Source organism: Serpentinimonas barnesii (assembly GCF_000696225.1).
Classification (GTDB): Bacteria; Pseudomonadota; Gammaproteobacteria; order Burkholderiales; family Burkholderiaceae_C; genus Serpentinimonas; species Serpentinimonas barnesii.
Genome location: NZ_BAWN01000003.1, coordinates 1 through 87,939, shown reverse-complemented (window position 1 = coordinate 87,939; position 87,939 = coordinate 1). Strand labels below are relative to the sequence as shown.

The 87,939-nt window shown below is 67.2% G+C and carries 80 protein-coding genes and 4 tRNA genes; 43 read left to right on the top strand and 41 right to left on the bottom strand.

Annotated features, from left to right (window positions below):
* The 3 genes from SRAH_RS12915 to SRAH_RS00825 all read right to left on the bottom strand — a co-directional run.
* Window positions 1-2,709 (bottom strand): valine--tRNA ligase (locus SRAH_RS12915; protein ID WP_045475670.1); only part of this gene is annotated, 2,709 nt, incomplete at its 3' end.
* Window positions 2,710-2,903: 194 nt separating this feature from the next.
* The gene (locus tag SRAH_RS00830; protein WP_029461465.1) at window positions 2,904-3,353 is read right to left on the bottom strand and encodes a TA system VapC family ribonuclease toxin; all 450 of its coding nucleotides are present in this window, start codon (window positions 3,351-3,353) and stop codon (window positions 2,904-2,906) included.
* Window positions 3,350-3,610 carry a hypothetical protein gene (locus SRAH_RS00825; RefSeq protein WP_029461464.1) on the bottom strand — a complete coding sequence of 87 codons (261 nt, stop codon included), beginning with the start codon at window positions 3,608-3,610 and terminating at the stop codon, window positions 3,350-3,352. Before SRAH_RS00825 ends, SRAH_RS00830 begins: the two co-directional genes overlap by 4 nt.
* 125 nt (window positions 3,611-3,735) lie before the next feature.
* Here SRAH_RS00825 and yaaA point away from each other — a divergent pair, with 125 nt between their 5' ends.
* From yaaA to glsA, 6 genes are all read left to right on the top strand, one after another.
* Complete coding sequence (gene yaaA, locus SRAH_RS00820) at window positions 3,736-4,506, top strand: peroxide stress protein YaaA (RefSeq protein ID WP_029461463.1); 771 nt, start codon at window positions 3,736-3,738, stop codon at window positions 4,504-4,506.
* A gap of 27 nt (window positions 4,507-4,533) precedes the next feature.
* The gene (locus SRAH_RS00815; protein WP_045475667.1) at window positions 4,534-5,238 is read left to right on the top strand and encodes a 2OG-Fe(II) oxygenase; all 705 of its coding nucleotides are present in this window, start codon (window positions 4,534-4,536) and stop codon (window positions 5,236-5,238) included.
* 16 nt (window positions 5,239-5,254) lie between these two features.
* On the top strand, window positions 5,255-6,211 hold the full coding sequence (gene queF, locus SRAH_RS00810) for an NADPH-dependent 7-cyano-7-deazaguanine reductase QueF (protein WP_082209992.1): 957 nt from the start codon (window positions 5,255-5,257) through the stop codon (window positions 6,209-6,211).
* A gap of 79 nt (window positions 6,212-6,290) precedes the next feature.
* Window positions 6,291-6,995 carry a CoA transferase subunit A gene (locus SRAH_RS00805; RefSeq protein ID WP_029461460.1) on the top strand — a complete coding sequence of 235 codons (705 nt, stop codon included), beginning with the start codon at window positions 6,291-6,293 and terminating at the stop codon, window positions 6,993-6,995.
* A gap of 17 nt (window positions 6,996-7,012) precedes the next feature.
* The gene (locus SRAH_RS00800; protein ID WP_029461459.1) at window positions 7,013-7,651 is read left to right on the top strand and encodes a 3-oxoacid CoA-transferase subunit B; all 639 of its coding nucleotides are present in this window, start codon (window positions 7,013-7,015) and stop codon (window positions 7,649-7,651) included.
* 169 nt (window positions 7,652-7,820) lie between these two features.
* Window positions 7,821-9,593: a glutaminase A gene (glsA, locus tag SRAH_RS00795; protein ID WP_171816010.1), complete on the top strand. Its 1,773-nt coding sequence runs from the start codon at window positions 7,821-7,823 to the stop codon at window positions 9,591-9,593.
* On the opposite strand, the gene SRAH_RS00790 is transcribed toward glsA, so the two are convergent.
* Genes SRAH_RS00790 through SRAH_RS00780 form a run of 3 tightly spaced genes read right to left on the bottom strand, consistent with a single transcriptional unit; the run spans window position 9,594 to window position 13,080 of the window.
* Complete coding sequence (locus SRAH_RS00790) at window positions 9,594-10,313, bottom strand: RluA family pseudouridine synthase (protein WP_045475662.1); 720 nt, start codon at window positions 10,311-10,313, stop codon at window positions 9,594-9,596. It abuts the gene before it with no gap.
* Window positions 10,307-12,049: a single-stranded-DNA-specific exonuclease RecJ gene (recJ, locus tag SRAH_RS00785; RefSeq protein WP_029461456.1), complete on the bottom strand. Its 1,743-nt coding sequence runs from the start codon at window positions 12,047-12,049 to the stop codon at window positions 10,307-10,309. The genes SRAH_RS00790 and recJ overlap by 7 nt, the downstream gene beginning before the upstream one ends.
* Window positions 12,046-13,080, bottom strand: coding sequence for a hypothetical protein (locus SRAH_RS00780; RefSeq protein ID WP_052369028.1), 1,035 nt, complete (start codon window positions 13,078-13,080; stop codon window positions 12,046-12,048). The genes recJ and SRAH_RS00780 overlap by 4 nt, the downstream gene beginning before the upstream one ends.
* 87 nt (window positions 13,081-13,167) lie before the next feature.
* Here SRAH_RS00780 and SRAH_RS00775 point away from each other — a divergent pair, with 87 nt between their 5' ends.
* The 9 genes from SRAH_RS00775 (at window position 13,168) to soxB (ending at window position 21,533) form a co-directional block, all read left to right on the top strand.
* Window positions 13,168-13,824, top strand: coding sequence for a class I SAM-dependent methyltransferase (locus SRAH_RS00775; RefSeq protein WP_076606948.1), 657 nt, complete (start codon window positions 13,168-13,170; stop codon window positions 13,822-13,824).
* Between the two features lie 203 nt (window positions 13,825-14,027).
* Window positions 14,028-15,284, top strand: a complete 1,257-nt coding sequence (locus SRAH_RS00770) for a lipoprotein-releasing ABC transporter permease subunit (RefSeq protein WP_029461453.1) — start codon at window positions 14,028-14,030, stop codon at window positions 15,282-15,284.
* Window positions 15,277-15,972, top strand: coding sequence for a lipoprotein-releasing ABC transporter ATP-binding protein LolD (lolD, locus tag SRAH_RS00765; RefSeq protein WP_029461452.1), 696 nt, complete (start codon window positions 15,277-15,279; stop codon window positions 15,970-15,972). Before SRAH_RS00770 ends, lolD begins: the two co-directional genes overlap by 8 nt.
* A gap of 241 nt (window positions 15,973-16,213) precedes the next feature.
* Entirely contained in the window at window positions 16,214-17,575 is a 1,362-nt protein-coding gene (soxC, locus tag SRAH_RS00760) for a sulfite dehydrogenase (protein ID WP_029461451.1), read from the top strand.
* Complete coding sequence (locus SRAH_RS00755) at window positions 17,575-18,420, top strand: c-type cytochrome (protein ID WP_052369027.1); 846 nt, start codon at window positions 17,575-17,577, stop codon at window positions 18,418-18,420. The genes soxC and SRAH_RS00755 overlap by 1 nt, the downstream gene beginning before the upstream one ends.
* A gap of 88 nt (window positions 18,421-18,508) precedes the next feature.
* Complete coding sequence (locus tag SRAH_RS00750) at window positions 18,509-18,808, top strand: c-type cytochrome (protein WP_029461449.1); 300 nt, start codon at window positions 18,509-18,511, stop codon at window positions 18,806-18,808.
* Window positions 18,809-18,866: 58 nt separating this feature from the next.
* Window positions 18,867-19,319, top strand: a complete 453-nt coding sequence (gene soxY / locus SRAH_RS00745) for a thiosulfate oxidation carrier protein SoxY (protein ID WP_029461448.1) — start codon at window positions 18,867-18,869, stop codon at window positions 19,317-19,319.
* Between the two features lie 44 nt (window positions 19,320-19,363).
* Window positions 19,364-19,675 carry a thiosulfate oxidation carrier complex protein SoxZ gene (gene soxZ / locus SRAH_RS00740; RefSeq protein ID WP_029461447.1) on the top strand — a complete coding sequence of 104 codons (312 nt, stop codon included), beginning with the start codon at window positions 19,364-19,366 and terminating at the stop codon, window positions 19,673-19,675.
* A gap of 106 nt (window positions 19,676-19,781) precedes the next feature.
* Complete coding sequence (gene soxB, locus SRAH_RS00735; protein WP_045475653.1) at window positions 19,782-21,533, top strand: thiosulfohydrolase SoxB; 1,752 nt, start codon at window positions 19,782-19,784, stop codon at window positions 21,531-21,533.
* Between the two features lie 40 nt (window positions 21,534-21,573).
* Here the strand turns inward: soxB and SRAH_RS00730 are convergent, their stop codons facing one another.
* From SRAH_RS00730 to SRAH_RS00715, 4 genes are all read right to left on the bottom strand, one after another.
* The gene (locus tag SRAH_RS00730; protein ID WP_029461445.1) at window positions 21,574-22,728 is read right to left on the bottom strand and encodes an alpha-hydroxy acid oxidase; all 1,155 of its coding nucleotides are present in this window, start codon (window positions 22,726-22,728) and stop codon (window positions 21,574-21,576) included.
* Window positions 22,729-22,863: 135 nt separating this feature from the next.
* Window positions 22,864-23,562: a VC0807 family protein gene (locus SRAH_RS00725; protein WP_029461444.1), complete on the bottom strand. Its 699-nt coding sequence runs from the start codon at window positions 23,560-23,562 to the stop codon at window positions 22,864-22,866.
* 40 nt (window positions 23,563-23,602) lie between these two features.
* Window positions 23,603-24,142 (bottom strand): bacteriohemerythrin, encoded by a 540-nt coding sequence (locus tag SRAH_RS00720; RefSeq protein WP_082209991.1) that lies wholly within the window; start codon window positions 24,140-24,142, stop codon window positions 23,603-23,605.
* Between the two features lie 70 nt (window positions 24,143-24,212).
* Window positions 24,213-27,347 carry an Rne/Rng family ribonuclease gene (locus tag SRAH_RS00715; RefSeq protein WP_029461442.1) on the bottom strand — a complete coding sequence of 1,045 codons (3,135 nt, stop codon included), beginning with the start codon at window positions 27,345-27,347 and terminating at the stop codon, window positions 24,213-24,215.
* A gap of 496 nt (window positions 27,348-27,843) precedes the next feature.
* Between SRAH_RS00715 and SRAH_RS00710 the strand changes: the two genes are divergently transcribed.
* From SRAH_RS00710 to plsY, 8 genes are all read left to right on the top strand, one after another.
* Window positions 27,844-28,848 (top strand): RluA family pseudouridine synthase, encoded by a 1,005-nt coding sequence (locus SRAH_RS00710; RefSeq protein WP_045475650.1) that lies wholly within the window; start codon window positions 27,844-27,846, stop codon window positions 28,846-28,848.
* 45 nt (window positions 28,849-28,893) lie between these two features.
* Window positions 28,894-29,190, top strand: coding sequence for an H-NS histone family protein (locus SRAH_RS00705; RefSeq protein WP_029461440.1), 297 nt, complete (start codon window positions 28,894-28,896; stop codon window positions 29,188-29,190).
* A gap of 175 nt (window positions 29,191-29,365) precedes the next feature.
* Window positions 29,366-30,025, top strand: coding sequence for an HAD family hydrolase (locus SRAH_RS00700; protein WP_029461439.1), 660 nt, complete (start codon window positions 29,366-29,368; stop codon window positions 30,023-30,025).
* A 27-nt stretch (window positions 30,026-30,052) separates the two neighbouring features.
* Window positions 30,053-31,003, top strand: a complete 951-nt coding sequence (ylqF, locus tag SRAH_RS00695) for a ribosome biogenesis GTPase YlqF (protein WP_029461438.1) — start codon at window positions 30,053-30,055, stop codon at window positions 31,001-31,003.
* Between the two features lie 7 nt (window positions 31,004-31,010).
* A complete protein-coding gene (locus SRAH_RS00690; protein ID WP_029461437.1) occupies window positions 31,011-31,625 on the top strand; it encodes a hypothetical protein in 615 nt (204 codons plus the stop codon).
* 56 nt (window positions 31,626-31,681) lie between these two features.
* A tRNA-Leu gene (locus SRAH_RS00685) sits at window positions 31,682-31,774 on the top strand.
* Between the two features lie 29 nt (window positions 31,775-31,803).
* Window positions 31,804-32,874, top strand: a complete 1,071-nt coding sequence (locus tag SRAH_RS00680) for an aldo/keto reductase (protein WP_029461436.1) — start codon at window positions 31,804-31,806, stop codon at window positions 32,872-32,874.
* Between the two features lie 19 nt (window positions 32,875-32,893).
* A complete protein-coding gene (gene plsY / locus SRAH_RS00675; RefSeq protein WP_029461435.1) occupies window positions 32,894-33,526 on the top strand; it encodes a glycerol-3-phosphate 1-O-acyltransferase PlsY in 633 nt (210 codons plus the stop codon).
* Between the two features lie 32 nt (window positions 33,527-33,558).
* On the opposite strand, the gene SRAH_RS00670 is transcribed toward plsY, so the two are convergent.
* Both SRAH_RS00670 and SRAH_RS00665 read right to left on the bottom strand, forming a co-directional pair.
* The gene (locus SRAH_RS00670; RefSeq protein ID WP_029461434.1) at window positions 33,559-34,506 is read right to left on the bottom strand and encodes an HD-GYP domain-containing protein; all 948 of its coding nucleotides are present in this window, start codon (window positions 34,504-34,506) and stop codon (window positions 33,559-33,561) included.
* Between the two features lie 16 nt (window positions 34,507-34,522).
* Complete coding sequence (locus SRAH_RS00665; RefSeq protein ID WP_029461433.1) at window positions 34,523-35,008, bottom strand: YajQ family cyclic di-GMP-binding protein; 486 nt, start codon at window positions 35,006-35,008, stop codon at window positions 34,523-34,525.
* A 38-nt stretch (window positions 35,009-35,046) separates the two neighbouring features.
* Here SRAH_RS00665 and murB point away from each other — a divergent pair, with 38 nt between their 5' ends.
* The 3 genes from murB (at window position 35,047) to pcaF (ending at window position 38,878) form a co-directional block, all read left to right on the top strand.
* Window positions 35,047-36,099, top strand: a complete 1,053-nt coding sequence (gene murB / locus SRAH_RS00660) for a UDP-N-acetylmuramate dehydrogenase (protein ID WP_029461432.1) — start codon at window positions 35,047-35,049, stop codon at window positions 36,097-36,099.
* Window positions 36,100-36,165: 66 nt separating this feature from the next.
* Window positions 36,166-37,497, top strand: coding sequence for an MFS transporter (locus tag SRAH_RS00655; RefSeq protein WP_082209989.1), 1,332 nt, complete (start codon window positions 36,166-36,168; stop codon window positions 37,495-37,497).
* A 178-nt stretch (window positions 37,498-37,675) separates the two neighbouring features.
* The gene (gene pcaF / locus SRAH_RS00650) at window positions 37,676-38,878 is read left to right on the top strand and encodes a 3-oxoadipyl-CoA thiolase (RefSeq protein ID WP_029461430.1); all 1,203 of its coding nucleotides are present in this window, start codon (window positions 37,676-37,678) and stop codon (window positions 38,876-38,878) included.
* A 57-nt stretch (window positions 38,879-38,935) separates the two neighbouring features.
* Here the strand turns inward: pcaF and argG are convergent, their stop codons facing one another.
* Window positions 38,936-40,264, bottom strand: coding sequence for an argininosuccinate synthase (gene argG / locus SRAH_RS00645; RefSeq protein WP_029461429.1), 1,329 nt, complete (start codon window positions 40,262-40,264; stop codon window positions 38,936-38,938).
* Between the two features lie 45 nt (window positions 40,265-40,309).
* Window positions 40,310-40,630, bottom strand: coding sequence for a pyrimidine/purine nucleoside phosphorylase (gene ppnP / locus SRAH_RS00640; protein WP_029461428.1), 321 nt, complete (start codon window positions 40,628-40,630; stop codon window positions 40,310-40,312).
* A 228-nt stretch (window positions 40,631-40,858) separates the two neighbouring features.
* Between ppnP and folC the strand changes: the two genes are divergently transcribed.
* The 9 genes from folC (at window position 40,859) to SRAH_RS00595 (ending at window position 48,209) form a co-directional block, all read left to right on the top strand.
* Window positions 40,859-42,214 (top strand): bifunctional tetrahydrofolate synthase/dihydrofolate synthase, encoded by a 1,356-nt coding sequence (gene folC, locus SRAH_RS00635; protein ID WP_045475646.1) that lies wholly within the window; start codon window positions 40,859-40,861, stop codon window positions 42,212-42,214.
* Between the two features lie 80 nt (window positions 42,215-42,294).
* Window positions 42,295-43,041 carry an SPOR domain-containing protein gene (locus SRAH_RS00630; protein WP_029461426.1) on the top strand — a complete coding sequence of 249 codons (747 nt, stop codon included), beginning with the start codon at window positions 42,295-42,297 and terminating at the stop codon, window positions 43,039-43,041.
* A gap of 3 nt (window positions 43,042-43,044) precedes the next feature.
* Entirely contained in the window at window positions 43,045-43,530 is a 486-nt protein-coding gene (locus SRAH_RS00625; protein ID WP_029461425.1) for a CvpA family protein, read from the top strand.
* A 19-nt stretch (window positions 43,531-43,549) separates the two neighbouring features.
* On the top strand, window positions 43,550-45,055 hold the full coding sequence (purF, locus tag SRAH_RS00620; RefSeq protein WP_029461424.1) for an amidophosphoribosyltransferase: 1,506 nt from the start codon (window positions 43,550-43,552) through the stop codon (window positions 45,053-45,055).
* A 27-nt stretch (window positions 45,056-45,082) separates the two neighbouring features.
* On the top strand, window positions 45,083-46,315 hold the full coding sequence (locus SRAH_RS00615) for an O-succinylhomoserine sulfhydrylase (RefSeq protein ID WP_029461423.1): 1,233 nt from the start codon (window positions 45,083-45,085) through the stop codon (window positions 46,313-46,315).
* Window positions 46,316-46,354: 39 nt separating this feature from the next.
* Window positions 46,355-47,839, top strand: a complete 1,485-nt coding sequence (gene gltX / locus SRAH_RS00610; RefSeq protein WP_029461422.1) for a glutamate--tRNA ligase — start codon at window positions 46,355-46,357, stop codon at window positions 47,837-47,839.
* Window positions 47,840-47,928: 89 nt separating this feature from the next.
* Window positions 47,929-48,004: transfer RNA gene (locus tag SRAH_RS00605), tRNA-Ala, on the top strand.
* A 45-nt stretch (window positions 48,005-48,049) separates the two neighbouring features.
* A tRNA-Glu gene (locus tag SRAH_RS00600) sits at window positions 48,050-48,125 on the top strand.
* A gap of 7 nt (window positions 48,126-48,132) precedes the next feature.
* Window positions 48,133-48,209: transfer RNA gene (locus SRAH_RS00595), tRNA-Asp, on the top strand.
* A 96-nt stretch (window positions 48,210-48,305) separates the two neighbouring features.
* On the opposite strand, the gene SRAH_RS00590 is transcribed toward SRAH_RS00595, so the two are convergent.
* Window positions 48,306-48,995, bottom strand: a complete 690-nt coding sequence (locus SRAH_RS00590; RefSeq protein ID WP_029461421.1) for a VIT1/CCC1 transporter family protein — start codon at window positions 48,993-48,995, stop codon at window positions 48,306-48,308.
* 219 nt (window positions 48,996-49,214) lie between these two features.
* On the opposite strand from SRAH_RS00590, the gene SRAH_RS00585 reads away from it, so the two are divergent.
* Complete coding sequence (locus SRAH_RS00585) at window positions 49,215-49,913, top strand: DUF4197 domain-containing protein (RefSeq protein WP_029461420.1); 699 nt, start codon at window positions 49,215-49,217, stop codon at window positions 49,911-49,913.
* 259 nt (window positions 49,914-50,172) lie between these two features.
* On the opposite strand, the gene SRAH_RS00580 is transcribed toward SRAH_RS00585, so the two are convergent.
* Window positions 50,173-50,670 carry a TspO/MBR family protein gene (locus tag SRAH_RS00580; protein ID WP_029461419.1) on the bottom strand — a complete coding sequence of 166 codons (498 nt, stop codon included), beginning with the start codon at window positions 50,668-50,670 and terminating at the stop codon, window positions 50,173-50,175.
* 602 nt (window positions 50,671-51,272) lie between these two features.
* Here SRAH_RS00580 and SRAH_RS00570 point away from each other — a divergent pair.
* Window positions 51,273-52,547, top strand: coding sequence for a saccharopine dehydrogenase family protein (locus tag SRAH_RS00570; protein ID WP_045475643.1), 1,275 nt, complete (start codon window positions 51,273-51,275; stop codon window positions 52,545-52,547).
* 106 nt (window positions 52,548-52,653) lie between these two features.
* Here the strand turns inward: SRAH_RS00570 and SRAH_RS00565 are convergent, their stop codons facing one another.
* Both SRAH_RS00565 and SRAH_RS12820 read right to left on the bottom strand, forming a co-directional pair.
* Window positions 52,654-53,370: a GDSL-type esterase/lipase family protein gene (locus SRAH_RS00565; protein WP_232840955.1), complete on the bottom strand. Its 717-nt coding sequence runs from the start codon at window positions 53,368-53,370 to the stop codon at window positions 52,654-52,656.
* 67 nt (window positions 53,371-53,437) lie between these two features.
* Window positions 53,438-53,587 carry a fasciclin domain-containing protein gene (locus SRAH_RS12820; protein ID WP_369403330.1) on the bottom strand — a complete coding sequence of 50 codons (150 nt, stop codon included), beginning with the start codon at window positions 53,585-53,587 and terminating at the stop codon, window positions 53,438-53,440.
* 173 nt (window positions 53,588-53,760) lie between these two features.
* On the opposite strand from SRAH_RS12820, the gene SRAH_RS12815 reads away from it, so the two are divergent.
* Window positions 53,761-54,123 (top strand): hypothetical protein, encoded by a 363-nt coding sequence (locus SRAH_RS12815; RefSeq protein WP_029461414.1) that lies wholly within the window; start codon window positions 53,761-53,763, stop codon window positions 54,121-54,123.
* Window positions 54,124-54,890: 767 nt separating this feature from the next.
* Here SRAH_RS12815 and SRAH_RS00540 read toward each other — a convergent pair.
* The 11 genes from SRAH_RS00540 to SRAH_RS00490 form a co-directional block, all read right to left on the bottom strand.
* Window positions 54,891-55,208, bottom strand: a complete 318-nt coding sequence (locus SRAH_RS00540; RefSeq protein WP_045475637.1) for a HigA family addiction module antitoxin — start codon at window positions 55,206-55,208, stop codon at window positions 54,891-54,893.
* 13 nt (window positions 55,209-55,221) lie between these two features.
* Window positions 55,222-55,404: a type II toxin-antitoxin system RelE/ParE family toxin gene (locus SRAH_RS00535; protein ID WP_369403329.1), complete on the bottom strand. Its 183-nt coding sequence runs from the start codon at window positions 55,402-55,404 to the stop codon at window positions 55,222-55,224.
* A gap of 309 nt (window positions 55,405-55,713) precedes the next feature.
* Window positions 55,714-56,538 (bottom strand): uroporphyrinogen-III C-methyltransferase, encoded by an 825-nt coding sequence (cobA, locus tag SRAH_RS00530; protein ID WP_029461412.1) that lies wholly within the window; start codon window positions 56,536-56,538, stop codon window positions 55,714-55,716.
* Window positions 56,535-57,485, bottom strand: a complete 951-nt coding sequence (ybiB, locus tag SRAH_RS00525) for a DNA-binding protein YbiB (protein WP_045475634.1) — start codon at window positions 57,483-57,485, stop codon at window positions 56,535-56,537. The genes cobA and ybiB overlap by 4 nt, the downstream gene beginning before the upstream one ends.
* Before the next feature lie 38 nt (window positions 57,486-57,523).
* Window positions 57,524-60,442, bottom strand: coding sequence for a nitrate reductase (locus tag SRAH_RS00520; RefSeq protein ID WP_029461410.1), 2,919 nt, complete (start codon window positions 60,440-60,442; stop codon window positions 57,524-57,526).
* A gap of 10 nt (window positions 60,443-60,452) precedes the next feature.
* Window positions 60,453-60,881 (bottom strand): nitrite reductase small subunit NirD, encoded by a 429-nt coding sequence (nirD, locus tag SRAH_RS00515; RefSeq protein ID WP_029461409.1) that lies wholly within the window; start codon window positions 60,879-60,881, stop codon window positions 60,453-60,455.
* A 44-nt stretch (window positions 60,882-60,925) separates the two neighbouring features.
* Window positions 60,926-63,382, bottom strand: coding sequence for a nitrite reductase large subunit NirB (nirB, locus tag SRAH_RS00510; RefSeq protein ID WP_045475679.1), 2,457 nt, complete (start codon window positions 63,380-63,382; stop codon window positions 60,926-60,928).
* A 104-nt stretch (window positions 63,383-63,486) separates the two neighbouring features.
* Window positions 63,487-64,317, bottom strand: a complete 831-nt coding sequence (locus SRAH_RS00505) for an ABC transporter ATP-binding protein (protein ID WP_029461407.1) — start codon at window positions 64,315-64,317, stop codon at window positions 63,487-63,489.
* The gene (gene ntrB, locus SRAH_RS00500) at window positions 64,314-65,261 is read right to left on the bottom strand and encodes a nitrate ABC transporter permease (protein WP_029461406.1); all 948 of its coding nucleotides are present in this window, start codon (window positions 65,259-65,261) and stop codon (window positions 64,314-64,316) included. Before ntrB ends, SRAH_RS00505 begins: the two co-directional genes overlap by 4 nt.
* Window positions 65,262-65,273: 12 nt before the next feature.
* A complete protein-coding gene (locus SRAH_RS00495; protein ID WP_082209988.1) occupies window positions 65,274-66,659 on the bottom strand; it encodes a CmpA/NrtA family ABC transporter substrate-binding protein in 1,386 nt (461 codons plus the stop codon).
* A 262-nt stretch (window positions 66,660-66,921) separates the two neighbouring features.
* Window positions 66,922-68,211: a nitrate regulatory protein gene (locus SRAH_RS00490; protein WP_029461404.1), complete on the bottom strand. Its 1,290-nt coding sequence runs from the start codon at window positions 68,209-68,211 to the stop codon at window positions 66,922-66,924.
* Between the two features lie 99 nt (window positions 68,212-68,310).
* On the opposite strand from SRAH_RS00490, the gene tsaD reads away from it, so the two are divergent.
* Together tsaD and greA are read left to right on the top strand one after the other, a co-directional pair.
* Window positions 68,311-69,369 carry a tRNA (adenosine(37)-N6)-threonylcarbamoyltransferase complex transferase subunit TsaD gene (tsaD, locus tag SRAH_RS00485; RefSeq protein ID WP_029461403.1) on the top strand — a complete coding sequence of 353 codons (1,059 nt, stop codon included), beginning with the start codon at window positions 68,311-68,313 and terminating at the stop codon, window positions 69,367-69,369.
* A gap of 107 nt (window positions 69,370-69,476) precedes the next feature.
* Window positions 69,477-69,953: a transcription elongation factor GreA gene (gene greA / locus SRAH_RS00480; protein ID WP_029461402.1), complete on the top strand. Its 477-nt coding sequence runs from the start codon at window positions 69,477-69,479 to the stop codon at window positions 69,951-69,953.
* Between the two features lie 42 nt (window positions 69,954-69,995).
* Here the strand turns inward: greA and SRAH_RS00475 are convergent, their stop codons facing one another.
* From SRAH_RS00475 to SRAH_RS00455, 5 genes are read right to left on the bottom strand one after another with little or no spacing between them, the layout of a single operon-like run.
* Entirely contained in the window at window positions 69,996-70,292 is a 297-nt protein-coding gene (locus SRAH_RS00475; RefSeq protein WP_029461401.1) for a type II toxin-antitoxin system RelE/ParE family toxin, read from the bottom strand.
* The gene (locus SRAH_RS00470) at window positions 70,289-70,516 is read right to left on the bottom strand and encodes an addiction module protein (protein ID WP_029461400.1); all 228 of its coding nucleotides are present in this window, start codon (window positions 70,514-70,516) and stop codon (window positions 70,289-70,291) included. Before SRAH_RS00470 ends, SRAH_RS00475 begins: the two co-directional genes overlap by 4 nt.
* A gap of 31 nt (window positions 70,517-70,547) precedes the next feature.
* Window positions 70,548-71,405 (bottom strand): bifunctional methylenetetrahydrofolate dehydrogenase/methenyltetrahydrofolate cyclohydrolase FolD, encoded by an 858-nt coding sequence (folD, locus tag SRAH_RS00465; protein WP_029461399.1) that lies wholly within the window; start codon window positions 71,403-71,405, stop codon window positions 70,548-70,550.
* 29 nt (window positions 71,406-71,434) lie between these two features.
* Window positions 71,435-72,058 carry a response regulator transcription factor gene (locus SRAH_RS00460; protein ID WP_029461398.1) on the bottom strand — a complete coding sequence of 208 codons (624 nt, stop codon included), beginning with the start codon at window positions 72,056-72,058 and terminating at the stop codon, window positions 71,435-71,437.
* A 60-nt stretch (window positions 72,059-72,118) separates the two neighbouring features.
* A complete protein-coding gene (locus SRAH_RS00455; protein WP_045475631.1) occupies window positions 72,119-74,632 on the bottom strand; it encodes a PAS domain-containing sensor histidine kinase in 2,514 nt (837 codons plus the stop codon).
* A gap of 208 nt (window positions 74,633-74,840) precedes the next feature.
* Between SRAH_RS00455 and aceE the strand changes: the two genes are divergently transcribed.
* From aceE to lpdA, 3 genes are read left to right on the top strand one after another with little or no spacing between them, the layout of a single operon-like run.
* Window positions 74,841-77,558: a pyruvate dehydrogenase (acetyl-transferring), homodimeric type gene (gene aceE, locus SRAH_RS00450; RefSeq protein WP_029461396.1), complete on the top strand. Its 2,718-nt coding sequence runs from the start codon at window positions 74,841-74,843 to the stop codon at window positions 77,556-77,558.
* 20 nt (window positions 77,559-77,578) lie between these two features.
* Window positions 77,579-78,955 carry a dihydrolipoyllysine-residue acetyltransferase gene (aceF, locus tag SRAH_RS00445; RefSeq protein ID WP_076606942.1) on the top strand — a complete coding sequence of 459 codons (1,377 nt, stop codon included), beginning with the start codon at window positions 77,579-77,581 and terminating at the stop codon, window positions 78,953-78,955.
* A gap of 11 nt (window positions 78,956-78,966) precedes the next feature.
* A complete protein-coding gene (lpdA, locus tag SRAH_RS00440; RefSeq protein ID WP_029461394.1) occupies window positions 78,967-80,796 on the top strand; it encodes a dihydrolipoyl dehydrogenase in 1,830 nt (609 codons plus the stop codon).
* A gap of 84 nt (window positions 80,797-80,880) precedes the next feature.
* Here lpdA and SRAH_RS00435 read toward each other — a convergent pair whose 3' ends face one another.
* From SRAH_RS00435 to SRAH_RS00405, 7 genes are all read right to left on the bottom strand, one after another.
* Window positions 80,881-82,779: a complex I subunit 5 family protein gene (locus tag SRAH_RS00435; protein ID WP_052369024.1), complete on the bottom strand. Its 1,899-nt coding sequence runs from the start codon at window positions 82,777-82,779 to the stop codon at window positions 80,881-80,883.
* A 94-nt stretch (window positions 82,780-82,873) separates the two neighbouring features.
* On the bottom strand, window positions 82,874-84,382 hold the full coding sequence (locus tag SRAH_RS00430) for a complex I subunit 5 family protein (protein ID WP_029461392.1): 1,509 nt from the start codon (window positions 84,380-84,382) through the stop codon (window positions 82,874-82,876).
* Window positions 84,379-85,875: a complex I subunit 5 family protein gene (locus tag SRAH_RS00425; RefSeq protein WP_045475628.1), complete on the bottom strand. Its 1,497-nt coding sequence runs from the start codon at window positions 85,873-85,875 to the stop codon at window positions 84,379-84,381. The genes SRAH_RS00430 and SRAH_RS00425 overlap by 4 nt, the downstream gene beginning before the upstream one ends.
* On the bottom strand, window positions 85,868-86,242 hold the full coding sequence (locus SRAH_RS00420; RefSeq protein ID WP_197537838.1) for an NADH-quinone oxidoreductase subunit K: 375 nt from the start codon (window positions 86,240-86,242) through the stop codon (window positions 85,868-85,870). Before SRAH_RS00420 ends, SRAH_RS00425 begins: the two co-directional genes overlap by 8 nt.
* A complete protein-coding gene (locus tag SRAH_RS00415; protein WP_029461389.1) occupies window positions 86,239-87,165 on the bottom strand; it encodes a hydrogenase subunit MbhD domain-containing protein in 927 nt (308 codons plus the stop codon). Before SRAH_RS00415 ends, SRAH_RS00420 begins: the two co-directional genes overlap by 4 nt.
* Entirely contained in the window at window positions 87,162-87,476 is a 315-nt protein-coding gene (locus SRAH_RS00410) for a cation:proton antiporter (RefSeq protein ID WP_197537837.1), read from the bottom strand. The genes SRAH_RS00415 and SRAH_RS00410 overlap by 4 nt, the downstream gene beginning before the upstream one ends.
* The gene (locus tag SRAH_RS00405) at window positions 87,469-87,753 is read right to left on the bottom strand and encodes an MrpF/PhaF family protein (RefSeq protein WP_045475626.1); all 285 of its coding nucleotides are present in this window, start codon (window positions 87,751-87,753) and stop codon (window positions 87,469-87,471) included. The genes SRAH_RS00410 and SRAH_RS00405 overlap by 8 nt, the downstream gene beginning before the upstream one ends.
* Between the last annotated feature and the right edge of the window lie 186 nt (window positions 87,754-87,939).

The window sequence follows — 87,939 nt, the reverse complement described above, 5'->3', positions numbered from 1 at the left end:
GGGGTGCGCCAGCCGCAGCAGCGTCTCTAGGCTGCGGATGAGGGTGCGGCGGGTGGCGCGCTGCTGCGCCGGGTTACCCGTTTGCAACTGCACCTTGGCGATCTCTAGGTACCAGTCGCAAAACTCGTTCCAGATCAGTTCGTAGACGGTTTGCGCCACCTGGTCGAGCCGGTAGTCGGCAAAGCCTTGCGCCACCTCGGCTTCGCAGCGTTGCAGGAGCGAGACGATCCAGCGGTCGGCGGCGCTGAAGGCCAAGTAGGATTCGGTTCCGCTGCCGCTTGCTTGGTTGCCTTGGTTGCCTAGGTTGCTTTGGCTGCTTGGGCTGCTGCTGGTGCAACTGCCTGCGGGGTGTTCGGCCAGGCCGCAATCTTGCCCCTCGCAGTGCATCAGCACGAAGCGGGTGGCGTTCCAGAGCTTGTTGCAGAAGTTGCGGTAGCCTTCGCAGCGTTTGCTGTCGAAGTTGATGCTGCGGCCTAGGCTGGCCAGGGCCGCGAAGGTGAAGCGCAGCGCGTCGGCCCCGTAGGCCGGAATGCCCTCGGGAAATTCCTTTTCGGTCTGCTTGCGCACCTTGGGTGCGGTCTCGGGCTTGCGCAGGCCGCTGCTGCGTTTGTCGAGCAGGGCGGGCAGCGCGATGCCGTCAATCAGGTCCACCGGGTCAAGCACGTTGCCTTCGGACTTGCTCATTTTCTGGCCCTGCGCGTCGCGCACCAAGCCGTGGATGTAGACGTGTTTGAACGGCACCCGGCCGGTGAAGTGCGTGCTCATCATGATCATCCGGGCCACCCAGAAGAAAATGATGTCGTAGCCGGTGACCAGCACGCTGCTGGGCAGGTAAAGGTCGTAGTCGCTGGTGGAGGCGGCGAGCGGGGCGGCGGCAGCGGCGGCGGGCCGGGCGGACTCGCCCTGGCTCATGCGTCCTGCGGCCGCAATATCGCTGCGAGCGAGCCCGCCCGGCCCGCCGACGCCCGTGGCGCTGTTGGCGGCCGCCTGCGGCCAGCCCAAGGTAGAAAACGGCACCAGCGCGCTGGAGTACCAGGTGTCGAGCACGTCGGGGTCGCGCTGGAGGCCGCCGGCCAGCAGCGGCTCGCGCTGGCTGGGGCTCAACTGCGCGGCGCGGCGCTCGAACTGGGCCTGCGCGGCGGCGGCGTCGCGCGCCACATAGACTTGGCCTTCGATGTCGTACCAGGCCGGAATCTGGTGCCCCCACCACAGTTGGCGGCTGATGCACCAGTCCTGCAAATTGCCCATCCACTGGTGGTAGGTGTTGACCCAGTTTTCCGGCACGAAGCGCACCGCGCCGCTGTTGACCGCGTCGATGGCTTTTTGCGCCATGCTGCGCGGGTCGGCTTCGGGGTTGGCCCCTTCGGGGGCATCGGCCCCGCCGCCGGGCCGCCCCAAGGCGGGGCCAGCCCCCTCGGGGGGCAGCGAACCCGGCGCCGCCGGGTGCAGCGTGGGGGCTTCGGCCCCGCCGCCGGGCCGCCCCAAGGCGGGGCCAGCCCCCTCGGGGGGCAGCGAGCCCGGCGCAGCCGGGTGCAGCGTGGGGGCCTTGTTCACCGCCACAAACCACTGGTCGGTGAGCATGGGCTCCACCACCTGGCCGGTGCGGGTGCAGCGCGGCACCATCAGGCGGTGTTTGAGCGTTTGCACCAGCAGGCCGGCGGCTTGCAAATCGGCCACCACGCGCTGGCGCGCCTCGAAGCGGTCCAGCCCACGGTAGCGCGCCGGGGCGTGGTCGTTGAGGGTGGCGTCTAGCGCCAGCACGCCGATGATCGGCAACTGGTGCCGCTGCCCGACTGCATAGTCGTTGGCGTCGTGCGCGGGCGTGACCTTGACCACGCCGGTGCCAAAGGCGCGGTCCACATAGGCGTCGGCAATCACCGGGATTTCGCGCTCGCACAGCGGCAGCCGCACGTACTGGCCCACCAGGTGCGCATAGCGTTCGTCCTCGGGGTGCACCATCACGGCCACGTCGCCCAGCAGCGTTTCGGGGCGCGTGGTGGCCACCACCAACTGGCCTGCGCCGCTGGCCAGCGGGTAGGCGATGTGCCACATCGAGCCGTCTTCTTCCTCGCTCTCGACTTCTAGGTCCGAGACCGCGCTGCGCAGCACCGGGTCCCAGTTGACCAGCCGCTTGCCACGGTAGATCAGGCCCTGCTCGTACAGGCGCACAAAGGTTTCGGTGACCACGGGCGAGAGCCGCTCGTCCATGGTGAAGTATTCGCGGCTCCAGTCCACGCTGTCGCCTAGGCGGCGCATCTGCTGCGTGATGGTCTGGCCCGATTGCTCCTTCCACTGCCACACCTTGGCCAGGAAAGCGGCGCGCGCGGCCTCCGGTGTGGCCCCGAGCGCGTGCCGGCTGCTGCCCTGCGCCTGCAACTGGCGCTCGACCACGATCTGGGTGGCGATGCCGGCGTGATCGGTGCCCGGCACCCAGAGCGTGTTGTGGCCCAGCATGCGGTGGTAGCGCGTCAGGCTGTCCATGATGGTCTGGTTGAAGGCGTGCCCCATGTGCAGCGTGCCGGTGACGTTGGGCGGCGGCAACTGGATCGCAAAAGAGGGCGCCCCGGCCTCTGGCGCGCCGCTGCCGCGCACCCCCGCCCGCCCAAGGCCGCGCCGCTCCCACTCTGGGCCCCAGTGCGCCTCGAGGGCGGCGGGTTCAAACGATTTAGGCAGGCTTTGCAAGCCCGGCTGGGCGACGGTATCGGACATGGAAACCCCGGTGGCAAGGAGAAGTGGGCGCGCTCGGCACGCCGCAGGATGCGGTGGTGGCGCTGGTGGAGGGTGCAGCGCTGGACGCGAATATTCGACCCTGATTTTAATGGGCCATCCCGCACAGCCACGCACAGCCATCTGGCCCATGGCAAGCCGGTAGCCGGCGCGCTGGCTTGATAATCCTTCGCCTCCTACAGGCTTGGCGCCACGGCTTTCAACACCGTGACCCTGCTGGGTTTGAGCAAGCGGCGAAAGCCTTTGTCAAAGGTCACCAAATGCAGATGGTGCTGTTGCGCCGCTGCAGCAATCCAGGCATCGGGTATTGCGTTGCCTGTTAGCCCCAGTTGCGCGCACAAGCGTTCGACCTCGGACCATTCCTGGCCCAAGGCGGGCTGGTAAACACCGGGCGCATCCAAGAGGGCGTGCATAAATTCCAGCGCAGCAGCAATCGGTGTCGGCTCCCTAAAAACCTTGGGGTGCGTCACCAAGCGCACAAAACCCGCTGCCACCATCGGCAAAATGGCCAACGGCTGTTGCGCCGCACTGGCGGTCAGGGCCGCCTCCAGCCAAATCCGTGCGGCCTCGTGGTGCGGATGGTCTATGCGCGAGGCCGCCACCAGCACATTCACATCGGGCGTCATCGGGCTGGCTCAGTTCCGTCGGCGGCGTCGAGCAGGGCGCGCTGGCTCAAGGTGTCTTGGATGGTGGGCTGCAGACCCCCGCGCCCCGCGTAGAGCGGCAACTGCGGCGCGCGCGCAAGAGCCGGTGCGGCCTGCGCGGCCCGCAAACGCAGCGACAGGCCTTCTTCGATCAGCCGCGTCAGGCTGGTGTGTTCCCGAGCCGCAAAGGACTTGGCCTGCAGCAGCAAGCCGTCTTCGATGTTCAGCGTGGTTCGCATGGGCTGCCTCAAGGGTTTAATGCAGATTTCTGCACATCCTAGCAGGATTTGGCGCGCAACAGGGCGCAAGATCAGAGGGCCAACCAAACGATCCCGGATAATGCGGCCACGAGAGGACTCACCCCATGTTGTTTCTGTTGTCGCCCGCCAAAGCGCTCGATTTTGAGACCCCCGCCCACAGCGCCAGCCACAGCCAGCCCTTGTTTGTGGCGCAGGCGGCCGAGCTGGTGGCGCAACTGCGCGCGCTGGCCCCGCAGCAACTGGCCGATCTGATGGGCCTGAGCGACAAGCTGGCGGCGCTCAATGCCGCCCGTTTTCAGGCCTGGCAGCCGGTTTTCACGCCCGCCAACGCCAAGCAGGCGCTGCTGGCTTTTGATGGCGATGTGTATGCGGGGCTGCAGGCGCGCAGCCTTGGCGAGGCCGATTTGCAGTGGGCGCAGCAGCACCTGTGCATTTTGAGCGGCCTCTACGGCGTGCTGCGCCCGCTCGACCTGATGCAGCCGTATCGGCTCGAAATGGGCACCCGGCTGGCCACGGCCAAGGGCAAAAACCTGGTGCAGTTCTGGGGCTGCCAGATCAGCGAATACCTCAACCAGCGCGCCGCCGCCGACCCGGTGCCGTTGGTGGTCAACTTGGCCAGCGAAGAGTATTTCAAGGCGGTGGATTTGTCCGCGCTGCAGCCGCGCGTGGTGCATTGCGTGTTTGAGCAATACCACCAGGGCCGCTACCGGGTGATGGGCTTTGCCGCCAAGCGCGCCCGCGGCCTGATGATGCGCCACGCCATCCAGAGCCGCGCCATCAGCCTAGAGCAACTCAAGGGCTTTGATGCCGAGGGCTACCGCTACGTGGCGGCCGAGTCAAGCCCTGATCGGTTGCTGTTTCGCCTGCCGGCCTGATCGCGCTGCCACCCGCCCCGCTCCGCCATGCTCCGCGCCCACATGCCCAGCGCCCACATGCCCGCCCCCACGCCCCCACCCCTGCCGCAGCCGGACTGGAGCACGGCGGCGCGCTGCTTTGACTGTGGTGACCGCTCGGTCGAGCTGCTGCTGCGCCTGCAGCAACCGCCGCTGGCCTTGTTCGACGGCTTGCTCAGCGCGCCCGAGTGCGCCGAGTTGATCGAGGCGGCGCGGCCGCGGCTGGCGCGCTCGCTCACAGTGCAAACGCACAGCGGCGGCAGTGAAATCAACCCCGAGCGCACCAGCAGCGGCATGTTTTTTGGGCGCGGCGAAACCGAGCTGGTGCGGCGGCTGGAAGCGCGCATCGCCCGCCTGCTGCGCTGGCCTGTGGAAAACGGCGAAGGCTTGCAGGTGCTGCACTACCCGCCGGGCGGCGAGTACAAGCCGCATTACGACTACTTCGACCCAGCCCAAGCCGGCACCGCCGCCCTGACGCGGCGCGGCGGCCAGCGCGTGGCCACGCTGATCATCTACCTCAACCAGCCGCAGCGCGGCGGCGCCACCACCTTCCCCGACCTCGGGCTCGAGGTGTTGGCGCGCGGCGGCCAGGCGCTGTTTTTTGCCTACGACCGAGCGCACCCCAGCACCCGCACCCTGCACGGCGGTGCGCCGGTGTGGGAGGGCGAAAAGTGGATCGCCACCAAGTGGCTGCGCGAGCGCGAATTTGTTTGACTGGTCCAATACCCCCATGCCCACCTCTCCTGCTCCACCCGATCGGCCCGATTTGCACAATTCCGGCCATTCGCCAAGCTGTCCGGGGGCGGCTGCAGCCAATCCAACCGCTGCGGCCGCATCCGAAGCGGGCGCATCAGCCCCCCTGCTGCTGGGCCAGCCCACCGCCTACCCCGAGCGCTACGACCCGGCGCTGCTGTTCCCCGTGGCGCGTGCGCCCAAGCGGGCCGAGCTCGGCATAGGGGCCACGCTGCCCTTTTTGGGGGCCGATCTTTGGACCGCCTACGAGCTGAGCTGGCTCAATGCGCGCGGCAAGCCGCAGGTGGCGATTGCCCACTTCACCGTGCCCTGCGAAACGCCGCACCTGATTGAGAGCAAATCCTTCAAGCTCTACCTCAACAGCTACAACCAGAGCGTGTTTGACAGCCCGGAGGCGGTGCAGCAGCGCCTGCGTCTGGACCTGAACGAAGCCCTGTGGCGCGGCAGCGAGCGCAGCGGCGGCGTGGGTGTGCGCCTGCTGCAACCCAGTCAGTTTGCCCAAGAGCGCCTGGGCGCGCTGGAGGGCCTAAGCCTGGATCGGCTCGATCTGGAGTGCAGCGACTACCAGCCCGCGCCCCAGCACCTGCAGGCCGACGCCAGCCAGGCCGTGGTGCAAGAGGTGCTGTGCAGCGAGCTGCTCAAAAGCAACTGCCCCGTCACCGGCCAGCCGGACTGGGCCAGCGTGCAAATCCGCTACGTGGGCGCGCCGATCGACCAGGCCGGCCTGCTGCGCTACCTGGTGAGCTTTAGGCAGCACACCGGCTTTCACGAGCAGTGCGTGGAGCGCATCTACCAAGACATCTGGCAGCGCTGCAGCCCGGCCAAGCTCAGCGTTTATGCGCGCTACACGCGCCGGGGCGGGCTCGACATCAACCCCTGGCGCAGCAGCCACCCGCAGCAGCCGCCCGAGCCGGTGCGCACGGCGCGCCAGTGAGGCGACCAAGGCCGGGGCTGGAGTACCGGATAATAGCCCGCAGCAATTCACTTTCCCCCACTCAGCGACAGGAGCAAGAATGAACAAGGTCTATCCCAGCGCGGCGGCGGCGCTGCAGGGCGTGGTGGCCGATGGCCAACTGATTGCCGTCGGCGGCTTCGGCCTGTGCGGCATCCCCGAGGCGCTGATCGATGCGTTGCGCGACAGCGCCGTGCGCAACCTGACGGTGATTTCCAATAACGCCGGCGTCGATGGCTTTGGGCTGGGCAAGCTGCTGGAGTCGCGCCAGATCAAGAAAATGATTTCCAGCTACGTGGGCGAAAACAAAGAGTTCGAGCGCCAGTACCTGGCCGGTGAACTCGAGCTCGAATTCACCCCCCAAGGCACGCTGGCCGAGAAGCTGCGCGCTGGTGGGGCTGGCATTCCGGCCTTTTTCACCAAAACCGGCGTCGGCACCCTGGTGGCCGAAGGCAAAGAGCTGCGCGAGTTCGACGGTGCCACCTATGTGATGGAGCGCGCCCTGTTGCCCGAGGTGGCGCTGGTCAAGGCCGATGTGGCCGACCTTTCCGGCAACCTGCGCTTTCACCTGACGGCGCGCAACTTCAACCCGGCGGCGGCGATGGCGGGCAAGGTTTGCATCGTCGAAGTCGAGCGCATCGTGGCCACCGGCGACATCGCCCCCGACGACGTGCACCTGCCTGGCATTTACGTGCACCGCATCGTGCACAACCCCACGCCCGAGAAGCGCATCGAAAAGCGCACCACCCGCGACCGCAAATTCTGAGCACAGGAGCCTCGATCATGCCTTGGACCCAAGACCAAATGGCCGCCCGTGCGGCGCAAGAGTTGCAAGACGGTTTCTACGTCAACCTCGGCATCGGCATCCCGACGCTGGTGGCCAACCACGTGCCGGACCACATCGAGGTTTGGCTGCAAAGCGAGAACGGCATGCTGGGCATCGGCCCCTTCCCCTACGAGGACGAAGTCGATGCCGACCTGATCAACGCCGGCAAGCAGACCGTGACCACCATCAAGGGCTCCTCGATCTTTGGCAGCCACGACAGCTTTGCCATGATCCGCGGCGGCAAGATCAACCTCTCGATTTTGGGCGCGATGCAAGTCACCGGCAGCGGCGACCTGGCCAACTGGATGATTCCGGGCAAGATGGTCAAGGGCATGGGCGGTGCCATGGACCTGGTGGCCGGGGTGGCGCGCGTGGTGGTGCTGATGGAGCACGTGGCGCGCAAAAAAGATGGCAGCGTAGACCTCAAGATCATCCCGCAATGCACCCTGCCCCTGACCGGCAAGGGGGTGGTGAACCGCATCATCACCGATCTGGGGGTGATGGACGTCACCGCCCAAGGCCTCAAGCTGGTGGAGCTGGCCGAAGGCGTAACGCGCGAGCACATCCAAAGCCAGACCGGGGTGCCGCTGATTTAAACGGATCGGCCACGCCTGAGTGGCCTTGTCACGCCCGTCGTGTCAATGCGGGGGTGGTTGGGTGGCATGGATATTGCATCCACTGGTGGACGTCTCTACCAGTGGATGGGCCTCCATGCAATCGCCTCTGCAACTTTATCTCGACAAGCTCCATGCCCAGCTGGCGCCGATGAAAGACGGCGAGCTAGCCAGTTACATACCGGAATTGACCAAGATGAACCCCGAGGGGTTTGGCATTTGCTTGGTCACGGTGGATGGGCAGGTCTATGGCGCTGGTGACACCGGGCAGGCCTTCACCATCCAATCAATTTCCAAAGCGTTTGTGTACGCCACCGGTTTGGTGGACCGGGGCAAAGAGTTCATTGGGCGCAAGGTGGGCGTGGAGCCCAGTGGAGACGCCTTCAACTCCATCAGCCTGCACCCGCAAACGGGCACGCCCATGAACCCGATGATCAATGCCGGTGCGATTGCGCTGACCAGCTTGGTGGGTGGGCGCACCGTTTCGGAGCAGTGGGCACGCATTTTGGGCTCGATGGAGGCTTTTGCCGGCCGCGCCCTAGCGGTTGACGAGTCGGTGTACCGATCCGAGAGCGAAACTGGGCACCGCAACCGCGGCATTGCCTGGATGCTGAAGAACTTTGGCATCATCGAAGGCGACCCGATGGCCAGCTTGGAAAACTATTTCCGCCAGTGCGCGATTCTGGTGACATGCCGGGACCTGGCCTTGATGGCCGCGACCTTGGCCAACGGCGGCGTCAATCCCTTGACCGGGCAACGCGCCATGCCCTGCGAACACCTAGACCGTGTGTTGAGCGTGATGGCCTCGTGCGGCATGTACGACTATGCCGGCAGCTGGCTCACCGAAGTGGGCATTCCGGCCAAAAGCGGCGTGGGCGGCGGCATCGTGGCGGTGCTGCCGGGCCGCTTCGGGATTGGGGTGTTTTCGCCCCGGCTGGACGCCAAAGGCAACAGTGTGCGCGGCATCGAGGTGTGCAAGCGCCTGTCGAAAGACTTCGGACTCAACCTGTTCAGTTCTTTGAGCGACCCGTGCATGGCCTTGGGCCGGATTTTCACCGGAGCCGATGCGCCCTCGCGCCGCAAACCCACGCCGGCCCAGAGCGCGCACTTGCAGGCCCATGCGCAGCGCATCAAGTACCTGTGCTTGCACGGTTTTCTGGCGGTGGACGGCATCGAGTTCGTGATTCGCAAGATGCAGCAACTGGTCGGCACCGCCGACTTCTTCATTCTGGACATGCACCGCGTGGACGGCATTTCGGACAGTGCGGCGCGGTTGCTCAACCAGGCCCGGCTGGGTTTTGCCGAAGACGGTGTGACGGTGGTTTTTTCGCGCATCCACAACCGAATGAAGATCATGGCTCCTTTGAGCCGGCGCCTGCCACTCAAGGAGGACCGTGGCTTCCTCAGCTTCGAGGACAACGACCTGGCAGCGGAGTGGTGCGAGAACCGGTTGCTCGAAAGCGTGCCCAGCGACCCTGGCGCCATGGCGAAGCTGGCCGACTCCCCACTGTTCAGCGGCTTGCCCTACCCCTTGCTGCAGGAGGTGGAGGCGGTGTCGCAGTTGTACCCTTTCGAGGCCGGGCAGCAGATTTTGCAAAGCGGGCAATTGGGCGACCGGCGAATTTTCTTCATTCAGAAAGGGCAGGTGAGCGTGCTGGTGCCCTTGAAAGACGGCGCCCATCAGCGCATTGCCACCCTCGGCGTGGGCATGGTTTTTGGCGAAATGACGCTGCTGGGACCCGCTCCTCGCAGCGCCTCGGTGTTTGCCGACCAGCAGGGCACTTGCTTGGTGTTCGACGCCGACGAGTTGGAGCGCATTTCGGGCCGTGAACCCCTGCTGCGCATCATCTTGTTGGAAAACCTTGCCAAGGACTTGGCGCAAAAGTTGCGCAGCGCCACCCACTGGATCACCGCCTTGGCCTGATTAGAACGGGACCAATGCGTCGAACTCCCGCACCTGCCCATCGGTGGGGTGAGGCAGTTCGAGCCGATGGGCGTGCAGCATCAGGCGAGGGGTGGCTTGGGCCACGGGGTCGGGGGCGTACAGATCGTCGCCCACTATGGGGTAGCCCAAGGCCATCAGGTGCACACGCAACTGGTGCGAACGCCCGTGGATGGGTTCCAGCGCCAAGCGGCTGCAGACCCAGGGGGCCGCGCTGCTGCTGGGTAGGGTCAGCGTTTCCAGCCAGCGCCAGCGGGTGTGGCTGGGTTTGCCGTGGGCCAGGTCCACTTTGCTGCGCGGCCGGTTGGGCCAATCGACACGGAGCGGCAGGTGGATGTCGTGCCAAGGGCCGTCGTCAGGCGCACTGGGTATGCCGGCCACCAGCGCCTGGTAGCGCTTGTGCACCTGCCGCAGGGCAAAGCTGCGGCTCAAGTGGCGCTGCGCTTCACGGCCGCGCGCCATCACCAACAAACCGGAGGTGGCCATGTCCAGTCGGTGCACCACCAGCGCGTCCGGGTACAGGGCCTGGACGCGAGCGCTCAGGCAGTCGGCGTTGTCCGGGCCTTTGCCCGGTACCGAGAGCAAGCCCGCTGGTTTGTTGAGCACCACCAAGGCCGCGTCGGCATGGACCACTTCGACCCCCGGGGGCACTGCGCATCGGCGAACGGGCGGCACCGGCTTGGCCGTCGGCGCGACTAGCATTCGGCGGCTTCGATCAAAAAACGCAGGCGCCGGCGCCCCTGCCACTCGTCGGCGTCGAGCCTATAGGCCAGCCGGGCGCGCGCGGGCAGGGTTTCGGTGCGGCCAAACCAGATGCCATCGACCGCCTCGCCACCGTGGCGCAGCTTGAGCGCCAGGTGTTTCTGGCCCAGCAGGCGCTGCGACAGCACCTCGAGCTCCTCGCAAAACAGCGGCGGCGCAAAGCCCTGGCCCCAAACCTGCTGCTGCAGCGTGTCGCACAAGTCCAGCCGCCGGTACTGCGGCTCCAGCGCGCCGTCGGTCTCTAGGCGCTGTTGCAGCGTGGCGGCGTCTAGCCATTCGGCGCCGATCTGCTCGAAGGCGGCGGCGAAGGTGGGCAACTGATCGGCGGCGATGGTGCAGCCGGCGGCGGCGGCGTGGCCGCCAAAGCGCAGCAGCACGCCGGGGCGGCGCTTGGCGAGCAAGTCCAGCGCGTCGCGCAAGTGAAAGCCGGCGATGGAGCGCCCCGAGCCTTTGAGTTCGCCCGCTTTGTCGGCCGCTTGGCTGGGTGCAAACACAAAGGTGGGGCGGTGCAGCTTGTCCTTTAAGCGCGCCGCCACGATGCCGATCACGCCTTCGTGGAAAGCGCCGTCGTACAGGCACAGCGCGGGTGGGGTGCCGCTGTGGGCGCGCTCTAGGCACAGCGCTTCGGCCAGTTGCAGCGCCTGCTCGCGCATTTCGCCTTCTAGGCTTTTGCGTTCGCGGTTGATGCTGTCCAGCGTCTGCGCCAGTTCGCGCGCGCGCTCGGGCTCGTCGCAGCATAGGCATTCGATGCCCAGCCGCATGTCGCTCAGGCGCCCGGCGGCATTGATGCGCGGCCCCAGCGCAAAACCCAGGTCGAAGCTGCTGGCCAGTTCGGGGCGTCGGCTGGCGACCGCAAACAGCGCCGCCAGCCCGGCCGGCATCTGGCCGTTGCGTATGCGCTTGAGGCCCTGCGCCACCAGGCGCCGGTTGAGGGCGTCGAGCCGCACCACGTCGGCCACGGTGCCCAGCGCCACCAGCGGCAGCAGCGGGTCCAGGCGCGGCTGTTGCGCAGCCGTAAATAAACCCCGTGCGCGCAGCTCGGCGCGCAGCGCCAGCAACACATAAAACATCACGCCCACGCCGGCCAGCGCCTTGCTCGGGAAGGGGCAGCCGGGCTGGTTCGGGTTGACGATCACGCAATCTTGCGGCAGCACCACCGCGCTGTCGATCACGGCGGGCAGGTGGTGGTCGGTGATCAGCACCTGCAAGCCCAGCGCCCGTGCGTGCGCCACCCCTTCGACGCTGGCGATGCCGTTGTCCACCGTCACCAGCACATCGGCCCCGCTGGCGTGTACGCGTGCGGCGATGCTGGGGGTCAGGCCGTAGCCGTCCTGAACCCGGTCTGGCACCAGGTAGTCGGCGCGGTTCCAGCCCAGCGCTTGCCCGAGCAGGCGCAGCCCGCGCAGGCCCAGCGCGCAGGCGCTGGCGCCGTCGCAGTCGTAATCGGCCACGATGCAGATGCGCAGCCCGCCTTGCATGGCGTCGGCCAGCAGCCGGGCGGCGTCGGTGCAGCCCCGCATCTGTTCGGGGGCGGGCAGTTGCGCCAGGCTGTCGTCGAGTTCGGCGCTCTGCACAATGCCCCGGGCGGCGTACAGGCGCGCCAGCAGCGGGTGCAGGCCGGCTTGCTCCAGTGCCCAGACGGCGCGCGGCGGGGTGTCGCGGACGGTGAGTTTCATAGGCTAGCCAAGAGGGTGGCGGGGCTGGGTGCGGGGGCGCGGCGGCGCAGTGGGCTGCGCCAGCGCTCCAGCCAGCCTTGGCCCGGCGCAGTGGCCAGCGCTGGGCTGACCCAGGTTTGCCAGTTGCGCTCGCCGCACAGGGTCAGGCGCAGGGTGGCGCCGGCTCGGGCGCGCGGCAGCCAGTCGGTTTGCAGGCGGTGCTCCAGCTCGGCCCAAGCGGCAACCCAAAGCGGCCAGTCCGCCGCCAGCGCCGCTTCGCGCAGGCTTGGATCGGTGGCCACACCGGCGCCGCGCGCCGCCTGCGCTTGGGCGGCGCTGAGCGCACCGGTGCCACTGACCCAGATCGCGTTGACCGGCAACAGGCCGCTTTCGGCGCGGCGGTCGTAGGCCGGGTGGGTGTAGAACAGCATCTGGGCCTCGCTTTGCAGCCGCTGCAGGGTGCGGGTGGCCGCGGTCTGGCTGCGCTCGGGCAACCAGCCCTGCAGCGGGCGCTGCCAGACCCGGTCCAGGCTGGCGCAGGGCAGGGTGCGCAGCGGCTCGCCTTCGGCACGCCAACGCGTCGGCGACTCAAGGTGCAACTGCAGGCCGTCGGCCTCGGCCAGTGGGCGCAGGGCCTGCAACAAGGCCTGCGCATCGGTGGGGGCCAAATCGGTTATGCCCCTGAGGGTTACGCCGTCCATGGCCGCGTGCCAGTGGCAGGGGCTGAACCAGGCGCAGGGGGTGTCGGCCACGTCGGCGTGCCAGGCGGCCAGGGGCAGGCAGCCATCGGGTCGTTCGGACCAGCCCAAGGCGGCGGCTAGGGCCGCTTCGTGCGGGGCGTTGAGCGCCCACTCGCTGCCCGTGTGCATCGGCTCGCTGGTCCATTCGCCCAGCAGGGCTTGCAAGCCGGGCAGCGCCAGCGTGGACAGCAGGTGCTGGCAGGCGGGCGCGCTGGCGCTGGCCCAGGGCACGATCAGGTGCAAGGGGGCGGGCGTGGCGGACGTGTGGGGCGTGTGGGGCAAGGGGTCGATCTGGTGCGCGATCTGGGTCAAGGGTAGGCCTGCAAAAAAACTTTCACACAAGGTAGGTAGAGTGATTGTCGCGTTGTTTCTTTAAATCTGCACCCAAGGCCCTTATCCATGCAACCAGTACCTGTGCGTAGCCACAACCGAACCGAATCCGCTGCGGCCGGTGCCCCTGCTGAACCCAAGCCAGGCCGCTCCAGCAGCGCCGCCGAGCGGGCTTGGGTTTTCTTTCGGCGCTGGTTGGCCAACCCTTTGCAAATGGGTTCGATCATTCCCTCATCGGCTGCGCTGGGCAAGCTGGTGGCGGCGGCGGTGCGCAGCGGCCCCGAGGGCATGGTGCTCGAACTCGGGGCCGGCACCGGGGCCATCACGGCGGCCATGCTGCGCGGCGGCATCGCGCCCGAGCGGCTGATCGTGGTCGAGATCGTGCCCGAAATGGCCGAGGTGCTGCGCCGCACCTACCCCGGCGTCACGGTGATCTGCGGCGACGCCTGGAGCCTGCCGCAGTTGCTCGGCCTGCAAGCGGTGGGGCGCATCGGCAGCGTGGTGTGCGGCATCCCGATGGTCTTGTTGCCCCAAGAGCGCCAGCAAGGGTTGATCGACGCCATCGAGGCGGTGGCCCCCGGGCGCGGATTTTTGCACTTCTCGTACTGCATCACGTCGCCGCTGTCGGCGCACAAGCTGGGCTTGCAAGGCCAGCGCGAGGCCTGGACGCCGGCCAACTTCCCGCCCGCGTCGGTGTGGCGCTATACGCCGCTGGACGCGCACTAAGCGGGTACTGAGCGGGTACAGAGCGGGTACAGAGCGGGTACAGAGCGGGTACAGAGCGGGTCTTGGGCGGCTGCCGAGTCGGTGCAGCCGCAGTGCAGCACCCCTTGGGGCACCTGCCGCAGCGCTTTGCGCTACCATCGGCCGTATTCATCTCCCCGCTTCGATCCCGCCTCGGGCGGTTGCGCCCACCCGCTCTCGATTTCATGCAACTTCCCTACGAACTCCGGCTTGGCTGGCGTTACACCCGGGCCGGTCGCGCCAGCCGGCGCAACGGCTTCATCTCCTTCATCAGCGGCGTTTCGATGCTGGGCATTGCGCTCGGGGTGGCGGCGCTGATCATCGTGCTCAGCGTCATGAACGGCTTTCAGACCGAGGTGCGCGACCGCATGCTGGGGGTGCTGGCGCACGTCGAGGTGTTTGCGCCCGGCGAGCAAGCCATCCCGCACCTAGAGCAGACCTTGCGCGAGGTGCGTGCGCACCCAGAGGTGATTGGGGCCGCGCCCTTTATCGCCGCCCAGGGCCTGCTGGCTTGGGGCGAGGACATGCGCGGCGCGCAGATACGCGGCATCGACCCGGCGCTTGAGAGCCAAGTCACCCAATTGGCGGCGGCGCAGGCGCAGCAGGCGCTGGCGCAGTTGCAGCCTGGCGGGTTTGGCGTGGTGCTGGGGGCGGCGCTGGCGCGCAGCTTGGGCGTGGGGCTGGGCGATGCGGTCACGCTGATCGTGCCCAGCGGCCAACTCACCCCGGCGGGCGTGATGCCGCGCATGCGCCAGCTCACGGTGGTGGGCCTGTTCGATTCCGGGCACCACGACTTTGATTCCACCTTGGCCTATCTGCACTACGCAGACGCGGCGCGGCTGTTTCGCCTCGAAGGACCGACCGGGGTGCGGCTCAAAATTCGCGACCTGCACCAAGCCCCCGAGGTGGCGCTGCAACTGGCGGCCACGCTCAGCGGCGACCTGTTCATCCGCGACTGGACGCGCGTCAACCGCACCTGGTTTGCCGCCGTGCAACTGGAAAAACGCATGATGTTCATCATCCTGACGCTGATCGTCGCGGTGGCGGCCTTCAACTTGGTTTCCACATTGGTGATGACCGTGACCGACAAGCGCGCCGACATCGCCATTTTGCGCACCCTGGGGGCCAGCCCCGCCAGCATCATGGCCACCTTTATGGTGCAGGGTGCGCTGGCGGGCTTGATCGGCACCGCGCTTGGGCTGCTGCTCGGGCTCGGGGTGGCGCTCAACGTCGAGACGCTGATGCCGGCCTTGGAGCGCCTGCTGGGCTTTACCCTGCTGCCGCCCGAGATCTACCTCATCACCACCTTGCCCAGCGACCCGCGCAGCGCCGACATCGTGCCGATCGTGCTGATCGCGCTGCTGCTGGCCTTTTTGGCCACGATCTACCCGAGCTGGCGCGCCAGCCGCGTCAACCCGGCCGAGGCGCTGCGCTATGAGTGACACCCAGCAAACACCTGTGGTGCTGGCCGCCCAAGGGCTGGTGAAACGCTTTCGCGAAGGGCCGATTGACCTCACCGTGCTGCACGGCGTCGATTTGCAAGTCTGCGCTGGCCAGACGCTGGCCATCGTCGGCGCATCGGGCTGCGGCAAGAGCACCTTGCTGCACCTGCTCGGTGGGCTCGATGCCCCGACCAGCGGCGCGGTGCAACTCTGCGGCCAGCCGCTGCACCAGCTCACCGCGGCGCAACAAGGGCAGTTGCGCAACCGGCACTTGGGTTTTGTTTACCAGTTTCACCATTTGCTGCCCGAGTTTTCGGCGCTCGACAACGTGGCCATGCCGCTGTGGATACGGCGCCAGCCGCGCGCCGAAGCAGCCGAGCAGGCGGCGCTGTGGCTGCACAAGGTGGGGCTGGGCCAGCGGCTGGCGCACCGGCCGGCCGAGCTCTCGGGCGGCGAGCGCCAGCGCGTGGCCTTGGCGCGTGCGCTGGTTACGCAGCCGGCTTGCGTGCTGGCCGACGAACCCACCGGCAACCTGGACCGCGCCAGCGCCGCCGGGGTGTTTGAGCTCATGCTCGGGCTGGCACGCGAGCAGGGCACGGCCTTTGTGGTTGTCACCCACGACCCGGAGCTGGCGCAGCGCTGCGACCGGGTGCTGCAGATGGACGGTGGGCGGCTGCGGCCGCTTTGAGCGGGCGGCTCCGGCACGCCACCCTGAGCGACTTCCACACCCCCAAGGGATGACTTGGGGCGGTCTGCCACGGGCTTGGGTTTTTTGGGCTTATTAGGGTTTGTACCGTAGCTAATATAAGCAGGCGATAATATAGTTGCAAAAAATTGGCTTGACAGCCCAGCGCGTACACGGTGTCGAAAGCCCGTGCGACAGCGGGTCGAGCTGAAACCTTTTTTAGCTCCAACAAAAGGAACCCAAGGTGGCTACGGATTTAAACCAAGTGATCGGGCGCGTGCTACCGGCCCCCGAAAACCATTTGAGCACCGACCTGCTCGAACGAGCGCGCAAGGCGCGGCGCAGCTTCATGGGCAAGGCGCTGGCCATGGGAGCCGGTGCGGTGGCCGCTGGCGCGGCCTCGACGCAGGCGCTGGCCTCGACTCCGGCGGCTGCCGCAGCCGGTGAAGACGCCATCCTCAACCTGCCCGAGCACACCCGCGGCTTGGGGATGCCGGTGGCCGCTCTGGGTTACGGCATGCCCAGCAAATACGAAGCCAACCTGCAGCGCCGCGAAAGCCCGGGCCTGACGCGCGTCTCCCAAGCCTCGGTGAGCTTTACGCCGCTGCAAGGCTCCTTTGGCATCCTCACACCCAGTGGGCTGCACTTCGAGCGCCACCACCAAGGCTGGTGGGACATTGACCCGTCCAAACACCGCCTGATGATCAACGGCATGGTGCGGCGCCAGCGCGTCTTCACCATGGACGACCTGATGCGCCTGCCCAGCGTCTCGCGCATTCACTTCATTGAGTGCGGGGCCAACACCGCGCCCGAGTGGGGCAACGTGGCGCTGCCCTCGGTGCAATACACGCACGGCATGGTGAGCTGCTCCGAATTCACCGGCGTGCTGCTCTCGACCCTGCTCGAAATGGTGGGCTACGACAAGCGCCGTGGCAAGTTCGTGCTCGCCGAAGGGGCCGATGGTTCTTCCATGACGCGCACCATCTCGATCGAGCAGGCCATGGACGACTGCATCGTTGCCTGGGGCATGAACGGCGAAATGCTGCGCCCCGAAAATGGCTACCCGTTGCGCCTGGTGGTGCCGGGCGTGCAGGGCGTGAGTTGGGTCAAGTACCTGCGCCGCATCGAGGTGGGTGACCAGAAATGGGGCACCAAAGATGAGGTGCTGCACTATGTCGACCTGATGCCCGACGGCCTGCACCGCCAATACACCGGCATCCAAGAGTGCAAGAGCGTCATCACCACGCCCTCGGGCGGGCAAAAACTGCTCGATCGGGGCTACTACAACATCAGCGGCATCGCTTGGTCGGGCCGTGGCACGATTCGGCGCGTCGATGTCTCGGTCGATGGGGGGCGCAACTGGCGCACCGCGCGGCTGGAGCGCCCGCTGCTGCCCAAGGCCTTGAGTCGCTTCAACATCGATTGGGTCTGGGACGGCAAGCCAACCATCATTCAAAGCCGCGCCATCGACAGCACCGGCTACGTGCAACCCAAGATCAACCAGTTGCGCGCCGTGCGCGGCATGCGTTCGATCTACCACAACAACGCCATCCAGAGCTGGCTGGTGTCGGAAAACGGCGAAGTCTCCAACGTGCAGGTGTACTGATGAAAAACCGCTTGATCAAAAAACTGTCGGTGCTGGCGCTGGCAGGCTTCATGGGGGCCGTGGGCGCTGGTTCGGTCTGGGCACAAAGCCGCCCGGCTGCAGCACAGGCTGCTCCCGCAGCCACTGGGCCTTGGCAAAACCTGGGCCGCGAGGCCACCCCGGCCGAAATCCGCGCCTGGGACATCGATGTGCGCCCGGACTTCAAAGGCCTGCCACGCGGCTCGGGCTCGGTGGTCAAAGGACAGCGAGTTTGGGAAGCCTCGTGCATGTCCTGCCACGGCGTGTTTGGCGAGTCCAACGAGGTGTTTCAGCCCATCGTGGGTGGCACCACCGCCGAAGATGTGCTGCGTGGCCGGGTGCGCAACCTCGAAGCCAGCGCCGCCTTCCCGCAGCGCTCGACCATGATGAAGCTCTCCAGCGTCTCCACGCTGTGGGACTACATCAACCGCGCCATGCCTTGGCAAGCCCCCAAAAGCCTGACCGTGGAGGAGGTGTATGCCGTTACGGCGTATATTCTTTACCTCGGGGAAGTGGTGCCCAACGACTTTGTGCTCAGCGACCAAAACATCGCCCAGGTGCAGCAACGACTGCCCAACCGCTACGGCAAGGTGTTTTTTGAGCCGCTGTGGCGTGTCGATGGCCGTGGCGATGTGCGCAACACCGCCTGCATGAGCAATTGCCCCACCGAGGCGCGTGTGCGCTCTGCCTTGCCGCCGCACGCACGCAACGCCCACGGCGATTTGCGCACCCAGGATCGGCAAATTGGCCCAACCCGGCCGGTGGACACCACCCGGCCGGCGGCGGCAGGCGCCTTGCCACCGCGGCCCCACGCGGCGCATCAATGAGCGCATTTTGTTTTTTGTTTAATTTTTACGAGGTCAACCAGTGAAAGCTACGCAGATCCTATCTTCAATCCTTGCGGCCGCAGCGCTGATGGCGGCATCGGCTGCGGTGCAGGCCAGCGCCCCGGTTGACGGCGCAGCCGCCACCGCCTTGGCGCAGCGCAGTGCCTGCATGGCTTGCCACGCCGTCGACCGGCGCATGGTGGGGCCGTCTTACCGCGACATCGCCACCAAATACCGGGGCATGGACGTGGCCAAATTGGCTGCTTCGATACGCGCGGGTGGTTCGGGCAAGTGGGGCCCAGTTCCCATGCCGGCTCAGCCCAATTTGTCGGAAGACAACGCTCGCATCTTGGCCGCATGGGTTCTGGCCGGTGCACCAGCGCGTTGAACCCAGTACCTAGCTTTTGCATCAAACCTGTCTCAACACATCCGAAAGGAGACAATCTGTGAAAACCAACCGACGCACCGTCCTCCAAGCCACCGGCGCCATGGCGACCTTGGTTTCCTTGGGCATTGTGACTGCCCAACAAGCGCACGCGGCTGGCCGCCCGGGCTTTGATGCCCGCACGCTGCAAGATGCGGTTCGCGCACTGGGCGGCGCTCCCGCCACCTCAGACCAGATCAGCATCGTGTCGCCCGACATCGCCGAAAACGGTGCCGTGGTGCCGGTGACGACCATCAGTCGCCTGCCCAAGACCACTGAAATGTTCGTGCTGGTCGAGCGCAACCCGCTGCCCATGACGGCCGCTTTTACCATTCCCGAGGGCACCGAAGCCGAAATCCAGACCCGCCTGCGCATGGGCGAGAGCAGCAACATCGTGGCCATTGTGCGCGCCGATGGCAGGCTGTTTTCTGCGGTTAAAGAAACCAAAGTCACCCTCGGCGGCTGCGGCGGCTAATTCGCAGCAGCAGCACCCCCTCACAACCTATCTGGAGAATCATCATGGCAGGTCCGATGCGTATTCGAGCCACCGAAGAAGGTGGCGTAACCACTGTGCGCGTGTTGATGGCGCACCCGATGGAGACCGGCTTGCGCCGCGGCCCCGACGGCGCCCCCATTCCCGCACAGTACATCACCAACGTAGAAGCCACCCACAACGGCCGCACGGTGCTTTCGGGCGTCTGGGGGCCGGCGGTTTCGCAAAACCCCTTTCTGGCCTTCAAGTTCCGCGGCGCCACCAAGGGCCAGCGCGTGTCGGTGCGCTGGACCGACAACCGGGGCGGCACCCGCACCGATGAGGTGGCGATTGCGTAAGCCTTACGCGACTCAAAAGTCGTTTTGAGCGCCCACTAGGCCAGCCGCAAGCTGGCCTTTTTTGTCAACGAGCCTTGATTCAAAATACCCATAAGAGGAGACCCCGATGAGCCTGAGTCGTCGTGAATTCATGCAAATGCTGGCCGTGGCCAGCGCCGGCGGGATGGCGCTGAGCCACCCCGATGTGCTGGCTGCGCGGCCCAGCGCCACCCAGCGGCTCTACGATTTGCCGCGCTTTGGCAACGTCAGCTTCATGCACTTCACCGACTGCCACGCGCAGTTGATGCCGATCCATTTTCGCGAACCCAGCGTCAACATCGGGGTGGGTGAGGCCTTTGGGCGCATTCCGCACATCGTGGGCGAAAACCTGCTGCGCCACTTCAAGATCCGCCCCGGCAGCGCCGAGGCGCACGCCTTTAGCTACCTCAATTTCGACCGCGCCGCCCGCACCTTTGGCAAGGTGGGCGGCTTCGCCCATCTGGCCACGCTGGTCAAGCGGGTGCAGGCCAGCCGACCGCACGCCTTGCTGCTCGACGGCGGCGACACCTGGCAGGGTTCGGCCACAGCGCTGTGGACCAACGCGCAAGACATGGTCGATGCCTGCAAGCTGCTCGGGGTGGACATCATGACCCCGCACTGGGAATTCACCTACGGGGCGCAGCGGGTGCAGGAGATCGTCGAAAAAGACTTCAAAGGCCACATCGACTTTGTGGCGCAAAACGTGGTCACGGCCGATTTTGGCGATCAGGTTTTTGCGCCTTACACCATGAAGGTGCAAAACGGGGTGCGCATCGCCGTCATCGGCCAGGCCTTCCCCTACACCCCGATTGCCAACCCGCGCCACTTCGTGCCCGACTGGAGCTTTGGCATACGCGACGACAACATGCAAAAGGTGGTCGATGAGGTGCGCGCCAAGGGCGCGCAGGTGGTGGTGGTGCTGTCGCACAACGGCATGGATGTGGACATCAAGATGGCCGGCCGGGTGCGCGGCATCGACGCCATTCTGGGCGGCCACACCCACGACGGCATGCCGGCGCCCTTTGTGGTGAGCAATGCTGGCGGTCAAACGCTGGTCACCAACGCCGGCTCCAATGGCAAATTCCTCGCGGTGCTCGATTTCGACTTCCGCGCCGGGCAGATACAAGGCTACCGTTACCGGCTGATGCCGGTGTTTTCCAATCTGTTGCCGGCCGATCGCGAGATGCAGGCCTACATCGACCGCGTCCGCGCGCCCTACAAGGCGCGGCTGGAGCAGCCGCTGGCGGTGACCGAAGACACGCTCTACCGACGCGGCAACTTCAACGGCTCTTGGGATCAACTGATCTGCGAGGCCCTAATGGACGTGCGCGGGGCCCAGATTGCCTTCTCGCCTGGGGTGCGCTGGGGCACCAGCCTGCTGGCGGGCGACACCATCACGACCGAGCGCCTGATGGACCAGGTGGGCCTGACCTACCCGGCCACCACGCTCAACGAGTTCAGCGGCGCCGACATCAAAAATATTCTCGAAGACGTGGCCGACAACATCTTCAACCCAGACCCCTACTTCCAGCAGGGCGGCGACATGGTGCGGGTGGCAGGCATGAGCTACGTCTGCGCACCGCGCGCACCCATGGGGCAGCGCATTCTGGACATGCGCATCCAAGGCGAACCGATGCAGGCCAACAAGCGCTACACGGTGGCCGGCTGGGCCTCGGTGCAAGAGGGCGTGACCGGCGCCCCGATCTGGGACGTGGTGAGCGAGTACCTGCGCGACCAGAAGGTGATCAAGCCCTTGCAGGTCAACACCCCGCGCCTGATCGGCTTGCGCGACGACCCAGGCGTATCACCCACGGTGTTTACGGGCCGGCGGCGGGCTTGAGCGCTGGAAGGCTTGGCGGCGGCTGGAGGCCCAGCGGGCTTCAAGCCACTGGGTAGCTGCCGGGCAGCAAAATGGAGCGGTCTACGGTTTCGATGTTGGTGTGGCCAGTAAAGGCCATGCTGAGTTCCAACTCTTTTTGCATCAGCTCCAGCACCTTGCTGACCCCGGCTTCGCCCATGGCCCCGAGGCCGTAGAGGAAGGCGCGGCCGATGTAGGTGCCGCGCGCGCCCAAGGCGCGCGCTTTGAGCACGTCTTGGCCGCTGCGGATGCCGCCATCCATATGCACTTCGATCTGCGAGCCCACGGCGGCGACGATTTTGGGCAGGGCGCGGATGCTGCTCTCGGCCCCGTCGAGCTGGCGCCCGCCGTGGTTGCTCACGATCAGCGCGTCGGCACCGGACTCGACCGCCAGCCGCGCATCGGCTTCGTCCTGTATGCCTTTGAGGATGAGCTTGCCGCCCCAGCGCTTTTTCACCCACTCCACATCGGCCCAGTTCAGGGCAGGGTCGAACTGCTGCGCGGTCCAGGCGCTGAGCTGCGACATATCGCTCACGCCCTTGACGTGGCCGACGATGTTGCCAAACTGGCGCCGTTTGGTGCCCGCCATCCCTAGGCACCAGCGCGGCTTGGTGAGCAGATCCAGCACGCTGGCCAGCGTGGGTTTGGGCGGGGCCGAGAGGCCGTTTTTCAGGTCTTTGTGGCGCTGGCCCAAGATTTGAAGGTCGAGCGTGAGCACCAGCGCCGAGCAGCCGGCGGCTTGCGCGCGCTCGATCAGGCGGGCGATGAAGTCGCGGTCGCGCATGACGTAGAGCTGAAACCAAAAGCCCGGCCCGGCGTGCGCGGCCACGTCTTCAATCGAGCAGATGCTCATGGTCGAGAGCGTGAAAGGCACCCCGAAGGCGCGGGCGGCGCGGGCGGCTAGGATTTCGCCGTCGGCGTGCTGCATGCCGGTCAGGCCGGTGGGGGCCAGTGCCAGCGGCATGGCGACCTCTTGCCCGATCATGGTGCTGCGGGTGCTGCGCCCTTCCATGTTCACCGCCACGCGCTGGCGCAGCTTGATGGGCGCGAAGTCGGCCTCGTTGGCGCGGTAGGTGCTCTCGCTCCACGAGCCGCTGTCGGCGTAGTCGTAAAACATGCGCGGCACGCGCTTTTGGGCTAGGCGGCGCAGGTCTTCGACGCAGGTGATGACGGTCATGGGCGGGTCTCCTTGTTATTGAGCCCCCATGGTAGCGCCCGCTAGGCTGGGCGCGCTTGAAATGCGGCTGGCCGGGCGTGAAAATTGCGGCTCAGGCCCGGGCGGGGTGGCTGGCGGTGTGACGCAGGGCCGCTGTTACTGTGCCGTTTGCAGGCACTCGCTGAGCTTGAGCCCGGTGAGCTGGTGGATGGCGCGCCCGATGTAGTAGAGCACCAGCAGCATCATCAGCGTGGCCGGAATGGCGATCATGGGGTAGCTCATGAGGGTCAGGCGGCCCAGTTCTTCGTTGAAGGCGGTGCTGCCGGCCGGGCTGACCACAATCCAGCGCGCCAAGATGAAGTTCATGGTGGCCGAGAAAAAGAAGGTGGCACCCAGCATCCAGGTGGCGCGCTGCAGCCGCGCTTCAAACTCGGCCTGGGCACCGCGCAGCAGCAACTGCGCCTGCACGCGCTCGACGTCGATCAGCCGCGGGTGGTAGAGCACGGTGCGGATGAGGGGGTAGCGGGTCCAGGTGGAGCCGATCACGGCCAGCCCGATCAGGCCCGGAATGGCGGCTTCTTTGACCGCCAGCCAGAAGGCGTCGAGCTCGAGCAGGCCGATGCCGCCGGTGAGCCCGATGCTGACCAAGCCGAGCACGGCAAAGGGGTTGAGGCGGCGTTGCAACCAGAGGTCGCGCGCGCCCCAGCCCAGCGGAAAGGCCAGCGCCAGCAGCAGCGCGTTGACGGGCCCGAGGTCTTCGGGGCCGCTGAGCTGCATCAGGATGATCGACGGCACGATGACCGCGATCAAGACCTCGGTCAGGGGGCTGGCGGGTTTGCGCGGCGGGGTGGTCATTGGGCTTGGCTGGGGTTTCCGGGGCTGGAGTGAGGCAGGCTTAGCTGCAACTGATGCTGCCGCAGCCGCTCATGCTGGCCGGGCGCACCTTGGAGGGGTCGGGCAGGGTTTCGGTCTGGGTGTCGAATTGCAGCGCTTGCAGGTGCTGCGCCAGCCCGGCGTCCATGCTCTGGGCGTGCAGCGGCAGCCACTCGGCCAGCGCCTCGGCCATGCGGGTGATGATGCTGCGGTCGCCTTGGTGGAAGTGCGCCTCGACGGCCAGCAGGGTGTCGAGCACGCTTTTGTGTTGCAGGCTGTGGCAGTTGTCGGCGGTGAAGCCGCTGGCCAGCAGCCAGCGGTCTTCTTGGGCGAAGTGCTCGGTGGTGTGCGCGACCAGCTCGTGGTAGGGGGCCAGTTGCTGCTCGGGCGGCAGGGCGCGCAGGCGCGCCAGCAACTCGACCATTTCTTGGTGCGTGGCGTCCATGCGCGCATCGCCCGTGTGCAGCGCCTCGGACCAAACCAAGTCGGGCACAGGCGGAAATTCACGCACTGGGGGGTTGGCGGCTGCGGCTGCGGTGGTTTCTGGGGTGGCGGTGTTCATGGCGCAACAGAATAGCGGTGGCCGCTGACGCAGGCCTTGATTCGCATCAAAGCCTGAGTGCAGCAGGCGGTTAAAAGTTCAGTTGGCGCAGGTCGCGGCGGGTTTCGACCAGCACCAGCGGGCCGTCGTCGGGCATTTGAACCGGCTTGGGCTGGCGCGGCACATGCGGCGCAGGCGCTAGTGCGGCGCTGGCAGCGCGGGCTTGCTCGACGCGGGCGGCGTCGGACTGCACCCATTGCAAGCCCACTTGGCTGGCCAGCGCTTCGAGCTCGGTCAGCGGCAGCGCATAGGGGGTGCTGGGCGCGGTGGCCAAAGCGGCCGCCGCAGCGGCGGGCGCTGGCGCAGGGGCCGCTGCGGGCAGCTCAGCGCTTGCCGCATCGGTCACCGCGCTGGGGCGGGGTGCGGGCGCGGCGGCGCTGCTGGGGGCCACGGGTGCATCGGCTGCCACAGGCGCAGCGTCTGCGGCCTGGCTGCTGGGTCGGCTGAAGTAGGAGCGCGGTTGCTCTTGGGCATCTTGGCCGGCTTCGGTGGCAGGGGCAGCGGCAGCCGATGTGTCATCGCTTGCGCTGGCCTTGCTGGATGCGCTTGCATCGGTCTGGTCGGCGCTGTCGCTGGCCTCTGCACCAGCGGCGCGCTCGCGCCGGTCACGCCCGTAGCGGTCGCGGCTGCGGCGGCGGCTGCCGGTGCCTTCGGCCTCGCGCTCGCTGGGCGGCTGCTGAGTACCCGACTCATCGGCTGGCGCAGCGTCGGTCAAGGGGAGTTCGGCGCTGGTGTCGGCGGCAGCAGCCGAGGCATTGACCTCGTTGCTGGCGCTGGCGCCGCGTCGGCCTTCGCCACCGCGGCCACGCCCACCGCGCTCGCGCCGTGGGGTCTCGCTGCCGGTGCCTGTGCCTGTGCTGGCAGGGCTCATGTCACCGTCTGGGTTTGCAGGGGCGCTGCTGGCTTGGGCCTCGCTGCCCTCACGCCGGCCTTCGCGGGGTTCGCGTGGCTCACGGCCCTCGCGTTCGCTGCGGCCTTCGCGCTCCGGGCGATCCGAGCGCGCAGGGCGGCGTGCCTCGCTGCGTTCGGTGCGCTCGCCGGCTTCGGCGCGGGCGCTGCCACGCTCGGCGCGGGGCTCGCGGCCCTCGGTGGCGGAATCGGCACGCCCTTCAATGCGGCCCTCAGTACGGCCAGGGCGTTCGCCCCGCTCGCTGCGCTCCCCGCGGCTGCCGCGTTCGCCACCACGGACTGCGGCCTCGCTAGCGCCTTCAGGCCGCGGACCCCGATCACCGCGTTCACCGCGCTCACCATTGCGGCCGCGCCCTGCGCCCCCACGTCCGCCACGCCCAAGTTCGGCACGGGCAGATGAAGTGGCGGGTGTGGGGCTGGCCGGGGTGGCCGGTGCCACGCTGCCCGCAGCAGGCGCTGCGCTCGACTCCAGGCCCAGCAAGCGCTTGAACCAGGCCATGAAACCACTCGGCGCTGCAGCAGGCACAGCCGCATGGGCGGCGCCAGCGCGCGGCGTGGCGGCATGGGTTGCGCCCGCAGCGGCAGCCGCCACAGGAGCCACAGGCGCAACTGGGGCTTCGGCCGGGCTGGCCTTGGCCGCAGATTGCGGCGCCGGGCCATCGGGCAGCACGCCCTTGATCAGCGGCTCTTGCTTGTTGGCGCGCTCGTGGCTGCGCCGGGTCACGGTGGCCACGTCGTCGATTTCTTCGGCCAGCCGGTAGCTGGCGTCGAGTTTGTCCAGGCGCGGGTCGTCGTGCTTGAGTCGTTCGAGCTTGTAGTGCGGGGTGTCGAGCGATTTGTTGGGCACCAGCAGCACGTTGATGCGTTGGCGCAGCTCGATCTTGGTGATCTCGGTGCGTTTTTCGTTGAGCAAAAAGCTCGCCACTTCAACCGGCACCTGCACGAACACGGCGGCGGTGCCGTCTTTGAGCGATTCTTCTTGGATCACGCGCAAAATCTGCAGCGCCGAGCTCTCGGTGTCGCGGATATGGCCCGAGCCGCCGCAGCGCGGGCAGGGGATGGAGGCCCCTTCGGCCAGGGTCGGGCGCAGGCGCTGGCGGCTCATTTCCAGCAGGCCAAACTTGCTGATGGCGCTGAACTGCACCCGGGCGCGGTCTTGGCGCAGCGCATCGCGCAGGCGGTTTTCTACATCGCGCCGGTTGCGCGATTCTTCCATGTCGATGAAGTCGATCACCAGCAGGCCGCCCAAATCGCGCAGCCGGGCTTGGCGCGCCACTTCGTCGGCGGCCTCGAGGTTGGTGCGCAGCGCGGTTTCCTCGATGTCGCCGCCCTTGATGGAGCGCGCCGAGTTCACGTCCACCGCCACCAGCGCTTCGGTCTGGTCGATCACGATCGCGCCGCCGCTGGGCAGTTGCACCGTGCGGCTGTAGGCGGTTTCAATCTGGTGTTCGATCTGGAAACGCGAAAACAGCGGCGCGTCGTCGCGGTAGCGCTTCACCCGATGCCCATGTTCGGGCATCACGTGGCTCATGAACTGGTGCGCCTGCTCGTAGATGTCGTCGGTGTCGATCAGGATTTCACCGATCTGGCTGTTGAAATAGTCGCGAATGGCGCGGATCACCAGGCTCGATTCCTGGTAAATCAGGAACGCGCCCTTGCCGGCTTTGGCGGCGCCGTCGATGGCGTTCCAGAGCTTGAGCAGGTAGTTCAAATCCCATTGCAATTCACCCGCTTCGCGGCCGATGCCAGCGGTGCGCGCGATGATGCTCATGCCGCCCGGGTAGTCGAGCTGGTCCAGCACCGCCTTGAGTTCGGCCCGTTCGTCGCCTTCGATGCGCCGGCTTACGCCGCCGCCGCGCGGGTTGTTGGGCATCAGCACCACGTAGCGCCCGGCCAGGCTGACGAAGGTGGTGAGCGCCGCACCTTTGTTGCCGCGCTCTTCTTTTTCGATCTGAACCAGCAGTTCCTGGCCTTCTTTGATCACGTCCTGGATGCGCGCCTGGGAGGGCGAGGCATTGCCCTGGAAATATTGGCGCCCGATTTCCTTGAAGGGCAAAAAGCCCTGGCGGTCTTCGCCGTAATCCACGAAACAGGCCTCTAGCGAGGGCTCGACGCGCGTCACCACGGCCTTGTAGATATTGCCTTTGCGCTGTTCGCGCCCTTCGATTTCGATTTCGTAGTCGAGCAGCTTTTGCCCGTCTACGATTGCCAACCGCCGTTCTTCGGCTTGGGTGGCGTTGATCAACATGCGTTTCATAAAAACATTCCTCGGTGTGATGCACAACATGCCCCAAGTGGGGCGCACGGCCAGCGGCCAACGTGCGGCGTGCGAACGAGGAGGAATTGCCGGAGAGCCTGGGCGCAAGATGGGCTGAGCGGTCGGCTGCTTGGGCGCGACCGCGCAGCCTCAAACCTGCCAAGGCATGGGCGCGTGGAGGGCGGTGATCAAAGGGGGCCAGTGGGGGGCTGTCACAGCGTCTGCCAGTGGGGCTTTGGTTTCACTTTGGTCCGCGTCCAGCCCGGCGCAGTGTGCGCGGGCTGGACGTTTGGGGTATTCCGTATCGGGTTCGTTTCGACGACGTCGACTGGTCCTGCGGTTCGTGCGGCCGCTGTGGGCGGCTTCGCTGCTGCCAAGGCGGGGCGGCACGAAAGGGCAGGGCTGGCAACTTGTTACCGAGTCGGGGGCGGCGGCGCGTGCCCTTAAAATCGTAAGCTGATTCCAAGGCTGCTCAAACACCAAACCATCGACTCTGGTGACAACCATTATAAACAATTCCAGTGCTGGCGTGCGCCAGCTTGTGGTCGATGCCGAATCCGACGGCCAGCGGCTCGACAACTACCTGCTGCGCGAGCTCAAAGGCGCGCCCAAAAGCCTGATCTACCGCGTCATACGCTCTGGTGAGGTGCGGCGCAACAAGGGCCGGGTGCAGGCCGACAGCCGGGTTGCGACGGGCGACGTGCTGCGCATACCGCCGCTGCGCTTGCCCGTGAGCGCCGGCGCGCAGGCCGACGGGCCAAGCGCCGCGCCGCCGCGCGAGTTCCCCGTGCTCTTCGAGGACGACGCCCTGTTGGCCATCGACAAGCCCGCCGGGGTGGCGGTGCACGGTGGCAGCGGGGTTTCGTTTGGCGTGATCGAGCAGTTGCGCCGGGCCCGGCCCCAGGCGCCGCTGCTGGAGTTGGTGCACCGGCTGGACCGCGACACCAGCGGCATTTTGCTGGTGGCCAAAAAACGCAGTGTGCTGCGCACGTTGCAAGACCAATTGCGCCAACGCAGCATGGGCAAAACCTATTTGGCCCTGGTCAAGGGGGTCTGGCCGGACCGGCTCAAGGTGCTCGACTGGCCCTTGCACAAGTATTTGCTGCCCGATGGCGAGCGCCGGGTGCGCGTCACCGACGAGCACGACCCGCAGGGCATGCGCTCGATCAGCTTGGTGCGCGTGCTCGGGCAGTTGGCTTTGGGCGACACCGATGACACGGGCGCGGCGCAAATGGCGACGCTGCTGGCCGTGACGATTAAAACCGGGCGCACGCACCAGATTCGGGTCCATTTGTCGCACGCCGGGCACCCGATCGCGGGCGATGACAAATACGGTGACTTTGGCTGGAACCGCGCCTTGCAAAAACTCGGTGGCAAGCGCATGTTTTTGCACGCCTGGCAATTGCGTTTCGCGCACCCTTTGCACGGGCAGGAGTTGCAACTGCAAGCGGCTTTGCCACGCGATTTGTTGGATTGGACCGATTGCCAGCGCTTTTTGTGATTACAATCGAGGCTCTTGTTAACTTTCCGTTAAAGGAACCCCGATATGGCAACCTACGCCGAACTCAAAGCCCAAGCCGAAGCCCTGCTGCTGCAAGCCGAACAGGTGCGCAAGCAGGAATTGGCCAATGTTATTGTGGGCATCAAGGCCACCATGAAAGAGCACGGCATTACGCTCGAAGACTTGGGCGCTGCCGTGCGCAAAGCCGGTGCGCGCGCCAAAGCCCCGGCCAAATTCAAAGGCCCCAACGGCGAAACCTGGTCTGGCGGGCCGGGGCGCAAGCCCGAGTGGGTGCGGGCCCTGCAAGCCGAGGGCAAAAACATCGAAAACTACCGCATTTGAGCGCGCGGCTGCGCTGGCGCAGCCGTTCTGCGATAATGCGCGGCGTGCCGCAGCTTGCCTTCGGGCGCGCTGCGCGCTGCCGATTCAAAGGGCGCGCGCTGCGCCCTTTGTCGTTGCGGCGCCGTTTGCAGTCGCGCCCCTCCGGTTTGCCCGCCCCTTTTTTCTTTTCCGTCCCATGCGCCCGCGTCAATTCGACCTCATCGCCTTCGACTGGGACGGCACCCTGTTCGATTCCACCGCGCAGATCGTGCGCGCGATCCAGGCTGCGGTGAGCGACGTCGGCGGCCGGGTGCCCAGCGACGAGCAGGCCGCTTGGGTGATCGGCATGGGCCTGATGCAGGCGCTGGCGCATGTCGCGCCCGATGTGCCTCCCGAGCGCTACCCCCTGTTGGGCCAGCGCTACCAGCAGCATTACCTGGCGCAGCAGCACGAGCTGACCTTGTTTGATGGGGTGCTGGCGCTGCTGGCCGAATTGCGCCAGCGCCAGCACCTGCTGGTGGTGGCCACGGGAAAAAGCCGCCGTGGCCTCGACGAAGCGTTGCAATCGGTGCAGTTGCAAGGGGTGTTCGATGGCTCGCGCACCGCCGACGAAACCGCCGGCAAGCCGCACCCCCTGATGCTGCACGAGCTCATGCAAACTTTTGACACCGCCCCCGAGCGCACGCTCATGATCGGCGACACCACGCACGATTTGCAAATGGCGCGCAACGCCGGCTGCGCCAGTGTGGGCGTGAGCTACGGCGCCCACGACCATGCGCATTTCGAGGCCCTGCAGCCCCTGCACGTGGCGCATTCGGTGGCCGAGCTGCGCGCTTGGTTGGCCGCGCACGCCTAAACCTTCGCGCACCAGAAAGAACACGATATGGCGGTGCAATGGTTTCCCGGGCACATGCACGCGACGCAAAAAGCGATCGCCGAGCGCCTCAAGTCCATCGACGTGGTGATCGAGCTGCTCGATGCGCGGTTGCCGGGCTCAAGCGCCAACCCAATGCTGGCGCGCCTGATTGGCCCCAAGCCGACGCTGAAAATTCTCAACAAGCAGGACTTGGCCGACCCAGCCCTGACGCAAGCTTGGTTGGAACATTACAACGCCCAGCCACGCACGCGCGCCATTGGCCTCGATGCCGGCATGGCCGGGCCGGCGCGCGCCCTGATCGGCGCTTGCCACGAGCTGGCACCCAGGCGCGGCGGGCTAGCCAAGCCCATGCGGGTGCTCATCGGCGGCATCCCCAATGTGGGCAAATCGACCCTCATCAACACCTTGGTGGGCAAGCGCGCCACCCGTGTTGCCGACGAAGCTGGGGTTACGCGGGCGGAGCAGCGCATTTTGCTGGCCGACGATTTTTACCTCTACGACACCCCGGGCGTGCTGTGGCCCAAGATCATCGTGCCCGAAAGCGGCTATCTGTTGGCCGCCAGCGGGGCGGTGGGGCGCAACGCCTACGACGAAGAAAGCGTGGCGTTGGAACTGCTGCTGCGGCTGCGCCAGCCCTACGCCGCGTTGCTGCAGGCGCGCTACCAACTGCCGCTGTCGGTGCAGCAGATTGCCGCCTTGCCCGAAGACGCGCTGCTGCAAGCCATCGGCCAGCGCCGGGGCTGCCTGCTTCCCGGCGGGCGCCTGAACACCCAAAAAGCCGCCGAGGTGCTGTTGAGCGATTTTCGCAGCGCCGCCTTGGGGCCCATCACGCTCGAATCGCCGCAGCAATTTGCCCAGTGGCTGCACGCGGCCCAGCAAGTTGAGGCCGAGCGCGCCGCCGAACGCGCTGCGGCCCGCTTGGCCAAACCCCCATTGGTCCGCGCCACCCACGACTGAGCCCCCCATGGACGCTTTTCTGATTGCTTTCTTGTTGGGACTGGGCTACTTCACGCTCAAAGGCCGCAGCGAGCGCGCGCGCATCGCCTTGCTGGGCAGCCACTTGCGCCGCTACCAGATCGAAAAGCTGATGGAGCAACTCAACCACGGCTACTTGCGCGCCCTGGGTGAACCCGAGGCCGAGCGCCGCGCCCCGATGTGGGCCGCGTTGGGCGAGGCCGAGGCGCAACTGGCGCAGCAGTTGAGCGACTTTGCCGCCGACATGAGCCGCTTGCCGCCCGAGCAAACCCGCCTTTGTCGCTTTAGTTTGCCCATGATCGAGCGCTGGCTGCCCCAGTCTACGCTCGATTTGCGCGCCGTCTTGCGCGTGCACGCCGACGCCATGCAAGCCGCCGTGGCCAACCACGGGCAGCGCAGCGCCAAGGTGCGCGCCCACACCCTGCTGGCCGAGCTGATGCTGTTTCAGCACACCTGCCACTGGTTTTGCAAGTCGCGCACCGTGGCCTCGATCCGCCTGCTGGCGCGCCACCGCACCGCCTACGAGCAGGTGCTCGATGCCATCGCCCCCGCGACCCGGCACGCCTATCTGGCGCTGGTCAAGGGGAGTCCGCGCGCGGCTTGAAGACTCGGATGCCTCCTGCCGGGTCGCCTTGCCGGGCGCTAGAATCGTTCGCTTGCGCCCCGATGGTGAAACAGGTAGACACAGCGGACTTAAAATCCGCCGCTTGCTGCATAAGCGGCGTGCCGGTTCGATTCCGGCTCGGGGCACCACATCGGTGTGGGCAGTTCATGGAGTTTGCATGTCAGCCATAAAAATTGTCCCCCTCGGCCAAAGCGGCCTACACGTGCCCGCGATTGGCCTGGGCACCATGACCTTTGGCGAGCAAGTTGGTCCGGCCGAAGCCTTTGCCATCATGGACCGGTCGCTTGAGCGCGGCGTCAACTTCTTTGACACCGCCGAAATGTATTCGGTGCCCCCGCGCGCCGAAACCTTTGGCGCCACCGAGCGCATCATCGGCCAATGGCTGGCGGCGCGCCCCGGGGTGCGCCAGCGCCTGCTGCTGGCCACCAAAGTGGCCGGGCCTGCGCGCGGCATGAGCTGGATTCGGGGCGAGCACACCGGACTGACGGCGCCCGAGATCGTGGCTGCTTGCGAAGACAGCCTGCGCCGCCTGGGTACCGATGTCATCGACCTGTATCAGATCCACTGGCCGGCGCGCAACGTGCCGATGTTTGGCACGCTCTACTACGAGCCAGCCCGGGATCGGCCCTGCCCCTCGATCTTGGAGCAGTTGCAGGCGCTGGCGCAACTGGTGCAGCAAGGCAAGGTGCGCGCCATTGGCTTGTCCAACGAAACCCCCTACGGTGTGCACGAGTTCGTGCGCCTAGCCGAGCAGCACGGCCTGCCGCGCGTGGCGAGCGTGCAAAACCCCTATTGCCTGATCAACCGCAGCGTGGAAAATGGGCTCGACGAAACCCTGCACCGGCTCGGGGTGGGCTTGCTGGCGTATTCGCCGCTGGGTTTTGGCCTGCTCACCGGCAAGTACGACGCCAGCGGCTTTGAGGGTGTCGACCCTTCGGTGGGTCGCATGGCGCGCTTTGCCAGCATGCGCCAGCAGCGCTGGGGCCGTGCCGCCGCGCTGGAGGCGGCGCGGCGCTACAACGCCTTGGCGCGCGAACACGGCCTCGACCCAAGCCAAATGGCGCTGGCCTTTTGCTACACCAAGTGGCAGGTGGCCAGCACCTTGATCGGGGTTACGTCGGTGGCGCAGCTCGATGCCTGCCTAAACGCCTGGGGCACGCAGTTGCCAGCCCCGTTGCTGGCGGCGATCGACGCCGTTCGCCTGCAGATGCGCGACCCGGCGCAGTAATGCGCGACAGGAACACCCGATGATGACCGATTGGCTCTGGTTGCCAGCGCTCGTGCTGGCCTATTTGATGGGCTCTTTGTCTTTTGCCGTGCTCGTGAGCCGGCTTATGGGCCTGAGCGACCCACGCACCTACGGCAGCCAAAACCCGGGCGCCACCAACGTGCTGCGCTCGGGCAACAAGGTGGCTGCAGCCCTGACGCTGTTGCTCGACGCCTTCAAGGGCTGGTTGCCGGTGTGGCTGGTGCTGCAGTGGGGGCCGCAGCTCGGCTTGGGCTGGAACACCGTGGCGCTGGTGGGTTTGGCGGCTTTTCTTGGGCACTTGTACCCGGTTTTTCTGCGTTTTCAGGGGGGCAAGGGCGTGGCCACCGCCGCTGGCGTGCTGCTGGCCTTCGAGCCATGGCTGGGTGTGGCGGTGCTGGGGGCGTGGGTGCTCACGCTGGTGGGCCTGCGTTACTCGTCCTTGGCAGCCATTGTGGCGGCGTTGACGGCGCCGCTGCTGTACTGGCTGGGGGGCACCACCTTGTGGCAGGTGCAACCGGCGGTGGGCATTGCCATCACCGCCATGAGCGCGCTGCTGCTGTGGCGCCACTCGGGCAACATCCAGCGCCTGTTGGCGGGGCAAGAGAGCAAAGTGGGCAGCAAAAAAAGCTAGGCCCGCGCAGCCCACCCGGCTGCCGCCCCCGCCTAGTGCGCCAGCGCGATGCGAGACAGGTGCAGCAGCCTGGCGTGGTTGAGCCGCACCCGCACCGTTTGCGCCACCAAAGCGGCGGCAATGCCGCAGCCATCAAGGCGGGTGTCGATGAGCGTGGGGTCGGCCAGCGCGGCCCCGCTGGCATCGAGCACACCCGCCACCCAGGGCGCATCCGGCCGATCGGTGCGGCGCAGCACCACGGCGGTGGATTCGTCTTCGAGGCGCACAAAGCTGCCGGGCGGGCAAATGCCGACTGTGCGCAGCAGGGCGTGACCGATGGCGTTGACCGCCCCCGAAGCATGGGCGACCACGGCCTGCCGACCCGAGTCGGTGACGCAGCGCCCGGCACGGGTTTCGCGCGGGCTGATCTGCGCCGCGTAGCGGTCCACCGCTTGCAGCAAGCGGGTTGGGGTGTCGAGATCGTCTTGGAGTTCGTGGTGCAGCTCCACCGTGTGCAACCAGTCGGCATCGGTGACGCCGAGCTCGCGCAACCACTGGGCGCTGCGGGCGGCGTGGGTCTCGATGGCGGCGCGCTGCTCGGCGCTGGGTTCGCGGGGCTGCTCGGCCAAGGTGTTTTGCAGCTGCGTCATGGCGATGTTCATGGTCAGGGCGGCGTGTGCCAGGCTGAGCTGCTGTGCGGGCGGGCAATCGAGCACCGGAGCCACCAAGCGCGACAAGGCCCAGCACACCAGCGCGTGCGAGCTGCTGTAGCCGATGCTGGTGCTGGCAGCGAGTTGCAGCAGCCAGTACAGGCTGGCATCGGGGTCGAGCTGCAACAGGCTGTGGGCCTGCTTTTGCAGCGTCTGCAAGCGGGCGCAAAAATTGCTGTCGGCGTGTGGGTGCAGCAGCAGGCGCGCCAGATCGGTTTCGAGGTCGGACCAGCGCTGCGTCCAATCGCGCATCAGGGCGTAGGCGGGGTCGGGCGCAGCGGCAAAGGTCATGGGGCTGAAACCGCGTTCAGTCGCGAAAATTATTAAACGACAAGGGCAAATCGGGCAGCGCTTGGCGGATCAGGGCCATGCCAGCCTGCAAGTCGTCGCGCTTGGCGCCGCTGACGCGCACCGCCTCGCCCTGGATGGCAGCCTGCAGTTTGAGCTTGCTGCCCTTGATGGCTTGCTGGATTTTTTTGCCGTCTTCGCTGGCAATGCCTTCGCGCACCTTGAGGACTTGGCGCACCTTGTCACCCCCGGTTTTTTCGATTTTACCGGCATCGAGGAAGCGCACATCGACGCTGCGCTTGCTCAGCTTGGCGCGCAGGATGTCGTCGACTTGGCCGATCTGGAAATCGCTGTCGGCGGTCAGGAAAATTTCCTTGTCTTTGAGCTCGACGGCGGCGGCGCTGCCCTTGAAGTCAAAGCGGGTGCCGATTTCTTTGCTGGTTTGCTCGAGCGCGTTTTTGATTTCAACCAGATTGGGTTCGAGGACGGTGTCGAAGGAGGGCATGGGCGAGGTTTTCAGTGCGGGAGTGCGACAATCCCCGCATGTTAGTCGAGAAAAGCGTGGCCTTGCAGCCCTACAACACATTTGGCATCGCAGCGCGGGCGCAGCGCCTGCTGCGCGTGCGCAAGGCCGACTTGCTACCCGACCTGATCGGCCAGCCCGGCTGGCGCCCCGATCAGGTGCGCGTGCTCGGGGGCGGCAGCAACATCGTGCTCACGGGCGACGTCGAACGCCTGGTGCTCAAGGTCGAAATGCAGGGGCGGCGCTTGCTGCGCGAAACCGAGGCCGGCTATCTGGTGGAGGCCGAAGCGGGCGAGGACTGGCACGATTTTGTGGCTTGGACGCTGGACCGCGGCTGGCCGGGGCTGGAAAACCTGGCGCTGATTCCCGGCAGCGTGGGCGCATCGCCAGTACAAAACATCGGCGCCTACGGGCTGGAGCTGCAAGACCGCTTTCATTCGCTCGATGCGGTCGATCTGCACAGCGGGCAGGTGTTCAGCCTCGATGCGGCGCAGTGCGGCTTTGGCTACCGCGACTCGGTGTTCAAACACCAGCGCGCCGGGGAGCAGGGCTATGGGCTGGCCGGGCGGGCGCTGATCACGCGCGTGCGCTTTTGGCTGCCCCGGCGCTGGCAGCCGGTGCTGGGCTACGCGGATTTGGAGCGCAAAGCGGCCGAGGCGGGCTTGGCGCAGCCCACGGCGCGGCAGATTTTTGATTGGGTGTGCCAAATCCGCCGCGCCAAGCTGCCCGATCCGGCCGAAATCGGCAACGCCGGCAGTTTTTTCAAAAATCCGCTGGTCAGCCCCGAGCAGTGCGCCGACATCATCGCGCGCGACCCGACCCTGGTGCACTACCCGCTGCCCGATGGGCGCATCAAGCTCGCAGCGGGTTGGCTGATCGAGGCCTGCGGCTGGAAGGGCAAAACCATGGGCCATGCGGGGGTGTATGAAAAGCAGGCGCTGGTGTTGGTCAACCGCAGCGACGCCCAGCACCCGTGCAGCGGCGCCGAGGTGATGACGCTGGCCGCAGCCATTCAAACCAGCGTCTATGAGCGCTTTGGCATTCGGCTGGAAATCGAGCCCGTGCTGTGGTAGGGGCCGGCTGGGGCCGTTCGTGACGCTGTCTGCGTGGTTTCATGGGCGCCGGTTAACATGGCAAAGATGAATTCCAGTCTGCCACCCGAACCCCTTCAGCCGCCCCCCGCAGCACCGCTCGGATTGGGCCCGGTGCTGCGCCCCGGCGTGCGCCGCCGCGAGGCCCTGGGCTGGGCAATGTTCGACTTCGCCAATTCGGGCTACACCACGGTGGTGATCACGGCCATCTACGGGGCTTATTTCGTCGCGGTCGTCGCCGGCGGCACCACCTGGGCCACGCTGGCTTGGACCGCAGCCCTGGCCTTTTCCAACCTGCTGGTGCTGCTGAGCGCCCCGGTGCTGGGCGCTTGGGCGGATGTGCACGCGGGCAAGAAGCGGCTGGCGGCCCTGACCACGGTGGGTTGCGTGCTCACCACCGCGGCGCTGGGCTGGATCGGGCCGGGCAGCGTGGTGCTGGCCTTGGCGCTGCTGGTGCTGTCGAATGCGTTTTTTAGCACCGGCGGCAATCTGGTGGCGGCCTTTTTGCCCGAACTGGCGCGGCCGCAGCGCTTGGGCACGCTGTCGGGCTGGGGCTGGGGGCTGGGTTATGTGGGGGGCTTGCTGTGCCTGGCGCTGTGTCTGGCCTACATCCATTGGGCGCAGGCGCGCGGGCACACGGCCTCTGAGTTTGTGCCGGTCACGCTGCTCATCACGGCGGCGCTGTTTGCGCTCACCGCGCTGCCGTTTTTCTTCTGGGTGCGCGAGCGCGCGCTGCCGCAACCCAAGTCAGCGGTTTCGGCCTGGGCGCAGGTGGCCAAAACCTGGCGCGAAGCGGCCCGCTTCCAAGACATGCGCCGCTTCCTCATCTGCATCGTTTTTTACCAGGCCGGCATCATGACCGTGATCGCCCTGGCCGCCATCTACGCCCAAGAGGTGATGGGTTTTGACACCGCGCAAACGGTGATGATGATTTTTGTCGTCAACATCACCGCCGCCATCGGGGCGCTGGGTTTTGGCTACCTGCAAGACCGCATCGGGCCGGTGCGCGGCATTGCGCTCACGCTGCTGGGCTGGATCGCCATGGTGCTGGTGGCCTGGTCGAGCGAGAGCGCGGCCAGCTTTTGGCTTGCGGCCAATCTGGCCGGGCTGTGCTTGGGGGCGAGCCAGTCGGCCGGGCGCGCGCTGGTGGGCTACTTGGCACCCGATGCCCAGCGCGCCGAGTTTTTTGGGCTCTGGGGGCTGGCGGTGATGCTGGCCTCCATCGTCGGCCCGCTCACCTACGGGCTGGTGACTTGGCTCACCGGTGGCGACCACCGCAGCGCCATGCTGGTGACCGGCCTGTATTTCGTGCTGGGGCTGCTGTTGCTGCGCGGGGTAAACGCCGAGCGCGGCTACCGGGCGGCGCAGGCGGTGCTCTGAGGGGCCGTGTTTTGATGGCGATGGGCTGCACAAGCTTATAGCTGCCCTTGCAGCTCTAGGCCGATGCTTGGGTGCCGGTGCCTGAATTCGATCAGACAATGCGACATCAGCCCTTGCCCAAAGCCGGTGCCCTCGCCGCGCTGGCCCCGTTAACTGTTCCCCCCACCCGGAGCCCCCCATGAACCCAGCCTTTATCTGCGACGCCATCCGCACCCCCTTTGGCCGCTACGGCGGTGCGCTGTCCAGCGTGCGCACCGACGACCTTGGCGCCATTCCCTTGAAGGCGCTGATGGCGCGCAACCCGCAAGTGGACTGGGCCGCCGTGGCCGACGTGATTTACGGCTGCGCCAACCAAGCCGGTGAAGACAACCGCAACGTGGCCCACATGAGCAGCCTGCTGGCTGGCCTGCCGCTGCAAGTGCCCGGTGTCACCGTCAACCGCCTGTGTGGCTCGGGCTTGGACGCCATCGGCACCGCCGCGCGCGCCATCAAGGCCGGTGAAGCGGGCCTGATGATCGCGGGCGGGGTCGAGAGCATGAGCCGCGCGCCTTTCGTCATGCCAAAGGCCGAGTCGGCCTTCAGCCGCAACCACGCGGTGTACGACACCACCATCGGCTGGCGCTTCATCAACCCGCTCATGAAAGCGCAGTACGGCGTCGATTCCATGCCCGAAACGGCTGAAAACGTGGCCACCGATTTCAAGATCGAGCGCCAAGCGCAGGACCTCATGGCCCTCAACAGCCAGATGCGCGCCGTGGCCGCCATTGAGGCCGGCTATTTGGCGCGCGAAATCTGCCCCGTCACCCTGCCGCAAAAGAAGGGCGATCCGGTGCGGGTCAGCGCCGACGAACACCCGCGCAAGACCAGCCTGGAAGCGCTGGCCCAGCTCAAGGGCGTGGTGCGGCCCGACGGCTGCGTGACCGCTGGCAACGCCTCGGGCGTTAACGACGGCGCTTGTGCGCTGCTTCTGGCCGACGAGGCCAGCGCCGCCAAAAACGGTCTCATCCCCAAGGCCCGCGTAGTCGGCATGGCCACGGCCGGCGTGGCGCCGCGCATCATGGGCATCGGCCCGGTGCCCGCCACGCAAAAGGTGCTGGCCCAAACCGGCCTGGCGCTGGCGCAGATGGACGTGATCGAGTTGAACGAGGCGTTTGCCGCCCAAGGCCTGGCCGTGCTGCGCCTGCTCGGACTAAACGACGACGATGCCCGCGTCAACGCCTGGGGCGGCGCGATTGCCTTGGGCCACCCGCTGGGCGCCAGCGGTGCCCGCTTGGCCACCACCGCCATCAACCGCCTGCACCACAGCGGCGGCCGCTACGCGCTGTGCACCATGTGCATCGGTGTCGGACAAGGCATTGCGCTGGTGCTGGAGCGCGTTTGAAGCCTGATAGCGGCTGCTCCACCGTGAACAGTCGGGGCAGCCGCTACGAGTGTGCCTTCAGCGCCCTAGGCGCAAAAAGTCCGCCCCCTGGCCCAGCGCCAGCAAGCCGGTTTCGGAGTAGATGCCGAGCTTGGCGCGGGTGTCGGTGATGTCGAGGTTGCGCATGGTCAACTGGCCGATGCGGTCGGCGGGGCTGAACGGCGCGTCTTCCACTTTTTCCATGCTCAGGCGCTCGGGCGCGTAGCTCAGGTTGGGGCTTTCGGTGTGCAGGATCGAGTAGTCGTTGCCCCGGCGCAGCTCCAGCGTGACGCTGCCGCTGATCGGGCGCGCCACCCAGCGCTGCGCCGCTTCGCGCAGCATGATGGCCTGCGGGTCGAACCAGCGCCCCTGGTAGAGCAGACGGCCGAGCTTGCGCCCGTTGTCGCGGTACTGCTCGATCGTGTCTTCGTTGTGGATGCCGCTGAGCAGGCGCTCGTAAGTGATGAACAGCAGCGCCATGCCGGGGGCTTCGTAAATGCCACGGCTCTTGGCTTCGATGATGCGGTTTTCGATCTGGTCGCTCATGCCCAGCCCGTGGCGGCCACCGATGGTGTTGGCCTGCTCGAACAGCGCCACCAGCGAGTCGAAGCGCTGGCCGTTGAGGGCCACCGGCACGCCTTCTTCGAAGGTGACGCTCACTTCTTCGGCCTTGACGGCGCAGTCTTCGCGCCAGAACGGCACGCCCATGATCGGGTTCACGATCCGAATGCCTGCGCTGAGCTGCTCCAAGTCTTTGGCCTCGTGCGTGGCACCGAGCAGGTTGCTGTCGGTGCTGTAGGCTTTTTCTACGCTCATTTTGTAGTCGAAGCCGTGCGCGATCAGGAACTCGCTCATCTCGGTGCGGCCGCCGAGCTCGTCGATGAAGCGCTGGTCCAGCCAGGGCTTGTAGATTTTCAGCGCCGGGTTGGTGAGCAGGCCGTAGCGGTAGAAGCGCTCGATGTCGTTGCCCTTGAAGGTGCTGCCGTCGCCCCAGATGTGCACCTCGTCGGCCTTCATGGCCGCGACCAGCAGGGTGCCGGTGACGGCGCGCCCCAGCGGCGTGGTGTTGAAGTAGGTGTTGCCGGCGGTGCTGATGTGAAAGGCCCCGGCTTGCAGCGCCGCCAGGCCTTCGGCCACCAGTTGGGCGCGGCAGTCGATCAGGCGCGCCGCCTGGGCCCCGTAGGCCAGCGCCTTGCGCGGAATGGCCTCGTAGTCGGTTTCGTCGGGCTGGCCCAGGTTGGCGGTGTAGGCGTAGGGCAGGGCGCCCTTGAGCTGCATCCACAACAGGGCGGCGGAGGTGTCGAGTCCGCCCGAAAAGGCGATGCCGACCTTCTGGCCGACGGGCAGGGATTGCAGGATGGTGGGCATGGTGCGGGGGTCTGGTGTGGTGAGGGGGTGCAGCGCTTGGGCGCTTCAGGCAAAGTGGCAGATGTAGTGGTAGGGCTGGCCGCTGACGCGAATCTGGAAGCTCGATTGCGCCGGCACCGCGAAGCGCTCCCCGGCTTGGGACGGCAACCAGGTGTTGCTGCCCGCGAGCAGGTATTCGCAGGCACCGCCCACGCACTCCATGACTTCGGCCGCGCCGGTGTTGAAGGTGAGGGTGGCGGGCAGGATCACGCCGATCGATTTTTTGCTGCCATCGGGCAGGGTGAGGCTGTGGCTGATGCACTTGCCGTCAAAATAAACGTTGGCCTGGGTTTTGACGGTCACGCCGTCGAGTTGGGTGGTGCTCATGGGGGTGCAGGGTGGTTGGGCTGTTGGGGGTTGCCAGAGCGCGGATCGATCCGAAGGGGCTGCTGGAACCTCTGCGCGTGTGCTTGATTCTAGTGGAGCAAGGGCAGGCGCTAGGCGTCAGGCGCTGGGTCTTGTGCGTGGCTGCACCAGCCTTGCGCGACAATCCCATCCATCGTGTGGCCTTAGCCCCAGCGCCACGCCCCTCGATCCTTTGCCCAAACGCCACCCATGACCGACTCCCAACTCAGCCCCCCCATCCCGCAGCCCGCAACCCTTGAAGGCTGGTTGGCCCACTGCGAGCGCCTGCACCCCAAAGGCATCGACATGGGCCTGGAGCGCGTGCGCGCCGTGCTGCAGCGCATGAACGGCGGGCGCGGCATCGTGCTGCCGTGCCCGCTCATCACGGTGGCGGGCACCAACGGCAAGGGCTCGACCTGCGCCATGCTGGAGTCGATCTACCGCCACGCCGGCTACCGCACCGGGCTCTACACCTCGCCGCACCTGGTGCGCTTCGAGGAACGCGCCCAGGTGCGCGGCGAGCCGGTGCAAGCCGCGGTGCTGGCGGCGGCGTTTGCCGAAGTCGAGCGCGCGCGCTTGGGGCGCGGCGGGCAGCCCGAGCTAACCCTTACCTACTTCGAGTTCAGCACGCTGGCCATTGTGCAGGCGCTGGTGGCGGCGCAGCCCGAGGTGCTGGTGCTCGAAATCGGCATGGGTGGGCGGCTGGATGCGGTCAATCTGTGGGATGCCGACTGCGCCATCATCACCAGCATCGACCTCGACCACATGGAGTTTCTGGGGCCCAACCGCGAAGCCATCGGGATCGAAAAAGCCGGCGTGATGCGCAGCGGCCGCCCGGTGGTGGTGAGCGACCCGCTGCCGCCGCAGAGTGTGCTGGCGCGGGCGCACGAAATTGGCGCCGAGCCGTGCCGGATTGGGGTGGATTTTCAGTTCAGCGGCGACCGCCAGCAGTGGAACTGGAGCGGGCGCAGCAAGCGCTACAGCGGCCTGGCCTATCCGGCGCTGCGTGGGGCCAACCAGTTGCAAAACGCAGCCGGGGCGCTGGCGGCCATCGAGGCCCTGCACCCGCGCCTGCCGGTCACGGCGCAGGCGGTGCGCAACGGGCTGGCGCTGGTGCAGTGGCCGGGGCGCTTCCAGATCGTGCCGGGGCAGCCCACGCTGGTGCTGGATGTGGCGCACAACCCGCATTCGGTGGCGGCGCTGGTGCAAAACCTCGACGCCCAAGGCTACTTCCCGCGCACCCACGCGGTGTTTGGGGCCATGGCCGACAAAGACCTGGCCCCGATGCTGGAGCGCGCCGGCGCGCTGGTGGACTGCTGGTATTTCACCGACTTGCCCGGCACGCGCGCCGCCAAGGCGGCCGATTTGCTGGCGCAGTGGCAGGCGCTGCCGCAGCGCCCGGGCCAGAGTGCCAGCGCCTACCCCGACGCGCTGGCGGCGCTGGCGGCGGCGCACGCTGGAGCCGACCCGGCTGATAGAATCGTGATCTTCGGGTCTTTCCTGACGGTGGGGGCGGTGCTGGAGCACGGTGTGCCGCGTTTGGCGGCCCCGCACCTGCCGACTTGAACGGTAGACCAGCCATTTCTTCGGGCCGGCTGGGCGCGATGGAACCCGATTTTTTGCAACCCACGGTGTAACAGCGGCCCATGTTCAAACTGCGTTCAGGCGGCAGCGGAGCCAGCGCCCCGACCCCGCCGACCACCATCGAGACCTTGCGCCGGCGCTCGCGCCAGCGCCTGATTGGGGCCAGTGTGCTGGTGCTGGCCGGCGTCATCGGGCTGCCCCTGCTGTTTGACACCCAGCCGCGCCCGGTGCCGGTGGACATCGCCATCGAAATACCGGATCGGCAGATGGGGGAGCCCTTGCCTGTGCAGCCGCCTGCGCCCGCTCCGGCTCCCGCCGTCGAACCCGCTCAACCCCCTGCGGCCGCCGCCACGCCAGCGGCACCCCTAGCCAGTGCCCCTGCCAGTGCCCCCGTTGCGGCCAGCGCACCGGCGACACCCAGCAGTCCGGCCATGCCAGCGGCGGCGCCTGCACCCGTGGCCCCGGTCCGTCCAGCCGCTCCCGCTACCCCTGCCACACCGGCTGTCCCTCCCGCACCCGCAGCGCCCACCGATGCCTCCCGCGCCCAAGCCATCTTAGAAGGGCGCGCCCCTGCGGCAGCGCAGCGCTTGGTGGTGCAAGTGGGGGCCTTCGAAGACCCGGCCCGGGTGCGCGAGGTGCGCCAGCGCCTGGAGCGCGCCGGTTTGGTCACCTACACCCAAGTGGCCCAAACTTCCGACGGCCCGCGCACCCGCGTGCGGCTGGGGCCCTTCGACAGCCGCGCCGCAGCCGAGCGCGCCGCCGAACGGGTGCGCCAGCTTGGCTTGCAGGCCTCCATCCTCACGCTATGAGCGATGGCCGCAGTCGATATTTTTTTGCTGCTGCTGCTGCTGGCTTCGATGCTGATCGGGGCTTGGCGTGGGCTGGTGTACGAGGTGTTGTCGCTCTCGGCTTGGGTGGCGGCCTTTTTTCTGGCGCAGTGGTGGGCCGACGAAGCCGCCGCCTGGTTGCCGCTGGCCGAGCTCGATCCGCCCTTGCCCTTTGCGATCGGATTTGCGCTGGTGTTTATCGCCACCGTGTTTGTCGGCGGATTTCTGGCTTGGCTGATCAAAAAAGGCGTCGAGCAGGTGGGCTTGCGCCCGGTCGATCGCACCCTCGGGGCCGGCTTTGGGCTGCTGCGCGGCCTGGTTATTTTGTTGGCGCTCACCCTTTTGCTGCACCTGACTCCGCTGCACCAGCACCCGGCGTGGCAGCAGTCGGTCGGGGCCGCTTGGCTTTACTCTGGCTTGGCTGCCCTCGAAGGCCTGATGCCGGCGTGGCTGGCGGCCCATTTCCCTTGATAAAAACAGGACTCGTCGTATGTGTGGAATCGTAGGCGTTGCCAGCACGGCACCGGTCAATCAGTTGCTCTATGACGCCTTGCTGCTGCTGCAGCACCGTGGCCAGGACGCGGCCGGCATCGTCACCGAGCAAGAGCGCAAGTTCTTCATGCACAAGGCCAAGGGCATGGTGCGCGACGTGTTTCGCACGCGCAATATGCGCGCCCTGCCGGGCAACCACGGCCTGGGGCAGGTGCGCTACCCCACGGCGGGCAATGCCTATAGCGAGGAAGAGGCGCAGCCCTTTTACGTCAACGCGCCCTTTGGCATCGTGATGGCGCACAACGGCAACCTGACCAACGCGCAGGCCTTGCGGCGCGACATGGTGGAGCGCAACCACCGCCACATCAACACCGACAGCGACTCCGAGGTGTTGCTCAACGTGCTGGCGCACGAGATTGGCCGCGCCGGCCAGCACGGCGCCTGGAGCACCGAGGCCCTGTTCGCAGCGGTGGCCGCCACGCATTTGCGCCTGCAGGGCTCGTACGCGGTGGTCGCGCTCATTGCCGGGCACGGCCTGCTGGCCTTTCGCGACCCCTACGGCATCCGGCCGCTGTGCATCGGGCGCGGCAAAGACGGCACTGTGATGGTGGCCAGCGAGTCGGTGGCGCTCGAAGGCACCGGACACGATTTTTTGCGCGACATCGCGCCCGGCGAGGCGGTGTTCATCGGTACCGATGGCCAGATCCAGTCGCGCCAGTGCGCCGCCCAGCCGCGCCACTACCCCTGCGTGTTCGAGTACGTCTATCTGGCCCGGCCCGACTCCACGCTCGACGGCATCTCGGTCTATCAGGCCCGGCTCAACATGGGGCAGACGCTGGCCGATCGCCTGCGGCTGCAGGTGCCGCTGGACGAAATCGATGTGGTGATCCCGATCCCCGAATCGAGCCGACCGGCCGCTACCCAGTTGGCGCAGTTGCTGGGCAAACCCTACCGCGAAGGCTTTGTGAAGAACCGCTACGTGGGGCGCACCTTCATCATGCCGGGGCAGGCGGTGCGCAAAAAATCGGTGCGGCAAAAGCTCAACGTGATCGGCAGCGAGTTCAAGGGCCGGCGCGTGCTGCTGGTCGATGACTCGATCGTGCGCGGCACCACCAGCCGCGAAATCGTGCAGATGGCGCGCGAAGCCGGGGCCACCAAGGTCTATATGGCCAGCGCCGCGCCGCCGGTGATGTTCCCCAATGTGTACGGCATCGACATGCCCACGCGCGACGAGCTGGTGGCCTGCGGGCGCACGCTCGAAGAAGTGCGCCAGAGCATCGGCTGCGACGCCCTGATCTACCAAAGTGTGGAGGACATGAAGCGCGCCGTCGGTTCGCTCAACCCGGCGCTCGATGGCTTTGAGGCCTCCTGCTTCGACGGCGTGTACGTGACGGGCGACATCAGCAGCGAAGACGTCGGGCGCCTGCACGCCCAGCGCAACGGCGCCGAAGAAGACGATGCCTGCAGCTCGCGGCTGGCGCTGCCCAATTCCACCGACGCCTAAAAGCCGAAACGCCCAGTGAGCCGCCCCATGAGCCGACCCACGACCGACCCATCCCCACCCGCTGCGCTGCACCGCGACACGCTGGCGCTGCGCATGGCGGTCGAGCGCAGCCAGCACGGCGAGCACTCGGAAGCGCTGTATTTGAGCAGCGGCTTCGTGCAGCCCAGCGCCGCCGCCGCCGCGCGCCGCTTTGCCGGCGAAGAGGAGGGCTACACCTACGGCCGCACGGGCAACCCGACCGTGACCAGCTTCGAGCAGCGCCTGGCCGCGCTCGAAGGCAGCCAAGCGGCGCTGGCCACTGCTTCCGGCATGGCGGCCTTCACGCTGGTCTGCTTTGCCTTGCTCAAGGCGGGCGACCACGTGGTCTATTCGCAGTCCATGTTTGGCTCCACCCTCAAGCTGATCGGGGCCGAGTTTGCGCGCTTTGGCGTGTCCTCCACCTGCGTGCCGCAAACCGATCTGGCGGCCTGGCGCCACGCCATGCGGCCCGAAACCCGCTTGCTGCTGGCCGAAACCCCCACCAACCCGCTCACCGAGGTGTGCGACATCGCCGCCCTGGCCGATCTGGCGCACCAGGCCGGGGCCTGGCTGGCGGTGGACAATTGCCTGGCCACCCCGGCGCTGCAGCGCCCGCTCGAATTCGGGGCCGACATCGTGCTGCACTCGGGCACCAAATACCTCGACGGCCAAGGCCGCGTCATGGCCGGTGCGGTCTGCGCCAGCGCCGATCTGATCCACCAGCGCCTGCTGCCGGTGCAAAAAAACACTGGCATGGTGCTCTCGCCCTTCAACGCCTGGGTGGTGCTCAAGGGCCTGGAAACCCTGAGTCTGCGCCTGCGGGCACAAAGCGCGCAAGCGCTGGCGCTGGCGCAATGGCTGCAAGCGCACCCCGCCGTGGCGCGGGTGCATTACCCCGGCTTGCCCACGCACCCACAGCACGCCTTGGCCATGCGCCAGATGGACGGCTGCGGCGGCGCGGTGCTCTCATTCGAGCTGCACGCTGGCAGCGCCGAGCAGGCGCGTGCGCGCGCCTTTCACGTGCTCGACAGCTTGCAAGTGCTCTCGCTGTGCACCAACCTGGGCGACACCAAAACCCTGTGCGCGCACCCGGCCAGCACCTCGCACGGCAAGCTCAGCGAAGCGCAGCGCCAGGCCGCTGGCATAGGCCAAGGGCTGATCCGTGTTGCCGTGGGCCTGGAGCACCTGCCCGACATCCAGGCCGATTTGTTGCGCGGCCTCGACACTCTCGATGTCCTCTGATGCCGTTCACACCCCCTGACACCCCCAGCCGCTGACCCCATGACGACCACCGACACCGAGCAGCGCGGCACCTCGCCCCGCATCCGCACCCGCTTTGCCCCATCACCCACCGGCTTCATCCACCTGGGTAACATCCGCTCCGCGATCTACCCTTGGGCCTTTGCCCGTGCCCACGGCGGCGATTTCATCCTGCGCATCGAAGACACCGACCAGGAGCGCTCTACCCAAGCGGCGGTTGATGTGATCTTGCAAGGCATGGACTGGCTGGGGCTGGACTTCGACGAAGGCCCCTACTACCAGATGCAGCGCATGGCGCGCTACCAAGCGGTGCTGGCCCAGATGCTGGAGCGCGGCTTGGCCTACCCCTGCTATATGAGCGTGGCCGAGCTCGACGCGTTGCGCGAGCGCCAGCAGGCCAACAAAGAAAAACCGCGCTACGACGGCACCTGGCGGCCCGAGCCCGGCAAGGCTTTGCCGCCCATTCCCGAGGGCGTGCAGCCGGTGCTGCGCTTCAAAAACCCGCAAGGCGGCGTGGTGGCCTGGGACGACAAGGTCAAGGGCCGCATCGAGATCGCCAACGCCGAACTCGACGACCTCGTGATTGCCCGCCCGGCCCCGGCCATTTCGGCAGGTGAGGAGGGCGCAGCGGGTCAGGCGGGTGAGGCGGCCAGCGGGCGCATTGGCGTGCCGACCTACAACTTTTGCGTGGTCGTCGATGACATCGACATGCGCATCACGCACGTGATACGCGGCGACGACCACATCAACAACACCCCGCGCCAGATCAACATCCTGCGCGCCCTCGGGCACGAGCCACCGGTCTATGCGCACCTGCCCACCGTGCTCAACGAGCAGGGCGAGAAGATGAGCAAGCGCAACGGCGCCAAGCCGGTGACGCAGTACCGCGACGAAGGCTACCTGCCCGATGCCCTGCTCAACTACCTGGCGCGGCTGGGCTGGAGCCACGGCGACGACGAAATCTTTAGCCGCCAGCAGTTTTTGCAGTGGTTCGACCTCGACCACCTCGGGCGCAGCGCGGCGCAGTTCGACGAAGCCAAGCTGCGTTGGGTCAACGCCCAGCACCTCAAGGCACTGCCCGACTCCGACCTAGCCCCGCTGGTGGCCGAGCAACTGGGGCGGCGCGGCTTGCAGGCCGACGAGCGCCTGCCCGCCATCTGCGCCCTGTTCAAAGACCGCTGCGACACCACCGTGGCGCTGGCCGACTGGGCCGCCCTGTTTTACCGCGACGCCGACGTGCCGGCCGACGCCCTGACCGAGCACGGCGTGGCGGCGCAGCGGCCGGCGCTGGCGGCCTTGGCCGAGGCGCTGGCGCAGTGCGAGTGGAGCCGCACCGGCATCGCGGCCGCGCTTAAAAGCGTGCTGGCGGCACAGGGCATCAAAATGCCGCAACTGGCCATACCCGTGCGCGTGCTGCTCATGGGCACCCCCAACACGCCCTCGCTCGACGCCGTGCTGGCATTGCAGCTGCGCGAAAAAGTTTTGCGCGCCTTGCAAAAGGCCTAAAAACCTGTCTATAATTCGAGTCTTGCTGATGCACATCGGGAAGAGCGATAAGCGAAGTTCGGTGTGCAGCGGTTGCAGTTTCTCCACATGGGGGTATAGCTCAGCTGGGAGAGCGCTTGCATGGCATGCAAGAGGTCAGCGGTTCGATCCCGCTTACCTCCACCAAGGCGAGCTGCAACAGGCAAGTGCAAGCAGAAGTTTTCTAGGTTTGACCCTATCGTCTAGAGGCCTAGGACATCACCCTTTCACGGTGAGTACCGGGGTTCGAATCCCCGTAGGGTCGCCAACCGCACGGAGCGGTAGTTCAGTTGGTTAGAATACCGGCCTGTCACGCCGGGGGTCGCGGGTTCGAGCCCCGTCCGCTCCGCCAGTATCGTAAATATTCAAAAACCGCAATGCGTTTAGCTTGCGGTTTTTTGTTTTTTGCGCCTGATCAGCGCCGGTCGGCGCCAGCGCAACCAGACAATCAAACCGCCAACCCAAAAAGCGCGCCCACCCCAGCGGTCAAGGCCATGGCCAAGGCGCCCCAAAACGTGACGCGAGAGGCGGCAACCAGCACCGGGGCACCGCCTGCCTTGGCGGACAGCGAACCCAACAGAGCAAGAAACACCAACGAAGCGCCCGCAACAGCCCACATCAGCGCCGCAGTCGGAAACAGCATGACGATCAGCAGTGGTAGGGCCGCGCCTGCCGAAAATGCGCCGACGCTAGCCAGCGCGGCCTGAATCGGACGCGCCGCCATGGTGGCGGTGATGCCCAACTCATCGCGCGCGTGCGCACCCAGCGCATCATGCCGCATCAACTGACTGGCCACGGTGGTGGCCAGTGCCGGGTCTAGCCCGCGCTTGACGTAAATCGCCGCCAGCTCCGCTTGTTCTTGTTCGGGGCCGGCAGCCAATTCTCGGCTCTCGCGGGCCAGTTCCGCGCGTTCGGTATCGGCCTGTGAACTGACCGAAACGTACTCACCGGCAGCCATCGACAAGGCCCCAGCGACGAGGCCCGCAACGCCCGTGAGCATGATGGCCCGTGAATCAGCCCCCGCAGCAGCCACGCCCAAGACCAGGCTGGCGGTCGAGACGATGCCGTCATTGGCGCCAAGCACCGCCGCCCGAAGCCAGCCGATCCGCCCCGTCCTGTGTCTCTCGGCATGCCTCATGTGGTGTTCCTTTGACGGCGCTTGTCCGGGGTGCGGCAATTGTGTGAAATTTTACAGATTTGCACGATTTTAGAGGGTGTTTTTGCAAGGTCTTGACATGCGCTGGGTTGCCGCTACCATCAACGCAGCAAGCAGGGCGCGGGTTGGAGGCGCCGGTGGCAAGCAAGCCCCCCCGGGCAACCGTCCCACAGCCCCCCTGACGCGACAAGAGGAACGTCCATGCCCAACAATCCGATCCTGAATCGACGGCAGATCGTGCTGTTGCTGTCTTTGGTGCCCCTATCAAACCTCCAGGCGCAGGGGCAGCGGCTGTCTGCAGCAGATGCCAGCGCGGGTCTGCGCGCAGCGCTGGAGCGTGGCGCCGAGTCGGCGGTGCGTTTGCTGGGTCGGCCCGATGGCTTTCTGGGCAATCCGAAGGTTCGGATACCCCTTCCGGGGGCGCTGAACGACCTTGCTGATCTGCTGCGGCGCATGGGGCAGGGCGGCCGTGTGGACGCACTTGAAACGGCGATGAACCGGGCGGCTGAGCAAGCGACGCCGGAAGCGCGCAATCTTTTGCTGCAGGCCATACGCACGATGACCATCGACGACGCGAGACGGATTCTGACAGGCGGTGATACCGCCGCCACGAATTTTTTCTCCGAGCGCACCCGCGCGCCCCTGAGCACCCGGTTCCTGCCGATTGTGACGCGCGCCACGGAACGGGTCGAACTGGCGCAGCGATACAACGACGTCGCAGGCCGTGCCGCGCGCTTTGGTCTGGTCAGGCCACAAGATGCGAATCTGCAGCAATACGTGACCGACCGGGCGCTAGACGGCATTTATCTCACGATAGGCGAAGAAGAGCGCAAAATACGCCAAGACCCAGTGGGTACGGGGAGCCAAATCCTGCAACGCGTGTTTGGGGGTTTGCGTTAAAGCGGGCTGAGCCGCAGGCCGGCGCATCACCCGCCGGCCGGACGTCTTGACTCGCTTGAGTGCGCCCAAGGCAATGAGTGAATCCAGTTCCTTGAAACCCTAGAGCGTGAGGAGGGCGATGTGCATGGGCGGGGGGCGGTTTTACGTGAGGCGCCTGGCGTTGAGGTTAACCGGCGGGCTGCAAGGCTCGCCTTGGTTGAACCGCTGCTTAGGCGCGCGGTAGATAAGGATGCTGCTTTAGACGCCACTTGCGGCAGGCTCAACCCAGAACGGCTGGATTCATCTGCCATAGCGAATAGTTCAACGCAGCGGCAAAGCTCACCCAAGCCAAGTACGGCAGCAGCAGCAGCGCCGCAGCTTGGTGATGCCGCCAGAACGCGGCGATTGTTCCCGCGATCAGCAGCCACAGCAGCGCAATCCCGGCAAGTGCCAAGCCACCCTGATGCCAAGCGAAGAAGAGCCATGACCAAAGGGCGTTGGCGACAAGCTGTGCGAGGTATAGCTTTAGGGCTGTGCCCGCACCGCTGAAACCCTTCCTGCGCCAAACGAGCCAAGCTGACGTGCCCATGAGCACGAACAAGACGGACCATACAGGTCCGAACAGCCACGCCGGAGGCGCCCATGCGGGCTGAAGCAACTGCCCATAGAACCCGGCCGCATTGATTGAGGCCAAGCCCCCGACTGCAGCAGCGACGAAACTGGCCAAGAGCCAAGCCGCGAGGCCGAGGCCTTGTCTTGCTGCAGAGGATTGTGACATTTGTGGCCTTGGGGCTTAACTTTGAGGTAAAAAAGCGGCTGCAAGGCTTGACCGAGTTGAGCCGCAGCTTAGGCGCTGTGGAGCAGGGTGCTGGGGCCTTGGAGCGCTGCGGCATTACCAAAGATTATGGCCGGGGCCGTGCAGGAAAGCAAGCTTGAGGCGCCTGCTTCGTTCTACGAAGTTCGGGCAGGCCGGCCTCGAAGCCGAAGCCGCGCGGCAGAGCAACCAGCATCGAAGGGGCCAGAAATGGGCACCTTGGGGTACTCAGGAATCGATCTTGACTAAGAGCCACATCGCTGGGAATCCGGAACTGGTTGGGTTTCCGCGTGTCTCTTTGCCCGGCCAGCCAGAGCACGCTCGCCCTGGCCGCTAGAATCTTGGCCAATGAAAAGCAGCGCCTGCGTGCCCCTGCTCGGCGTGGATTTCTGCGCCGCGCCCTCGCGCCGCAAGCCAATCACGGTGGCCCGCGGTTGCCGCGAGGGTTCGGTGGTGCGCCTGGTGGGGCTCGACACGTTGCCGGGTCTTCGCCGCGGCGACCCTGCGCGTACCGTCGCCCCTGCGCACCTGGTCCGGCGCGGCGCCGCGCCACAGCCCCAGCCACCATGACTGTCGACGAACGCCCCTACGACCTCGTGCTCTTTGGCGCGAGCGGCTACACCGGCCGGCTGGTGGCCGAGGTCTTGCAGGCCGCGACCCAAGGACAGGGCGCGCGCGAGCCCGGGCTGCGCTGGGCGCTGGCCGGCCGGCAGCCCGCGCGGCTGGCCGCCGTGCGCGACGCGATCGGTGCCGGGCCGGCGCTGCCGCTGCTGGGCGCCGACGCGCACGACGCGGCGGCGCTGGCGAGCCTGGTGCGACGCGCCCGCGTCGTGATCACGACGGTCGGGCCTTACCAACGCCACGGCGAAGCCCTGGTCACCGCCTGCGCCGAGGCCGGCACCGACTACGTCGACCTCTGCGGCGAGCCGCTGTGGATGGCGCGCATGATCAGGCGGCTGCAGCCGTTGGCCGTGCGCAGCGGCGCGCGCATCGTGTTCTCGTGCGGTTTCGACTCGGTCCCGTTCGACCTCGGGGTCTTGGTGCTGCAGCAAGGCTTGCAGCAGCACAGCGGGGCGACGGCGCGCGAGGTGCGTGCCCGCGTGCGGGTGATGAAAGGCACGTTCTCGGGCGGTACCGTGGCCAGCGCGCTGGCCACCGTCGAGGCCATCGCGCGCGAGCCGGCGCTGGCCGCGGTGATGGCCGACCCGTTCGCGCTGACGCCGGGCTTCATTGGGCCGCCGCAGCCCGCGCTGGGGGCCGGCTGGGACGACTGGGCCGGCGCCTGGTGCGGCCCGTTCGTGATGGCGCCGATCAACACCAAGAACGTGCACCGCACGCATGCGCTGCGCGGTCACCCCTGGGGTGCGGACTTCCGCTACGACGAGCGCCAAATCGCCGGCAGCGGCGGGCTGGGGCGGGGGCGCGCGCTCGCGCAGGCGCAGCGCGCGCGGCTGTTCGAGGCCGTGTTGCGCTGCGCGCCGGCGCGCGCGCTGGTCGGCCGCTGGCTGCTGCCGCAGCCGGGTCAGGGACCCAGCCGCGCGGCCCGCGAGGCCGGGTGCTTCGAGCTCAGCTTCACCGGCCAGACGCCCGCCGGCGAGCGCGCCAGCGTGATCGTCAGCGGCGACCGCGACCCGGGCTATGGCTCGACGAGCCGGATGGTCACCGAAGCCGCGCTCGCCCTGCTGCACGACGTGGGTCGCGACGCCACGCCCGGGGGCGTGTGGACCCCGGGCGCCGCGCTCGGCCTCGCGCTCGTGCGCCGGCTCGAGGCGCACGCCGGGCTGAGGTTTTGCTTCGAGGCGCCGGCCGGTGCGGCCGCACCTCCCGCCCGCTTGCCGTGAGCGTGCTGACAAGACCGCCAGCCGGCGCGACCCGCGGGCCGGTGTGCGCGCCGGGGCCTGACGCGTCCTTGGCGGAGTGGGGCTCGGCGGTGTGGCCGGTCGTGGCTCAGCGGGCCGGCGCCAGCAGGCGGCCCAAGTCGGTTTGGGCCAGCAGTTCCGCGTGCCAGAGCCGGTAGCCGGCGTCGCTCGGGTGCAGGCCGTCGCCTGCGGTCAGCTCGGGTTGGAGGACGAAGGGGTCTCGATCGCGCTCGCGAAACAGGTCGACCTGCGCGGCGCCGTGGCGCAGGGCGGCCGCGCGCACCAGCGCCTGCAGCTCGCGCGATCGCTGCGTCATCCAGCCAGAGAGGGGCGCAAAGAGCAGGCGGGCGTTGCCGACGTTGCCGGCCGGCATCACGATCACGGCAGGCGCCAGCGTGGCGGCCTGCGCCAGCGTGGCGTCAATCGCGCGGGCGAGTTCATCGTGCGGTGTGCGGCGGATGACGTCGTTGCCGCCAGCGAGGATCAGCACGACGTCGAAGCGGCCGGCAGGGGCAAGCTGCGCGAGCACGTCGGCAAAGCGTGCGCCGGTGCGTCCGCGGTTCTCGATCAGCAGCCGCGGGTGCTCGCGCCCGATATGCCCGGCCAGGCTCTGGGCAGGACTGCTGGCGCCAGTGCCGACAGCGGTGCTGTCGCCGACGATCAGCAGGCGCAGCGTCGGTGCCTCGGGGGTCTGCTGGTGCGCCGCAGCGGCTGGCGCCGGACCGGGCGGAGCGGCCGAGCAGCCGCCTGCCAGCAGCAGCACCACCAGCGCCAAAACCCAAGCAACCGAGGCCCGCGCAGACATGGCGCCGCAACGCATCGCTGCTGGCAGGAGCAAGCCGAGCCTCAGGGGAGCCTCGCGACGCAGCGGCTCAGCGCGGCATGACGACGGTGTCGATGACGTGGATGACACCGTTGCTCGCGGCGATGTCGGTGGCGGTGACGCGCGCGCCGTTGACGGTCACATTGCCACCGCCGGTGGCCACGGTCAGCCGGCCACCCTGGACGGTGGTCGGGTTCACAGCCGCATTGCAGGGCTTGCGTTTGCGGTAGTGCGCCGTATGGTTCGTTTTGCACATTGCAATGATGAACTGTTCAGCATTTGCTTGCGACGGTGTGGTCTTTATTGGAAACCGCTCGGTATTGGTGTGCCCGCTGAACCGCGCCGGGTCCGGCAACAGCCCGCTGCGCACCGTTGGGCGGCGGCGCCGAAGCGGCGCAGGCGCAGCGCGTTGCCGAGCATGAAGATGCTCGACAGCGCCATCGCAGCCGCTGCGAACATCGGCGACAGCAGCAGGCCCAGCGCGTGCAGCGCCCGCACGGCTTCGACCGAACCGGGATTGTGAGCCGGTCGGCGTCCGCGACCATCGCCGCGAGGCGGCCGTCGATGGCCACGGCATGCGCGCAGCTGCGACAAGCCTCCCCGCTCGTGACGGTTGTGCCTGAAGAGGTGCGCCAGCGTATCCTGCAACAAGTGAGAGACCTCAAGGCTGGTGTCGTGATGGGCGGCGCCCTGAGCAACCCTGGCGATGAGGGCAGCGTGCAGGAAAAGCCATGACGCAGGAAGAACTTGAACACATCATTCGTGCCAGCGCACGCCAGCGGCGACATCACGAATCAGGACGAGTTTGTGATCGTCGGCAGCCAGTCTATGCTGGGCCCTGTGCCCCGCCCCGAAGACGTGTTCAACGTTTCCATGGAAGTGGACATTTACCCGCTGCAGGCACCCGAGTTGGCCGACCGGATTGACGGGGCCATAGGCGAGGGTTCGCAGTTCCACCAGACTTGCGGGCCTTCGTCCAGCCCTGCGATCTCGTTTGGGCAGCGGGGTTATATACCCCGAAGTACCCTAAGGCCCCCAGCCCGCCTGCTAAAGTCTCTAGTGAGCATGACTAGAGCCATGAAAGACACTTGCCATCTGTACACAGACTTGGCTTGGTTGTGGCCGATGTGGGGCGATTCTGCCACCGAATACGCCCACTACTGTCAACACGTCAGCGGCCTGATCCGCAAGCATGCCCAGCGCCCAGTTGTGTAGGGTCAGCTTGCGCATTGCCTCTCAAGAAACACCCTTAAGAGGCGCGTAGATAAAAACTTCCGGTTATGAAGAAAGGTTGTTTCTTCGGGACGATTTGCGGCGCGGGCGGGCCGATTACTCCGCTAACCATTCCCATTGGAAACAACCGCCTCCCGCAGGATTCTAGGGCTTTTGACCGGGCAGCCTAAGCCACCAAGTCAGCAGCGGCGGCCATGGCATCATATTCGGCGCGCACTGCCGGGTTTGCCAGCAGTTTGGCTTTGAGGGCGTGCAGCGGCTTCATGGGGTCACTGCCCCACTGCTGTAGCGGCAGCCTCGGCATCCTGCTCCATGCGCTCAATGCGCTTGCGCTGCTTGGCGCGCTCTGCAGCGGCCCACAGATCGCGCTGCGCTTGCAGGGCCAGCCAGAAACCGGGTGAGGTGCCCAGCGCTTCGGCCAAGCGCAGATCCATATCGGCACTGAAACCGGCGTGCCCGTGCAGCAGCCGCGAAAGCATGATGCGGCTAATGCCCACATGGGCAGCAAAGTCGGTCACGCTCACGCCTAGGTCGCTCAGCCAGCCCGCCAGCAGTTCGCCGGGTGTGGCCGGGTTGTTCATGTCCATGGTGGCGGCTCCTTCAGCGATAGTCCAGATAGTCCAGCAGTTCTACGTCGGTGCCGACGAAGCGAAAGGTCAAGCGCCAATTGGCCTGCACGGTCAGGGCATGGAAACCGGCGCGGTCGCCGCTCAGGCCGTGCAAGCGCCACGATGGCCGGTTCAGGTCTTGCGGGCCTTGGGCTACGTTGAGTGCGGTCAGCAACTCGCGCAGCCGCTTGGCCTGCCAGGCTGCCCGTGCGGAAAAACTGCTCCAGCCCTTTGTGGCGCATGGTGAGTATCATAACGTGAACATCTGTGCTTTACAGGTCACGCCACCACGCGCAGCCCACTAGCCACGGCAGCGGCGTCAAAGCGCACCTAGGTCAAGGTTGCCGCCCTGGCTGGGGTGGCCTGCTCCAGTATCCACGCCTCGATGTCTTCATGGTCTAGACGCCGCAGGTCGAGCGGGCGCACGCGGTAATGCTGTTCAGCGATGGTGACTGAATCTTGCGTTTTTTGGTGGTCCGACCCCTCAGGCCGCCCGGCTCTGTGCCGTTTGCGCAAGCGCTAGCAAACCTTGCAGCACCTCGCCCACCACGATCACCGCCGGGCTGCCCAGCCCTTCGCGCTCCAGCGTGCGGTGCAGGTGCTGCAATTCGCACAGCGCGTGGCGCTGCTGCGCCAGGGTGGCGTGCTGCACCAGCGCCACCGGGGTGCTGGCCGGCAAGCCGCTGAGCAGCTCGGCCTGGATTTGCGCCGCCGCCTGCACGCCCATGTAGATCACCAGCGTCAGGCGCGCGGCGTGGCAGGTGTGGGCCAACGCACGCCAGTCTGGGCCGCCGCTGCCGGGTTTGGCGTGGCCGGTGATGAACACCACCCCGTGCGCGTGGTCGCGGTGCGTCAGCGGTGCCCCGAGCGCCGTCACCGCCGCCAGGCCAGCGGTGATGCCGTTGATCACTTCGACCTCGATGCCGGCGGCACGCAGGTGCTCCACTTCCTCGCCGCCACGGCCAAACACAAAGGGGTCGCCGCCCTTGAGGCGCACCACCTGCTCGCCCTCGCGCACGGCCTGGATCATCAGTTTTTCGATGAAGGACTGTGGCGTGGAGCGGCAGCCGCCGCGTTTGCCCACGTGGATCACGCGCGCGCTGGGTGCCGCCAGCGCCACGATGTCGTCGCTCACCAGGTCATCGACCAGCAGCAGCGTGGCGCGGGCGATGGCGCGGGCCGCCTTGAGGGTGAGCAGTTCCGGGTCGCCCGGTCCGGCTCCGACCAAGGTGCAGCGGCCCACGATCGGGCTAGGGGCCGCGCCAGATGCGCGGCTCAAGGTGCGGGCTGGGGAGGGCAGGGTGTTCATGGGGTGCTCGGATGGGGCGGTGGGGGGATTTGGCCGGAGGCGATCCGGCGCGCCAGTTCCAGCGTGTGGCGCACTTGGGTTGCGATCGGCTCGGGAATGGCGCGCTGGCCCTGCAAGGCGGCGGCGGTCCAGTTCCGGGTGGCCTCGGCATCGGGCGTGGGCAAATCGGCCACAGGGGCCAGTGGGCCGCTCGGGGCTTCCTGGATGCGCCAACTGTGCCCGGCGACAAAGGCGTCCATGGCCGGGCAGCGCCGCGCGTCGGCCACGGGCTCGCCTTCGGTGCCGCGCAGCAGCAGGGCGTTGGCTCCGGTCAGCGCCAGCGTGGCGCTCATGCTGTGCAGGTATTCGCTGTGGGTGTAGCTGCTCAGCAACAGGGCCGGCCCAGCGACCGGGTTCATGAGCTTGACAAGGCTGTGCGCGCTGTTGCGCAAGCCCACGCTGCGGCGCACGTCCAGCAGGCGTTGCAGTCCCGGCTGCAGGCGATGTGTGGGCACCCAGCAGACGCGGCCGGGCTGCAGCTCGGGGCTGAGCAAGCCGGCCGCATCGAGCGCGGGCAGGATGGCCTCGGGGTGGGCGCGCGCGTCTTCGGTGGCGCAGCCGTGCCAGAGCACCGCGAGGCCCGTTTGTGCCAGCAAACCCGCCAGCAACGGGGTGAGCACCGGCAGCTTGCGTGCGCCGTTGTAGCTGGGCAGCACCACGCTGGGCAAGGGGCTGTGGGCGGGAGCGCTCCAGCGCTGAAGGCGCGGCTCCAGCGCGTCGAGGAAGCCGGCCATTTCTTCGGCGGTCTCGCCTTTTACGCGCATGGCGATGCAGAAGGCGCCGATTTCGAGATCGCTCACGGCCCCATCGAGCACCTGCCCGAGCAGGTCGGCGGCCTGCGCACGGCTAAGGGCGCGGGCTCCGTCTTTGCCGCGTCCTATCTTTTTTAGGTGCTCTTTGATGCTCATTTGGTCGATTGTGCCAGCGTAGTCATGACTTTTCGCTATTAAGCGATTTGCGTGTTGGCAGCCATCGCGGGCGCGGCCACGCTTTGTAACAGGCGCTTGAGCTGCGGGATGCAGGAGCCGCACTGGGTGCCGCATTGCAGCGTGCTTTGCAGCTGCGCCAGCCGCTGGCTGGGGCTGCCCGGGCTGCGGGCTAGGTGCAGGGTGATGGCCTGCTCGCTCACATCGAGGCAGGCGCAGACTTGGGGGCTGCGGCTGGATGGCCCGCTGGCCGTGGGCGCGGCCGCGCTGGGCAGCAGCAGTTGTTGTCCGCTGGCCGAGGTGGGGCGCTCTTCCTGCAGCAGCACCTCAAGCCAGGCGGCCGAGCGCACGTCGCTGGCCAGCAGCAGGGCATCGAGTTGGGCCTCGGACTCGGGGCTGCGGCGCAGCAGGCGCAGCGCCCGCATCTGGCCGCGCCGGGGGTCGCGGTAGCACAGGGTGTTGGGGGTGTTCAGGCCTAGGCGCGCGGCCACGGCGTCGAGCAGTGCGGGGTCGGGGGCTTGCAGGCAGGCGGCGCGCAGCAGCACGCCTGTGCGCCCTTGTTCCTCGTGGCGGCCAAAGGGCACGCAGGTGGCAAAGTCGAACTGGCTCAGTTGCCCCGACAGCCAGGCCCGGGTTTGCGCCGCTTCGCCTTCGGGCAACCAGGCCATGGCGATGAGCGTCCAAGGCAGGTGCGCCGGTTCGACCCGCACGGCGGCGTGTTTGAGTTCGGGTTGCTGGGATGTGGGGCAGCAGGCCGGTGTGGTCAGGGCATTGACGCCCAGCAGCGCCAAGCCTTCGGGGCTGCGCCCGCTTAAACAATCCGAACCCCAGTGCATGGGCAAATACACCTGCCCCAGCCCCAGATCGGGCGCGGCTTGCAGCGGCAGCACGATGCGCCCGCGCGCGCTTTGCACGCTGACCAGCTCCCCTTCGCGCAGCCGGCGCCGCGCCATGTCCTGCGGGTGCATGTGCAGCACCGGCTCCGGTGCATGGCCAAACAGGCGGCCCAGCAGGCCGGTGCGGCTCATGCCGTGCCACTGGTCGCGCAGCCGGCCGGTGTTCAAGGCCAGCGGGTAGCTGGCGTCGCGTGCCTCGGCTGGCGCCCGGTAGGGCAGGGCCACAAAACGCGCCTTGCCGTCGGAAGTGGGAAAACGGCCGTCGGCGTACAGGCGCGCCAGGCCCCGGCTTTGGCCCTCGGGCATGGGCCACTGCTGCGGCCCGGCGGTGTCGAGCAGGGCATAGCTGAGGCCGCTGATGTCGAGGTCGCGGCCCTGGGTGCTCTGGCGGTGTTCGTTCCACACCGCCTCGGGCGTGGGGTAGTCGAAGTGGATGCGCCGCGGTGCATCGGGCTGCGGGTGCAGCAGGGCCTCTAGGCGCTGGGCCACATCGCGCGCGATGACCCAGTCGGGCCGGGGGCCGTCGAGCGCATGGTCGGGGTGCAGCGGGGCCGGCACGGCGCGGCGCACGCGGCTGATGCACCGCTCGCTGTTGCTGACGGTGCCTTCCTTTTCGCCCCAGGTGGTGGCGGGCAGCAGCAGGTCGGCGTAGGCGGTGCTGGCGGTGTGGGCAAAAGCCTCTTGCACGATGACGAATTCGGCCCGCTCCAGCGCCCGCCGCACCGTGCTCTGGTCGGGCAGGCTTTGGGCCGGGTTGGTGCAGGCGATCCACAGCAGCTTGACTTCGCCCTCGGCCGCCGCCTGGAACATCTGGACCGCGCTGCGCCCCGGCTGCCCGGGTACGCTGGGCACCCCCCACAGTTGCGCCACTTCGGCCCGGTGCGTGGGGTTGGCCAGATCGCGGTGGGCGCTGAGCAGGTTGGCCATGGCGCCCACTTCGCGCCCGCCCATGGCGTTGGGCTGGCCGGTCAGGCTCAGGGGGCCGGCACCGGGGTGGCCAATCTGCCCGGTGGCCAGGTGCAGGTGGATCAGGGCCGCGTTGTTGGCGCTGCCGTTGCTGCTCTGGTTCAGACCCTGGCAGTACAGGCTCAGGGTGGGGCGGCGCAGCCGGCCATCGCGCCCGCTAAAAAGCGGGGCAGTCGGGGCCGGGGGCCCATCTTGGGCGGGGCTGTCGAGGCCGGCGATCCAGCGCGCCGCGGTGTAGAGGTCGGCCTGTTGCAGGCCACACAGGTGCGCGGTGTGGGCGGGGGTGTGCTCGCGCAAGATCGCCTTCAGGGCCTCGAAGCCGCTGGTGTGGGCGGCGATGTAAGCCGGGTCGAGCCAGCCCTCCCAGAGCATGATGTGCAGCAGGCCGTGCAGCAGCGCCACGTCGGTGCCGGGTTGCAGCGGTAGGTGCAGGTCGGCGCTGGCGGCGGTGTCGGTGCGGCGCGGGTCGGCGACGATCAGGCGCAGATCCGGCCGCGCCGCGCGCGCGTCTTCGATGCGCCTGAACAGCACCGGGTGCGCCCAGGCCGTGTTGCTGCCGATGATGAACAGCGTTTGCGCCAGCCCCAGGTCCTCGTAGCAGGGCGGCGGCGCGTCGGCCCCCAGGGTGAGTTTGTAGCCGGCCACGGCGCTGCTCATGCACAGGCGCGAATTGGAGTCGATCTGGTTGCTGCCCAGCACCCCTTTGACCAGCTTGTTGAAGACGTAGTAGTCCTCGGTCAGCAACTGGCCGCTGACGTACACGCCCACGGCGTCGGGGCCGTGCTGCTGCACGGTTTGGGCGATGCGGCTGGCCGCCAGATCGAGCGCCTGCTTCCAGTCCAGCGCCTGGGTGGGGCCGCCGCGCGCGCTGCGCCACTGCGGATGCAGCAGCCGGGTGGCTTGCGCCAAGGCGGGGCGGGCGCTCAGGTGCAGGGTCGAGCCTTTGCTGCACAAGCGCCCGAAATTGGCCGGGTGCTCGGGGTCGCCGCGCACGCCGGTGATCTGGCCGCCCTCGTGCTCGATCAGCACGCCGCAGCCGACGCCGCAATAGGGGCAGGTGGAACGGGTGGTGGCCATGGGCTTGCGCTTAGCAGGCACCGCTGGCCGCGCCGGGGCAAGCACGGCGGGCCGGCCCAGAGCAATCGAGACGGGCCGCCGGGCCGGCCAGGGGCCGCTTGGCCTCGGTAGCCAGCGTGTCGAGCTCGTGGGCGTCCAGGTACACCAGTCCGTGCTCAACCTTGAGGGCGAAGCGCGGGGTCTGACCTTGGTCGGGTGCGGCGGCCTGGCCGCTGTCGAGGGCGATGTTCCAGTTGTGCAGCGGGCACGCCACGCTGTGCCCAAACACGATGCCCTGGCTCAGCGGCCCGCCCTTGTGCGGGCAGCGGTCGAGCAGGGCAAAGAGCCGCTGGTCGGCGGCCTTGAACACGGCCACGTCCAGCCCGTGCTCGCGCGCCACGCGGCGCGCACCCAAGGCGGGGATGTCTTCTACGGTGCAAACGGGTATCCAGTGGGTCATGGGGCCTCCGGGGTAAAGGGGTGGTGCTTGAAGCCGGTGCGCGATCAGGCCGGCACCCGGCTTGGGGCCATCTCTGCGTTCAGGGCCTGAAACTGGCGCAGATCGACTTGCGCCCGCTCGTGTTCAAACCAAGGGTCGGGCTCGCCGTCGAGCGCAAACTGCAACTGCTGCCACAGCGCCTGGCGGCCGGCCGGGTCGTCGAGGATGCGCTGCTTCACGTAGTCCAGCCCGACCCGGCTCACGAAGTGCACCGTGCGCTCCAGATACCAGCCTTCGAGCCGGTAGAGCTGCATGAAGGCGCCGGTGGTTTCCAGCACCTCGGCAGCGCTTTTGAGCTTGCAAAAAAAGTGCGCCACTTCGGTCTTGATGCCACCATTGCCAGCGATGTGCATCTCCCAGCCGCTCTCGACGCCGATGATGCCCACGTCCTTGATGCCGGCCTCGGCGCAGTTGCGCGGGCAGCCGCTGACGGCAAACTTGACCTTGTGCGGCGCGTACATGCCAAAGAAGGCGCGCTCCAGGTCTTTGCCCATCTGGGTGCTGTCTTGCGTACCCATGCGGCACCACTCGGAGCCGACGCAGGTTTTGACCGTGCGCAGCGCCTTGGCGTAGGCGTGGCCGCTGGGCATGCCGATGTCTTTCCAGACGCTGATCAGGTCCTCTTTTTTTACGCCCAGCAAGTCGATGCGCTGGCCGCCGGTGACCTTGACGGTGGGGATTTGGTACTTGTCCACCGCGTTGGCGATGCGGCGCAGCTCGTCGGCCGTGGTCTCGCCGCCCCACATGCGCGGGATCACCGAATAGGTGCCGTCTTTCTGGATGTTGGCGTGGCTGCGCTCGTTGATGAAGCGGCTTTGCGGGTCGTCGCGGGCCTCTTTGGGCCAGGTGCTGATGAGGTAGTAGTTGAGGGCCGGGCGGCAGGTGGCGCAGCCGCTCGGGTTGCGCCAGTCCAGCGCCTGGAACACGTCAGCAATGCGCAGCAGCTTGCGCTCGCGGATGGCGTCGCGCACCTGCTGGTGGCTGTGCTCGGTGCAGCCGCACAGGGCTTTTTTCTGGGGCGTGGCCGAGTAGTCGCCACCGGCGCTGAACATCAGGATTTGCTCCACCAGGCCGGTGCAACTGCCGCAACTGGCGCTGGCCTTGGTGTGTTTGCGCACTTCGTCGAGGGTGAACAGGCCCTGGCGCTTGATGGCCTTGCAGATGGCCCCTTTGCTGACGCCGTTGCAGCCGCAAACCTCGTCGCTGTCGGCCATTTGGGCCGCCTTTTGGTGCCCCTGGTGCCCGGCATCGCCCAGATTGCTCTCGCCAAACATGAGCTTGTCGCGGATGTCGGCCACCGGGCGGCCCGCGCGCAGCAGCTTGAAATACCAACTGCCATCGACCGTGTCGCCATAGAGGCAGGCGCCGACCAGTTTGTCGTCTTGCAGCACCAGTTTTTTATAGACGCCGCCGCTGGGGGCGGTCGGGTCGCTGAGCACGATTTCCTCGCAGCCGGGGCCGCCCAGGTAGTTGCCGGCGCTGAACAGGTCGATGCCCGTGACCTTGAGCTTGGTCGAGGTCACGCTGCCGCTGTAGCGGGCGATGCCGTGCTGCGCCAGGTGGTTGGCCAGCACCTTGCCCTGCTCGAACAGCGGGGCCACCAGACCGTAGGCCACGCCCCGGTGCGCGGCGCATTCGCCCACGGCGTAGATGCGCGGGTCGGTCACGGTTTGCAGCGTGTCCGAGACCACGATGCCGCGCTGCACGTGCAGCCGCATGCGCTCGGCCAGCGCGGTGTTGGGGCGGATGCCCACCGCCATCACCACGAGCTGGGCCGGGATTTCCGGCTCGGGCGCGCTGCCGGCCTTGAAGCGCACGGCGGCCACGCGGCCATCGGCACCGGCCAGCAGGGCCTCGGTCTGGGCCCCGAGCAGGAATTTGAGGCCGCGCGCTTGCAGCGAGCGCTGCAACAGCTCGGCGGCGCGCTGGTCGAGCTGGCGCTCCATCAGCCACGGGGCCACGTGCACCACGGTCACGTCCATGCCGCGCTTCATCAGCCCGTTGGCCGCTTCCAGCCCCAGCAGCCCGCCGCCAATCACCACCGCTTGCGGGTATTGCGTGGCGGCCGCGATCATGGCCTGGGTGTCGGCCAGGTCGCGGTAGGCGAGCACACCGGGCAGCTCCCGGCCGGGAATGGGCAGCATGAAGGCGTTGGAGCCGGTGGCCAGAATCAGCCGGTCGTAGGGGGCCGACTGCGTGGCCCCGTCAGGCCCGCTGGCATGGACCAGGCGCCGGGTGCGGTCCACCTCGGTCACGCTCCAGCCGGCGTGCAGCGTGATGCCATGCTGGCGGTACCAGTCCCAGTCGTTCAGGACGATTTGGTCCGGCGTCTGCTCGCCGGCCAGCACCGGCGAGAGCAGGATGCGGTTGTAGTTGGGGTGCGGCTCGGTGCCAAAGACGGTGATGTCGTACAGATCGGGCGCGAGCTTGAGCAGCTCTTCGAGCGTGCGCACCCCGGCCATGCCGTTGCCCACCAGCACCAGCTTTTGCCGTTGGCTGGCTGTTTGGGGGATGGCGGCAGGGGCGTTGCGGGCGGACTCTGAGCCGGGCGGGGCAGTGTGTTGCATCATGCGGCCTCTTTTTCCACGTGTGCCTGGCGGGTGTACAAAAAGTCCATCACCGCCTTGCGGCATTGCAGGTAAGCCGGGTTTTCCGACAGTTCCACGCGCCGCCGTGGGCGCGCCAGCGGCACCGCCAGCACCTCGCCGATGGTGGCCGAGGGGCCGTTGGTGAGCATCACGATGCGGTCGGCCAGCAGCACCGCCTCATCGACATCGTGCGTCACCATCACCACGGTGCTGTGGGTGCGCGCCACGATGTCGAGCAGTTCGTCTTGCAGCTTGGCGCGGGTCAGGGCGTCGAGCGCGCCGAAGGGCTCGTCGAGCAGCAGCACCTTGGGCTCCATCGCCAGCGCGCGCGCAATGCCCACGCGCTGCTTCATGCCACCGCTGATTTCGCCCGGGCGCTTGTGGGCGGCGTGGCTCAGGCCCACCAGTTCCAGCGCGGCATGGGTGCGCGCCGCCAGTTCGGCTTTGCGCTCCGACTTGGCCCCGGCGCTGCGCGAGCCCGAGCCGAAAACGCGCTCGACGCCGAGGTGTACGTTCTCAAAGCAGGTTAGCCACGGCAGCAAGGAGTGGTTCTGAAACACCACGGCACGCTCTGGCCCCGGGCCGGCGATCTCGCGCCCGGCGCACAGCAGCAGGCCTTCGGTGGGGGAGCTCAGGCCGGCGATCAGGTTGAGCAGGGTGGATTTGCCGCAACCCGAGTGCCCGATCAGGGCCACGAACTCGCCTTTGGCGATGCGCAGGTCGATCTGGCGCAGCGCCTCAAACTCGCCTTGCCGGGTTTTAAAGCGCTGCACCACGCCTTCGATCTGGATGTAGTGGCTCTCGTTCATGATTTGACTTCCTCGAAAGTAAAGGCGCGGGCGATGCGCACCAGGGCCCACTCCAGCAGCAGCCCGACCAGGCCGATGACGAAAATCGCCACGATGATGTGCGTGATGTTGAGGTTGTTCCACTCGTCCCAGATCCAGAAACCGATGCCCACGCCGCCGGTGAGCATTTCGGCCGCCACGATCACCAGCCAGGCGGTGCCCACGGCCAGCCGCACCCCGGTGAGCACGTAGGGCAGCACGGCGGGCAGCAAAATCTTGGTCAGGATGGTCCACTCGCTCAGGTTGAGCACCCGCGCCACGTTGAGGTAGTCCTGCGGCACCCGCTGCACCCCGACGGCGGTGTTGATGATCATGGGCCAGATCGAGCAGATGAAGATGGTCCAGATCGCCGCCGGTTCGGTGCCCTGGAACACCAGCAGCCCGATCGGCAACCAGGCCAAGGGCGAAACCGGCTTGAACAGGCTGATCAGCGGCGCGCACATGCGCCCGGCAAAGACCGAGCGGCCGATCAGAAAGCCCAGCGGAATGCCCACCAGCGCCGCCAGCCCAAAGCCCAGCCCGACGCGCTCAAGCGAGTTGAGCACCTGCCAGCCGATCCCGACGTCGTTGGGGCCGTTGACGAAGAAGGGGTCGGCAAACAACACCAGCGCCGCGCTCCAGGTGGCCGACGGGGTCGGGAACTGGCCTTCGCCGCTGGTCGCGGCCAGGTGCCACAGCCCGATCAGCAGCAGCAAGCCAAACAGCGGTGGCAGCCCCTGTTGCAGCCATTCGCTGGCTTCGAAGCGCCGCGCGGAGCGGCTGCGCGGTGGGTGGCTGCGCGCTGGGCTGCTGTGGGCTGGGGCGTGGGCCCGGGCGGGTTGGGCCGGTAGGGCGCCCGCGCCGCCCGTTGTGGGAGTGGCGGGGCCCTGCCCGTCGCGGGGTGAGTGAAAAACGGCGCTGACCATGGTGGGTGCTCCTTAGGCCTTGATGGCAAAGCTGTCGGCGTAGCGCGCCGGGTCGCGGCCGTTCCAGACCACGCCATCCATCAGGGTGCTGCTGCGCAGGGGGTCGCGCGGCAGGCTGATGTTGAGCCGCGTGGCGGCCTGGCGGTAGAGCTCGATCTGGTTGATCTGCTGCGCCACTTGCAGGTAGTTGGGGTGCTCGCGCAGCAGGCCCCAGCGTTTGAACTGGGTCAGGAACCACATGCCGTCCGACAGGTAGGGGAAGTTCACCGCGCCGCCGTCGAAAAACTTCATGTGCTTGGGGTCGTCCCAGGTGCGCCCGAGGCCGTTTTGGTAGCGCCCCAGAATGCGGTCGCGGATCACATCGACGCTGGTGTTAACAAAGGGCCGCGCGGCGATGGTTTCGGCCATCTGCATTTTGTTTTGCAGCCCGGCGTCGATCCAGCGGCTGGCTTCGAGCACCGCCATCATGACGGCGCGCGCGGTGTTGGGGTGGCGGCGCACGAAGTCGGTGCGCGCGCCCAGCACTTTCTCGGGATGATCGGGCCACACGTCCTGCGTATTGGCGGCCGTGATGCCGATGCGGTCCACGATGGCGCGGTGGTTCCACGGTTCGCCAACGCAGAATCCGTCCATATTGCCGACGCGCATATTGGCCACCATCTGCGGCGGCGGCACAGTGATGACCTTGGTGTCGCGCAGCGCGTTGACGCCGGCGCTGGCCAGCCAGTAGTACAGCCACATGGCGTGGGTGCCGGTCGGGAAGGTCTGGGCAAAGGTGTAGTCGCGCCGCTCGCGCGCCATCAGCCGCGCCAGCGTGCCCACGTCCACCGCGCCGCGCTCGGCCAGTTGGCGGCTCAGCGTCATGCCCTGGCCGTTGCGGTTGAGCGTCATCAGCACCGACATATCGGTGCGCGGCCCGCCCAGCCCCAGTTGCAGCCCGTAGATCAGTCCATAGAGCGAATGCGCCATGTGCAGTTCGCCGTTGAGCAGCTTGTCGCGCAGACCGGCCCAACTGGCTTCCTTGGACAGGACGATGCGCACCCCATGCTTGCGGTCCAGCTCCAGCACCGAGGCCATGATGACGGAGGCGCTGTCGGTGAGCGGGATGAAGCCGATGCGCACCTCCTCGATCTCGGGCCGGTCGGAGCCTTGGGCATGGACGACGGAGCGCAGGCCGGGCAGCAGGCCGGTGCCGGCATGGGCCAGCAGGGCTGCCCCGGCGAGCGTGGCGCCCTGGCGCAGCGCGCTGCGGCGCCCGGGCTGGGTGACGGCGCTGGCGGTGGCGCTTGCGGCGGCGTCGGCGGCAGTGGGCGCGTGGCAGGCGGCCGGGCTGTGGCCGCTAGGGGTTGGTGTGCCAGCCGTGCTGGATTCGGTCTGGCTGAGGTCGAACGGGGGCATGACTACTCCTAGAGCAATGAACAATCGAAGCGCGGCAGCAAATGGAAAACGGCGTCCTCCTAGGTCCGCCTTGAAAGCGGGGTGGGAGGGACGCCGTTGTCCGTATTGCTCTGCGAGCCGGGTTCGTGCCGCCATTGGCACTTACCCTTGTCATCACTCAAGCAGTTTTCGTGCCAAGCTTGGTTTTAGGGGGTTCGTCTGGGGCGGGCGCTGGCTTGGCGCCCATTTGCCGCCCCGGTGCACCAAAATCGGGCAAAGGCGGTCACCGCCGTGGTGCAAGCAGGTGGCTCATCGAGAGCACCGCCTCGGCCACATCGACCATGCGCTTGTTCTGGTTCATGGCCAGCTCGCGCAGGGTTTTGTGTGCGGCTGGCTCATCGAGCTGCTGGTGCGCCATCAGCAAGCCCTTGGCGCGCTCGATGAGTTTTCGCTCGTTCAGGCTGGCGCGCAACGTCTCAATTTCGGCGGCAGCGGCTTGCAGCCGCTGGCCCTGTTCTTGCACCAGGTCGAGCACCGATTTTTCCAGCCCACCCGCCAGCCCTGTGGGTGCGGACTGGAGGGTGGGGGGTGCGGCGGATGCGGCGTCGAAAAAGCCGCTGCCGCGCTGCGTGTCGCTGCCTAGGCCTCCACCCGCACCCCAGTTGCCGGACTGGCGCTGTTCGAGTTGTTCGATTTCAGCCGCCACCAATGCCATGCAGGCACCGGCTTGATCCACCAAAAATTGCGTTAACTGGTCTTCAACCGGGCGCATTTCATCCATGCACTGGCTGCAGCAGGCAAACCAGGCCCCGCTCTGTGTCGGCTCCAGCGCCCCACCGGCCGGTGCTTGCAGCAGCAAGCGGCGCAAGCGGCTGCGCTCGCCCAGAGGCTGCAGGCGCTGGCGCTCCTGCCAAAATTGCAGCAGCGCCGCGCTGGCAAAGGACTCAAACACTTCCAGGCAACGCTGCTGCGCCTCGATCAGATCGATCAGGTGCGCCTGTTCGTGCGCTTGCACCTGCGCGCTGGCGAACAGGGCGGCGCCCGCAGCGCGCTCTTGGCCGGCCCACTCTTTGCCCTGCATAAGGTTGAACAGCGCCACCAGGGGGCGCAGCAGTTCGGGGGCGCTGGCGCGGTCGGCGGCTTCGAACACCACCGCCAGCAAGCTGGCGATCAGACGCGCGTAATCGGCTGACAGGCTGTGGGTGCCTAGTGCCTTGGCCGCGACGCGCGAGCGCAGCAGCGCCAGCGCATCGAGCCCTTGCAACGCATAGGCCACCCGGCTCAGGAGCTGTGCCGCGTGCGGCGATGGGGCGTTGATCAGGGCTGCGGACTCCAGCAGCCATTGCTCCACCCACTGGTCGGTGCCTTGGGTTTGCTGTTGCAGCTGCGCTTCAAGGGGCGCCTGCCCCAGGCTGGCTTGGAGCACGCTCAGGTTGGAGAGTCCGCGTTCGCGTTGCAATTCGTGCACCAGCGCGGCGGTGCTGCGGGCCAGCGCAATGCTTTGCGCCAGCCGCTGCAATTCGGTCAGCTCGGCGCGCTTAGCGGCCAACAAGAAGCAAAGACTGGAATTCATCGAAGGGTTGTGGCCATAGGGTGCTTGGGGTGGATGAAACTTCAGCTAGCAAGTTTCATGCCTTGGGCGACTTGCCGCCCCCTCCCTTACACTCATCCCATGCGGATATTGGGAATTGAAAGCTCTTGCGACGAAACCGGGGTGGCCTTGGTGCAGGCCGACGCGGGTGCGGCCCCGCCACGGCTGCTGGGGCAGGCCCTGCACAGCCAGGTGCAGATGCACGAGGCGTATGGCGGCGTGGTGCCCGAGCTGGCCAGCCGCGACCACATCCGGCGCGTGCTGCCGCTCATGCAGCAGGTGCTGCAGCAAGCCGACTGTGCGCTGGAGCAGATCGATTGCGTGGCTTTTACGCGTGGCCCCGGTTTGGCCGGTGCCTTGCTGGTTGGGGCCGGGGTGGCCTGCGGCTTGGCGGCGGCGCTGGGCAAACCGACGCTGGGCGTGCACCACCTGGAAGGGCATTTGCTCTCGCCCTTCTTGAGTGCCGATGCGCCCGAATTTCCATTTGTGGCGCTGCTGGTCTCGGGTGGGCACACGCAGCTCATGCGGGTCGAGGCGGTGGGGCGCTACCACCTGCTGGGCGAGACCATCGACGACGCTGCCGGCGAAGCCTTCGACAAATCGGCCAAGCTGCTCGGTCTGGGCTACCCTGGCGGCCCGGCGCTGGCGCGCTTGGCTGAGCAGGGCCAGGCCACGGCCTTTGCCCTGCCGCGCCCGCTGCTGCACAGTGGCGACCTGGATTTTTCTTTTGCGGGCCTAAAAACCGCCGTGCTCACGCAGGCGCGCAAGCTGGGCCCCGAGCTGGAGGCGCGCCGCGCCGATCTGGCCGCCGCCACCGAGGCCGCCATCGTCGAGGTGCTGGTGAAAAAATCGCTTGCCGCCTTGCAACAAACCGGGCTGCGGCGGCTGGTGGTGGCCGGCGGCGTAGGGGCCAACCGGCGGCTGCGCCAGCAGCTTAATGCCGCTGCCGAGCGCCTAGGGCTGCGCGTGCATTACCCCGAGCTGCACCTGTGTACCGACAACGGCGCCATGATCGCCCTAGCCGCTGCCATGCGCTGGCAGGCGGGTTTGCTGCCTGCGGGTTCCCGTGGCGAAGGCTACAGCTTTGCGGTGCGGCCGCGCTGGCCGCTGGCGCAAATCGACACCCCCGCAACGGCATAGGGGAGCGATGCGCAAGGCCGTGCAACACCGGTGCCTTGGGGCATAATATCGTGAACATCTACCGCCGAGTCTGTCTGGCTCGGCGGTTCGCATTTGGAGACGCAACAATGCCCACCATTCCTGTAACCCAGCGCGGCGCCGATTTGCTCAAGTCCGAGCTGCAGCGCCTAAAAACCAAAGACCGGCCGGCCGTCATCAACGCCATCGCCGAGGCGCGCGCGCAAGGCGACCTGAGCGAAAACGCCGACTACGACGCCGCCAAAGAGCGCCAAGGCTTTATCGAAGGGCGCATCGCCGAAATCGAGAGCAAGCTGGCCATGGCGCAGGTGATCGACCCGGCAGCCACCAACGGCGGTGGCCGGGTGGTGTTTGGCGCCACGGTCGAGCTCGAAGACGAGCGCAGCGGCGCGGCGGTAACGTACCAGATCGTGGGCGAAGACGAAGCCGACCTCAAGCAGGGCCTGATCAACATCTCCAGCCCAATCGCCCGCGCCCTGATCGGCAAAGAAGAGGGCGACGTGGCCGAGGTGCAAGCCCCGGGCGGCGTCAAGCGCTACGAGATCGTGGCGGTGCGCTACCAGTGAGGAGGCCGTGAGGGCACCCAGCGGTGCATTGCCGCACCCTGCTCAAGCGCGCTGGTGCCAGATGGCGGGGTTGCGGCTGGCGTGGAAAACGGCGAGAACGACGATGCGGCGCGCTTCCAGCCGAAAATAAACACTGTAGGGAAAACGCGCCGCAAGCACGCGACGAATGCCCTTGTGCAGATCGGCAAAGAGCAGCGGATGCCGCGCCGCCTGTGCAACGCAGCGCTCAATCTCTGCAACAAAATCGGCGCCTAGCTTGGGGTGGTGTTGTGCATACCAAGCGCTTGCCTCAACAAACTCGGTTTGGGCGGCACGCCGAAACGAAACCGGCAGGCTCATCGCCCGATCTGTGACAGCGCTGCCGCCTTAACCTCGATCCACGGGACGGCATCCTCGGGGTTCAGCTCGTGCTCGGTCAGGCGCCGTTCAAGTTCGGCCATTTGAGCCTCGTTCGGGCCTGGGGCGGCATGGCGTGAGCTGATGTCGGCCCAGAGTGCATCCATGAGTTCGAGCTGCTCAGCCACGCTGAGCTGGCGCGCCTGCAAGAGAAGTTGTGCGTCCATGATCGAAGTATAGGCTTGCAGCGCGCATTGCTCAAGCCCCGGCGGCGGCGCGCTCGGCCGCCTGCACCGTGTTGGCCAGCAGCATGGTGATGGTCATGGGCCCAACGCCGCCGGGCACCGGCGTGAGGTAGCCGGCTACCTCTTGCACGCCCGCAAAATCCACATCACCGCACAGCTTGCCGGCGGCGTCGCGGTTCATGCCCACGTCGAGCACCACGGCACCGGGCTTGACCATGTCGCGCGTGAGCAGGCCGGCCTTGCCCACGGCGGCGACGATCACATCGGCTTGCAGGGTGTGGGCTTTGAGGTCGGGCGTGCGCGAGTGGCAGACGGTGACGGTGGCGTCGCGCTGCAGCAGCAGCAGCGCCATCGGTTTGCCCACGATGTTGCTGCGCCCGATCACCACCGCGTGCTTGCCGCGCAAATCAAAGCCGATGTGCTCCAGCATTTTCATGCAGCCGTAGGGCGTGCAGGGCCAGAAACCAGGTTGGCCGACCAGCAGCGCACCGGCGCTGGCGATGTGAAAACCGTCCACATCTTTGGCTGGGCTGATGGCTTCGATCACGCGCTGCGCATCGATCTGCGGCGGCAGCGGCAGTTGCACCAAGATGCCGTGGATGCGCGGGTCGGCGTTGAGGGCCTTGATGCGCGCCAGCAACTCGGCCTCGCTCAGGCTGGCCGGGTGCCGCTCCAGCAGCGAGTGGATGCCGACCTCGGCGCAGGCCTTGACCTTGTTGCGCACATACACCTGGCTGGCCGGGTCGTCGCCGACCAGCAGCACCGCCAAGCCGGGCTGCTGGCCTAGGGCGGTGAGGGTGCGGGCGCGCTGGGTCAGTTCGGCACGCAGTTGGCGCGACAGCGCCACGCCGTCGATCAGTTGAGCAGTCATGGCAAAAAAGCGGGGAGGTAAATTCTGATTCAGGGTTTGGCGCTGGGGCCAAGGGCAATTTTGAGCAAATCGGCGACCGTGTTGGTGCCCAGCTTTTCCATGATGTTGGCGCGGTGCGCCTCCACCGTTTTGATGCTGATGCTCAGATCGTCGGCGATCTGCTTGTTGAGCCGACCGGCCACGATGCGCTCGAGCACCTGCGATTCGCGCCCGGTGAGCCTGGCCATCAGGGCCTCTCGGTTGGCGGCCTGCTGGTGGCCAGCAAAGGCGATGCGCGCAGCCTCCAGCATGCGATCGACCAAGGCCATGAGCTGGGGCTCGTTGAAGGGCTTTTGGATGAAATCGAGCGCGCCTTTTTTCATCGTCTGCACCGCCATCGGCACATCGCCATGGCCGGTGATAAAGACGATCGGCAGCGGCGAGTGGCGCTCCAGCAGCCGGTCTTGCAGCTCCATGCCGGTCATGCCGCCCATGCGGATGTCGGCCAACAGGCACGCCACTTCGCGCGGGTCGTAGCGGCTCAGAAAGGCTTCGGCCGATTCGAAGCAGCGCACCCGGTAGTCTTTGCCTTCGAGCAGCCACTGCAAGGAGTCGCGCACCGCTTCGTCGTCATCGACCACATAAACCAAACCGCGCTTTGCCATCACACTCATTTGTCGCCTTCTCTGTCTCTCGGTGAGCCCGGCCCTGTGCAGGGCGCTGGCTTGGGGGCATCAGGGGTTGAGGGCCGTCAGCGTGGGAATCCAAAAGCTGAACTCGCAACCCATGATTTCCTGCCCATTGTAGAGGTTGCGCGCCTGCAGCCGCCCGTGGTGCGATTCGACGATCGAGCGGCACAGCTTGAGCCCGATCCCCATGCCCTCGGCCTTGGTGCTGTAGAAGGCCTCGTAGATGCGCTCGAGTTGCTCGGGCGGGATGCCGCGGCCGTTGTCGCGCACGCTGAACTCCACCACCGGCAGCCCCTCGATGTGGCGCGGCGTGACGCACAGCTCCACCTGGCGCTGCCCGACCGGGCGCTGCGCCTGGATGATGGCTTCGCCCGCGTTTTTGAGCAGGTTGATCAGCACCTGCTCGATCAGGATCGGGTCCACCAGCAGTTGCGGCAGCCGCGCCGCCACGTAGGTATTGAGGCGCACCAGGTGGCGCCGCAGGTCGATCTCGGCCAGCTCCACCGCATTGCCCACCATCTGCGCCGCGTCCGACGGGGTGGGGGTGGGTTCGCTGCGTTTGACGAAGGCGCGAATGCGCTGGATGATCTGGCCGGCCCGCTGCGCCTGCTTGGCGGTTTTTTGCAGCACCTCAAGCAGCTCGGCCTCGCTGATCTGCTGCTGCTGCAGGCGCGCAATCATGCCGCTGCTGTAGTTGCTGATGGCGGTCAGGGGCTGGTTAAGCTCGTGCGCCACGCTGGAGGCCATCTCGCCCATGGTGATCAGGCGGCTGGCGGCCTCGGCGCGCTCTTGCTGCAAGGCGGCTTGCTGCTCGGCACGCCGGCGCGCCGTGATGTCGGAGGCAATCACCATCTGCACCAGCCGGCCATCGACCCAGGTCAGGTAGCGCGAACGCACCTCCAGCCACTGGTTCAGGGTTTCGATAAACAGTTCGGCGTGGTTGGCATGGGCCTCAAACAGGGAGTCGGTGGGCAGCCCGGCCAGCCCATCCGATTGCGGGTCTTCGCCGTCGGGGCGGCTCGCGGGCGTGCCGCTGCTCTGGCTCAACTGGATCAGTTGCCGATGCCCGCCAGCGGTGGAGCCGAACCAGGTCTGGTACATGCGGTTGGCAAACAGCAACTCGGTGCTGTTCAGGGGCGCCACCGACACCGCCTGGTCCAGCGTATCGAGCACGGTGGTGAAGCGCCGGTAGGAGGCGCCCAGTTCCTCGCGGACGCGCTTGGGCTCGCTGATGTCGGTCATCGAGGTCATCCAGCCGGTTTGTTGGCCTTTGGAGTCGATCAGGGGCGAGACGTACATGCGGGCAAAAAACGTGCTGCCATTTTTGCGCTGCACCGGCATCTCAAAGCCCCCGGCGTTGGTGCGGCCGCTGAGCTCGTCTTCCAAGCGAATGTGCAGCTTGTCCACATCGGCGGCGGGCCAATAGGGAAAGGGCGCTTGCGCCCCCACGAGGTCGGACTCGCTCCAGCCGGTCATGGAGCAAAAAGCCGGGTTGACGTAGGTGATGCGGCCGTTGAGGTCGAGCGCGCGCATGCCGGTGAGCATGGAGTTTTCCATGGCGCGCCGAAACAGCGTTTCGGTCTGCAAGGCGCGTTGCGCTTGCAGCCGGCGCCGGGTGATGCGCAGGTTGGTCAGCAGCATCCAGATGGTGAGCAGGCTGAGCGAGCCAACCACCCAAAAGAAGCCTTCACCGGCGGCATCGCGGCTGATGCGGTAGCCGGTGGCGCGCAGTTGCAAATGCGGGCCCACCGGCGCGACCGCCATTTGGTGGCTGCGCGGCTGTCCGGTCCAGGGCAGCAATGCAATGCCGTCGGGTTCAAACTGGTGCACGCTGCCGGCCACGACGTTGCCGCTCAGATCGATCAAGGCCACGGCGTAGCGGGTGCGCACGTCGCCCGGCACGCCCAGCCGCAGCAGCAGCTCGAGCGAGTACTCAACCAGCAAGGTGCCCTGGTAGCGGCCTTGTTGCGTCAGGGGCAGCAGCAGCAGCAAGCGCGCGTCGGGCCCCAGACCGCCCAAGGGACGGCTGAAATGCGGCTGCATGATTTCACGCGCCACGCCCAAGGCGCCCCCGGTTTCCTCATCTAAAACCGGCTGCCCGGGGCTGCGGTTGAGCTGGGCCGGCGCCAGCGCCGCCGCGTGGGTGGCCACCACACGGTTTTGCGCGTCGAGCCAGCTCACCGCCAGCAATTCGGGAAAACGCCCGGCCAGCAGTTCGGCCGTGGCGCTGAACTGAAAGGGGTCGAGCTCTTGGTTCACGATTTGCTGCGCCATGCGCTGCAGAGGCTCGTGCGGCTCCAGCAAACGCAGCCGCAAGCGCTGCTGCGCGTACTCGACATCGCGCGTCACCTCTTGTTGCTCGCGCTGCGCTTCGAGCTGCGTAAAGTAGGTGAAAGCCGAGGCAATGGCCGCCAAAAACAACAGCACCGAGATCAGGGGCACGACGCTCACCAGCCGGTCTTGATGGACCGGGGTTAAGCCCTGCCACCAGCGCTGCCAGCGCCGCACCGGCCAACGCCATTGCGGGCGCAAGGAGAGTAGGGAGCGAAATTTGGACATTTGCTTCAAGTCTATGGGAAAACCCGGTGTTTTTTGAGTCGAAAATCAATTGATATTTCATAATACAAAAAGTTAATTTGCATCTTGAAAATTGGAAAAAACTGTGCCACACTTCAAACACGGTGGTGAAATCTTGTGCCACCATGAATCCAGTGGTGCTGCCTAGGCTTGGAGCACACCGCCGCCCCCTACAACCAGGAGACTGCCCATGCCCGATATCCCACTCCCCCAAAGCGTGCTCAGCGCGCCCGACCTCGACGCCCAGGAAACCCGTGAATGGCTCGACGCCCTGACGGCGGTGATTGAGCGCGAAGGCCCGCAGCGCGCCCACTTTTTGCTTGAGCAACTGCTCGAAGAAGCGCGCGAGCACAGCGTGGACTTGCCCTTTTCAGCCACCACCGGCTACGTCAACACCATCGAGCCGGGCGAAGAAGCCCCCAGCCCCGGCAAGCTGGCGCTGGAGGGGCGGCTGCGCGCCTACATGCGCTGGAACGCCATGGCGATGGTGGTCAAAGCCAACCGGCTCGACCCGGCCGACGGCGGCGACTTGGGCGGCCACATCAGCTCCTTTCAGTCGATGGCGCACATGCTGGCGGCGGGCTTTAACCACTTTTGGCATGCCGACGACACCGACTCCGGCGGCAGCCACGGCGGCGACCTGCTCTATATGCAGGGCCACAGCGCGCCCGGCATCTACGCGCGCGCCTACATGGAAGGGCGCATCAGCGAGGAGCAACTGCTCAACTTCCGCCAGGAAGTCGATGGCAAGGGCCTGTCGAGCTACCCGCACCCCAAGCTGATGCCCAGTTTCTGGCAGTTCCCGACCGTGAGCATGGGGCTGGGGCCCTTGATGGCGATCTACCAGGCGCGCTTTCTCAAGTATTTGCACGCGCGCGGCATTGCCGATACGGCCCAGCGCAAGGTCTGGGCCTTTTGCGGCGACGGCGAAATGGACGAGCCCGAAAGCCTGGGCGCGATCGGGCTGGCGGCGCGCGAAGGGCTGGACAACCTGATTTTCGTCGTCAACTGCAACCTGCAGCGCCTCGATGGCCCGGTGCGTGGCAACGGCAAGATCATCCAAGAGCTGGAGGGCGAATTTCGCGGCTCGGGCTGGAACGTGATCAAGCTGCTCTGGGGCCGCCAGTGGGACGAGCTGCTGGCGCGCGACAAAGACGGCGCGCTGCGCCGCATCATGATGGACACGCTCGACGGCGACTACCAGGCCTTCAAGGCCAACGACGGCGCCTTTGTGCGCAAAAACTTCTTTGGCCGTGACCCGCGCACGCTGGAGCTGGTGTCCAAGATGAGCGACGCCGACGTGGCGGCGCTGCGCCGCGGCGGCCACGACGCCTCCAAGGTCTATGCCGCCTTTCACCGCGCCCAGCACCACCAGGGCCAACCGACGGTGCTGCTGGTGAAAACCGTCAAGGGCTACGGCATGGGCAAGTCCGGCGAGGGCAAAAACACCGCGCACCAGACCAAAAAGCTCAGCGACGAAGACATCCGCGCCTTCCGGGATCGCTTCAACATCCCCATCCCCGACAGCGAGCTGGCCCAAATCCCCTTTTACAAACCGGCCGACGACACGCCCGAGATGCGCTACCTGCACGAGCGCCGCCAGGCGCTGGGCGGCTACCTGCCCAAGCGGCGCGAGCGCAGCAGCGAGCAGTTCACCGTGCCGGCGCTGGAAACCTTCAAGGCGGTGCTGGAGCCCACCGCCGAGGGGCGCGAGATTTCCACCACCCAAGCCTATGTGCGCTTTCTCACGCAGCTGCTGCGCGACGCCGCGCTGGGGCCGCGCGTGGTGCCGATTTTGGTCGATGAAGCGCGCACCTTCGGCATGGAGGGGCTGTTTCGCCAGATCGGCATCTACAACCCCAAGGGCCAGCTCTACACCCCGGTGGACAAAGACCAGGTGATGTACTACCGCGAAGACAAGGCCGGCCAGATTTTGCAAGAGGGCATCAATGAAGCCGGCGGCATGGCGAGCTGGATCGCGGCGGCCACGTCTTACAGCACCAACAACCGCATCATGGTGCCGTTCTACATCTACTACTCGATGTTTGGCTTTCAGCGCATTGGCGACCTGGCCTGGGCGGCGGGCGATATGCAGGCGCGTGGCTTTTTGCTCGGCGGCACCAGCGGCCGCACCACGCTCAACGGCGAGGGCCTGCAGCACGAAGACGGGCACAGCCAGTTGCTGGCGGCCACCATCCCCAATTGCATCAGCTACGACCCGAGCTTTGCGCACGAGGTCGCCGTCATCCTGCACCAAGGCCTCAAGCGCATGGTCGAGCAGCAGGAGAATGTGTACTACTACCTCACGCTGCTGAACGAAAACTACCCCATGCCGGGCCTGATACCGGGCACCGAGGCGCAAATCCTCAAGGGCATGTATTTGTGCCAAGAGGGCCCCAAGCTCACGCCCCGGGTGCAGTTGCTGGGCAGCGGCGCCATTTTGCGCGAGAGCCTGCAGGCCCAGCGCCTGCTGGAGCAAGACTGGGGCGTGGCGGCCAACGTCTGGAGCTGCCCGAGCTTCAACGAGCTGGCGCGCGAGGGCCAGGACTGCGAGCGCTGGAACCTGTTGCACCCGACCGAGGCGCCGCGCCAGGCTTTTGTGACGCAGCAACTCAGCCCGCACACCGGGCCGGTGGTGGCCTCGACCGACTACATGAAAGCCTTTGCCGAGCAGATTCGGGCCTTCATCCCCAAAGGGCGCAGCTACAAGGTGTTGGGCACCGACGGCTTTGGCCGCAGCGATTTTCGCAGCAAGCTGCGCCAGCACTTCGAGGTCAACCGCCACTACATTGTGCTAGCTGCCCTCAAGGCGCTGGCCGAGGAGGGCACGCTGCCGGCGGCCAAAGTGGCCGAAGCGATCGCCAAGTACGGCATCGACGCCGACAAGATCAACCCCCTCTACGCCTGAGGCGAGCGAAAGGCCCCATCATGGCAGTGATCGAAGTAAAAGTCCCCGACATCGGCGACTTCAAAGACGTGGCAGTGATCGAGCTGCTGGTCAAAGTGGGCGACCGCGTGGCGCCAGAGCAGTCGCTCATCACGGTCGAGTCCGACAAGGCCTCGATGGAGATTCCCTGCTCGCACGCCGGTGTGGTGCGCGCGCTCAAGGTGGCCTTGGGCGACAAGGTGAACATCGGCTCGGTGCTGCTGGACTTGGAGGTGGAGGGGGCTGCGGCTCCGGCTGCTGCCCAGGCTGGGGGCTCAGAGGCTTCGGTGGCACCAGTTGCCACGGCGGCTGCATCGCCTTCGGGGGTGCCCGCTGCGGCGGTTTTGGCACATGGCGCGGGAGCGGGAACAGGCGTGGTGGGCGTGGGTGCTGCCGTGGCCCCTGCACCCGCCCTAGGTGCCCCCGGCCTGCCGCACGCCAGCCCCTCGGTGCGCAAGTTTGCGCGCGAGCTCGGGGTGCCGCTGGCCGAAGTGAGCGGCAGCGGCCTCAAGGGGCGCATCACGCTGGCCGACGTGCAAGCCTTTAGCCGCGCCGTGATGGCCGGCCAGCAGCACACCCAAGCCGCCCGGGCGGCCTTGGCCGCCGCGGGCGCGGGTGGCGGGGCGGGTAGTGGGTCCGGCAGTGAATTGGGCCTGATCCCCTGGCCCAAGGTGGACTTTGCCAAATTCGGCCCGATCGAGCGCAAGGAGCTGGGGCGGATCAAAAAAATCAGCGCCGCCAACCTGCTGCGCAACGCCGTCATGATCCCGGCCGTTACCAACCACGACGACGCCGACATCACCGAACTCGAGGCGCTGCGGCTGCGCCTGAACCAGGAAAACGAAAAATCCGGCGTCAAGGTCACCATGCTGGCCTTTTTGATCAAGGCCTGCGTGGCGGCGCTGAAAAAATTCCCCGACTTCAACAGCAGCCTCGATGGCGATGCGCTGATCGTCAAAAACTACTGGCACATCGGCTTTGCCGCCGACACCCCCAACGGCCTGATGGTGCCGGTGCTGAAAAACGCCGACCAAAAAGGCTTGCTGCAAATCAGCCAGGAAATGAGCGAGCTGGCCAAAAAAGCCCGCGACGGCAAGCTCAGCCCGACCGAGATGAGCGGTGCCACCTTCACCATCTCCAGCCTGGGCGGCATTGGCGGGCGCTACTTTACGCCCATCATCAACGCGCCCGAAGTGGCTATTTTGGGTGTGTGCAAGAGCCAGATGAGCCCGGTCTGGAACGGCCAAGCCTTTGAGCCGCGCCTGCTGCTGCCCCTGAGCCTGACTTGGGACCACCGCGTGATCGACGGCGCGGCGGCCGCGCGCTTCAACGCCTACTTGGGCCAAGTCTTGGCCGATTTTCGCCGCGTGCTGCTGTAAGGAGCCCCAACATGGCAATCATGGATATCAAGGTGCCCGACATTGGCGACTTCGACGAGGTGGCGGTGATCGAGCTGCTGGTCAAGCCGGGGGATACCGTCCGGGCCGAGCAAAGCCTGATCACGGTCGAGTCCGACAAGGCTTCGATGGAAATCCCTTCCTCGCACGCCGGCGTGGTCAAAGACCTCAAGGTCAAGCTGGGCGACAAGGTGAAACAAGGCTCGGTGCTGCTGGCCCTAGAGGTCGAGGCGGCGGCAGCAACCCCAACGGCTCCCGCCCCTGCCACAGCGGCCCCCCCTTCGGCCCCAACGGCTCCTGCCCCCGCTAAGGCCGCACAGGCCCCTGTGGCGTCTGCTCAAGCCGACGGCACCCCGTTCGACTTCGACCTGCTGGTGCTGGGCTCCGGGCCGGGCGGTTACTCCGCCGCCTTTCGCGCCGCCGATCTGGGCCTCAAGGTCGCACTGGTCGAGCGCTATGCCGAACTGGGCGGCGTGTGCCTCAACGTGGGCTGCATCCCCTCCAAGGCCTTGCTGCACGTGGCGGCGGTGCTGGAAGAGGCCAGCCACTTGGGCGCGCTGGGGGTCGAGTTCGGCCCGCCCACGCTCGATTTAGGCAAGCTGCGCACGCACAAAACCCAGGTGATCGCCAAGCTCACCGGTGGCCTGGCCGCCATGGCCAAAATGCGCAAGGTCACGGTGCTGCGCGGCTACGGCGCCTTCGTCGGCCCGCACCAGGTGCAGATTGAGGCCACCCACGGCAGCGGCCAGGAGCAAACCGGCAGCAAGCAGGTCGTGTCCTTCAAGGCCTGCATCATCGCCGTGGGCTCGCAGGCGGTGCGCCTGCCCTTTTTGCCCGAGGACCCGCGCGTGGTCGATTCCACCGGCGCGCTGGCGCTGCCGGGCGTGCCCAAGAACATGCTAATCATCGGCGGCGGCATCATCGGGCTGGAAATGGGCACGGTGTATTCGGCGCTGGGCGCCCGGCTGGACGTGGTCGAGATGCAAGACGGCCTGATGCCGGGGGCCGACCGCGATCTGGTCAAGGTCTGGGAAAAAATGAACAAGGGCCGCTTCGACCGCATCCTGCTGAAAACCAAAACCGTGGCGGCCACGGCCACGGCCGAAGGCATCCGGGTGCAGTTCGAGGGGCTGGATGGCACCCAAAGCGAAGGCACTTACGACCTAGTGCTGCAAGCCGTGGGCCGCACGCCCAACGGCCACAAGATCGCCGCCGAGCAGGCCGGCGTGGCCGTGAGCGAGCGCGGTTTCATCGCGGTCGATGCGCAGATGCGCAGCAATGTGCCGCACATTTTTGCCATCGGCGACGTGGTTGGCCAGCCCATGTTGGCGCACAAGGCGGTGCACGAGGCGCACGTGGCGGCCGAAGTGGTGGCAGGAGAGCTGCTGGGCCGCCCCGACCTGGCCGCCGCCGCCTTTGATGCCCGCGTGATTCCCAGCGTGGCCTACACCGACCCCGAACTGGCTTGGGTGGGCCTAACCGAAGAGCAGGCCAAGGCGCAAGGCATCGCGGTGCGCAAGGGCTTGTTCCCCTGGAGCGCCAGCGGGCGCGCGCTGGCCAATGGCTGCGAGCAGGGCTTTACCAAGCTGCTGTTTGACGACCGGCCCGAAGCCGGCGGCCATGGCCGCATTCTGGGCGGTGGCATCGTTGGGCGCCATGCCGGTGATTTGATCGGCGAAGTCGCGCTGGCCATCGAAATGGGGGCCGACGCAGTGGACATCGGCAAAACCATCCACCCGCACCCCACCCTGGGCGAATCCATCGGCCTGGCGGCCGAGGCTGCGCATGGCTCCTGCACCGACCTGCCGCCGCAGCGGCGCTAGAGGCGGCCATGCTGCACCAGTCTGGTTGCCGTTTAAGCCCGTGTGGATCGGGGGCCGGACTGGGGAGGCGCTGCATTTGCTGGATCAGCCACTCAAGAGGGCGCTGAGCAACAGCAAGGCCAGCAACGCCATACCGGCCACGGGCAGGCGGCGCAACTGGCGCTCCTCCAGCCACAGGGTGCGCGGCCAGCGGTGCGCGGGGGTGGGGCTGGGGCCACGGTAGCGGTCCAGCCGCGCCGAAAGCGCCAGCAGGGCGAACCAGAAGCGCTGCAGTGGCGCATCGATCAGGCCCAGCAGATCGCCGGGGCTGATCTGGGGCACGGCGCGCCAGGGGTGGTGCAGGGCGGCAGTGGACAGCGCGGCACCCAGCAGCAGTGGCAGCAGCGCCAGCGCCAAGCTGCCGAGCGCAGGGGCGGCCGTGGGCAGCAGGGGCAGCGGGGCGATCAGGCCCAGCCAGGCCAGCAGGCCCGGCAGCGCCAAGGCGCACGAGGCCAGCAGCAGCGCCAGCCAAGGGGCGCGCAGACTGGGGCTGGGGTGCTCGGGGGTACCCGCCGTACTCGCGGCAACTGTCTGGCTTGGGGTGGGATGTGAGGCGGCTGGGAATGGTGGGGCGTGGGCATCGCAAGTGGCCAGCTGTGGAGCCGCTGCTTGGGCTGCGGTGGCCGCTGGCTGGGCCTGCAACCACAGCAGGCGCGCCATCAGCAGCGTGGTGCCAAACGCGGCCACGGGCAACAGCCAGGCCAAGGCCTCGGGCCAGGGCGCGGGCAGGCCAGAGAGGGCCTGCTTGAGCCCGTCTTTGGCCCAAAAGCCGCTGCTCAGCGGTACACCGGCCAAAGCCAGCGCGGGCAGGGCTTGGGCTGCTAGGGCCCAGCGCCGCGCCGTGCCCGTGGCTTGCGCCAGCACCGCCACGCCCAAGAACAAGGTGCCCTTGGCCAGCCCGTGGTGCAAGGCGTAGAGGGTGAGCGCCAGCGCCAGCGCCGGCCAGGCGCTGGGGTGCAGCAGCGCCGCGCCGATGCCCAGCGTCAGCAAGCCCATCTGGCTGATGCTGGAGTAGGCCAGCAGCACCTTGGGCTGGCGCTGGGTGAGCCCGATCGCCACCGCCACCAGCGCCGCCAGCAGCCCCAGCCCCAGCGCCGCCGCGCCCAGCAGCGGCCAGGGTTCTGCGCCCAGCGGCAAAAAACGCATCCAGCCCAGCAGCCCGGCCTTGATCATCACACCCGAGAGCACGGCGCTGGCCGGCGTCGGGGCCACCGGGTGCGCCAGCGGCAGCCACAGGTGTAGTCCCAGCACCCCGGCCTTGACGCCAAACCCCAAAAAAATCAGCACCGTGGCCAGGTTCGCGTGTGCCCCGCCGTTGGCCGCCAGCGGCAGCGCGATGGAGTCGGTGCCGGCCACGCGCAGCAGCAAGCCCGACAGCAGCAGCGCCTCGCCCAACACCGCCATGATCAGATAGATGCGGCCAGCGCGCCAGGCTTCGGCGCTGCGGGCGTGCACGATCAGGCCGTAGGCGGCAAAGCTCATCAGGGCAAAGCCGGCGTAGAAGCCGATGGCGTCCTGCGCCACGATCAGCCACAGGTTGCCGCTCAGCGCCGCCAGCCAAAAACCCCATAGGGCGTGGCGCCGCGCGTCGTGGCGGTGATAAATGTGCGCGGCCCAGCCAGCCAGGGTCCAGAGCAGCCCGGCCAGCAGCAGAAACACGCTGCCCGTGGCATCGAGCCCGAAGCGCAGGCCCAGCAGCAGATGCGGCCACTCCAGCGTGGGCGGCGCTGCGGCCGTTTGGAGGTTTAAGGAGGCTGCCGCAGGGCTCATCAGGGCAGCACCCAGCACCGCATAAAGGGCCAGCAGCAGCGCCGGCACAGCCGCCCAAGGGGCCAGCGCGGCAGCCCAGGCGCGGCTGCGCCGCCACAGCAGCAGCGCCAAGAGCAGCAAGGGCCACAGCGCCAGCAGCGGCAGCAGGGTTTCCATGTTGGGCAGATGCGTCATGAGGCGTGGCCCTGCCGCGGCGCACGGCCGCCCGAAGCTGTGGCAGCGCCCCCTCGGGGGGCAGCGAGCGCAGTGAGCGTGGGGGTTGGATTCCTCACGGCAGGTACTCGGTTGCAGTGATGAACTTGACCCAGTCCAGCGGGCTCATCGGCAGCCCAGCGGCCAGCCCGGCCAGCAGCGCCAGCGCGGCGGCGCAGAGCGTGGGCAGCAGCAGCAAGGGGGCGGCGTCCCCCGTGCGCGGCGGCTCGTCGGGCGCCTCGTGCGGCCAGTGCGCCGGTGCAGGCTCGAACCAGGCCAGGCGCAGAATCGGCAAAAAGTAGGCCGCGTTGAGCAGGCTGGAAAACAGCAGCACCGCCAGCACCCAGCCTAGGCCCGACTCGATCGCCCCCAGCCCCAGATACCACTTGCTGACAAAGCCCGCCACCGGCGGCACTCCGATCATCCCCAGCGCCCCAATGCTGAAAGCGGCCGTGGTCCAGGGCATGCGCCGACCGATGCCGGCCATTTGGCTGACGCGGTGCACGCCCAGCGTCTGGGCGTAGTTGCCGGCGCAGAAAAACAGCGTGATCTTCATGATGCCCTGATGCACCAAATGCACCAGTCCGCCGATGGTGCCGGCCGGGCCAAACAGCGCCACCCCGAGCGCGATGTACGAAACCTGGCTCACGGTCGAGTAGGCCAGGCGGCGCTTGAGGTCGTCTTGCGTGAGGGCGCGCAGCGAGCCAAAAATGATGGTGATCGAAGCCACCACGGCCAGCGGCAGCAGCACGCCCAAGCTGTGCGCAAACTCGATGCCAAACACCTCGTAGACCACGCGCACGATGCCAAAAGCCCCGGCCTTGACCACCGCCACCGCGTGCAGCAGCGCCGACACCGGGGCCGGGGCCACCATGGCTTGCGGCAGCCAGCCGTGCAGCGGGGCCAGCGCCGCCTTCACGCCTAAGCCAGCCATGAACAGGGCAAAAATCCCCACCAGCATCCAGGCCTCGGGGGTGGCGTGGGCATCCAGCGCCGCCAAGGCACCCCCGGCTTGGAATTCCACCGGCCCCACCAGCGCCTGCAACCAAACGATGGCCGCCAGCAGCACCACGCCGCCGCCCAGGGTGTAGGCCAGGTAGCGCGCCCCGGCTTGCAGCACCTGCGGGGTGCCGCGGTGCACCACCAGTGGGTAGGTGGCCAGCGTGAGCAGCTCGTAGAACAAAAAGAAGGTGAGCAGGTTGCCCGACAGCGCAATGCCCACGGTGGCGGTCACGCACAGGCTGAAAAAACCAAAAAAGCGGCTGCGGTTGGGTGAGTCTTCCAGGTAGCCGATGGCATAGACGGTGGTCAGCAGCCACAGCACCGCCGACAGGGTGACGAACAGCAGCCCGAGCGGGTCGGCGCGCAGCAGCAGCTCGTGGCCGGGCAAAAAGGGCAGCCGCAGCTCGTAGCTGATGCCCTGCTGCGTGCCCCACAGCATGGCGCCCACGCAAGCCAGCTTGAGCACGGCGGCGCCCAGGTTGAGCGCACTGCGCCAGCCCACGCTGCGCTCGGGCAGAAAAAAGATGACCAAGCCGGCCAGCAGCGAACTGGCCAGAGTCAGGGGCAGCAGCCAGTCGTTCATGCGCCGCTCCCGGGCCAGAGCAGGGTCTCGGCGGCCAGCCAGTCGCTCAGGGCGGCGGCGCCGAAGCCGCCCAAGGCCGCCAGCAGCGCCAGCGCCAGTGCGCACAGCGAGAGCTGCCGCGGCAGCGGCGCGCGCGCCTCGAAGGCCTCGGAAGTGGGCAAAAAGGCCAGCCGCAACATCCTAAACACGTAGGCCGCGGTGAGCAGGGTGCCGCCCAGCAGCCACAGCAGCCAGGGCCATTGGTCGGCCAGCAGGGCGGCTTGCATCATCTGCCACTTGGCGGCAAACCCCAGGCTGGGCGGCAGCCCGATCAGGCTCACACCGGCCAGGGTGAGCGCGGCAAAGGCCAGCGGCTCGCGCGCCACGGCGCCGCGCAGGCTGACCAGGTCGTCGCGCCCGGCCGAGAGCACCAGCACCCCGGCGGCCAAAAACAGGGCGGCCTTGGCCAGCGCGTGCGCCAGCAGGTGCAACAGCGTGGCCTCCAGCGCCAGCGCCGTCCCCAAGCCGCCCGGCAGCAGCCACGCAAAAGGCAAAAACAGGTAACCCACTTGGGCCACACTGGAGTAGGCGATCAGCATCTTGAGCTTGCGCTGCGTCAAGGCCAGCACCGAACCCCAGACGCTGGCCAGCAGGCCCAGCAGCGCCAGCAGCAGCCCAAGCGCGGCCAGGTCCAGCGCCGGGGCAAACTCCAGCCACAGCCGCAGCAAAATCAGCAGCGAGACCTTGAGCACCAGCGCCGACAGCAGCGCGCTCACCGGCGTAACGGCATTGCCGTGCGCCGCCGGCAGCCAGAAATGCAGCGGGGCCAGCGCGGTTTTGAGCGCCAGCGCCACCAAGGCCAGCGCCAGCGCCAGCTTGGCGTACCACGGGGCGCTGCCCACGGCGGCCAGGTGCGCCCCCACCGAATCCAGCGCCAAACTGCCCGTGGCCGCGTACAGCAGCACCACGGCGAGCAAAAACAGGTTGGACGCCAGCAGGGCGGCCAGCAGGTAGCGCAGCGCCGCCGCCAGCGCCGTGCTCTGGCCGGTGAGGGCGGTCAGGCCCACGGCGGCCAGCCCCACCAGCTCCAGCGCCACGTAGAGGTTGAACAGATCGGCCGACAGGTAGCCGGCGTTCAGGCCCGCCCACAGCATCCAGGCCAGCGGCCAGAAGCGCTGCGCGGTTTCGGAGCCGGGTGCAAAATAGGCTTGCGCGTACAGCAGCACCGCGGCATAGACGAGCAGCGTGAGCAGCAACATGGCTTGGGCCAGCCGGTCCGCCACCAGCTCGATCCCCAAGGGCGCAGCCCAGCCACCGAGGGCGGCGCGCAGCGGCTCGGGGCTGGCGAGGTCGGTCGCGGATGCAGCCGCGAACACGGCGGCAATCAGGCCCGCCAGCACCACGACACCCAGCACTTGCAACGCCGCGCTGGCGCGCTCTGGCAGCGTGTACACGCCCAGCCCCACGGCCAGCGGCCACAACACCAGCAGCGGCAGCAGCAAGGCCTCAGTCATCGCGCGCAGCGGCCCGGTCTTCGGGCAGTTCGGTCTGGCCGCTGAGCTGGTAGAAGCGCCGCGCCAGCCGCACGCCCAGCGCGGTGGCGGCGATGGCGATCACAATTCCCGTGAGGATGAGCGCCTGCGCCACCGGGTCGGCCACGCCGTCGGGGCCGGGTGGGCGCAGCGCCAGCAACAGCAAAAAGATGCCGCTGCCCATGATGTTGAAGGCCAGCAACTTGCGCAGGATCGAGGTCGGCAGCAGCATCCCGAGCAAGCCCATCAGGGTCAGGGCGCTGCCGGCCAGCAGCCAGATCGAGGCCGCGCCCAACCCCCCACCCAGCACCTCGCTCCACAGCAGGTTCAGGCCGCTCATGTCGCTCATGCCGTTTTGCCCCCGCCAAACAGCGCCACCAGCGTGGCGGCGATCGAGAGCATCAGCGCGGCCTCGATGGCCAGCACCAGCGGCTTGACCCAACCGGTGGGGTAGCCCAGCGCCGCCCCGGCCAGCGCCCCGGCACCCAGGCCGATCAAGATGAAGACCGCCAAGCCCAGCACCAGCACCGGTGGCCGGGTCAGGCGCGACTGCGGGTCCAGCGGCAGCCCGGCAAAGCGCGCCAGCAGCACCGCCCCGGCCAGCACCGCCCCGGCCTGGAAGGCGCCGCCGCTGCGGCTCGATCCGGCCCACAACAGATACACCGCCACCAGCAGCGCCAGCGGCACCGTGAGTGCGGCCACCCGCGCCAGCACTGGGTCGTGCGGCAGCGGGCGGTGTGGCGGGGCTGGGGCCGCCTGCACCGCCAGCGCCGCCACCAGCAGCACCGCGATTTCGAGCAAGGTGTCGTAGGCGCGAAAGGCCAGCAGCACCGCCGTCACCGGGTGCGCGATTTCGGATTCGGGCAGGCTGCGCGCCACCGCCTCGGAGGCGGCACCGGCCAGCGGTTCGATGGCCCAAACCGCCCCCAGCAGCGCGGCCGCGCAGGCCAGCGCCAGCGCGCCCAGCGTCCAGCGCGGCCGCTTCGACTGCGGCCGCGGCCAAGGCAGGCGCGGCCCGGCGGTGCGCGCGCTGCCGATGCGGCGCGACTCGAACTCGCTCGCCGCCAGCAGCAGCAGCGCCCCGGCCACCCCGGCCCCGATGGCGGCCTCGGCCAGCGCCACATCGGGCGCACCCAGGCGCACCCAGACCAGCGCCAGCAGCAGGCCAAAGGCGATGAACAGCACGCTACCAATCTGCACCGAGCGCGCCAGCAGGGCCGCACCGGCCAGCAGCAGCAGGGCCAGCGCCAGCACCAAGTCGGCGGCGTTCATGGCGGTGGCGCCCCTAGGGCGGTTGCGGGCGCGCTTTGGGATTCCAGCAGGCAGCGGCGCGCGATCAGGTAGCCCGAGGTGGCGCTGGCGGCCAGTGCCAGCAGCCAAATCAGCCCGATCTGGGCCGCCGCCGCCCACGATTCGGCGTGCAGCAGCAGCGCCAGTGCGGCCAGCCCAAGCCCGAGGTTGTCGGCCTTGCTCAGGGCGTGGATGCGGCTCAAGGTATCGGGCAGGCGCAGCAGGCCCAGCGTGCCGGCGCTAAAAAACAGCGCCGCCAGCGCCAGCAGCAGCCAGGTCAGGGCCTCAAGCACGGTGCTGCTCCGGGCGCAGCCGCGCATAGGCCACGGCGGCCAGCAAACCGAGCAGGGCAAACACCAGCGCCACGTCGCGCAGCGAAGGCCAGCCTTGCAGCGCCGCCAGCGTGAGCAACAGCGCCACGCCGGTGCTGCCCAGCAGTTGCGCCGCCAACAGGCGGTCGGTCAGGCCGGGGCCGCGCAGCACGCGCAGCAGCCCGAGCGCCAGATTGAGCACCAGCAGCAGGGCGAACAGGCTCAGGGCGAGCGGCAGGGTGGGGGGCAGGGTTTCCATGGCGGTGGCGGGCCTTAAAAAGTCAGGGCTGGCGCGGTGGCGCGGGTGCCGCTGCGGGCGGGGGCGCTTGGGGGCAAGCAGGGGCGAACTTGGGCGCTGATGCGGATCCAGATGCGGGCGCAGTTGAGGTGGCGGATGAGGTGGCGGATGAGGTGGCGGATGAGGTGGCGGATGAGGTGGCGGATG

Coding starts and splice junctions, on each gene's coding strand:
- SRAH_RS00750 (WP_029461449.1), top strand. CDS start 18,509: ATGGCGGCATCGGCTGCGGTGCAGGCCAGCGCCCCGGTTGACGGCGCA.
- glsA (WP_171816010.1), top strand. CDS start 7,821: ATGAAAGACGGCGAGCTAGCCAGTTACATACCGGAATTGACCAAGATG.
- yaaA (WP_029461463.1), top strand. CDS start 3,736: ATGTTGTTTCTGTTGTCGCCCGCCAAAGCGCTCGATTTTGAGACCCCC.
- SRAH_RS00730 (WP_029461445.1), bottom strand. CDS start 22,728: ATGACCGTCATCACCTGCGTCGAAGACCTGCGCCGCCTAGCCCAAAAG.
- SRAH_RS00580 (WP_029461419.1), bottom strand. CDS start 50,670: ATGTCACAATCCTCTGCAGCAAGACAAGGCCTCGGCCTCGCGGCTTGG.
- argG (WP_029461429.1), bottom strand. CDS start 40,264: ATGCCCACCATCCTGCAATCCCTGCCCGTCGGCCAGAAGGTCGGCATC.
- SRAH_RS00755 (WP_052369027.1), top strand. CDS start 17,575: ATGAAAAACCGCTTGATCAAAAAACTGTCGGTGCTGGCGCTGGCAGGC.
- SRAH_RS00565 (WP_232840955.1), bottom strand. CDS start 53,370: ATGTCTGCGCGGGCCTCGGTTGCTTGGGTTTTGGCGCTGGTGGTGCTG.
- nirB (WP_045475679.1), bottom strand. CDS start 63,382: ATGGCCGGGGTGCGCACGCTCGAAGAGCTGCTCAAGCTCGCGCCCGAT.
- SRAH_RS00570 (WP_045475643.1), top strand. CDS start 51,273: ATGACTGTCGACGAACGCCCCTACGACCTCGTGCTCTTTGGCGCGAGC.
- gltX (WP_029461422.1), top strand. CDS start 46,355: ATGACGACCACCGACACCGAGCAGCGCGGCACCTCGCCCCGCATCCGC.
- SRAH_RS00670 (WP_029461434.1), bottom strand. CDS start 34,506: ATGACCTTTGCCGCTGCGCCCGACCCCGCCTACGCCCTGATGCGCGAT.
- SRAH_RS00455 (WP_045475631.1), bottom strand. CDS start 74,632: ATGTCCAAATTTCGCTCCCTACTCTCCTTGCGCCCGCAATGGCGTTGG.
- ntrB (WP_029461406.1), bottom strand. CDS start 65,261: ATGGTCAGCGCCGTTTTTCACTCACCCCGCGACGGGCAGGGCCCCGCC.
- SRAH_RS00680 (WP_029461436.1), top strand. CDS start 31,804: ATGTCAGCCATAAAAATTGTCCCCCTCGGCCAAAGCGGCCTACACGTG.
- SRAH_RS00435 (WP_052369024.1), bottom strand. CDS start 82,779: ATGACGCATCTGCCCAACATGGAAACCCTGCTGCCGCTGCTGGCGCTG.
- aceF (WP_076606942.1), top strand. CDS start 77,579: ATGGCAGTGATCGAAGTAAAAGTCCCCGACATCGGCGACTTCAAAGAC.
- SRAH_RS00630 (WP_029461426.1), top strand. CDS start 42,295: ATGTTCAAACTGCGTTCAGGCGGCAGCGGAGCCAGCGCCCCGACCCCG.
- folC (WP_045475646.1), top strand. CDS start 40,859: ATGACCGACTCCCAACTCAGCCCCCCCATCCCGCAGCCCGCAACCCTT.
- SRAH_RS00825 (WP_029461464.1), bottom strand. CDS start 3,610: ATGCGAACCACGCTGAACATCGAAGACGGCTTGCTGCTGCAGGCCAAG.
- ppnP (WP_029461428.1), bottom strand. CDS start 40,630: ATGAGCACCACCCAACTCGACGGCGTGACCGTCAAAACCCAGGCCAAC.
- SRAH_RS00700 (WP_029461439.1), top strand. CDS start 29,366: ATGCGCCCGCGTCAATTCGACCTCATCGCCTTCGACTGGGACGGCACC.
- SRAH_RS00625 (WP_029461425.1), top strand. CDS start 43,045: ATGGCCGCAGTCGATATTTTTTTGCTGCTGCTGCTGCTGGCTTCGATG.
- SRAH_RS00690 (WP_029461437.1), top strand. CDS start 31,011: ATGGACGCTTTTCTGATTGCTTTCTTGTTGGGACTGGGCTACTTCACG.
- nirD (WP_029461409.1), bottom strand. CDS start 60,881: ATGACCCACTGGATACCCGTTTGCACCGTAGAAGACATCCCCGCCTTG.
- SRAH_RS00725 (WP_029461444.1), bottom strand. CDS start 23,562: ATGACCACCCCGCCGCGCAAACCCGCCAGCCCCCTGACCGAGGTCTTG.
- ylqF (WP_029461438.1), top strand. CDS start 30,053: ATGGCGGTGCAATGGTTTCCCGGGCACATGCACGCGACGCAAAAAGCG.
- SRAH_RS00705 (WP_029461440.1), top strand. CDS start 28,894: ATGGCAACCTACGCCGAACTCAAAGCCCAAGCCGAAGCCCTGCTGCTG.
- queF (WP_082209992.1), top strand. CDS start 5,255: ATGCCCACCTCTCCTGCTCCACCCGATCGGCCCGATTTGCACAATTCC.
- SRAH_RS00505 (WP_029461407.1), bottom strand. CDS start 64,317: ATGAACGAGAGCCACTACATCCAGATCGAAGGCGTGGTGCAGCGCTTT.
- tsaD (WP_029461403.1), top strand. CDS start 68,311: ATGCGGATATTGGGAATTGAAAGCTCTTGCGACGAAACCGGGGTGGCC.
- SRAH_RS00715 (WP_029461442.1), bottom strand. CDS start 27,347: ATGAAACGCATGTTGATCAACGCCACCCAAGCCGAAGAACGGCGGTTG.
- SRAH_RS00520 (WP_029461410.1), bottom strand. CDS start 60,442: ATGGCCACCACCCGTTCCACCTGCCCCTATTGCGGCGTCGGCTGCGGC.
- recJ (WP_029461456.1), bottom strand. CDS start 12,049: ATGAAACTCACCGTCCGCGACACCCCGCCGCGCGCCGTCTGGGCACTG.
- SRAH_RS00430 (WP_029461392.1), bottom strand. CDS start 84,382: ATGAACGACTGGCTGCTGCCCCTGACTCTGGCCAGTTCGCTGCTGGCC.
- SRAH_RS00790 (WP_045475662.1), bottom strand. CDS start 10,313: ATGCTAGTCGCGCCGACGGCCAAGCCGGTGCCGCCCGTTCGCCGATGC.
- SRAH_RS00665 (WP_029461433.1), bottom strand. CDS start 35,008: ATGCCCTCCTTCGACACCGTCCTCGAACCCAATCTGGTTGAAATCAAA.
- greA (WP_029461402.1), top strand. CDS start 69,477: ATGCCCACCATTCCTGTAACCCAGCGCGGCGCCGATTTGCTCAAGTCC.
- SRAH_RS00815 (WP_045475667.1), top strand. CDS start 4,534: ATGCTCCGCGCCCACATGCCCAGCGCCCACATGCCCGCCCCCACGCCC.
- SRAH_RS00585 (WP_029461420.1), top strand. CDS start 49,215: ATGCCCAACAATCCGATCCTGAATCGACGGCAGATCGTGCTGTTGCTG.
- SRAH_RS00775 (WP_076606948.1), top strand. CDS start 13,168: ATGCAACCAGTACCTGTGCGTAGCCACAACCGAACCGAATCCGCTGCG.
- SRAH_RS00805 (WP_029461460.1), top strand. CDS start 6,291: ATGAACAAGGTCTATCCCAGCGCGGCGGCGGCGCTGCAGGGCGTGGTG.
- SRAH_RS00800 (WP_029461459.1), top strand. CDS start 7,013: ATGCCTTGGACCCAAGACCAAATGGCCGCCCGTGCGGCGCAAGAGTTG.
- aceE (WP_029461396.1), top strand. CDS start 74,841: ATGCCCGATATCCCACTCCCCCAAAGCGTGCTCAGCGCGCCCGACCTC.
- folD (WP_029461399.1), bottom strand. CDS start 71,405: ATGACTGCTCAACTGATCGACGGCGTGGCGCTGTCGCGCCAACTGCGT.
- SRAH_RS00475 (WP_029461401.1), bottom strand. CDS start 70,292: ATGAGCCTGCCGGTTTCGTTTCGGCGTGCCGCCCAAACCGAGTTTGTT.
- SRAH_RS00770 (WP_029461453.1), top strand. CDS start 14,028: ATGCAACTTCCCTACGAACTCCGGCTTGGCTGGCGTTACACCCGGGCC.
- SRAH_RS00830 (WP_029461465.1), bottom strand. CDS start 3,353: ATGACGCCCGATGTGAATGTGCTGGTGGCGGCCTCGCGCATAGACCAT.
- SRAH_RS00655 (WP_082209989.1), top strand. CDS start 36,166: ATGAATTCCAGTCTGCCACCCGAACCCCTTCAGCCGCCCCCCGCAGCA.
- plsY (WP_029461435.1), top strand. CDS start 32,894: ATGATGACCGATTGGCTCTGGTTGCCAGCGCTCGTGCTGGCCTATTTG.
- SRAH_RS00470 (WP_029461400.1), bottom strand. CDS start 70,516: ATGGACGCACAACTTCTCTTGCAGGCGCGCCAGCTCAGCGTGGCTGAG.
- SRAH_RS00495 (WP_082209988.1), bottom strand. CDS start 66,659: ATGCCCCCGTTCGACCTCAGCCAGACCGAATCCAGCACGGCTGGCACA.
- SRAH_RS00415 (WP_029461389.1), bottom strand. CDS start 87,165: ATGAACGCCGCCGACTTGGTGCTGGCGCTGGCCCTGCTGCTGCTGGCC.
- SRAH_RS00425 (WP_045475628.1), bottom strand. CDS start 85,875: ATGACTGAGGCCTTGCTGCTGCCGCTGCTGGTGTTGTGGCCGCTGGCC.
- SRAH_RS00420 (WP_197537838.1), bottom strand. CDS start 86,242: ATGAGCGACATGAGCGGCCTGAACCTGCTGTGGAGCGAGGTGCTGGGT.
- soxZ (WP_029461447.1), top strand. CDS start 19,364: ATGGCAGGTCCGATGCGTATTCGAGCCACCGAAGAAGGTGGCGTAACC.
- SRAH_RS00540 (WP_045475637.1), bottom strand. CDS start 55,208: ATGGACATGAACAACCCGGCCACACCCGGCGAACTGCTGGCGGGCTGG.
- soxB (WP_045475653.1), top strand. CDS start 19,782: ATGAGCCTGAGTCGTCGTGAATTCATGCAAATGCTGGCCGTGGCCAGC.
- SRAH_RS00590 (WP_029461421.1), bottom strand. CDS start 48,995: ATGAGGCATGCCGAGAGACACAGGACGGGGCGGATCGGCTGGCTTCGG.
- SRAH_RS00490 (WP_029461404.1), bottom strand. CDS start 68,211: ATGAATTCCAGTCTTTGCTTCTTGTTGGCCGCTAAGCGCGCCGAGCTG.
- SRAH_RS00615 (WP_029461423.1), top strand. CDS start 45,083: ATGAGCCGACCCACGACCGACCCATCCCCACCCGCTGCGCTGCACCGC.
- cobA (WP_029461412.1), bottom strand. CDS start 56,538: ATGAACACCCTGCCCTCCCCAGCCCGCACCTTGAGCCGCGCATCTGGC.
- SRAH_RS00405 (WP_045475626.1), bottom strand. CDS start 87,753: ATGGAAACCCTGCCCCCCACCCTGCCGCTCGCCCTGAGCCTGTTCGCC.
- SRAH_RS00720 (WP_082209991.1), bottom strand. CDS start 24,142: ATGAACACCGCCACCCCAGAAACCACCGCAGCCGCAGCCGCCAACCCC.
- purF (WP_029461424.1), top strand. CDS start 43,550: ATGTGTGGAATCGTAGGCGTTGCCAGCACGGCACCGGTCAATCAGTTG.
- ybiB (WP_045475634.1), bottom strand. CDS start 57,485: ATGAGCATCAAAGAGCACCTAAAAAAGATAGGACGCGGCAAAGACGGA.
- pcaF (WP_029461430.1), top strand. CDS start 37,676: ATGAACCCAGCCTTTATCTGCGACGCCATCCGCACCCCCTTTGGCCGC.
- lolD (WP_029461452.1), top strand. CDS start 15,277: ATGAGTGACACCCAGCAAACACCTGTGGTGCTGGCCGCCCAAGGGCTG.
- lpdA (WP_029461394.1), top strand. CDS start 78,967: ATGGCAATCATGGATATCAAGGTGCCCGACATTGGCGACTTCGACGAG.
- murB (WP_029461432.1), top strand. CDS start 35,047: ATGTTAGTCGAGAAAAGCGTGGCCTTGCAGCCCTACAACACATTTGGC.
- SRAH_RS00460 (WP_029461398.1), bottom strand. CDS start 72,058: ATGAGTGTGATGGCAAAGCGCGGTTTGGTTTATGTGGTCGATGACGAC.